Raw genomic sequence first — 113,504 nt, forward strand, 5'->3', positions numbered from 1 at the left:
ATCGAGTTCATCGCGAACTCCGTCATGGAGTTCATCGCCGGTAGGTCCAGGACACCGTGAAGACATCCACCATTCACCGGTGAATACGACGATGCGAACATGAACAGACGTCTCATTCCCGCCCTCGCCGCCGGTGTCGGGGCGCTCATGGCCACCACCGCGCTGCCGGCCCAGGCCGCCGACGGGACACGCGAGGGGAAGCCCCTCGTCGAGAGCTACGGCACCAAGGCCGTCTACGAACCCCAGCAGCTTGCGCAGACGTACGAGAAGGCCCCCAAGGGGTTCACCCCCGTCTTCACGCAGATCGTCTCCCGGCACGGCTCCCGCGCCGCCAGCGACAGCGCGGACGGAGACCTGATCCTGAAGCTGTGGCAGCAGGCCGAGAGCGAGGGTCAACTCACCCAGGAGGGACGCCTGTTCGGGCCCAAGGTGCAGGCGCTGCTCGACGCCATGTCGAAGGTGGGCTACGGCGAACTGAGCGGCCGTGGCAAGCAGGAGCTGCGGGACGAGGCCGTGCGGATGGAGCAGCGGCTGCCCGGCCTGTTCGACGAGATCGCCAGCGACGGCGAGCAGATCGACGTCGTGAGTTCCGGTGTCACCCGGGCCACGGACAGCGGCACGGCCTTCACGAACGGCCTGACGGACGGCGACCCGGAGCTGAAGCCGCTGATCGGCCCCACCCGCACCGACAAGGACCTGCTCTACTTCCACAAGGCCGACGGTGGCGCCGCGTACCGCGACTACATCGACAACGACGAGCGCCTCGCGAACACCCTCGAGAGCATCACCGAGCAGCCCGCCACCGAGGAGGCCTCCGAGCGCGTCCTGCGGAAGATCTTCACCGCGGACTTCGTACGGCGCGTCGCCGACGGCGAGTTCGCGTCCGTCGGCAGTGCCTACGAGGCTGCCCTCGCCGTCTACAACCTCTACGCCATCGCGCCCGCCATGGGCAACGAGAGCCCCGGCGGCAGGGGTTGGGGCATGGACCGCTTCATCTCCCCTCGCGACGCGGCCTGGTTCGGCTACCTCGGACACTGAGGACTTCTACGAGAAGGGCCCCGGCTTCGCCGGCAGCGACATCACGTACAAGATGGCAGGCGTCCTCCTCGACGACCTCTTCAAGAAGGCCGAGGCCAAGCGCGACGGCACCAGCGATCTTGGCGCCGAACTCCGCTTCACCCACGCCGAGGAGATCATCCCCCTCGCCGCCCTGATGGGCCTCCCGGAGAGCACCCAGGGCGTCACCGAGGAGCAGCCCTTCACCTACGCCACCAACCCCTGGCGCGGCTCCGACGTCGCCCCGCTCGGCGCCAACGTCCAGTGGGACCTCTACCGCAAGGGCAACAGCTACCTGGTGCGGATGCTCTACAACGAGAAGGAGACCGCCTTCAAGGCCGGCTGCGTCCCGGTGTCCAAGGGCAGCAAGTTCTACGACCTGGACGAACTGGAGCGCTGCTTCGGCCGTACGAACTGACGCGAGCACCGGCAGACCCGGACAGCGGACCTACTCGGCTCTGTCCGAATACGTCCGCTCTGGGGGCCGACGGTTCGGCCCTCAGCGGCTGGGCTCGGTGACCGTTCGCCAGCGGGCCACGGCCGTCGACGTGAGGGCGCCAAGAGCCCACCTGGGCTCTCGGCTCCGTCACAGCTGAGAACACCACCGACCGCGTGATCGCCTTGACAGGCTCTGGCAGGCAGCCTCGCCGAGCCGGATTCTGCGGGCGATGCCGAGCCTGCTCATGGTCCGCCACGCGCGGTACGGGGGGCGAAGCTCTTGACCCTCACGTGGCGTCATGCCGCATTGTCTGTGGCGTGGAAGAGCACCTGACCGTGGGACGTGTGGCCGAGCTGGCCGGTGTGAGCGTCCGCACGCTGCATCACTACGACGAGATCGGCCTCGTACAGCCGTCCGCGCGGACCGCGGCCGGGTACCGGGCCTACTCGGCGGGCGACGTGGAGCGACTGCGGGAGGTGCTCGCCTACCGGCGGCTGGGTTTCGGTTTGCGCGAGATCGCGGATCTGGTTGACGACCCGGCCACCGACGCGGTCGCGCACCTGCGCCGGCTGCGCGGTCTGCTGCTGGAACAGCGCGACCGCGCAGCTGCCATGGTGACGGCCATAGACAGGGAACTGGAGGCACGGGCGATGGGGATCAGGACGACGCCGGAGGAACAACTGGAAGTGTTCGGCACGCAGTTGTACGAAGCGATCGGGTCCGCTTACCCGGCGACGCGGCGCACCGAGCCGCGGATCGCCGCGAGGATCTGGGATGCGCTCGGGGACGCGCGGACGGTGCTGAACGTCGGGGCCGGCACCGGCTCCTACGAGCCGCCCGACCGCGCCGTCACGGCGGTGGAACCGTCGGCGGTCATGCGGGCACTGCGTCCCGCGGGCGCGGCGCCGTGCGTGGCCGCCAGTGCGGAGAGCCTCCCGTTCGAGGACCAGTCCTTCGACGCCGCGATGGCGGTCAGCACCGTTCACCACTGGCCGGACCCGATCGCTGGGCTGCGCGAGATGCGACGCGTGGCCCGCCGCGTGGTGGTGTTCACGTACGACGCCAGTACGCCCGGCTGGCTCCAGCGGTTCTGGCTCACCCGCGACTACCTGCCTGAGTTCGCTGACCTTCTCGTCGGCTGGCCTTCACTGGCCGACATGACCCGCCCGATCGGGGGCCGCGCGGAGCCGGTGCTCATCCCGTGGGACTGCGCCGACGGCTTCTTCGAGGCCCACTGGCGCCGGCCCGAGGCGTACCTGGACGACCATGTGCGCCGCGCGGTATCGGTATGGACCAGAGTCGGACCGGAGGCCGAGCAGCGGGCGGTGAACAGCCTCCGCGACGACCTTTCCTCAGGCCGGTGGGCCGAGCGCAACCGCGACCTCGTCGCCCTCGACGCGGCAGAACTCGGCCTCCGCCTGCTCGTAGCCTGAGCCATCGTGCACGAGAACGGCGCTGGGGCTCCATCGACCTGCTGGACATCCTGAAGTACGCCGAGTGCGACACCGAGTTCATCGCCGAGTTCACCTCGATGCCAACGAGGTGGACCGACAGTACACCGACGCCCACGGAGCCTCCATCGTCGGCTTCGCCTTCACCCTCATGCTCGACTTCAAGCTCATGCCCAGGCTGAAGAACATCGGCTCCGCGAAGCTGTACCGTCCGGCCGCCGGGGAGGACGACACCAGCCCTCACCTCGCGCCGGTACCGTCCACCAAGACGATCAACTGGGACCTGATCCGTCACGGCGGCCCCAAGCAACCCACCTGCCAGGCGATCGAGGAGCTGGGCCGGGCTGTGCGCACAGCGTTCGTCTGCGTCCGCGAACAGGGACCTCTTCTACGGCAAGGACGGCGACCTGGCCGGACAGGACAAGGAGTCCCAACTGACCGCCCGCGGCCCCGTCGTGCCCCTCGCCGCGCACCCCCGAGGGCGAACCGGCTGCCGCCCCGGCGTGACGGGCTGACTCAGCCGGTGCCGTGGACGACGGTGGCGTTCCGCACGATCGTCATCTTGTGGGGGACCGGGCTCCCCCGCGACGGAAACTCGGATGCGGGTGCCGCACGGCCACTCTAGGCTGCGCTCGCGCGGGGAGGGCGAGGCGCCGTATCGACCGTCAGTGGATCGGAGATGCACGGGGTATGACCAGTCAACTGTTCGCGATCTGCTTCAATGCGACCCGGCCCGCGGGCCTGGCGCGGTTCTGGTCCGGGGTCCTGGGCTGGGAGTTGGCCGACGGTCCGGACGACGACGTCGCGATCCTGCCCCCTGATACCGCCGGATTCCGCATCCGCTTCCTGCCGAGCCAGGAGCCGAAGATCGGTCAGAATCGCGCGCACTTCGACCTGACGAGCACCTCCCCGGAGGATCAGCTCCAGACGGTGGCCAGGGCACTGGAGTTGGGGGGGAAACACATCGATGTGGGTCAACTCCCGGAAGAGGGGCATGTGGTGCTCGCCGATCCAGACGGCAACGAGTTCTGCGTCATCGAGGCGGGCAACAAGTTTCTCGCCGACACCGGCTTCATCGGAGCGCTGGCCTGCGACGGTACGCAGGAGGTCGGTTACTTCTGGAGCGAGGCGCTGCGGTGGCCGCTGGTCTGGGACCAGGAGCAGGAGACCGCGATTCAATCGTCGAACGGCGGTACGAAGATCACGTGGGGTGGTCCTCCGGTGGCGCCGAAGACGGGCACGAACAGGCTGTACTTCGAGCTGGCGCTCCTCGCCGAAGCCGACTGGGAGGCGGAGGTGGACCGCCTGATCTCGCTCGGTGCGACGCGCACCGGCACCGGCGAGGACGGCGGTGGCCGGACGCTGATGCTCGACCCTGACGGCAACGAGTTCTCCGTACAGAGGCCCCGGTAGCGGGGCTGTTGTCGGGTGGGCTGTGTTTCCTAGGTGTTCGCCTGTGAAACGCCGTCACCCGGCGGACGCGTCCGGGGTGAACCGTGTTTCAAGAGTTGTTGCGAACGGCTCGACGGTTTGAAACCACGCATGAAACCGTCGGAGCTTGTGAGCGACGACTTCAAGCGCGTGGAATGGCACGACTGTCCGATGTCCACCTGTGCCGCCCCCGCGGGCTCGCCGTGCCGCACCGGCAAGGGCCAGGTGGCCATCCAGTACCACGCCGCCCGCTTTCGCCTCGTGCCCCAACTCGCCAAGCCCCTCAACGTGCCGACCTCCGCTGTGCGCAAGCCCGCGACCGTCATGCGGATGCTCCGCGAGCACGGCGAGCAGACAGCGGCCGCCTCGGCGGCGCAGCCGAGCTGTACAACCGCAGCCCCGAGCGTTGTGCAGGGCTGCACACCACCTGGCCGTAGCTGTACGAGAACAGGGCAGTATCTGGTGACAGACTCAGCGTCCTTCCTGCTCGAACGTTTGCACGCGGCCGACCTGACCGACGTCGTCGCGGTCGAGCCGGCCACTGGAGGCCTCGCGGCAACCGCGGGGCTCGCGCGCCGCGGTGACGGCACGTCGGTGTTCGTCAAGGCGTTCGGCGAGCCGCCGTCGGACGACGCCTTCGCCGCGGAGGCCGAAGGGCTCACCGTGCTGCGCGAGGCGGGCGGGGTCGCCACGCCCGAGATCATCCTCGCGGACCGCGACCTGCTCGTACTGTCCGTGCTGCAGCCCCGGCCTGGTACCGAGGGCTTCTGGGAGCAGCTCGCGCATGCACTCGCCCACCTGCACACCACCACGCGCCACCCCCGGTTCGGGTGGCACCGGGACAATTGGCTGGGCCGTCGCCGGCAGGTCAACACCTGGGAAGACGACGGGTTCGAGTTCTTCGCCCAGCACCGTCTGCTGCGCTGGCTCGGCGAACGTCGCGTCCAGGAGGCGCTCGACGCCGCGGACCGGGCGGCGCTGGAGCGGCTGTGCGACCGGCTGCCCGAGCTGCTGCCGGTCAGGGCCGCGTGCCTGACGCACGGCGACCTGTGGGCGCTGAACGTCATGGCCACCCTCGACGGGCGGCCCGCGGTGATCGACCCGGCCGTGTCGTACACGTGGGCCGAGGTCGACCTGGCCCACCTGTGGACGACGGCGCCACCGCCCGAGGCGTCCGTGTTCTTCGAGCTGTACGCCGAGCTGACCGGACTCGAGCGCGACTGGCGCGACCGGATGCCGATCCTCCAGCTACGCCAGCACCTGGCCGTGATCGCCCAGTTCGACCCCGACTGGGGCGCCGCCGACCTCGTGCGCGCCACGCTCGCCCCGTTCCGGCAGCGGCCCTGAGCTCGGCTCAGAAGATCACTGCCTTCGGGCCGCTGTGAGGGAGCCATGGCCGTCACATACTTGTAGCGCTGTCCGTCGCGCAGGAGGACCCGGAGGACATGGACGCGGTGGCGAGCGCGAGCAAGCACGGCTTGGATGCGGTGCTTGTCCCGCTCCGTCTCACCTCGCCCTGCTCGTGCGTCGGCACGAAGCCGGAACGGGCCGTGGACGGGTCGGGTGGGTGTTGTCCGGGCTCCGGGTCACTCGCGTCTGCCGGCGCGGTCGGCGGTGAGGCGGGCCTCGAAGCCGTCGAGGAGGGACTGAAGGCCGAACGCGAAGGTGTCGTCGGGCGCTGCGGCGTACTGCGTGGCGGACGTGGTGTCGAGGCGTTCGCGCAGGCGCGGGAACTGCATGGCGATCTCGGTGGCGCGTGTCATGGCGTCGGCCATCAGTTGCTCGGCGTCTGCGCCGCTCTTGCTCAGGCGGCGGTTCAGCGAGACCTGTGCGGCGGGACCGAGTGTGCTGCCGAGCACGAAGGTGAGCACGGTGGCGGCCGCGCGGTCCGCGTCGTCCGCGGCGAAGCCCGCCCTTTCGTAGATGGCGAGGCTGAGGTCGTTGTGCCGGGCCTGGCCGGGTCCGTACAGGAGGTGGCTGCCGAACGCCTGGCCGAGCCACGGGTGCCGGGTGAGCATCGCGTGCATGCCGACGGCGTGGGCGGTGGCGGCCGTGCGCCAGTCGGTGGCGTCGAGATCTGGCAGGTCGACCTCGTGCCAGATCGCGTCGCTGGCGAGTCGGACCAGGTCGTCCTTGGTCTTGATGTGCCAGTAGACGGCCGTGGCGGCCGAGCCGAGGCGTTTCGCCAGGCTCCGCATGTTGAGGCCGTCCAGTCCCTCGTCGTCGAGCAGCTCGATGGCCGCACGGACGATCCGGTCTGCGGTCAGTGTGTCTCGCGGCATGGCAAGCATCTTACTTGAACTTAGTTCATGTCACGTCTTGCACTTTGTTCGAGCGCTGACCTACGCTCCTTCTCGTACTTAGTTCAAGCATCCGGAGGGGGATCGCATGTCGCAGGACAAGCTGTCGGAGTTCGTCAAGGCGCAGGCCACGGAGCTCGGCGTGCCCGGTGTCGCCGTCGGAGTGCTCCTGGACGGCCAGGAGATCCACGTCTCGCACGGCGTGACGAGCCTCAGCAACCCGCTGCCGGTCGACGAGAAGACACTGTTCCCGCTGGCATCGGTGTCCAAGACCTTCACGGCGACCGCGCTGATGCGCCTGGTCGCCGAGGGAAAGGTGGACCTGGACGCGCCGGTGCGGCGCTACGTGCCCGAACTGAAGCTCGCCGACGAACAGGCCGCGGCGCAGATCACCGTCCTGAACCTGCTCAACCACACCGCAGGCCTGGACTGGAACCTAATCGACGACGGCGAGGGAGACCGCTCCCTGGCCGGGCTCGTGGCGAAGCTGCCCGAGTTGCCGCTGATCGCACCGCCCGGGGCCCGCGCCTCGTACAGCCAGGCCGGATACAACCTGGCAGGGCGGATCATCGAGAAGGTCACGGGCCTGCCCTTCGAGCAGGCCATGGCCTCGCTCGTCCTGGAACCGGTGGGCCTGTCGGACACCGTGTACGGACTGGCCGAGGTGATGGTCCGCAAGTTCGCCGTGGGCTACAACCGCGGTGACGACGGCGAACTGCGAGCCGCCCGGCCCTGGGGAGCGTTCAAGGAGGGCGCGCGCGGCGACAACCCCGGCGGCGGCCTCGCCTCCTCGGCGAGCGATCTGCTGCGCTGGGCACGGTTCCAACTCGGCGACGGCGAGAGCGTGTTGCGCACCGCGGAGCTGCACCGCATGCGGGAGCAGACAGTCGAGCTGCGCGCCAGCACGCTCGGCGACGGCTTCGGCATCTGCTGGTTCCTGCGCGACCTGGACGGCCTCCACAGCATCGGCCACGGCGGCTCGGGCAACGGCCAGTTCGCCGAGCTGCTCATCGTGCCCGAGCGCAACTTCGCGGTGGTCTCCCTGGCCAACGTCGGCCCGGACGGCTACCCCTTCAACCAGTCCGTCGTACGGTGGGCGCTCGAGCACTACCTCGGCGTCGTCGAGAAGGCGGTGGAGCCGATCCCGTACGACGAGGCACAGGCCCAACAGGTCGTCGGCCGCTACGAGATCGACGCCATGAACCTCGACCTCGCCACCGACGGCACCCGTCTCACCCTGGCGGTCGGGATCAAGCCGGAGATCCGCGAGGCATCGGACGAGGAAATGCCCCCGGACTACCCGGCCGCGGCCATCGGCTTCCTTCCTGACGGCGACGAGTACATCGTCACCGAAGGTGGCCTCGAGGGGCAGCGCGGCTACTTCTCCCGCGACGACAACGGAACGGTCACAGGCGTCGACCTCGCCGGCCGGCTCTTCAACCGGGTTGCGCAAGCATCCTGATCCAAGCGGGCAGGGGCGGTCCCGAGCGGCCGCCCCTGCCGGCAACCCGGACCGACACGGACACGACCCGTCGCCGCAACAACGGTCGGGTGACCGGTGGCCCGGTGTCGGCGGATCAGCTTCCTGGTGGCAGTCCGCAAGGAGCCGCAAAGAGACGACCCGGTCCCCCGGACGGCGGCCCCCGACTTGCCCGACACGGCCCGCGCGCCCACGCTGGCCGTGTCGGCATGGTGCCCCAGGGAGGGAACGTGACGGTCGGCGAGCAGGACGGGCCGGGACGCAGGCAGGTCCTCAAGGCGTGCGCCGGGATCGGCGCGGGCGCCGCCGCTCTGGCCGCCTGCGAGCGGGCACCGGCCCGGGACACCGGCCCGCCCCGCGCGGAGGCGGAACGCGACCGCCCCGGCACCAGGGACTGGCGACTGCGCTCGCAGGGGCCCCCGGACGCCGTGGCCGGGTACACCGACCGCGTGAGCGTCACGCCCGGCGAGGAGGTCGGCCTCCACGTGTCGACGACGGCCCCCGCCTTCCGCGTCTCGGCCTTCCGCGTCGGCTGGTACGGCGGGACGCAGGCCCGGCGGGTGTGGTCCTCGCCGCGGATACCCGGGCGGGTCCAGCCGGCCGCGCGCCTCCTGCCGGACACCCGCACCATGCTCACGGACTGGCAGCGCACTATGAGCGTCGACACGACCGGCTGGCCCGAGGGCGCCTACCTGCTGCGTCTCGACGCGGACAACGGCCACCAGCGCTACGTGCCGCTGATCGTGCGCTCCACGCGCACCGCGGGCCGCACCGTCCTGATGCACGCCCCGGCCACCTGGCAGGCGTACAACCGCTGGGGCGGCTACAGCCTCTACGCCGGCGAGTCGGGCGCCTACGCCGACCGGTCGCTCGCGGTCAGCTTCGACCGGCCCTACGACGACAGCGGCGCGGAGAAGTTCCTGGTGTACGAGCGGGCCGCGGTGGTGCTGGCCGAACGGCTCGGGATCCCGCTCGCCTACACCACGGGCACGGACGTGGACCGCGACCCGACGATCCTGACGGGCGCGAGCGCCATAATCTGCCTGGGGCACGACGAGTACTGGACCCCCAGGCAGCGCGAGCACGTCACGCGCGCCCGGGACGCCGGCACCAACATCGCCGTCCTCGGCGCCAACACCTGCTTCCGCCGGGTCCGCCTGGAGCCGGGTGACACGGCGGCCGACCGCACGGTGGTCTGCTACAAGACCGCCTACCGCACCGACCCCAGCTACCCGGCCCACCCCGCAATGGTCACCACCGACTTCCGGCAGGCCCCGGGCGCCGATCCCGAGTCGTCGCTGACCGGCGTGCTCTACGAGGGCTACCCGGTAGACGCCCCGTACGTCGTGCACGCCGCGGACCACTGGCTGCACGAGGGCACCGGGGTCCGGCAGGGGGAGGGCTTCGACCACCTGGTCGGCGTCGAGTACGACCGCGTCACCCCCAGCGAACCCACCCCCGCGGCGCTGGAGATCACCGCCCACTCGCCGCTGGTGTGCACGGGACGGCGCAGCCACAGCGACTCGGCCTACTACACCGTCCCCGGCGGCGCGGGCGTCTTCGCGACCGGCACCATGCGCTGGGTGGAGGCTCTGATGGCCGGCACCCCCGACGCGGGCCGCGACCACGGCATGGATGCCAGGACCGCCGCGTTCGTCACCCGCACCACGGAGAACCTGCTGCACGCCTTCGCCGCGGGTCCGGCCGCCCGCCACCGCCCGGCGCCCCGCCCGAACGCGCACCAGGTGTACACCATCTGAGCGGGCGGGGCAGACGCTCACCGGTCCAGCAGCCCCAGCCACGCCAGATGCGCCGCGCGCCACCCGGGGACACGGCCGCCCGGGGTGCGGCGCGGCTGCCCTGCCCGACCAGCCGTGCAAGTGCCCCTGCGGGACTGGTGGCCCGCGGCTACGTCAGCGGGCGGCGTGTTCCTCGGGGAGGAATCGGCGGAGGTATCGGAGGGCCTCGGCTTCGCTCGGCTCGGTGGCACGCAGGCCTACGTATCCGTCCGGCCGGATGACGAGCAGGGTGTCGCCGTCGATGCTGTAGTCCTGGCGGGCGTGGCCTTCGCCGTCGGTGAAGTGGGAGGTACTCGGTACGGTCGTGGGCGATGCTGCCGGGCACAGAGTGAAGGACTTCAGACAGTAGGGGAAGCGTCGGGCGAGGGCGTCCGCGACCTTCGAGCTCCGAGGTCCGAAGGCGAGCGCACTTGTGTGGGTCCCACGGAAGAGGTCGAAGAGCCGTACTGCCGCCCCGTCCGGCCCACACAGCAGCGAGTCGGGCGCGCGGTCGCCTGCCTGAACGAACACGTGCTCGCCCCGGAGGGATCCGTTGAGCTCACTGACGGGGTAGTGCACCTTGAGCTGCAGTGTGTCGGAGCCTTGTCCCTCGCCTGGTACGACTCCCTTGACGCGTCCGGCGATGAGCTCGGAGGAGAGGTTCAGGACGTCGGCGGCGATCGGGAGTCGCTCCTGCTCGTAGGTGTCGAGCAGCGCCTCAGGGGCACCGTGCAGGACGTGCGCTATTTTCCAGCCGAGGTTGTAGGCGTCCTGGATGCCGGTGTTCATGCCCAGACCGCCTGCCGGCGAGTGGACATGGGCGGAATCGCCCGCCAGGAACACCCGTTCCGCACGGTAGCGGTCCACCATCCGCACGTTGAAGCGCCAGACGGACTGCCATACGACACGGCGTATGCGGATGTCGGCGCGCCCGCTGCGTTCCTCGACCAGCGCCTGGATCTCCTTGAGCGGCAGTTCTCCCGCGGTGTCGGCAGCCACACCGACCTGCAACTGGAACGTGTCGGTCGCCGCGAGCGGGCACAGGGCCAGCAGTCTTCCGTCAGCGCTGGGCCACCAGTGCCAAAAGTCGCGGTCGAGACCGCTCAACTCGACATCGGCGGTCAGCATCCGGACCGTCTCGTCGGTCTGCCCCAGGAATCCGATCTCCAGCAACCTGCGTACCGTGCTGGACGCCCCATCGCAGCCAATGGCATAAGAGAACGAGTCGCTCTCGGACCCGCTCGCGGTCCGCAGGGAGGCCTGCACGCGGTCGCCCTCCTGCTTCAGGCCGAACAGTTCCGACCCGTACTCGACCATCACACCCAGTTCGCCCAGCCGTTCACGCAAGACCTCCTCCACGCGCCACTGGGGAAGCAGTACGGTCCGGGGATAAGGGGTGGAGGCCGTGGGTTCCGGGGCGCCGGGGACCACGTCACTCGTTCCCAGAACCACCCGCCCCCGGTACTTCCTGATGGCCAGTCGGGCACGGCTCGTAGCCAGAATGCGCCCAGCGAGCCCCAGATCGTCGAAGACCTCGATGCTGCGAGGTTGCAGTCCCTTCCCGCGAGAGCCCGAGGAAGGACCACCAGATTTGTCGACAAGACGGACCTCCACACCTCGGCGCGCCAGCTCGACTGCGGCGACCAGCCCGACCGGGCCGGCTCCCACGACGAGCACCCGCCCTGCAGAACTCGTCCTGCGCACACCTGCCACGCCACCGTTGACCTCGCCCATTGGGCCAACCTTCCGATAAGGGGGAAATGTGAAAGGGAGCCTACTCTCGACACCTTTCATGGAAGCACCTGACCTGCCACCAAGGCGGGTAGGCAACGGTTCCCGTCCAGCGCACATCCATCTGCAGATACGTGTGCCTGGCGATCTCGAACCACTCACCACCAACATGCGTGGCGGCACGGCATCAGGAATGGGACCAGATCTCCCCTTGCCACACAGTCGGCGGCACCGGCCACCGCCACATCGCCCGTCCGGGCGCGCTGAGGAATCGACCGCGGCCAACCGGGCAACGCTGCCGCGTACCCCTATTACGGCGTAATAAGGGTACAAATATGGAGAGTTCAGCCTGATCTTGCAAGGAACCCTGACGCTTCAGACCCGGGAGGAATTGCATCGTGAGCCGGGCGGCGCGGAGCGGTCGCCGACTCGGCCCCCGTTATGAGCGTCATTCCCGCAATTACCCGGCCCTGCTCGGTCTGGCCGCTGCCCTGTGCTGGTGCTGGTACAGGAGGCTCGTCCGCCCTACGGTGACCGGAGCTGCTGCCGTGAGAGAGCGGCCGTGGTCCGGGTGTCGTGGAGGGCGGCGAGGGCGGCGGCGAGTCGGGCTCGGCTGGTGACGTTGAAGCGTGAGTAGATCCGGTAGAGGCGGGCTGCGACCCTGCCGGGGGAAATGGACAGGCGGCGGCCGATCTCGTGGTTGCTCAGCCCCTGTGCCGCGAGTACCGCTATCTGCATTTCCTGTGCGGACAGTTGTTCACCAGTGGTGCGGCGGCGGCCGCTGGACTCGCAGACGGCGCGCCGCCCCTCCTCCCGGTCGGCCGGCGTCCGTGGGCCGGTGTCCGTACCTGCCGCGCGGTCCGCGGCCGTGTCCCGCCCTGTACACCCGGCACCGTCATCCACGGCGCCGGGGAAGAGGGTCACGCCGTCGGCGGTGATCGGCTCGTCGGCAACCAGCGCCGGCCGACGCGGCTTCTCCACTTGGCCTGGCCCCGCCAGGGCCGGGCGCAAGCGGGCCGCAGTGCTCTGCTCAATCCCCTGGGTAGGCTCCATGCCTCGCATCGCCTCACGTCTCACCGGTCACGTGACCCTCATCGTCGCGGGGCCCACGTACACGAACATCCGGCGGCTTCACGGAGATTTACGTGACCGACCCCGGCGCTCCCCTGCCCTCGCGGTCACACCCAGACGACGAGCGGGGGTTCACCGGCGACCTGCTGGTCGTGGGGCGACGGCAAGGTCGGCCTCGGTGTATGCGAAGTGGACCGCAATCCGGTTTGAGTACCCTTGTGGGCATGCATTCGGGCTCTTCGGGAACTCTGGTGGGGCGTCAGCGCCACATGGCCCTGATCTCTTCGGCGATGGAGGATCTCGTCAAGGGACGCGGCGGTGTCGTGCTGGTGCAGGGGGAGCCCGGGATCGGGAAGAGCGCGCTGCTGGCGGCGGGTCTGGCCGACGCCGTGGACAAGGGTCTCGACGTGGGTCAGGGCGTCTGTGACGAACTCGGTCAGCGCCTGCCCCTCGCCGTTCTGCAGCAGGCCCTTGCCGGCCTGCCGGGCAGGCGGCGGGCCGACGCCGGAGCGGAGGCGGCCCGCCCGGCGTCCGACGATGTGCGCAGCCACCACAACGTCGGGGTCGTCACCGGTGATCCGGTGACCGCCGCCGCCGAGGAGCTGTTGGTGCTCGTCGACCGTTTGTGCGCCGCGCACCCTCTCGTCCTGGCCCTCGACGATCTGCAGTGGGCCGACGAGGCGACCCTGCTGGTGTGGCGCCGGCTGTGCCGCACCGCGGCCCAGCGGCCCCTGCTCCTCATCGGCGCCTGTCGTCCGGTCCCCCAGCGGCCCGAACTGGACCTGCTGCGTCGGGACATACGCGACCACGCCGGAACCACTCTCACCCTGGTTCGTCTGTCGGACGCCGAAGTGGCCGAGCTGGCCGGCCGGATCGCCGGACGGACGGCCGGTCCCCGGCTGCTCGACCGACTGGGACTGGCGACGGGCAACCCCCTGTACATACGCGAGATCATGGATGCTCTTACGCGTGCGGGCGCCCTGGAGGACAACGGTCGGGAGACAGAGCTCGGACCCGAGGCCCAGGCCGGCGACGGCACCCACGGCAGGTGGACCGAATTCGGTCAGATGTCCTTGTCCGAGGCGATCGCCGACCGGCTGGCCTTTCTTTCGGCCGGGACACGGGACATGCTGCGCACCGCCGCCCTGCTCGGGCCCGCCTTCCCGCTCACCGACCTCACAGTGCTGCTCGGCCGGCCGGCGGCGGCACTGACCGCACCCGTGCAGGAGGCTCTGGCCGCCGGCGTGCTCGAACCGGCCGACGGGCACCGGCTGCGGTTCCGGCACGGCCTGCTCAAACAGGCCCTCTACGGGTCGGTGCCCGCGGCACTGCGGATCGCGCTGTACCGGGACGCCGCCCAGGCCCTCATCGCCCGAGGGGCCTCGGTGGAACGTGTCGCCGAGTTGCTGCTGTCGGCGGGCGATGCGGCGGACGGCTGGGAGGTCGACTGGCTGGTGGACAATGCCGCGGCCCTCACGCGCCGTGCTCCGGCCGTCGCGGCCACCCTCCTCGAACGCTCCGTCGCGCACACGCCGGACGACGACGCGCGCACCCTGGAGCTGTTGGACCACCTCGCCTCCGCGGCCTTCCTCGCCTGCCACTACGAACAGGCGGGGCGAGTCGCACGACAGGTTCTGGACCACCACAGTGACCCTGAGCAAGGAGGGCGGGCGGCTTGGATCCTGGGCTACACCTTGGCGCGCACCGCGCTGGTGGAGGAGGCGATCGCCATCGTCCAGAAGGTGGCGGCACACCTGGAGCCGGACACGAGGTGGCACGCGCGTCTGCGCGCCTTCGTCGCCATGACCCTGATGACTCTGGGCAGGAACGACGAAGCGGCCGCGGAAGCCGCTGCCGTCCTGGTCGTCGGCACGCGTCTGTCGGACGCCATGGCGACGGGCTACGCCCTGCACACCCTGGCGATGACGCGGTTCGTCCGTCAGGACGTCGAGGGCGCCCTCGACTGCCTCGTGCGCGGCATCGCGCTGACCGGTTCCGACCCCGAACTGCTCGATCTGCGCTTGCTGATGCAGACCAATCAGATCGCCATGCTGCTGAACATGGACCGCTTCCCTCAGGCCCGGGAGGTCCTCGCCGGCGCGCGGTCACTGGCGGAGCGGACGGGCACTCCGCGTCTGGGGGTCGTGCGTGCTGCACGCCGGTGACATCGCTTTCCACACCGGGCGCTGGGACGACGCGCTGACCGAGCTCGACACGATATCCGACCCGGACCACCATCCCACGTACTATCCTTCGCTCCCGGTCATCGCCCACAGCATCGCGGCCGCCGTCGCCGCGCACCGCGACGAACAGGCGGTCGCGCGCCGCCATCTGCGCGCGGTGGAGGAGATGCCCGAAGTCCACTTCAAGACGGTCAATCTCGCCTACTGGTTCGAGGCGCGCGCCATGGTCGCCGAGCGGATGAACGGTCTCGCGTCGGCTGTCGGCGGACTGAAGGACGTCCTCGACCCTTCCTACGACGTGATGGACGACCGGGTGAGGGTGCTTCCGCTGCTGGTGCGGCTCGCTCTTGCGGTGGGCGACCGCGAGACGGCTGAGCGCGCCACCTCCTGTGCCGAGGCGGAGGAGGCCAGGAGCCGGCTGCCGCGGGTGAGGGCGGCCCGCATGTGGTGCCAGGGACTGCTGCGTTCGGACCCGGAGCTGGTGTCCGCCGCCGTGGGTCACTACCGCACGGTGGGTCGTCTGGTCGAGATGGCCCAGGCCCTGGAGGACGCCGCGGACCTGCTGGCCGGCGCCGGACAGGCCGGCCCGGCCCGGGAGGCGCTGAACGACGCGATGCTGACCTGCACCGCGCTCGGCGCCGTGTGGGACTCCCGTCGTGCCGCGGCACGGTTGCGCGCCCGTGGTGTGCGGCTCGGGGTGCGCGGTGCCCGGGGTCGCCCCCGCACCGGATGGGATGCACTGACCGACACGGAAGTGAAGATCGCCGGACTGGTCGCCACCGGCCTGTCCAACCCCGACATCGCCGACGCCCTCGTCCTGTCCCGGCGCACCGTCGAGACCCACGTATCCCACGTCCTGGCCAAGCTGGGGGTCACGTCACGGCGCGAGGTGGCCGGGGTGGCCGCAGCGCACCGCTCCTGAGGCCGCCCTTCGACGGTGCGGATACGTGTCTGCGGGGTTGCCGGCAGGGGTAACTGTTCATCGCGCGGTGAGGGCCACGGCCCGGGTATTCGTCAACATGCCCGATCCGGTCTCCGCACAGAAGGGAACGGTAGATGTGACCCGTGACCGTCCTGCCGTAGAGGACAGTCGGGAGCATGAGCAGTGCCGTACGAGCCGAGTCGACGAACCCGGTTGTTCACGGCCGAGCAGTTGGCCCAGGGGCTTGTGCGGCATGCCCGGCAACGGGCGGTCGTCAGGTGGCTGTTGGCCACGAGCGCAGCAGGGCTGCGATCTTCGAGGTCGTGCAGGCAGGGTCGCGCAGTAGGTCGCGCAGGGCGATCGCATCGTCGCGGGTGGGCTTGAGCGGGATGCCGGAGGCCTCGAGGTACATGACGCCGGTCGCCGCGGCCACGGCCATGTTGGAGCGTTCCAGCCAGCGGCAGCGGCCGAGGATGTGGACGAGAGCGGCGGCGCGGGCGTAGGGACCGTCGTAGACCGGCTGCTCGAGGAGTTCCGCCCGGTGGGCGGCGACGGCGGCTACCGGGATGCCGTAGTCGTCGGGAGCGGGGTCGCGAGCGCCGGCGATCTCGGCGACCTGCAGGATCCAGGGAACGTCGATGTGCAGGTCCATCAGGCGGCGTGGGCTCCGGGGGCGGTGTCCGCGTCTTCGGCCTCGTCGAAGAGTGCCTGGTGTTCGTCGAGGAAGCGGCGTGCGGCGTCCAGGCCTCGGGCGCGCAGGCCGTCCACGTCTTCCCTGACCAGGTGGGCGATGTAGTCGCCGAGACTCAGGCCGTGGTCCTTGGCCCGGGCCTTGGCGAGTTCGACCACTTCGTTGTCGACACGGGCTCCGAGTTGTGTCTTTGCCATGTCGGCCATGGTAACAGCTGTTACCGCTCCATGGGGGTCCTGGGTCCCCAAAGGCTCCCTCAAGGCCAGGACCGCGCCACTCGCTCTGGAGGAGCTCGCCGATCGGGGTCCGCAGCCTCGGCGGGGGCGGGCAATGACGCGTTGAGTGCGCTGCGCGGTCACGACCTGTCGGACCCCGATCAGACGCATGCGGTCCGGCTGCCGGGAGCACCACAGAGTTTCCGACAGCCAGGACACACGTCCCGGACGGTGCCGCCCGGGCCTCGGTCCGGTCGCGACGTATCCGTCCAATGACTTACACACGTGGGTGGCGTCGGCGGCGGGCACGGGAGCAACCGGCAGTCAAACGACGGACGCCCTCTGCGGCACACGTAGCAAGACTGAGGAACGTCCAGTTGATACGTCCCGCACGACACACGCACATGTTGACGGACCGTTCCGCCTTGCATGTCGTCCTCAGGACTCTCTCCTTGTACGAATGTTGATCATTGCCAACCAAAGAGAACGAAGGACACAAATGACCAGTACATGGTTGATCACCGGCGCGTCCCGAGGCTTCGGGCGCGCCCTGGCGGAAGCGGTTCTGGAGTCCGGATACCAGCTGGTGGCGACCGCCCGGCGTCCGGAGCAGCTGGCGGACCTGGTCTCCCGCTACGGCGACCGGGTGCGGACGGTGGCCCTGGACGTCACCGACACCGCCGCGGCCCAGGACGCGGTGCGGGCTGCCGTCGACGCCTTCGGCCGTCTGGACGTGGTCGTGAACAACGCCGGCTACGCCAACAGCGGTCCCATCGAGGAGATGGCGGAGGACGACTTCCGCGCCCAGTTCGAGGCGAACTTCTTCGGGGTCGTCAACGTCACCCGGGCCGCCCTCCCGGTGCTGCGCGAGCAGCGCTCGGGGGCGTTCCTGCAGTTCTCATCACTCGGCGGCCGGGTGGGCGGCACCCCGGGCATGGGCGCCTACCAGAGCGCGAAGTTCGCCGTGGAGGGCTTCTCCGAGGTCCTGGCGAACGAGGTCGCCCCGTTCGGGGTCAAGGTCGTCATCGTCGAGCCGGGCGCCTTCCGGACGGACTGGCAGGGCTCGTCGATGGAACTGCACGCCGTGGGTACCGACTACGTGGACACTGTCGGCGCCATGAACAAGTACCGGGCGGAGAACAACGGAACCCAGCCCGGCGATCCGGTCCGCGCCGCCAAGGTCCTCATCGACGTCGTCAACGACGACGACCCGCCGCGCCGGCTCCTGCTCGGCGCCCAGGCCGTGACCATGGCCCTGGAGGCGGGCGAGGCACGGGCCACGGAAACGAGGAAGTGGGCCGAGGCCAGCGCCGCGGCCGACTTCCCGGCCGGCGAGTAGGCGCACCGGACGGCCGTACCCCTACGCGCCGCGACGTCTCCCCCGCCTTCCTCTCTCACCCACACACCTATCGCACCCCATTTGAAGGAGATCACTCCATGTCTCGCAAGACCTGGCTCATCACCGGCGCTTCCAGCGGACTGGGCAAGGCCCTGGCCGAACACGTCCTGGCACACGGGGACAATGTGGTGGCGACGGCCAGCTCGACACAGGCCACCACCGAACTGGCCGCGCGCTATCCGGAGACGGCGCTGGCGGTCAAGCTCGACGTCACCGACGCCGAGGACCGTGTCGCGGCCGTGCGCGCCACGGAGGAGCGCTTCGGTGGCATCGACATCCTCGTCAACAACGCCGCGATCGACTTCGTCGGCGCTCTGGAGGAGCAGGAGGAGAGCGACTACCGCAGGCTCTTCGAGGTCAACTTCTTCGGCGCGGTGGCCCTCACCCGGGTGGTGCTGCCCGGTATGCGCGGCCGGCGCAGCGGCACCATCGTCAACGTCTCTTCCATGGACGGCCTGGCGAGTCTGCCCGCCAACGGCTACTACTCCGCGAGCAAGTTCGCGCTGGAGGGCTTCACCGAGGCCCTGTGGCAGGAGATCGAGCCCATCGGCCTGCACGCGATGATCATCCAGCCCGGTTCCTTCCGCACCGGCATCGAGAACCGGACGAAGGTGTCCGGTGAGGCCATCGCGGACTACGCCGATACGGCCGGTGCCTTCCGCGCGATGATGAGCAGTCTCACCCCGGAGATGTTCCCCGGTGACCCCGAGCGCGCAGCCGAGGCGATCCACCAGGCCGTCAACGCCCCGCAACCGGCCCACTGGGTCGTCCTGGGCAGCGACGCCCAGCGGCGCATCGGCGTGAAGCTCGACCAGCTGCGGGCCGCGTTCGAGGCCGGCAGGGAGCTGGCGTTCAGCACAGACTTCCCGGGCGCCGCCGAGAACGCGGTGCTCTGACTCCCGCGGGCTGTCACCGCGTCCGCCGGCACGAGGGTGGATCCCCTTTTTCGTGGGTTACCGGGTAGCCAATGGCCTCCCGTCCCGTCCGTGCCGCGTGCCGGAAGCGCGGAACTCCCGACAACACCACCCGGAGCCCTGCCCGTCTCGCACGTGCAGGGCTGCGGGCGCAGGTGGACGGCATCGCCGTCACCGCGCCCGACGACGCGCGGCGACGGCGATCCTGACTTCCGGTCATCTCGGCTTCGCGCTCTCCACCCACATGTCTGCTCCCGGGTGGTGCTCGTGCTGGTCACGCTGTTCTCGCTGGGCGTACGTGGCCTGGGCCAAGCAGCCCGAGGGCATGGAGGAGGGCCAGTCGGGCGACGTCAGCGAGGCCGGCCCGGCGCTGTGCTTCGTGCTGTGCTTCGTGCTGTGCCTCACCATCGTCGCCTACGGCGTCCACCTGATCGTGGCCAAGTGACAACCCTGAGCCACGTCCTGCCGATCCACGGGCGGACGTTCCTTCCCGTAGGCATGCGACGCCCCCTGCCCCAGGCGCACCGGCGCCGGGGGCAGGGGGCGTCGTGTCAGCGGCCGGTGGCCAGGTTGGCGCCGCCGGTGCAGTCGAGCACCACACCGGTGATGAAGCCGTTGGCGGCCAGCATATGGACGGCCCGGGCCACGTCCTCGGGCCGTCCGACCCGGCCGACCGGCGTGGTGGCGGCAAGCCCGTCGAACAGTGCCTGGCGCTGCTCGGCCGGAACACGGTCCCACCACGGGGTGTCGATGACGCCGGGCGAGACGGCGTTGATCCGCAGCGGCGCCAGTTCGACCGCCAGCGGCGGAACCATCGCCTCCAGCGCGCCATTGAGCGCGGCCAGTCCCGCAGTGCCCGGGAAGGCTGCGCGGGCGGAGGAGGCAGTTATCAGCGTCACCGATCCGTCCTGGCGCAGGTGCGGCAGCGCGGTCTGAACGATGCGGACCTGCGGCCAGAACTTGGCGTCGAAGCCGACCGCCAGGTCCTTCAAGTCCAGCTGGGCGAAGGGGCCGGCGCCCGCAGCGCCGGTGACCCCGACCACAAGGTGATCGATGGTGCCGGACTGGGCGAAGAAGGTGTCGATGGCGCCCTGATCAGCTGCGTCCATCCGGTGGCCGACGGTCTTGCCGCCGATCCGGGCCACTGCCGCATCCAGTCGGTCCTGGTTGCGGCCGGTGACGACGACCTCGGCTCCATCCGCCACGAAGGCCGTGGCCGCGGCCTCACCGATACCGGAGCTGCCGCCCATCACGACGACACGCTGCCCTGCGAACACGGACGCTGTGCTGCTCGACACGCTCATGGTGCTGATCCCAGCTTTCTGTAGGTATGTCTGTGCAGCTCTCTTGACGAGACTGCTGGTCTCGACAACAGTTTGTATCGAGACTTGTAGTCTCGTCAAGGAAGGATGGGAGTAGCGCCCACAGGGTGCGCGAAGAAAGAGGCATGGACGTGACACAACCGCGCGCGGAACGGCCGCACACCGGACGGCGCCGCAACGAGGCCGCACACCGGGCCATCCTGGACTCCGCCCTGAGGCTGCTCAGCGAGTCCGACGGCACACCGGTCACCATCGACGCCATCGCCCGCACCGCAGGCGTCGGGAAACAGACCGTCTACCGGTGGTGGCCCTCCAAGGGCGCAGTCCTCCTCGACGCCCTCGTCGACCAGGCCGGACAGGTCGTGCCCGACCCCGACACCGGCTCGCTGCGCGAAGACCTCCGGGCCTTCATCACCGCCACTTTCGACGGCGCCCAGAGCACTCCCAGCGCTCCCGCCCTGCGCACCCTGGTACGCGAAGCCGCCCACGACGTTCACCTCGCCGAGACGATGCGCACCTTCATCGCCACGCGCCGCGCCACCCTCCGGGACCTGCTGACCCGCGGCCGCGACAGCGGCGAACTCCCCGACGACGCCGACCTGGACCTGATCGTCGACCAGATCTACGGCGTCTTCTGGTACCGCTTCCTCCTCGGCCACGCCCCCCTGGACCACGCTGCCGCCGACCGCCTCACCGATTCCCTGCTCGGGGACCGAAACGCGGGGATGCCGCAACCGGGTCGCGCTCCCAGATATGGGCAGTCCTGAGACACCATCAACTCCCGTCGAGCGGCCTATGACAGGTCGACGGAAGGCTTTGATAGGGGTCAGCCGCTACGTCGTGGTCATACGCAGCGAAGGGTGCCACGAGCACCCTCCACGCCGTCGAGACGATCCACGAGTACCTCAGCCACTTCCCACAGCCATGCCTGATCTGGTGAATTCCGTGCGAAATCAGCTAGGTTGCCACCACCTCACCCGACGTCCACATGGGAGCGGCAGCGATGAGCCAGCAGCAGAAGACCTTCCGCGCCATCGAGGTCGGCGACGGCAGCGACGGGCGATGGGCCACCCATGCACAGTCCTTGTGGCCGCTTACGGCGGGGTGGATGACCGAGGAGGGCCGGACCTCAGAGGGCGCGGACCGTGCCCGGAAGTTGTTCGAGGCACACATGCCGGAGCTGGTCCCGGTGCTCGACCGGCTCGCCGGTCAACTCGACCGCCCCGAAGGGGACACCTTCCTCACTCTCGCAACCGTGCGACCGTTCTTCTCGGGCTGCACCCAGATCGGCGGCAACGGCATCCTGCTGCGCAACTACGACTTCAGCCCCGACGACTGCGAGGGCACCATCGTCTCGTCCCACTTCCTGCGCCCGGTGATCGGGATGCAGGATGCGGCCTGGGGCTTGCTGGACGGAATGAACGATGCCGGGCTCGCGGTCTCGCTCACCTTCGGCGGGCGATTCGTCCACGGCCCCGGCTTCGCCATCCTCATCGTGCTGCGCTACCTGCTGGAAACGTGTGACTCCGTCGACGAGGCAATCGGCAAGCTGCAGTCCATACCGATCGCCATCCCGCAGAACGTCACCCTTGTCGACTCCGAGAAGGCGGTGACGGTGTTCGTGGGTCCGGACATCCCTCTGGCCGAGGCACCGGACGCCTGCGCTGCCAACCACCAGCACCTGCCGGTGCCTGACGAACAGGAGCAGTTTTCCCGGACCCAGGAGCGACTGAGCGCCATTCGTGCAGTGGGCACGGACGTGGCGGCGATGCTGAAGCCGCCGCTGTATCAATCCGGGTACGACGAGGGATTGGGAACGGTCTACACCGCCCATTACCAGCCCTCCGAGGGCCGGGTGACCTACTACTGGCCTGGCGAGTCTTGGGAACATTCCTTCGATGACTTCGTTCCGGGGTTCCGCACCGTGACCATCGGTCAAGCCGCCTCCCGCTCCCGCTGACCGACCTGGCGCGCGCTCTGGACGACTGGCTGGCCGGCGGCCGGACCCCGGTGGGGGTGCCACGTCGGCACCGGGCCCGCTCCCGGGCGCGGGGCCACGGTGAGCCGGTGCGCCACGGACCGCCGGACGGAAGGCGCTGCGCACCCGCGGAGTCGAACCGCGACGATCGGTGGCCGGCCGTGGGTGCCCGCGCCGGACCGGTCACGACATGCAGGAACGGTGAACGCTGATGACCCGGGCTTCGTCGCTGGATGCCGAGACGGTGCTCATCGACCTCGACCGTCCCGGGCCACGTGCGAACGGCGGGGCGTCAGTCGCCGCCGAGATCGGCAAGGTGCAGCTGGCCGCGAGATGTGATGCCGAGCTTCGGGAAGACCCGGTGGAGGTGTTGACCCACGGTGCGGTGCGAGATGAACAGTCGTGCACCGATTTCGCGGTTGCTCAAGCCGGTGGCAGCCATTTTGGCTATCTGCAGTTCCTGGGGCGTGAGTCTGTCCAGCGTGTCGCTCGTCGGTCGGCCGACTGCTTCGCCTGACGCCCGAAGCGCGGCCCGCGCGTCCGCGCCCATCGCCTTGATACCCAGCGCGTCGAAGCTCTCCACAGCCGCCCGCAGCGGGCGCCGTGCGTCAAGGTTGCGGCGTTGGCGCCGCAGCCACCGGCCGTAGGCGAGCAGCAGCCGCGCTCTGTGCAACGGCCAGTGCGACAGCCGGCCGGCGAGAGCCTGCTCGTAGAACGGCTCGGCCTGGTCCTCGGCGGCCACGAAAGGGCGGGCATAAGCGGCCATGGCCTCCAGATACGGCGCGGTGGTCTTCTCGGCCAGGGCGTCGAGCCGGGCGAGGTAGTGCCGGGCTTCGCTGTCGCGGCCGGTGCGGGTCGCCGCTTCGATCAGGTCGGCGATCCCCCAGTAGCCCAAGAACGGGTGATAGGTGACGTCGGACGGGTCCAGCGTCCGAGCCAGTTGCTCGAAGGCCTCGTTGTGCTGGTTGTTGGCTATCGCGATGCGTCCCCGGGCGAACTGAGCGAAGCCGAGAATGGATTGAGCACCGATCGACAGCAGCTCTGTTTCAGCCGCCAGAATGAGTTCGCTCGCGGTTTCGGATTCTCCGCGCTCACCGGCCAGAACGGCCGTGGCGAGGTCGGCGACGAATCCCCAATGGGACCGCCCGGTCTCGCGAGACAGCCGCCTGGCCTCGTCAGCCGCCGATCTCGCCAATCGGTGCTTGCCGAGGTGTATCGCCGACCACGCCTGGGATGCCAGGGCCTCGCCGAGCAGTCCGAGGCGGCCTTGTCGGCGAAGGCCGTCGACGGCAGCGCACAGGTACGGCCAACCGAGGTCGAATCCCCATACGGCGGTCAACGTGGAGCCCAACGCATGCTGTTCAACAGGGTCATTCACGGATCCAGGCCCGATGCGGGCCATCACGTCGATGACCCAAGCCGTCTCTGCGACCGGGTTCGCGCTGGCGGCGATGGACACGACCAGGGGGTCGATGTCCATTCTCTGGAAACGCCGTGCCGTCCTGACGACCAGGCTTCGCGTCTCCTGGGACGGGTTGCCGTACCAGCAACCCGTGGCGAGAGGGCGCAGTGCGTTGAGCACGAGCGTGGCACCGCCGCTCTCGCTGCTGGCCAACTGGTCCGCCACGGCGGCGAAGGCCCGTATCCGCTCCGGGCTGAACAAGCGGTCCTCGTTGAGTGCCTCCGTCCACAAGGTGTGACGAAGCTGTTCCTCTCCTTCCAGCTTTGCGGACCGCGCCTTGGCGAGCTGCCGTCGCGCAGCGGTGGCGTCGCCGAGCTCGAAGTTGATCTCCGCTGAACGCAGCAGGAGGCGCCCCCGGTGCGTGTCCGGGGTGCTGAGCAGCGCTGCCTGTCGCAGTGCTTCGACCGCGGCAACCGGAGCCCCCCGCTGCAACGCCTTGGACGCGGCTGCTTCCAGGTCGAGCGCCACGTCGTCGTCCGGACCGGAGCTGGCGGCAGCACGGTGCCACGCCCGGCGTTCCTGGTGTCCTGCCAGTGCCGTCGCCAGTGCTGCGTGCCCGGCCAGTCGTCTCGACGGAGCGGCCGCGTTGTAGATGGCGGAGCGAATGAGGGGGTGCCAAAAGCGCACTCGGTGCGCGCTCAGCTCGATCAGGCCGGCCTGGATGGCGGGTGTCAGGGAATCGACCGAGAAGGGTGTGCCGTCCAGGAGCTCTGCGCCCCGAAGGATCTCGGTGACATCGTCTTTGTCGTCAGCCGCGGCGATCAGCAGAACGGTTCGAGTCGAATCCGGCAGCGACGAGGCACGGGACAGGAACGACTGTTCCAGGCGACGGGGTATCGGCAGCCACGGTTTCAGGGGCTGCGGCACGCCTGAGTTTCCGCTGAGCGCCGCTGGAAGTTCGACCAGCGCCAGTGGGTTGCCGGCGGCTTCCGCGAGGAGGCGGTCACGAACGGTCCGATCGAGGCTCGGCGCACGTGCCTCGAGAAGCTGCATCGCCGCGTCGTCGTCCAGCGTCGCCAGCTCAAGCTCCGGCAGGCCCGCGTCGTTCAGCACGGAATACATAACTCACTGATGGTGTCGACAGGCTTAGCTATCAAGTCAGCGACGTCAGTCAACTCCGTGACACGTTGTCGTTGATCAGGCGCAGCAGCTCCTTGACCGTCTCGTCCTGCTCCTCGGTCAGCCCCATGGCCCCGCTCATGGCGAGCGGCACGGCGCGCGCCCGGTCGCGCAGGGCAAGCCCTGAGGGGGTGAGCGTGAGGGTGACCGAGCGTTCATCATCCGCGCGGCGCTCCCGGTGGACCAGGCCGGCCGCCTCCAGCCGCTTGAGCAGCGGGGACAGCGTGCTGGACTCCAGCTGAAGGGCGGCACCCAGGCCGCGGACCGAGATCTCGTCCTGTTCCCACAGGACGAGCATCACCAGGTACTGGGGATAGGTCAGGTTCAGTTCGTCCAGCAAGGGCCGGTAACGAGCGGTGACCGACCGGGAGGCGGAGTACAGGGCGAAGCAGAGCTGGTCCCGCAACTGAAGCGATCCCCGGGCGCCACCGTGCGCGGTGGCGTCTGTCCCCTCGTTCACGGCTCGTTCCTCCTGTCGCATGGATACGGCGGTTCCGTACGCGATCCTACGCCATCAGGTCCGCCCAAATGAATCGTGCACAACTTAGTTGCGCTCGATCTGATCGCAAGCTATGTTTCTTCTCAGTCGCCGGCCAGCCGGCGGAGCACCACGAACGATCTTCTTTATGAATTCTCAGGAGCCAGTCATGTCCGAGTCCCTCACCCAGCCCGTCCTGGAGCCCGCGGCCGCCGCGTTCGCGGAGGCGACCGCCAACCCGCCGTACCTGTTCGACCTGCCGCCGGCGGAGGGCCGTAAGGCGGTCGACGACGTGCAGTCCGGCGACATCGAGAAGCCGTCCGTCGAAGAGGAGTGGATCACCGTTTCCGGCGGCCCCACGGGCAGCGTCCGGGCGCGGATCGTCAAGCCCACCGGTGCCCAGGGCACCCTTCCGGTGATCCTCTACATCCACGGCGCAGGCTGGGTCTTCGGCAACGCCCACACCCATGACCGTCTGGTGCGCGAGCTCGCCGTCGGCGCGGACGCCGCGGTCGTCTTCCCCGAGTACGACCTCTCCCCCGAGGCCCGCTACCCGGTCGCCATCGAGCAGAACTACGCCGTCGCCCAGTGGGTCGTGGAGCACGGCGCCACCAAGGGCCTGGACGGCTCGCGGCTCGCCGTGGCCGGCGACTCCGTCGGCGGGAACATGACCGCCGCGCTCACCCTGATGGCCAAGGAGCGGGGTGGACCCGCGCTGGTCCAGCAGGTCCTGTTCTACCCGGTCACCGACGCCAATTTCGACACGCCGTCCTACCACCAGTTCGCCACCGGCTACTTCCTGCGCCGCGACGGCATGCAGTGGTTCTGGGACCAGTACACCACCGACGAGAGCGAGCGCGCGCAGATCACGGCGTCTCCGCTGCGCGCCACCATCGAGCAACTGCGGGATCTGCCGCCGGCGCTGGTCATCACCGGCGAAGCCGACGTGCTGCGCGACGAGGGCGAGGCCTACGCCAACAAGCTGCGCGAGGCCGGCGTACCGGTCACCGCCGTCCGATTCCAAGGCATCATCCACGACTTCGTGATGCTCAACGCCCTGCGTGAGACCCACGCCGCCGAAGCTGCCATCACCCTGGCCGTCACCACCCTGCGCACAGCACTCGGCACGGCGTGACCCGCGGGCGTCCATGAGGCCGTGAAGGGCCCACGGCCTCGTGGGCGCCTCACGGCCCGGCACACGAAGCCACCTCGCGGATGACCACGGTCGCGCAGCGGCACGCGGGAGCCGAGCGCCGGGCGAACGCCACGGATAGGCTGACGAGGGGGAGTTGTCCACAGAGGCACGGACGTGGCGTCGGCTGTGCGATGACGGACGGCTGCCCCCCTCTCCATCCCGCCGCGTGAACCAAGGAGTTGAGTTGACCGACGAAGCAATGGGTGACGACGTCTACCAGCCGGACGGGTCCGAAGTACAGGACGACGCCGGACTGCTGGACGCGTCGGACACCCTGGACTACCGGGCCGGTGAGGAAGTCCTCGACGAGGGCTACTCGCCGCCCGAACGACCGTGGGGCGTGCAACACACCGGCGTCACGGCGGCCGAACGGCTGCGCGGGGAAAGCCTCGACGAGCGCTTGGCCGAGGAGATACCGGACATCGCGGTTGCGCAGGGCGACGGCATCGGAGACACCTGGGACACCGACGGCGAACCCTTGGACGCCGAGGTCGGTGACGCACGCGCCGGACGGCTCGTCGGGCCGGACGAGGGTCTGCCGGTCAGCGCTGGGTCCGGCCTCATCGCCTCGGACGTGGGGCTGGACGGAGCCGGTGCATCGGCCGAAGAGGCCGCCATGCATCTGACCTCCGAGTCCGACACCTGGCTCGAAACCTGAGCGGGCCTTGACCGAGTCGGGGGCGGTCGATCGTGGCGAACGACCGGCGCTTGTCGTGGCCCTCGGGCGCCGCTCGGCGAACGGACTGCGGACGTGGACGTCTGGGGTGGCGACGGTGCGCCGGACCGTCTGGTCCATCGCCAGGGAATCTCCCCCACGACCACGGAGGCGGTCGTACGGAAGAGACCGGTGTCGCCCGCCGGCACTCCTGGCAGCGCGCACATCACACTGATCGGCGGCCGGTCCGCCCCCGCTTCGACAGGCTCGAACCCCCTCGCGTCGGCCCCCGCAACGTCGCGCTGGTGGGCCTCGCCGACCAGCTGCGGCGAACGGCCACGACGTAACCAGTGGCCGAGTTGCTCCCACATGTCGACGGTGTCCCAGCCGCTGTGCTTCAACCTCATCTCGGCGGCCCGACAGGCGACCTCGCCGTCGCACCTTGCCACCGCAGGGAGATGGGCAGGCGCGCGTCGGCGGCGGTGCAGACGGTGTCCGGCGCCCCGCCGGTGGTGTCGTGCCGTTCGACGATGGTCCGGTAGGCGAGGTCGTCAAGGCTGCCGACGCCGGGCGGTTCGCCACCGCAGACGGGGATGAGGTCGTCCACGATGGCGTCGACGTCGAAGTCGGCCGCGTCCGGCACAAACCGCCGCGGCAGGCAGCTGGGCCCGCGTGGAGATCGTCTCAACTGGTAGAGCGTTGGGAAGTCGGGGGCGGCAGGCAGGCGCCCCGAGCGGGTTGGTGCCGTCAGGGTTGCTCGACCGGAGGCAGGAAGAGGTAAAGGCGGGTGCCTTGCGGTCGGTAGCCGGCCCGCTCGTAGACGCGGCGGGACCCTTCTCCGGAGTACTCCAGCCAGACTGACCCGGCTCCCTGGGTGAACATCGCTTCGGTCAGGGCGGCGGTCACTGCGGCGGCGACGCCACGGCCACGGTAGGCGGGGCGGGTGCCGACGCCGGACAGCTCGGCGGTGTCCTCTGCCGTCGGGGAGCAGGATGCCCCGCCGACGATGCCGCCTTGCGGGCCGCGAACGAAGCGCACTGCTCCGCCGCTCTGCTGGGTGCGGCGCAGGCGGGCCGCACCCTGTGCGGAGGGGGCGAAGACGTCACCGAATGCCTCGGCGAGTGCGGCATCGAGCTCGGCGAACTCTTCGTCGGTGGTCGGACTCTCCACGCGGGGGGAATCGGCGGACTGGGGGAGTATCAGCGTGTGGGGTGTGCAGACGAGGTATTCATGCACCGCCTCTGTGCCGAAGCCCGCCGCACGCAGGACCGGTTCCACGCTGGGGGCGGCCTGCGGGGCGAACTCCAGCCGGGGCAGCAGACCACGCTCCCGGAAGATGCCGATCAGCGCGGCGACGTCCCGCTCGGTCGGCTCTGCCCCGGGCAGCGGCGTCGCGTAGTTGAGGTAGGGGTTGTCGGTACCGGGGGTGAAGCCCGCGACGAAGCCGTCGGTTTCGACGACCACGGGACGGCGGCGGAGGTTGGTAGCGGCGAATCTCTGGACCTGAATGTCCATGATGGTGCTGACCTCACGAAGTCTCGGGTGGAGCCCTTGGCGAACTCGGGGAGTCGCGGCACGGGAGATGGCGGTGCGTCAGGCACCGCGTCGTGGGGCCGCCGTAGGGAACAGCGTGGCAGGCTGAGGCCGTTGCGTAGTGGGCGCTCAGTGCCGACGGCGGCCGCTCGGGGACGCCGAGAACATTGGCTTCGTTCCTCACTGTGAGTGTGTCTGCAAGGTCGCAGAGCGCGGCACACTGTTCCACGACCGACCCGAGCGGGCAAGCGGTTTTCCCAAGCCAGCGAGAGAGCGCACGGTGCCGGCGGACCAGACCCCAGCAGCAGATGAAGACGGCAGCGATCCTGCGAAGGCAAGGAAGTGACATGGCTCCAGCAGTCTGTGCTGGCCACCCGGTTCCGCTCGATGTCGGCACCCGAGGCGTCGACGTCGCCGACGTGGAGCAGCACGGCCCGACGCGGGTCGCGGGCCGTGCGCTCGCGGACGACCTGCACGTAGCTCTGGCTGCCGAACCCCCGGACGACGAGCACAGGGATCCCCGTGCGCTCCAGCCAGCCGGTCGACTGCGCCCGCGTGTCCTTCTCGCAGGCCACGTACAGGGCTGACGACTGGCCCGCGGTCCGCTCCAGGGCGAGCCAGTCGGGCGCATCCCGGAGGAACGCCCCGGCGTCCTGCCAGGCTGGCGGAACGTGGACCTCGCGCAACGGGCCGATGAGGTCGGGGAACCCTCTTCCTGGCGGGCCTGGGCAAGGCGTGCCGACAGACGTCGGTACGGCGGCACGGTGTGCGGGATCAAGCCCTCCGAGACGAGCCTGTTGTACGCCTGGCGCAGGGTGCAGCCGCCGACCTCGTCGTAGCTGGGTGACGATGTCGGCGGCGTCCACGATGCGCGGCCACTGGAGTCTGGGCACACGGGGCGAGGCGGTCGAATCCATGGCGACCTCCTCCCCCTACGTCGCCCGGGAGGCACCGTCGCCCGGGACGTGCCACCAGCGCAATCTCTGAGGCTGCCAGATCCGTACATGTAAACGGCATATGGCGCAAACCCGCTTAGGAGGTCACGTACCATGCGTCTCTCAACAGTCGCGATCATCCCCTTCTTGGCAGCCGGGGTGGCCTTCACGGGTGCGGCGCCCGCTATGGCAGATCCGCAACCCAACCCGACTACGCCCACCACCAGCACCATGCCGCAACCCAGCCCGACTACGCCCACCACCAGCACCAGCACCATGCCGCAACCCAACCCGACTCCGCCCACCACCAGCACCAGCACCATGCCGCAACCCGGAACGGGTTCGGGATTCGGCAACGGGGGGCGGGTCGGCCACGGCCAAGGCAACGGGTTCGGGTTCGGCAACGTCCGGCCAGGCCACGGGTTCGGTGACCGGAACCACATCCACCACTTCCGGCTGCACCGGCACCACCAGTTCTGCTTCTTCGTGCACCGCCACGTGGTGATCCGGATTATCCGGTTTGATCACCGTGGTGTGGTGATCGTCAAGACGATCATCCCCGGCCACCTTGTGTGCCTCAGCCCGTTCAGGAACTTCTGAGGAGAATCTCAGTGTGGGAACCAGGACCTGAAAGAAGTGCCGACCCGGTGACCGCGAACGCGAACGGTCACCGGGTCGGCGTGGGGTGGCCCGCGCCCGAAAGGCGAAGTGCGCCGGCCACGAAGCAGGAGGTATCGCCCTGATGGCGGCCGAAGGACTCACCAACCGGGAGATCACGGAGCGGCTCTATCGCTGAGCGGTCTGCTGCGTTCCCACGCCGCTTCCCTACGTCGCGCCGGGCCGGAGGACGGGGTCCGCTGCACGCCGGGCGGGCCGAATAAGAAGATCGAAACGGTCCTTCGCGGCGCCATTGAACTCCAGGTCGATGGCGGCCGGGAACTGACTTGAACATCCAAATGATCATTTAAATTTCAATCGATCACCACTAACCCATGTACGTCTCACGTCCACCCAGTTATGTTAGACATAGGTGACAAGAGCCCATCAGTAGCTGACATCACCATGTCTCCATTCGGGGCTGCCAGTGGTGACAGCAGGACTCTTCAGAGGTGCATCCTTGGACGACCAGACTCCGCCGTCGACGCTGTTCGGCCGCGAGGAAGAGCTGCGCAGGCTCGACACCTTCCTGGAGCGAGCCCGACGACAGGGCGACACCCTCCTCCTGTACGGCGAGCCGGGCGTGGGCAAGACCCGCCTGCTCGAGGCCGCCGTGGAACGCGCCTCCGCGCAGGAGATCCGCGTCATCCGGGCCACCGGTGTCCAGTACATGGCGGACGTCAGCTACGCCGTACTCGGCGAGCTGCTCCTCCCGCTGTCTTCGGGACTCACCGAGCTGGACGAAGAGTTCCAGGACGCCCTGACGGCGGCCCTCAGCTGGCACAGCGGCCCGTTTCCGTCACGCCTGATGATCCTCAACGCCTGCCTCACCCTGCTGCGGCGGCAGGCCGAGAAGAGTCCGCTGTTGCTCGTGGTGGACGACCTGCCCTGGGCCGACAGCCCCAGCGCGGTCGCGCTCGGTTTCGTGGCCCGCCGGCTGGCCGACAGCAGAGTGGGCCTGATCACCGCCTCCCGCACCAACGAGCACGACCACTTCCAGCGCAGCAGGCTTCCGGTACTGCAGGTCAAGCCGATCGGCGAGGGCCCCTCGGGCGAACTGGTCCGCGCCGCGTTCCCCGCCATGGCACCGAGCGTGCGACATCGTCTGGTCGCCGAGGCCCGGGGCAATCCGCTGGCCCTGCTGGAACTGCCCGCGGCCCTGCACACCGATCAGCTGTCCGGCATCAGGGCACTGCCGGACGTACTCCCGCTCACACGCCATGTCGAGTCGGTGTTCGCGGCCCGCGTCGCCCTGCTGCCTCCCCAGACACGGGCAATCCTCCTCATCTTGACCCAGGAGGGCACCGGCGACCTGCGCGTACTCCAGCGGGCCGCAGGTGCCGAACCCGTCCTCGATCACCTCGCACCGGCCGAGAGCGTGAAGTTGATCAAGGTGGACCTCGCCTCGCGAAATGTGGAATTCCGCCATCCCCTCGTGTGCTCGGCGGTAGTGGACTCCGCCGGGGAGGCCGAGCTGCGCCGGACCCACCGACTGCTCGCCGACCTGTTCACCGACGATCCGGAGCGCCGTGCCGGGCACCTCGCCGAAGCGGCGAACGAAGCCGACGAGTCGGTCGCGGCCCTGCTGGAGGAAGCCGCTCGTCGCAAGCTGCGCCGCGGTGACGCGGTCGGGGCCATGACCGCTCTCGTCCGAGCCGCGCAGTGCAGCGCCCACGCCGACGGCCGCTGCCGGCGGCTCGCCGAGGCCTCCTATCTGGCCGCCCACGTCACCGGTGATCTGAGCACCGCCACCCATCTGCTGGACGAGATCCGCACCATCGACCCACGGTTCGGCGGCTCACTGCATGCGGCGGCCGCCGCCGCCCACGTGCTGATCAACGGTGATGGCGACGCCGAGACGGCTTACGCGCTGCTCCTCGAGGCCATCGAGAAGGGGGACCACGACTACCGGGCTTCCCGCACCGACCTCGTCGAGGCACTCCATACCTTGCTGATGATCTGCTGGTTCGCCGGCCGGGAGGACTTCTGGCCGCCGCTGTACGCCGCCATCGACCGGCTCCAGCCGCAACCGCCCAGCAGTTTGCTGCTCATGAGCAGGACAGTCCCCGATGCCGCCCGCACACCACCCGACGTACGGCGGCGTGTGGCCGAGCTGATCGACCACCAGGACGAGCAGCGGGAGCCGCATCAGCTGATGCGCATCCACACCTCGGCCATCTATCTGGACATGCTCGGCAACTATCGTGCGGGAGACTGGCGCCTCGTCGAGCAGGGCCGGACGGGCGGCGCCGTGCGCACTACCCTGAGCGCGCTCTTGCACCTGGGTCGATGACTTCGTGGTCGGGCGCTGGGAGGAGGCCGAGCGGCTGGCCGACGAGGGCTTGGAACTCGCCGAAAGCCATGGCTACGCCTTTATGACCTGGTTCTTTCACTTCCACAAGGCCCTGCTGGCCGCGGCCCGCGGCGACCCGGAGGCGCACTGGTGGGCGGATGAACTCACACGCGTCACCACCGCCCGCAAGGCCTACGGCGCGGCCCTGACCGCACACCACCCCAGAGCACTCGCCGCCGCCGGGCGCGGCGACTGGGAGGCCGTCTACCAGCACGCCTCCCGGCTCAGCCCGGCGGGCAGGCTGGCCCCATACACCTCCCATGCCCTTTGGGTGGCCCTGGACCTCGTGGAAGCGGCTCTGCGTACCAACCGGTTCGCGGACGCGGTGGCGCACGCCCGGGCGATGCGTGAGGCAGGGCTGCCGGAGCTGTCCTCCCGGCTGGCCCTGTTCACCCTGGCCGCTGAAGCGCTCGTGGCCTCGGACGAAGAGGCGCCGGCCCTCTTCGAGCGCGCCGTGTCGGCCCCCGGCGCCAATCACTGGCCGTTCGACTACGCCCGTGTGCAACTCCTCTACGGTGAGCGCCTGCGCCGCATCGGCTCCGTGGCCGAGGCACGGTCCCATCTCGGCACCGCGCTCACCGTCTTCCAGCGTCTCAGGGCCACCCCCTGGGCGAACAGAGCGGGCGCCGAGCTGAGGGCCGCTGGACGCAACCAGCCCCTCCCGGTCGCCGAGGGCGCGGGGACCGGGGGCCTCACGACCCAGGAGGTGGAGATTGCCATGCTCGCCGCCGAGGGCCTCACCAACAAGCAGATCGGCGAACGGCTCTTCCTTTCCCACCGCACGGTGGGCACCCATCTCTACCGCATCTTTCCCAAGCTGGGCATCACCTCGCGCGCGGCGCTGCGGGACGCACTGTCGCAGTAGGATCCGCCGTGTAGTCCGATGGCCTGGTCTCGTCGGTGCCCTCCGGGACCCCGGCCGCCTTGAGCGGGAGCGTGAGCGCCACGGTGACAAAACGGTTGCGCACGAAGGCCGTGTGAGCACGAAGGCCGTGAGACCGATGTAGCCGGTCTCACCGATGCCGGGAATCCTCGTGGCATTGCCACCGAAGTGCTTCTGCGCCGGTGAGGACACTCCGTAGGCGGTAACCGTGCCCACGGCCCAGCCGGCCAGCAGCGTCGGCGGTGGAACCAGCGGGTGAACAGGCCGCCGACCAGCGCCGGGACGGTCTGCAGGATCCAGATTCCGGCGAGCAGCTGGTAGTTGACGGCCACGGCGTTGTCCATGGTCAGGAGGAAGATCAGTGCGCCCGCCTTCACCAGCAGCGACATGATCTTGGAAACCCGGGTCTCCTGCTCGGCTTTGGCGCCCGGTCTGATGAAGTCCTTGTAGATGTTCCGCGTGAACAGGTTGCCGCGATCGACATGTTGGCAGCCGGCACCGATGCGGACGCCGATCGCAGAGAAGGCGACACCCTGGAACCATGCCGGGAACATGTCCTCGGCTGACTGCGCGCTGGTGACCTTCACCCCGGCCGCGATCGCCAGGAAGCCGAGCATTGTGCATTCGGCGCCCTGTCCACCGTTTCCGACCGCATGGCGACCAAGCAGGCCATCGCGGGACATGATGTCGGAGAGCTGCGACGCATCACTCTGCCACCGGGTCAGAGCACAGGCTGGAACTTCACGACGGTACGGTCGTCGGCTTCGTCAAGGAACCACGTGCGCCGACCATGGCCACATCGGCCGCAATCCCGGCGTCCCAGTCGTGCTCGACGTTCCTCTACGTCCTGCCGCACGACCCACCGCTGCCGAGGACGCCCCCGAAACCCAGCAAGGTCTCAGACACTGACATACTGCACCGAATGCCCCTGCCTGATGCGTCGGGCGATGCCCTTCGCAACGAGCCCTTCAAGGGTCGTGCGCACGACGGTGGTCTTGATGACCCGGTCGGAATGTGCCTTGCTCAGCGTCGCCGCGACGTCGCCTGCAGAACAGGGCTCGGACCGCTCGGCCAGATGGGCCCGGATGAGGCTGACCAGCGTCGGCGCGTGCTGCTCCCGCCTTCCGGCGCCCCGCCCGCCAGCGACGCCACCGGTCACACCCCACCCCGGGGGCGCGGACGGCTGCTGCAGCGGGATGCCGCTCTCCAGGGCCCGCTGCATCGTCACGAGAACGGCATGGTTGTGCTGTAGAGCGAGGAGTCGCGATTCGAGCTGTTCCAGGTCGGCCCGGGTCTTGTCCTGCTCCCGTGCGTTTCGGTCGAGATCACTCGCCAGCTGAGCACTGTAGTGCGTCACCAAGTCCGTGGTGGTCGTCGCCTTGGTCTCGGGCATGCGGCAGACTCCTTGGTTCGGCTCCGAGTGCAGGCCACGCTCCAGAGGTCTTTCCCAGACTGCCGCCACTGAACGTCAATACACACGTCGTCCGGCGTCAGTGCACGAACTCAGTGTGGCACCCCTTGGTAAAACGTGCATCAGTATGGGCGGATGAACCTGACAACCTCATTCGATCAGGTGAGTCAGCGCGTCCCACTCCACGCCCGTCGACTCCTGTCCCTCGGGAACCAGGCCGTAGGTCTCGAGGAGCCACTCCGTGACGGGCTCGGCAGGCATCTCGAACAGGGCCGTGTGGGGATCGCGGCCGACTTCGAGCCACAGGAACCACCCGCCGCCCCCGTCACTCTCCGGCCACACGGTGACATCCCCCTCGCCGGCACTGCCGGTCAGCCCGTCGGCCAGCAGTTCCCGCGAGAAGACCCAACGCACCGGATGCTCACCTTCTGAGTCCAGGATCAGGGTGACGGCATAGGGATCCCGCACGTCATAGGAGAATTCGCAGGAGATCAGCATTGGAAGTCGCTTCGCGATCCAATATGTCGCGACAGTTGTGAGGTGCGCCTTCCTCATTTCGTCCACCCCCACCTGCAAGCCAAGGAAAAGTGGTGTTCCACGGTCTCCGACTGTTTCATCTGCTCGCTTCCCAGTTCCTGGGACAGGGTCGCCCACGCTCCACCCGGCCCGCTTCCTCATCATGCGAGGTCGCACCGCCCCTTTCCCATACGTCAAGTGACGGTGATCCGCCGCGCGGGCGCGGCGGGCTCCGCGCGCAGGCCACCGAAACACTCCCGGGCCCCCTTGACTCACAACCTAAGTCGCCCATCAAGACATATGAAGTAATGTGCCCCCACGCATGAGTGAGTCACCGACTCGCTGAATGGTCTGCGCAGACAAGGTTGGATGATGATCAACGAAACGTACGATCACGTCGTGGTCGGCGCAGGCACGGCCGGATGCGACCGGGCAGGGTGTCCTCCCGCAGCGGCACGTCCACCCGGTCGTCATGATGGCCCATGAGGTAGCCGGCATCTTCCTGGTCCATGTCGCGGAGGACCATCCTCGGCGCGGCATCGGCGGCGCGCTGATGGCGACGGCCCTGCGGGTCGGGCGGGAACGCGGGATGCGGCTGGCGGCGCTCGGGGCCGGCCTGGCCGGGGAGCCCTTGTACTGGCGCTTCGGCTTCACAGCCGTCTCCGAATACCGCCTCTTCTCAGGACCCACCCCCTGACAACTAATGTCACATCTGCACCCGAAATGACATCTAGTTGAGTTATATTCGCTGTTGTGACTCGGCCAGAGATAGCAGACTTCGAGGCCCAACTCGGTAATTGCCGTGTGACTACTGACTCGGCTGGGGAGCGCAAGAGCGCGAGGACGGCTACCTCTCCGTACTCCGCAGCGGACTCGCCGGTGGCCAGGCGCGGCATCGGTGGCGCGAGGTGACTGCGGGCACCGCTCTACGGTGGGCGGCACACGGCATCGCTGGTGTCTACGCCGTGACCACCGACGCCGCACAGCGGCGGCAGGGAATCGGCGCGACTGTCACCCACGCCGCAGTGCACGCCGGCCGGGAGCTCTCGGCCTGCGGGTCGCCACGCTGCAGGCCACCGGCGACGGCGTGCTTGGTCTACCGACGGCTCGGCTTCTCCGTCGTCGGCGAGTACGGACTCTTCGCGGTGCCGGCTCGTGAACCGGCAGAATGATCCCCCCTTCCTGTGAGGAACGAATCCCATGACCGACATCGAACTTCCCGACGCCATCCGGACGTTCATCGAGGCGACCAACGCCCGTGACTCCGAAGCCTTCGTGGCCGCCTTCACGCTCGACGCGTACCTGAACGACTGGGGCCGCGAGTTCCACGGCCGCCGCGGGGTGAGCGATTGGAACCGGACCGACAACATCGGCGTACAGGCTCACTTCGACCTGGTCTCGGCGAAACAGGGCCACGCTGCCGGAAGCTACCTGCTGACGCTGAAGGTGTCGGGCAACGGCTACAACGGCACCGGTCCCATGGCCTGCGAACTGCGCGACGGACTGATCGCGAGCCTTCGGATCAGCTGAGCACCCCGTCAGCGGGCAGCTGCCGGTGGGGGCAGCCGCATGCCGACGAGGTCGGGCGGGAGCGGGCTGTCGGGCTGGAAGAACGGCGCCGAGGGCCCGTCCGGGGCCGTGGCGGGGGCGTCGGTGAGGCGGAACCGGGCCCGGAGCCGCCCGTAGAAGTCGGTGGGGTGCAGGCGGATCTGCCGGAGCCGGTCCGGGGCGCGGAAGACACCGATCCAGTCACCGGGGTCGAGCACCCCGCGCAGCTGGCCGTCGACGCTCACGGCGGCCTGCCCGGAGTGGGGCAGGACCCGGAGGGCGACCGGTTCGCCGGGCGCCACGACGATGCTGCGGTTGAAGGTCACGTGCGGGGCGATGGGGGTGAAGACGACCGCGTCCATGTGCGGGGACAGTACGGGGCCCCCGCGGCGAAGCTGTAGGCGGTGGAGGCGGTGGGCGTGGCCACAGCCAGCGCGTCCGCCGAGTAGGACGCCAGCAGCCTGCCCGCGAGGTAGACGCCGACGCTCACCTGGCGATCGCGGGCGAGTTTCTCCAGGACGATGTCGTTGAGGGCGTTCACGTCCAGGGCCACGCCCCAGCCCTGGCCTTCCCTGGTCTCCGGCTGGACCTGCGGGGCCGGCGGTGCGGAACCGTGCCCGTGGAGCAGCAGCGCTTCCATCCCGATTCAACCCCATAAAAGTGCGGGTGAACCCCGGCTCCGGCATATCCACCTTGTTGCGTGGATCCGCCCTGAGGGAGAATTCACGGGTGATTCAGCCCGCTGCCCGACCCGAAACCCTCGTAGGACGTCTGGAGGAAATCGACTTCCTGCAGCGGTTCGTCCAACAGACCGCAGTGAACGGCGGCGCGTTGCTGCTGTCCGGCGAGGCGGGTGTAGGCAAGACGGCTCTGCTGGAGGCGACCGCCGACGCCGCCCGCGACTCGGGCACGACCGTTCTCCGCGTGACCGGAGCAGAGTTCGAGGCCGAGGTCAGCTTCGCCAGCCTCAACCAGGCCCTGTTCCCCCTGGTCGACGAATTCTCCGAACTCGGGGACGAACACGCCCAGGCGCTCAGGGTCGCCCTGGGTTTCGAGGTCGGCCCCCCTCCGGACCGGCTCCTGCTGTCCAACGCCGTGACCTTGCTGTTCCGCAGGATGGCGGCTCGTGCCCCGCTGCTGCTCGTCATCGACGACCTGCCCTGGCTGGACCGGGCCAGTGCCGCGGTGCTGAGCTTCGTCGCGCGCCGACTGATCGGGAGCAGGGCAGGGCTCCTGGCTGCGTTCAGATCCGGATCGTACGTCTATTTCGACGTCTCCGGGCTGCCCGAGATGGTGTTGCAGGCGCTGGACGACGAAGCCGCCGCTCACCTGCTCGCGGAGCGCTTCCCCGGCATTGACCCGCAGGTCCGGGCGCGGGTGCTCAGCACCGCGCAGGGCAATCCCCTCGCCCTGCTCGAACTGCCGCAGGCACTGCGGGAGTCCCGGCGCGGTCCGGCCCAGCCCCTTCCGCGCATACTTCCGCTGACCCAACGCCTGCAAGGACTGTTCGCGGCCCGGGTGGCGGCCCTGCCCGCCGCCACCCGTACCCTGCTGCTCACCGCTGCGCTGGAAAGCACCGGCGACCTCAGGGTGCTGCAGGACGCGACGGACGCCGGGTACCGGTTGGACGACCTCGCGCCCGCCGAGCAGGACCAGCTCGTCCGGGTCGAAGCCGCCTCGCACAAGGTGACCTTCCGGCACCCGCTGATCCGGTCCGCCGTCGTGGCGGAGTCGACGTCCGCCGAACGCCGGCAGATACACCAGGCCCTGGCGCAGGCCTCCCGCGGCAACCTCGAACTCCGGGCGTGGCACCTGGGCGAAGCCACCGTGGAACCCGACGAGGAGGTGGCGGCGTTGCTGCAGGCGGCGGCGCGCCGTGTCCGGGGCCGCGGGGACTACCAGGCTGTGATCTCCCTGCTGTGCCGCGCAGCCGATCTCAGTCCCATGGCGGAGGCACGCAGCAGCCGCCTCGCCGAAGCCGCCTACATCGGAGCGGAAGGCCTGGCCGAGGCCAAGAGCACCACGGAACTGCTGCAGGGGATCCACCGGTCCGACGAGCAGGCGCCCACCTCACTGCACTACGCGTCAGCGGCGGCTCTCCAACTGCTCGACGCGGACGGGCACGTGGACACCGCCCATCGCCTCCTGGTCGGAGCGATCGAGTCCTGGCCGAACCATACGGATGCGGACGATGAGGAACTGATCACAGGACTGTGGACCCTCGCTCTGGTGTGCATCGTCGGCGGACGGGCCGAACTGTGGGAGGCCTTCCACACGGCCATGGCACGTCTCAGACCCGAGCCGCCCGAGATCATGACCCTGGGCATTGGTCTGTTCGGCGCCGACCCCGTCCGCACAGGGGTGCCCCTGCTGCCGACCCTGGAGGCCAGGCTGGCGACGATCCATCGCGAGTCCGATCCGGCCGTGGTGCAGGATGTGGCGGCGAGCGCGATCTACCCGGACCGCCTGGCCGAGGTACGTGAGCCCCTGTGGCGGAGCATCCGGCAGGGCCGGGCCGGGGGGCCCGGCAGACGGCGGATCGTCGCACTCATGGATGTGTGCTTCGACGACTTCGTCCGCGGCGAATGGGCCGAGGCCGGCGAACTGGCGGACGAGGGCCTTGCCGTGTGCGATGAGTTCGGAGGCAGGTTCTTCGGCTTCTACTTCCGCTATCACCAGGCTCTCCTCGCCGCCGTCCAGGGCAGGTTCGAGACCAGCCGGGCCCTCGCCGACCAGATGATCGGCTGGGCCGGTCCGCGCGGCGTGGGCATGGCCCAGACGTACGCCCGCCACGCCCTGGTCCTGGCCCATCTCGGGGAGGGCAACTTCGAGTCGGCCTATCAGCATGCGACGGGCATCAGCCCCGCCGGGACCCTCGCCTCGCACGTACCCCACAGTCTCTGGGTGGCCATGGAGCTGGTAGAGGCCGCCGTTCGCACTGACCGCAGGGCCGAGGCGGAGCGACACGTACGCGTGCTGCAAGAGTCGGGCATCGCGGCCCTTTCCCCCCGGCTCGCGATGCGGGAAACGGCTTCCGCGGCGCTCGTCGCCGGCGACGAGGCCCCGGAACTGTTCGAGCGCGCGCTGAGTCTGCCCCGGGTGGCCGAATGGCCCTTCGACGCCGCGCGCGTCCGCCTCCTCTACGGCGAACGGCTGCGCCGCTCACGGGCGGCGAACGAGGCGAGGGTCCAGCTCAAGCAGGCACTCGGCGCTTTCGAGAAGCTCGGCGCCGCTCCATGGGCGGCGCGCGCCGAACGGGAGCTGAGGGCGGCGGGACAGGCCACGCGAACCCCCTCCAGCGCCCAGGGCGTGGCCGCCCTGACATCCCAGGAACTCGAGATCGCGCGGCTCGCGGCGTCCGGCATGACGAACAAGGAGATCGGTGAACGGCTGTTCATCTCACCCCGGACAGTGAGCAGTCACCTGTATCAGATCTTCCCGAAGCTGGGCATCACCAAGCGAGCGGCATTGCGGGACGCGATCGGCGGCGACGACACCTAGGCCTCACTCAGGCCGTGCCCGTACCACGCTCAACCTGCGCCTTCAGCCCCGCTAGACACCTGTGCACCATGCGCTGGGCTCCGGCTGGATCCGCTTCCCGGTGTGCGATGGCGGCGGGTCCACGGGCCGCGAACCCCATGAGGACCAGGGTCCGGCAGCCACGGGCCAGGAACAGCCACTCCTGGTAGAGGCCGACGTCGATGCCTTGCGCGAACCAGGCCAGGCGGCTGCCGCGGCTGCACTCGCCGACCCGTGCACGCACTGCCAGTCCGTCCAGCCGGTAGGTGAACTCGCTGTCGGTCTGCAGCCCCTGCGGCTCGGTGTCCGCGGCCGACCCGTCGCCGATGCCCGTGAAGTCCCGTTCCCGCCTGCATATGTCAGCCAGGTGTCCGAAAACGACCTCCGGTTGCGCGTCGATGACGACCTCGCCGAGGCTCCAGAGATCCGAGAAGTCCGGGGAGTAGCCGATCGGCCAGTGCAGAAGTCGGCGGCTGTCCGGCTGGTCCGTACCGGGCGCATCGAACACGATCTCTTCCTCCGTGCGGCTCCTGATGACTGCGTCCGTCATCAGGCTTCCCGACCGCGCACGGGCGGGCATCAGTCATTCGACGGGATACCGCGCACCGAGCGTGACGTGTGGCAGGGGCAACCCGTGGCGCGCGCCCGCCGTCGGGATCAGCCCCACAACACGGTGAACCTGCCCCGGGGAGGGACGCCGCCGATCCGGGCGCGCAGTGCGCGGTCGGTGAGATGGCGGAGCACCGCACCCACCGGGCCGCCGACCGCAACGAGGAGCCGGTTCACGGCGGACCGGCGAGCAGCCGCGACCGTGCGATGACCCGCCGGGTCACCGCGACGGTGTAGGTGGAGAAGGTGGTGAACCCGCCCAGGACGCCGGTGCCGAAGGATGGGGGCAACAGGGGATACGGGTGTTCGATCCCGCTGGAGATGGTCATGAAGACGCCGATCGCCGCACAGCCGGCCACATTGCGCCGCCGACCGTGACCGCGGCGGGTACCGCCGCCTTCGCGCGGGCCGGCCCGGTGTGCGGGCCGGCCTCGTGAACAAAGGCGATGCGCCGGAGGGACGTGGTCATGGTGCGCCTCTGCGGAATGGTGGTCGGCCCGGTCAGTTCCCAGCGGCCAGTTCCGGCAGCAGGCGGGCCGCGTTACGGGTGGTCAGCGCGTGCCAGGTGCCGCCTTCCGGTTGTTCGGCGGCGTCTATGGAGGCGATCTGGGCGACGGCTCCGGCGGCCGGGGTCCAGCAGTAGTCGCTGCCGTAGAGCAGCCGGTCGTAGCCGAAGGTCGTGGTGAGCACGGGCACTTGGTGCGGGAACGGGCTGCCGGCCATGTCGAACCACAGGCCGCGCAGTTCCGCCTGCACGGTGGGACCGTCCGCGGAGCCGACGCCGAACACCGTGCGGAACAGTTCCATGCGGTCGGCGAGCAGCGGGAGCGCGCCACCGCCGTGAGTGATGACCCACTGAATGCGCGGGTAGCGGCGGAGCACTCCGTTGAACAGCAGGTCGGAAACGGCGCGGGTGGAATCGAACAGGAACTCCAGCATGGGCCGGGGCTTGCCCAGTGAGACCGCCTCGTGGCAGGGCGGCGAGGTGGGGTGGACGAAGACGACGGCGCCGCGGCCGTCCAGCTCCCTCCAGAGCGGGTCGAAGCGGGGGTCTCCGAGGTAGGCCCCGTCGTGGTTGGTCTCGACGGAGACGCCGTTGCTGCCGAGGACGTCGAGGGCGTGCACGGCCTCGGCAAGTGCGCCGTCCACGTCGGGCAGCGGCAGGGACGCGAAGTGCCCGAAGCGGCCGGGGTGTTCGCGCAGCACATCCGCCGCGAACTCGTTGACCCGCCGGCTCAGCTCACCTGCGGCGCGGTCGTCGCCGAAGTGTGTGCCGGGGGACGAGATGGACAGCATGCTGGTACGGATGCCGGTGGAGTCCATGAGGTCCAGGTGCTCCGCCGCGGACCAGGTGGGGTAGCCGCGCATGCCATCGGGAAGCAGGTGACCGGCGGCCCGGGCGGCCTCGACGTAGTCGGGGGTGACGAAGTGGGCGTGGATGTCGATGAGTTGTTCCGCTGTCGCGGTCACTGGAGCGGTCCTCCATTCCTGTTCGGCGGCATGGGCGGGGCACGCGCGGGGTGCCCGCTGGTGACGCTGCGGCTGCAACGGGCCTGAGCAGCACCGTGCGGGGCTCCGGCGGCGCGGGAGCCCCGCACGATGTTCAGGCGCTCTCCAGGGGTACGGTCAGCGCGACCGTACCCCGCAGGTCCAGCGCGACCGCGTCTTCGGTCCGGACCACGCTGAGCACCGGCTCGCCGCATTCGGCGCAGTGGGCCACAAGGCCGTGACCGTGGTGGTCCAGGCGCAGCCGCGCCACGGGCCCGGCCGAGCCGCAGCGCACGCACAGGACGGTCGCAGCCGTCACGTCGACAGCGAACAATCCTGAGAGCATTCCAGCGAGCGCGTCGCCGTCGCGGTGTCCGGCGCACCCGTCGTACTCGTCCCGGCAGTCTGCGGTCGTGGGTGCAGCGGGAAGTGAGGGGCATGATCGTCGTCCTTGGCCGAGTGGGGGCGCGGGCCCCACGCCGGGCCCGCGCCCCCTGGGGAAGGTGGCGCCAGGGGTCCTTGGGGGGTACGGGTCCCTCGCGCCACGCGTGGTTCAAGGTGGTCAAGCGCCGGTACTGCCAGGGCTGGCGGTTCCCGCCGTGGTGTACGCGTGGGCACCGGCGCCGGCCAGCTTGCCGCCGTCGACGATGAGGTACTCGTCGCGGATCGGGCGACCGGCGAAGAAGTCCTCCAGGATCTCGCGCGTGCCGGCGGCGTAGCGTGCCTGGGCCGACAGAGTGGAGCCCGACACGTGGGGGGTCATGGCGTTGTGCGGCATGGTACGCCACGGATGGTCGGACGCCGGAGGCTGCGGATACCAGACGTCGCCCGCGTATCCGGCCAGTTGCCCCGACTCCAGCGCGCGCACGACCGCGTCCCGCACCATGATCTCCGCTCGCGCGGTGTTCACGATGTAGGAACCACGGCGCATGGTCGCCAGCAGCTCGTCGTCGAAGAGGTGATACGTCTGTGGTTGAAGCGGCGCGTGCACGGAGACCGCGTCGACGCTGCGCACCAGCGACTGGACGTCCGGGTGGTAGGTCAGGCCCAGTTCATGTTCCACCGCCTCGGGCAGCCGATGCCGGTCCATGTAGTGCAGGTTGACGTCGAACGGCTTGAGCCGCTTGAGCACCGCGCGCCCGATACGGCCGGCGGCGATGACGCCGACGTCCATGCCCTCGATGTCGTAGGCCTGCGACACCGCGTCCGCGATGTTCCAGCCACCGTTGCGGACCCACTCGTGGGAGGAGACGAAGTTCCGTACCAGGCACAGCAGTTGCAGCACGGCGTGCTCGGCCACGCTGATGCTGTTGCTGTAGGTCTCCTCGGCGACGGTGATGCCGCGCTGGATGGCGGCCTCCAGGTCGACGTGGTCCGAACCGATGCCCGCGGTGAGGGCGAGCTTGAGCTTCTTCGCCTTGGCGATGCGCTCGGCGGACAGATAGGCCGGCCAGAAAGGCTGGGAGATGACGACGTCGGCATCGGGCAGTTCACGCTCGAAGACGGAGTCCTCGCCGTCCTTGTCACTGGTGACGACGAACTCGTGTCCCTGCTCCTCCAGATAGGAGCGCAGGCCCAGTCCGCCCGAGACGCAGCCGAGGAGTTCCCCGGGGGTGAAGTCGACAGCGGACGGAGTCGGCAGGCTCATGCCGCCCGGGTAGGCGGTGAGCCTGGGAAGCGTGTCGCGGACGTACTTGGGTGGGTACCCAGCAAGCGGATCCGGATACAGGACGCACAGCACCTTCATTTCCCACTTCTCCTCGCACGCGAGCGATCAACTGACCAGGGTCACCGGCCGGAGATCAGAAGGAAGGCGAGGTCCGGCCGGACTCCACCACTCTCGCTCCGGGCGCCGGGCCCGGGCCATGGAGCTCGCACCATGACCGGCGGCGGCCCGGTATGGGGAGCGCCCCACCTCCAGGTAGGGGCGGGCCCCGCACGGTCAGACGAACGGCAGGCAGCGCACGGGCTGAAGGCCGCGGTCCACCATGCGGTGGCACCCCGGCATGGGCACGAAGGCGTTCGAGGGAGGACCGGGACTTTGCGGCGAGGTCAGTGCTCGACCTGTGCGTGGCTCTGGCAGAGTTCCACGAGCGCGCCCCCCGCCCGCACCAGCGGCCGTCCCGTTCGGTCAGGGTGAAGGGCGGGCTGGTCCACGCGGTCTCGTCGAGCGTGGGCTGGATGTCGAAGTGCGCGTAGAGCAGGACGGTCGGCGCGTCCGGCGGGCCGGGCAGGAGCCGTACACGGACTGCCGGCCGTCGGGCATGTCGAGGACGGTGACATCGTCGAACTCCTCGGCACGCAGGGTGGCGGCGATCCATTCCGCGGCCCTTTCCGACTCGCTGCGCGGACTGACGTCCAGATCCGCCACGGAACGGAACGCCACCAGCTCGGCGAGTTCTGTCCGGACTGCGGGGATCATCGTGGCGATGGGGTCTTGGCCCACGGAGTGACTCCTCCCAGTGCTGATAGCTGACAGCATCTCGACACGTGACTGTCACCTCCATCTTCAGTGCTGCTTGACGTGCTCTTCGGACAGTGGCCGGTCCGTGCCTGCGTACCGGCCGCCGCGGACAGCGAGACCGTGTTGGCGGCATACGGCGCGGAGACCGACCGGCTGAACGCAGAGGAGGTCGTGGTGTGCCGTTCCGAGAGCGGCGCATCTTCATGAGCAACCGACCGCGCCCGCCCCCGGATCCGGGGGCGGGCGCGGTGCAGGACTCCGGCGACTCAGCGCTCGCTGTCCAGCGTGGCCATCAGCGGGGCGGCATAGCGCTCACCGGCCGCCGCGCCCGCCGGGATCGCCTCCTCGATCTCCTTCAGCGTCTCCGCGTCGAGCGTCAGGGTGGCCCCACCCAGCGACTCCGTCAGCCGCTCCCGCCGCCGGGCTCCGACGAGCGGCACGATGTCGTCGCCCTGGGCGGCGACCCAGGCGATCGCGACCTGGCTGGTGGTGGCGCCGAGCCGCTCCGCCACCCGGCCCAGGGCCTCGACCAGGCGCAGGTTGGCCTCCAGGTTCTCGCCCTGGAAGCGCGGCGAGTGGGCGCGGAAGTCCTTCCCGCTCAGCTCACGCGTGGGCGACCAGTGGCCGCTCAGCAGACCACGGGAGAGCACGCCGTACGCCGTCAGACCGATACCCAGTTCCCGCAGCGTCGGGATGATCGACTGCTCCGGGCCGCGGGAGATCAGCGAGTACTCGATCTGGAGGTCGCTGATGGGCGCCACCGCCGCGGCGCGCCGGATCGTCTCGGCGCCCAGTTCCGACAGACCGATGTGCCGGATGTAGCCGGCCTGGCGCATCTCCTCCAGCGCCCCGATCGTGTCCTCCACCGGGATGTTCGGGTTCAGCCGGGCCGGGCGGTAGATATCGATGTAATCGGTCTCCAGCCGCCGCAGCGAGTAGGCGAGGCGGTCCTTGACGGCTTCCGGCGACACGTCGTACGGCACCGGCTGGAAGGCGCCGTCGGGGGTACGGCGGGAGCCGAACTTGACGCTCAGCACCACGTCCTCGCGCCGCCGCTCCCGCAGGGCACGGCCGATGAGCATCTCGTTGGCGCCCGAGCCGTAGAAGTCGCCGGTGTCGATCAGGTCGACTCCCGCGTCGATCGCGGCGTGCAGCGTCGCAATGCTCTCCGCGTCGTCGGCCGGACCGTACAGGTCCGACATTCCCATGGCACCCAGGCCGATGGTGGAAACCTCCGGGCCAGACCGGCCGAGCTTGCGCCGACTCACAGACATGACGGTTCTCCTCGTATGAAGGGTGTTGCGTTCGGGGATGGACGAAGGTGAGGGACTCTTGCCGCGGCGAACGCGGGAAGGTCTGGTTCAGATGCGGCCGAGCAGACGGGTGACACCCATGCGGCGGGCCAAGCGCAGCCGCAGTTCCTCGGCGGCGCCGTTGATGATCTCGGCGCCGTAGTCGGAGCCGTCGGCGACGGCCCGACGCGGACGCTGCCCCACAGGCAGTCCGACGACCCGGACGACCTCGTCGGCGACGATCTGGGGGTCGGCGCTCACGCCGTTGACCATCATGCGCTCGGTGTCCTCACCCATGGAGGCGAGGAAGGGCGCGATCTTGTCGTACGCGGCAGTGCGCTCGGTGTCGGCGGGGAATGCGGCGTTGGCGAAGTGCGCGGTGCCGTGGGTGAAGACGCCGGGCATCACGATCGTGGTCTCGATGCCGTAGGCGGTGACCTCCCAGGCGGTCGACTCGGCGAAGGCGTCGAAGGCGGCCTTGGCGGCGGTGTACGCGGCGAGGAAGGGCGGGATGGCGCGGGTCGTGCCCGAGCCGATCCACAGCAGCAGGCCCGACTCCTGGCGCCGCATCACCGGCAGGACGGCGCGGTTGACCCGGAGGGCGCCCACGGCGTTCACGTCGAAGGAGCGGATCACCTCCTCCGGGCTGAACGCCTCGGTCACGCCGACCAGCAGGTGGGCTGCGTTGTGCACGACGACATCGATGCCGCCGGCCTGCTGTACGGCCTTCTCGACGGCGGCGGCGGCCGACTCCTCGGAAAGAACGTCGAGTTCGACGACCGACAGCTCGCCGGGGGCGTCCTTGGCCTGGGCAAGCAGGGCCTGGGCCTTCTCTGCGTTGCGGCCCTGCGGGTCGCGCATCGAGGCGAAGACCCGATGGCCGGCCTGGGCGAGCGAGACGGACGAGAGGGCTCCCATACCGGTGCCGGCGCCAGTGACCAGAACCGTGTGCGAGGACGCAGTGGACATTTTTCTTCCTCTCTTGAAGATGACGCCGACGCCGGGATTTCAGGCCGAATCGTCGCTCACTAATCTGATATATCAACGATAACACAGCATCGATCACGGTCAGGCGTTATCATCTATCTCATGACAGCAATCGACACGACCCCGCAGCCGCGCGAGCGCATCCTGCGAGCGGCAGCGGACCTGCTGGCCGAGGGCGGACGGGAGGCGGTCTCCACCCGTTCCGTCAGCGCGGCCGCAGGTGTGCAGGCACAGACGATCTACCGGCAGTTCGGCGACATGCAGGGCCTGCTCGACGAGGTCGCCCGGCGCGGTCTCGCGGCATATCTCGCCGAGAAGCAGGCCAATCTCGCGTCCGGTGACCCGGTGGAGCAGCTGCGCCGTGGCTGGGACCTGCACGTCGCCTTCGGACTCGCCAATCCGGCCCTGTACCGGCTCCTCTACACCGACCCCCGGCCCGGTGAGGGCGTCGCGGGGACGAACGAGGCGTACGGCATCCTCCTGCAGCTGGTCACCCGGGTCGCCGAGGCGGGCCGGCTGCGCAAGGGCGTCGAGGAGGCAGCGGTGATGATCCAGGCCGCCGGCATCGGTGTGACGGTCACGCTGATCGGCGCCCAGGCGACCGGGGGGCTCGCCGACCACGAGGGGCTGTCGGAGAGCACACGGGAGGCCGTGCTGGCGGCCGTGGCTACGGACGGCGCGGAGCAGGCCCCCGCCGAGGACACGCGTGCCGCCCGCGGTGCCCGGCACGCCGTGGCCCTCAAGGCCCTGCTCGACGAGACCGAGGAAAACCGTTCTTTCACCCCCGGCGAGCACCTGCTGCTCACGGAGTTGCTGACCCGGCTCGCCTCCAGTCCGACGCCTGGCAGCAGCAGCTAGTGCTGTGGCCGCTCCCGCCTGCGCCGAGGTGCATCCCCGGCGCGGGTCCACAGCCCCGGGCCACTCCCCCACGCCCGCCCGCCGCGACTCCCCTCTGGCCGAGCCGCAGAGCCCGGCCCGGCGGCCCGGCACCGGTCCGGCCCCGCTGCCAGTCGCGGTCCGCCGGCCCTCAGCGACAGTCCGGCGTTCGGCTGCCCGGGGGATCACCGGTCGCCCCCCCCCCGCAGCCGTGAACGGGAGGCCGGCGATGCGGTACGCCTCCGACTCCTCCAGCGTCTCGTGCTTCAGCAGCGCCTCGGCCAGGGCGTCCAGTTGGTCACGATGGCCGCGCAGGGTGCGGCGGGCTTCCTGGTAGCACCCCTCGACGATCCGGATGGCATCCAGTGTCTCGCCCCTGGGGTGGGGGTAGCCAGACATCCCAGGACTCCTCACTGCTGTCCGTGACCTCATGCTGACGTAAGGGCTGTCGGTCGAACATCACACATATGAGCGATAAGGGACCCAGTAAGTGACTCTCCTGTTGTCATCCATCTGGATAGCACTCATAGCTTGTGTTTTATGACCTGATGCATGAGAACCGACTACCGATGATCCGCGCCAGGAATGATGTGAACGGCATGTTCGGCATCAGCCTGTTCACAGCGTCGTCATCATCACCCAGCTGTGGGGGGCCGGCCGTCGATGACGGGTGCGAACGCGCTCGGCTCGGTGTCCCACCTCGCCCTGCCGTCGCCGTACGCCACCGGTGCCACCGTCTTCGGGATCGTCCACGGCCTTCCCGTCCGGGGCTTCGCCATGATGCGGCTGGCGCTCGCCGCCCGGCTCACCCCGCGCGGCAGCTTCCGCGGCGCCCTGTTCTCCCCTGGCACCCGCGCCCGCCACCGGACGGTGATGAAGAAAGTACGGCGGCCGGACTCGTGACCGCGACGGTCCGGCCGCCGCCCACGACGTTCGATCTGTTGTTGAGCATTGATTCACCACGAGTCGCCGGAGGGGTCCGGAAGCCGAGAGCGCACGCGCGCGAGGGGTGCCCGAAGACGTATGGCCCCACAGGGACGACAGCTTCCAGCGCCGCGCCCGAGAGAGGTGGCAGAGAGCCGGAGCGCGACGGGCGTGCTTCCGCGAATGACCCTAGGCGATGCCGTTGTGCCCTCAAACCAATTCCGGGCGGGTATACGCACCAGGTACACCTTCACGAGACGCACAGAGGCGCTCGGGGCAGGATGTGGGTCTGCAGTGAGAAAGTCACTGATGATACTTACTAGTTGCTCACATACGGAGGTTCAGCCGGCACACTGGTCGGCATCCCCACGACCTGTGCCGAGGATGTTCTGGCGCTCACCCGCGGACATTCCTCCCCACACCCCGAACCGCTCCCTGCAGTCGAGGGCCATGGTGGCGCAGGCCTCGATGACCTCGCACCGGCTGCAGATCCGGCGGGCCCGCTCCTCCCGCTGTCGGCGCTCGCGGCCCTTCTCCCCCGAAGGGGAGAAAAAGACGGTGCTGCTCATTCCGCGGCAGGCCGCTCGTTCCTGCCATTCCCAGTCACTCAGCAGGGGTATCAGTCCGGTTCGCATCTTCTTCCTCCTTCCTCCCCCGCGCGGCCCGAACTCCTGGCCGGCATACGGGGTTTCACTCCCTTTATGCTCGTTTCGACGGGCTTCGTGAAGCATCCGTCAGATGACTGGCTTTGGGGCGGCCCATTAATGTCCCGTACATGACAACTGCCGCTCGGCCCGCGGTCAGGCAGGCGCGGTCGCCACCGCCGTGGAGCGGGCGGCTCACGGCTCAGTCGTCGGCAGAGGAGCGGGCGGTGAGGGTGCCTTCGCGCGTGTCCGTTCCCTCCGGGTCCGTCCCCCGATCGGTTTCGAGGCTCGTGTAGAACACGGAATGCCCCTGCTTGAGGCGCTCCGCGCTGCTCCGAGCGACAAGTCCCTCGAGGGTGGTGCGCACAACGGTCGTCTTGATGACACGGTCCGGGTGAGCCTCGCTCAGCGCAGTAGCGATCTCCGCCGCGGAACACGGCTCCGACTGCTCGGCAAGGTAGGCCCGGATCAGGGCCACCAACGTCGGCGTCTGCTGCTTCCTCCTGCTGGTACCCGGCGCGGAGACGGTGGGGAGGTCGTAGCCCTGGACAGGGGTGGACATGGGGACCTGCTGAAGGGGAATGCCGCTCTGCAGGGCCTGCTGCATGGTCGCAAGCACAGTGTGATCGTGCTGCAGGGACAGCAGACGAGCCTTGAGCGTCTCGATCTCGCTTCGGACCTGGTCCTGCTCCTGCACATTCTGTTCGAGATCATTTGTCAACTGGGAACTGTATTGCGTCAGCAGTTCGGTAGTGGTCAGCTTGGCTTCAGGCATGCCGCAGACCCTCCTTGGCTCGGCTCTCGGACGAAGACGCTGTCGACGTATGTCATGCGGCTACTGAGGGGGCGTTCTCAGGCGCTCCCACAGATACTACGCCCGGTCTCATTGCCTGGCTGGCCCGGTCTCACAACCTGGCTCAGGCTGGTGTCATCACTGATGGGAAGTGAACCGAGCGCCCTAGCATCAGAAGTCAACTCACTAACTGGTCGACACACCAGCCCAAAGTAATGCTTGCTTCCTCATCGAGTGATGAATCTTGTACCAAGTCACTGAATCATCTGCGTAAGCTCGCTCCAGTCCACGTCCGCCATCTCCCGGCCCCGTGGAACCACGGCGTAGGACTGGGCGAGCCACTGGGCGACCGGCCTGGCGGGCACCTCGAAAAGTGCTGTACGGCCGGTGCGGGCCTTCCCTACCTGGATCCAGAGGGAGCGTCGGCCCGCGCGGTAGACCGGCCATATCTCCACATCCCCCTGACCGGATCTGGCGGTGAGTCCCTCGGCCAGCAAGTCGCGGGCGAACACCCACCGCACCGGATACTCCCCGTCGGAGTCGAAGACCAGGGTGACGGCAAGCGGATCACCGGAGTTGAACGCGAACTCACACGCAATCGGCAGGGGCAGTCGCCGGGCGGCCCATTGTGTGATCTGGATCGTGCGGTGGCACTTCCTCATTTCAAACCTCCTGTAACCGAGTGGATCGCCCGCCTCACTGTGCTGGGAATTGCCCCGCAACATGGCGAATCGGCCCTGGGAAAGCCGCGTATCGCGGCGAGCCTCTTATTCATTGCAGCGGGCGCAGAGCCCTACCGCACCGACGCGAGGCGCCGACAGCCTCTACCAGACCGGTAAGAACCAGGGTAGAACCGGCAATATACGCCAACTGACTCAGGGATGAAAAGGGAAAAGCGGTCATGAAAAGACCGACCGAGACGATCACCGCATTCAGCAGGTCGTCATAGGCGACGACACGACTGACCGAGGACGGCATCATCGAAACCGCCATCGTGAAGCCGCGAAGGAGCAGACCGAAGCCCGTCCACAGTCCCAGCAGGAACACGGAATCGGCGTGGCCCCGGAAGAAGGAGGTCGCCAGGAAGAGAACGACAAGGCCGCCGGCGGTCAAGAGCCACCGTACGAACCGCGGCACCCTCGCTTCCTGCGCGGCGAACACCTGGAGTATCCCCTGTACGGCGAACTGCACCCCGAACACGACTCCCATGTCGCTCCGGGTCAGTCCCGGCGTCACCACCAGGGTGGTGCCGACACTCACCGAGATCAGGGCTCCGGCCAGCCGAGTGACGCGTCGACGTACACGGATCCCGCGGACCACGCTCGCCATCGCCCGGTACGGAACGGACTGGTCCTCGAACCGCGCCGTTTGCAGCTGCGCCATCGATTCACTTCCTGTTTCTCCTGGCCGGGTGCTGTAGCGCATCCGGCGTGCGTCTTCATCGTGGTGACAGGCCTGACCAGTCGCCATCCGTCAGCCGGCGGTGACGGGCAGCCTGCCGCCGTCGGCTTGTGAGCCGCCGGTCGCGCCACGGGCGTTGTACGCGAGGGTGTTCTCGGCCCAGACCGATGTGGCGAGACTTCAGTGTCACGACCCGATCCACCGCCCCGCTGTAGCGCAACCTCGACGCCACCTACGGGACATCCCGGAGTCCGCCCTGGGGAGGACCCCACAATCGGGTGAAGCGACCTGCGCGAACGCCCGCGTCACAGACTGCCGGCCGCCGTCGGGGCGCAGGGCGGAAGGCTCGGTGGAGAGCCGCCCCGTGGGGTTGCCCCGACATCTCCCGTGGGGAACACCTGGACCACTTCTCAGGCAGTCTCGACAGCCAGGCCGACGCAGGATTGCCCACCATGTCTGATGACGCGGGGAAGGCCGCACCCCCTCTCACGAGGGGGTGGCTGCCCGATCGGCTGACGACGGGATGTCGCATGCCCGTCCCGCCCTCGGTCGCCGGCTCCCCAGGCAATGACGCCTTGCGGTTTCGCGCCCCCGTCGGTCGCAGTGAACCCGGACCCCTGGAGGTTGCCTTGAGCCAGGTGATTGACAACCTACGGACGGCGTCCGACGCCGTCGAGGAGGCGGCCTCGCTCCCCGTGCGCGGACGCAGAGCGGAACAGGAACGGCTCACCCAGTGGGTACGCCGTCACGTCCACCGCAACGGCGGCGGAGTCCTTTGGATCGAGGGACCGGCCGGTGCGGGAAGGTCCCGCATGCTGGCCTGTGCCGGAGCCGAAGCAGCCCTGGCCGTGCCGCCGCCCTTCCCGAGGTGGCCCTCGCCACGAGCTGGCGTGCCTCACTGCTGAGTCTCTCCGGGAACGACCAGGATGCGAGGGACCTGGTGCGGGAAGCGGTGGAAGAGGCGGAACAACGCGGTCGGCGGGCACTGCTGCCTTTGTGGCGGACCACTCAGGCCCGTCATCTGCTGGACGCCGGGCAGTTGGCCGTGGCGGAGCAGGAACTGGATGCAGCGGAGCAAGCGACCGCGGCCACCGGGCTGTCCTTCACCGGGGAGTTGGCGGCCCTGGCCACCAGGGCACGCGTGGCCTTCCACACGGGAGACGACGCGACGATCGAGGCCTGCACGGCGCGGGCCCACGTCTGTCTGTCGAGCAATGATCCGCAGCAGCGCCAGATCGGGGCCTGGATCGCCCTGATCACCGCTGCCTACCGCGATCGACATGTGACGGGTCATCAACTCAGTTCCGCTGCAGCATACTCGCGGCGCGGCCACGTCCACACGGCCGGTATCGATCCCGCGGACGCGGTCATGCTCGTCCGTGCCGCGCTCGTCTCCGGCCTGCGTGAAGTCGCGGCCTCCGCCGTCGAATTCGCCGAGAGCCGGGCGCAGCGCAATCCCCGCTTTCCCCTCTTCGAGGCAGTGGCCACGCATGCGCGCGGACTCCTGGAAGCCGACAGGGGCAGGCTCATGGACGCGGCCGAGCGGTACGGGAGCTCACGCCCCTTGCTCAGAGCGCAGGCGTGGGAAGACGCCGGCGGACTGCCGGCAGCAGCCGGATTCGCTGAAGCCCAGGCCTGCTTCGAGCGGGCGCTGGAGGAGTACGAAGCGTGTGGCGCCCACCGGGACAGCCGACGCGCGCGCAGCCGACTGCGCAAGCTGGGCGTCAGGCCTGCCGCGGCCGCCAACGCACCGGATATCGAGTGGCGCGGGCTGACCCGTCTGAACTGGGTGTCGTACGCCTGATCGCTCACGGGGCGACCAACCGGCAGGCGGCGGAACGTCTGTTCCTTTCACCGCACAAAGTGAACACCCATGTACGCCACGCCTTCGAGAAACTGGGCATCCGGTCGCGCGTCCAGTTGGCCCGCCTCTACATGCGGGAAGTCGACCAGCCCGCCGAAGTGGGCTCCTGAACTACGTGGCGCCACCCACACGAACCCTGTCGGGAAAACCCCATTGGGACTGTGTGGGTTGCGCTCGGCCGACCCTGGAGCCTTCTCGACAGATTGCCGTGCGCGATCTCACCAGACTGGGGAGCACGGCTTCGACACGAAAGCGAGAACGACATGTCTCACCACCTCGACTCCCCCATCGCCCGCCAGGACCCTCGCCTGGACATCACGGACCTGTATGTGTTCCGAGGTGAGCGGGGGACCGTGTTCGTCACGGACCACAGTCACTCGCTCGCCGGCGAGGACATCCCCCGAGGCCTGCACCCGGAGGGCAAGTACGAGTTCAAGATCGACTCCAACGGTGACGCCATCGAGGATGTGACCTACCGCTTCACGTTCGCCGAGGCCGACCCGAACGGCGTGCAGACCTATGAGGTGCGCCGACTGGCCGGGCCGGACGCCCGGGACGACTTCGCCGAGGGCACGGTCATCGGACGGGGCCGCACGGGTGAGACCCTGGAACTCCCCGGCGGCAGCCGGGCCTGGGTCGGCAAGGCTGGCGACCCCTTCTGGATAGAGCCGGACGTCCTGCACGCCGTGGGCCATGCCTACCAGGACGGCACCAAGGTCGACCTCTCCGCATGGGACCCGAAGCAGGCGTCGAACCTGTTCGCGGGCCACACCGTCTACTCCATCGTCCTGGAGGTCGCCGATGACGAGCTGCTGCCCGTCGCCGGTGAAGACCGCAAGATCGACGTATGGGCCGTCGCCTTCCTCGCCACGGACGCCGGTGGATGGCGACCGATCAACCGGGCCGGCCTGCCGATGATCCACCCCCTCTTCACCCAGTACAACGAGTCCCTCGGCGACCGTCTCAACGAGAACGCGCCTGTCGACGATGTCGAGCTGTACGGCAAGGCCCTCACCGAGTCGGTGGCCGGCGTGGTCCGTGCCTACAGTACGGCCGAAGACCCCTACGCCTACGCGAAGACGGTCGTGAGCAGGATCCTTCCCAACGTCCTGCCGCACGTGGTCGGCACGCCCGCCTCGTACGGGCTCGCGCAGTGGAACGGCCGAACGCTCACGGACAACGCGCCGGACGTGATGTTCTCCTTCGCCAGCAACACGCCGGTGACCCTCGGTATCGGCAAGGAGTCGATCACCGTCAAGCCTTCGAAGACCTTCCCGTACGTGCCGCCGGCGGCATGAACGGTCTGCCGTAACGAGCCGTGCGGACCTGCCTGTCAGGCCCGCACGGCTCTTCTCATGACCGCAGCCTCCCCCAGCCGGCCGCGCACGCATACACGGAAGAGGTACAACATGTCGACTCCCACGCTGAGGCCCCTCCCTCACCGGACCGGATGCCCGCGGTCCAAGGCTCCCTGACGAGGGCCGAGTGGTCACGCCTGGGAGGTGTCGTCGTCGTCATCGCCGCGTTGCACGTCGTCGGCTGGGGAATCCTCCTCACCGTCGTGACTCCCCACCACTTCACGGTGGTCAGAAAAGCTACGGAGTGGGCCTGGGCGTCACCGCTTACGTCCTGGGGATGCGGCACGTCTTCGACGCCGACCACATCGCGGCCATCGACAACACGACCCGGAAGCTCATGGACTCCAGGAAACGGCCCCTGTCGGTCGGCTTCTGGTTCTCCCTCGGCCATTCAAGTGTCGTTTTCGCCTTGTCCCTTCTCCTCGCTTTCGGGGTCAGAGGTATCGCCGGCACCCTTCAGGACGACAACTCCACGCTGCACAGCCTCACCAGCTGGATGGGCACGCTGGTCTCCGGGGCATTCCTGTACGTCATCGCCGTCATCGGCCTGTCAGGACGCGGGCACCTTGCAGCGGTCCATCCGTGTGGCGAATTCGCTCAGGTACTCCAGGCGCCACCGGCTGACGTGCTTCGCGCCGACCCAGGGACTCTCGGCGAAAGCCGGATCCTGATCGTCGGTCCACCAGTAGGGGTGCATGGTCGACGGCGTGCCGGCACGTTCGGCGGACGGCGGTGTGGCCGTGATCGCACCGGACAGGCCGTCGAGGTCGGGGTGATCGCTCTGGATCACGTACGGCCACACCTTCGGATCGCGCGGCGAGAAGCGGAATCGCAGCACGCGCCCCTCGTTGACGGCAGCCGGGAACGGGCCCGCCGTCCGGTTGTCGATCATCATCCGCGCCGTGTTCCTCGCGCTGTAGCCCTCGGGGACCTTGAGCGCGAACTCGACGACACCATAGACCTCCGCGGTGTCCCGCGCCGTGGTCAGCCGGTTGAATACCGTCTTCCTCCCGTCCCACACGCGGACATACTGGCCGCCCCAGCTCGGCTGCACCGGGTCCTGAGCACCATTCAAGTACCAGAGCACGGATGGGGTGTCACCCATCTTCACCTGCGCGGACTGGGCGGCGAAGAAGTCACCGAGGGCGCCGTGCCCCGCGATGTGCTGCTCCACGAACGCCTCGTTGCCCCACTCGCCGGTCTGATCGCCGCCGGTGAAGAAGCCGCGGTAGGTTGCGTTGGACTCGATGATCCGTAGTTCCGGATGGTGGGTCTCGATGTAGTTGTAGGCGTCCACGGCCCACAACTTGTTCGGCCCGCCTATGTAGTACACGCGGAGTTTCGGCAGGATGTCGGGGGCGTCGTGCAGCGCCTGGGCAAGGTCGTCGATGCCTCCCCAGACCAGGACGTTCAGCGGACGGCTGTCGCTCCTGCGTGCGCACTTCACGATCCATCGAGAGCCTTCGGTCGGCTCGCCGAAGCCTGCGCTCGTGGCCGTGTCGAACGCGCCCTGCTTGCTGATCGCGCGAAGTCGCCCAGGAGACGGATAGTGGGGCGAGTAGGTCTTCAGGTTGCGGTAGTCGTGTTCGTAGGCGTCGACGACACGAAGGATGTCGGCCTTGGTGCCGGGGCCGTACGGCGAGGACACCAGCCCCTCGATGTCCAGTCGGTCGGCGTACAGCAGGAGATGGACCATGGACTGGAAGTCGTCGAAGTCCGTGCCGCCGATGTCCGTCGAGACGAGCACGCGCGGGCGGTGCCGGTCGTGGCCGGCACCGTCACGGTGTCCCGGCTCCGGCGCAGCGAACGCGTGCGCGGCGGTCCCGACTCCGGTCCCCAGAACCATCAGGGCACCTGTCGCTGACCAAGCCGCTCGGTTCAGGAACTCTCGTCGCTTCATTTCCATACCGACGCCCTCCCTGAAGGGGTCAATGTTGATGTGGATGTGGAACTGGATTCGTGACACAGAGGACAGGCGGCAAGCAGGTACCTGCCGCCCCGACCGTGTCCCTCGGGCGGGTCTTCGAACCCCATGTCGATCCCGTGGTCGGCGGTCCGGTCCCGTGGCCCGCGCGCGTCCATGCCGGGCTGGACGCGCATGACCAGCACCGCGTTGAAACCCTTCTGCCGGCCGTCGGCCGCGTAGACGCATACGTCGTCCTCGGTCGCCCGCCAGGGCAGTGCCCCCGCGGTGTCGCCCACCAGGACGGCGGGGGTGCCGTCGGCGTGCACGAGGCTGCGGCCCTGCGCCGACATCCGCCAGAAGCCGTGCGCAGGACGACGATGCACACTTCTACCCTCGCGCGTGAGCCGTGCGAGCTGTACCACGCGTGCCCCGTCAGAAGCGGCTCTGGTGCACGTACGCAGAGCGACTACGTCGGGGGCAGCATCCAGATGGGCTGCGACGGTCGTGACGTCGGCAGCAAGCACAGAGTTCTTTCCATGCGGTGTTGGGCTCTCATTTCACGGACGCCGAGGCCTTGTGCAGCTCTTCTTGTCAGGTATGTCCGCGCTTGCGGGGTCGACGCTCACCGAGATCAGGTGGGAGCCCGTACACCACTTCACAGGACGCAACCCACAGGGCATAGCGCCCTTACGACTCGCTGGCTGCGAGTTCGGGAAGGACAGACACAAGGCGACTGGCCTTCGCCTGACTGCTGGCGGGCCCCGCAGAGGCGGCGCCGGTTCCGGTGACGGCGAGCGCGGTCGCCGCGGCGAAGATGTGCGGCGGTCAGGACCCTGCGGGCACTCCGGGTAGTGGTCGGACGCAGTTGTGTGGACGAGGTCAGAGCACTGCTTTGAGGCCGGCTGTCCAAGTGATACCTCTCTGAATGAAAATTCACTCGCGCCTAGATGTGCATCGACGGCCGCCATGTTTACCCCGCCGACACGTGGCCGTCAACGGTTCGGGACGAACCATCTGGCCCGGTGTGCCCCTCGCCCGACTGGCGTCACGGACTCTGGTGCCGTGCGGCCGCACCTCGTCGCACCTGGTCGTCTCGGGTGGCCGGACGAGCGCAAGTCCTGGCCGATAAGCGCCTGGCGTGCTGCTGCGCGATCAGTCCTGGCAACTTCCTTGACACGTATAGGGGCCTGACGTAACTTCCTCGGCATGTCTGATCGGGACCGCATAAAAATGCAAAAGGAGCCGTCCTACGGGGCGGGTATCTGGCACTTCGCCACGTACGTCGACCGGTACGCGACCGACGGCTACGGCGACCCCAGGACCGTCCTCGACGCCATCAAGCTGGCCGGGGCCGTCGGCGACCTGTCCGTCGTCGACCTGAATTGGCCATTCCCGCCCGGCAACATAAGCACCTCCGAAGTGAAGGACGCCCTCGCCGCTGAGGGGCTGCGTGCCATTGCTGTGACGCCGGAGTTCTACACCGGCGCCTTCGCCAAGGGCGGGTTCACCAACCCCGACCCCGCCGTGCGCCAGCGGGCCATCGATCTGGTCGCCGCATCGGCCGAGGTCGGACGTGAACTCGGCGTCGACTACATCAAGCTGTGGCCGGGTCAGGACGGGTACGACTACCCCTTCCAGGCCGACTACAACGATCTGTGGGACAAGTCCGTCAGTGCGGTTCGGGAACTGGCGCAGTCCTTCCCCGACTTGAAATTCGCGATCGAGTACAAGCCGCGCGAGCCGCGCAACCGCATGGTCTTCTCCTCCGTGGCGCGGACCCTGCTCGCGATCGAGGACATGGGCGTCGACAATGTCGGTGTTCTGCTCGACTTCGGCCATTCGCTGTACGGCGGTGAGACGCCGGCCGAGGCGGCCCGGATGGCGATGGCCCGGAACAAGCTCTTCGCGATCGACGTCAACGACAACTTCCGCGGCTGGGACGACGACATGGTCGTCGGATCGGTGCACCTGCTGGAGACGTTCGAATTCTTCTTCGCCCTGCGTGATGCAGGTTGGGATGGCGTCTGGCAGCTCGACCAGTTCCCCTTCCGGGAGGACTCCGTCGAGGCGGCCCGCGCGGGCATCCGCACGATGCGCGCCTTCCACCACGCGCTGAACAACCTCGACCGGGAGGCCCTCGCGGCGGCCCAGTCTGCGCAGGACGCCCTAGGCGCCCAGCGGATTGCCAAGCAGGCGCTCTACCGTGCGCTTGCGGAGAGCGAGACCCTGTGACCGCCGTCCAGACCGCGCCCGGCCCGCTCGAATTGGACGAGCCAGCCGCCCGCATCTACGTCGAGCTGAGCGAGCGGCTTCGCAAGGCGTCCCCGTCCGAAGCGGCTCCCGAGCTGGCCCGGATTTCCACCCGGATCCGCCGGGACATCCTGACCACCATTCAGGCGGCCGGCATGGGGCACGTCGGAGGGGACCTGTCAGTGACCGACCTGATGGTCACCGCCATCTGGGGGTCGTTGCGCCTGAACCCCTTCCAGCCGGATGACCCTCAGCGGGATCGGTTCGTGCTGAGCAAGGGCCACTGCGCAGCCGCCTTGTATTCCACGCTGGCGTCCTGCGGTTTCTTCCCGCAGCACCGGCTGACGGATTTCATGGGCCCCTTGTCGCCGCTGAACGGCCACCCGAACCGGGTCAAGGTGCCCGGGGTGGAGACCAACACCGGCCCGCTCGGACACGGCTTCCCGGTCGCCACCGGCTGCGCGCTCGGCGGCAAGCTGCGCGGCGAGCCCTGGCGGACCGTGGTCGTGCTCGGCGACGGCGAGATCCAGGAAGGCAGCAACTGGGAAGCGGCCATGACGGCCGCGCACTACGGCCTGGAGAACCTCACCGCCGTCGTGGACCGCAACCAACTGCAGCAGGGGGCCCGCACCGAGGAGACCAAGGGGCTCGAACCGCTGGACCAGAAGTGGGCCAGTTTCGGGTGGGAGGTCCGGGTCATCGACGGCCACGACCACCAGGCGATCAAGGAAGCGTTCGGGCCCTCGACCACGGGCCGCCCGGTCGCAGTGATCGCCAACACGATCAAGGGTAAGGGAATTTCGTTCATGGAAGACCGGGTCGAGTGGCACCACAAGGTGCCCACCGACGAGCAGGTCCGCCTCGCTCTCGAGGAGCTGAGCCGATGACCGCGCTCGACGCGCCCACCCTCACGTTCGACTGCCGCGCCGACTTCGCGGACGAACTGATCGCCCTCGCCCGCGCCGACGAGCGGATCGTGGCGGTGTGCAACGACTCGGTCGGCTCCAGCAACCTGGTCGCCTTCCGCGAGGAGTTCCCCGACCGTCTGATCAACGTCGGCATCGCCGAGCAGGACCTTGTCGGTGTCTCGGCCGGTCTGGCCAACGCCGGTTACATCCCCTTCGTGTCGGCTGCGGCACCGTTCCTCACCGGCCGCGCCCTGGAACAGATCAAGGCCGACGTCGCCTACAGCGATCGCCACGTGGTCCTGTGCGGCCAGAGCCCCGGCATGGCCTATGGCGAACTCGGGCCGACCCATCACTCGATCGAGGACCTTTCCTGGATGCGAGCCGTTCCCGGTCTGCAGATCGTGGTCCCGGCCGACCCCGCGCAGACCCGCAGCGCGGTGCGCTGGGCCGCCGCCTCCGGCCGTCCTTCCTACCTGCGCATCCCGCGTTTCAAGGTCCCAGCGGTCACACCGCCCGACGCCCCGTTCGAGCGAGGGCGGGCCGTCAGGCTGGTGGAGGGCACCGATGTGACCCTGATAGCCGTAGGAACCATGGTCTCCCGCGCTCTTGAAGCATCCGACCTCCTCAACGAGCAGGGCATCTCGGCGCGCGTGGTGAACATGACCTTCGTCGAACCGCTCGACGTCCCTGAGGTCCTTGCCGCCGCGGAAGACACCAGCGCCATCGTCACCGCCGAAGAAGGCCTGGTCTCCGGCGGCATGGGAGCCGCAGTGGCGAGAGTGGTTGCGGAATCCCGGCCGGTCCCGATCCGGATGCTCGGTGTGCCGACGTTTGCTCCGACCGGCAGCACCTCCTTCCTGCTGGACCACTTCGGTCTGAACGCCGCAGGCATCGTCGGTGCCGCGCGTGAGGCTCTGGGGCAGGGCTGATGGAAAGGCTCGTCCTCGCCGTTGACCAAGGCACCAGCTCGACCAAGGCGCTGCTGGTCAACTCCACCGGCCGGATCGTAGGGCGCGGCGAAGCGCCGCTGTCCCAGAGCCATCCGGCGCCCGGTCTGGTGGAGCAGGATGCGCTTGCGCTGCTGGCCAGTGTTCGCGCGGCGGTCGCCGCCTGCCTGAACGGGACCGATCCCCGATCCGTCGCGGGCATCGGGCTGAGTACCCAGCGCGAGTCCGTGGTCCTCTGGGAGACGGCGACGGGCCAACCAGTCGCTCCGTTGGTGAGCTGGCAGGACCAGCGAGGATCGGAGCGGGCCGCCCAGCTCGCAGGAACGCCGTTCGCCGGACTGGTCCGCCGACGGACCGGACTTCCACTCGACCCGATGTTCTCCGCACTGAAAATGGCCGCCCTGCTCGACGAGCACGATCCGGCCCGGGAACGCGTAGGCCGCGGCGAGCTGCGGCTGGGCACGGTGGACAGTTGGCTGGTCACGGCTATGACCGGAGCCTTCGTCACGGAAATAGGCAACGCCTCACGCACCCAGCTGCTCGACCTCGGCACCGGCGCGTTCGATGGCGAACTGCTGGAGGTGTTCGGGATACCCCGGCCGGCCCTCGGGGAGGTGATCGCCTCGAGCGGCCCCTTCGGGCACACGCGGGGATTCGACCCCCTCCCCGACGGGGTCCCCGTTGTCGCGGTGTTGGGGGACTCGCACGCCGCACTCTTCGCCCACGCCGGCTGGCGGCCGGGGGTGACGAAGGCGACCTACGGCACCGGCTCGTCCGTGATGACCCTCACCTCATCGCCCGGCGCCGCAGGAGTCATCTGCGACACCATCGCCTGGTCCGCAGACCAGCCGTCCTTCGCGCAGGAAGCGAACATCCGCTCCAGTGGACGGACGTTGACCTGGCTCGCTGACCTTCTCGGCACTCCGGTCGAGAAGGTCATCGAACTCGCGGCCAACTCCGACTCCGATGGCGTGACGCTCGTACCCGCCTTCGGCGGTATCGGAGCCCCGTGGTGGGACCCCCAGGCCCAACCTCTGCTCGCCGGCTTCAGCCTCGGCACCGGCCGCGGACAGCTCGCCCGGGCCGCGCTGGAATCGGTCGCCCACCAGGTCGACGACGTCCTGGACGCCATGTCCGGGATCGACCGGGTGATGGCCGACGGAGGGCTGACCCGCAGCACGGCACTCATGCAACTCCAGGCAGACCTCAGCGGTGTGGAAGTGGCCAGGACCCACCATCCGGAGCTCTCGGCCGCAGGCGCCGCAGATCTCGCCGGACTGGTCCTCGGCCTGTGGACCGCCTCAGACCTGGAAAAGCGAGCCGACCACGGCCTCGAAGTCTTCACCCCGGCGTGGACCGAGGACCGGCGAAAGGCCGCCGCCTCGCAATGGCACGAGCGCCTACTGGCCGCCCGCGAACTGGGCGCACGCGGAAATGAGAGGACATCATGACAGCAGTGCCACAAGCCCGGCCCAACGCGGGGAACGCTCGCCGACGCGGCCCGCTCACCCTCGGCCGCGGCAGCCTGATCGCGCTCGTGGTCGTGATCGCCGCGATGCTGGCCACCACGACCTACCGCTCCGACAGCCAAGCCGCGCCCGGCCAGGCAGCCAAGTTCGACGCCGCCAAGTACGGCGCCGACACCTACAAGTCGAAGGTAGTGCCCGCGATCCGGAAGAACGCCGTCGATATCGTCACCCTGCAGAAGGCACTCGCCGCAGACAGTGACGCAGCCGGCAAGAAATACGGCCACCGCGATGGCACCGGTCTCTACAGCTTCGCCGTCACATTTACCGGGACAGCCGGTAAAGCCACCAGCGGCATTCTGCCCATCACCGTGCCGGGAATCAGCAAGGCCCGCGTGTCGGTCCAGATCGGCCCGGCCATCAACGGCACCGCGCTGCGTGACGCGGTCGGCTTCATCAAATTCGGCCAGTTCGTCAACCAAGTCGACTACGCCGACGCCGGCACCGCGCTGAACAACCAGATGAAGGCCGCGGTCCTCGCCCACCTGAATGTCGCCTCGCTCCAAGGCAAGAAGGTCACCGTCATCGGTGCGACGAGTCCGCTGACCGCCGACCTGCTCACCGTGACGCCGATCTCGATCGAGCCGACGCCGTGACGGCCACGACTACGCGGCCGAGTACCGCCGCACGCACGCCAATCCTGCAAGCCGTCGACGTCACCAAGGTCTATGGCGGAACCCAGGCACTCAAGGGCGTCTCCCTCGACATCGCGCCCGGACGTGTCATGGTGCTGTTCGGAGAGAACGGCGCGGGCAAGTCCACCCTGATGAAGATCCTCAGCGCCGTGGAATCCCCCACCACCGGCCACATCGAACTCGACGGCGAGACGGTTCAGTTCGGCAGCGCCCGCGACGCGGCCGACCGGGGAATCTCCATCATCCACCAGGAACTGAGCCTGTGCCCGAACCTGAGCATCCAAGACAACCTCTTCCTGGGGCGTGAGCAGACCAGGCGCGGCCTGGTGAGCCGCACCGTGCAGCGCGAGCAGGCGAAAGCCGTGCTCCGCCGCCTGGACGAGACCCTTGACCCCGACAGCCTGGTCAGCGAACTGCGCCTGGGACAGCAGCAACTGGTGGAGATTGCCCGGGCCCTTCTGCAGAATGCCCGGATCCTGATCATGGACGAACCGACCTCGGCGCTCAGCGCCCCGGAGGTGGAAGTCCTCTTCCAGGTCATCCGTGAACTCACCGCCGAGGGTGTAGCGGTGATCTACATCTCCCATCACCTCGAAGAGGCCCTGGACATCGCCGACGACGTGGCGGTGCTGCGAGACGGATCGATGGTCGCCACCGCGGTCGCCGACGACATCGATCTCGCCTGGGTCGTCCGAACCATGGTGGGGCGTGAACAGGACAGTCTTTTCCCCGCTCGAGAGCCCACACTCGGCACGGTGGCGCTGGAGACCATCGACCTGTCGGTGGCCGATCCGGCAAACCCCGACCGCCTCGCCGTCGACGGGATATCACTCCAGATCCGCGCAGGCGAGACGGTCGGCATCTACGGGCTCATGGGCAGCGGGCGAACCGAACTTCTGGAGTGCCTGGCTGGCCGGCTACCCGCCGCCTCCGGAGAGGTGCACCTGTACGGCGAACCGCTGACCGGCTCCGTCCGCCAGCGCATCCAGGCCGGAGTCGCTCTGGTCCCGGAGGACCGCCAACGCGATGGACTGGTGCAGACGATGAGCGTCGGCGAGAACCTGTCCCTGGCAGCACTCACCAATTTCGTCCGCCGGTTCATCGTCAGTCGCGCCGGTGAACGCTCCGCTGTCGAGTCGATGATCACCAACGTCACCGTCAAGGCCTCGGGCGCGAACGCGCCCATCGGCTCGCTGAGCGGCGGCAACCAGCAGAAAGTCGTTATCGGCAAGGCCCTGATGACCGACCCCCGGGTGCTGCTGCTCGACGAGCCCTCGCGCGGCGTGGACGTCGCCGCCAAGGCGGACGTCTTCGAAGTCATGGCACAGCAGGCAGAACGCGGGCTGGCCGTGCTGTTCACCACGTCCGAGGCCGAAGAAGCGCTCCACATCCCTGACCGACTGCTCGTCCTGGTCCGCGGACGCCTCGTCGCGGACCTCCCGCCCAACGAGATCACGCGGGACCGGCTGATGAGCCTGGCCGACGGAGCCGACACCACCGAAGAGGGCCTGCAATGACAAACACCCTGACCACCGACAACGCCTCCGTCCTGCAGCAACGCCGACAGGCGGCAGCGGAGGCCCGCCGCCTGAAGACCCTCAACTCGGTCTTCGAACTCCGCGCGTTCATCGCGCTCGCCGTGCTGATCGCCGTGTTCAGCCTTTTGTCCGACTCCTTCCTCACCGTCGACAACGTCATCACGATGACCAAGCATGTCGCGATCAACGGGGTGCTCGCGCTTGGTATGCTGCTCGTCATCCTCAAAGGCGGCATCGACTTGTCGGTGGGCTCCACCGTGGGCCTCTCCGGAGTGGTCGCCGGTGAAGCGCTCAAGGGGCTGCACGTCAGCATCTTCGGCGTCGTCGCCTACCCGCCGGTGTGGGCGGTGGTCGTCCTGTGCCTCATGGTGGGAGCCGTCATCGGCACCATCAACGGCATCCTCATCACCCGCCTCAACGTCGCCCCCTTCATCGCCACGCTCGGCATGCTCTACGTCGCCCGCGGCGCCGCCTTGCTGATCTCCGGCGGTACGACCTACCCCAACCTGGGTGGTGACCCCAGCACCCACAACACGGGATTCGGCTGGATAGGCGCCGACCGTCCGCTCGGCCTGCCAGTGGCAATCTGGATGATGATCGCGCTGGCCATCATCGTAGCCGTGCTGCTGCGCTCCACGGCCTTCGGACGCTGGCTGTACGCCACGGGCGGCAACGAGCGGGCTACCGAACTCACCGGTGTCCCCGTCAAGCGCGTCAAAATGATCGTCTATGTGATCTCGGGCGCCTGCGCCGCTCTGTCCGGAGTCATCATTGCCTCCGAGCTCACCTCGGCAGCCCCCCAGGCCGGCGACAGCTTCGAACTCAACGCCATCGCAGCTGTCGTCATCGGCGGCGCCGCCCTGTCCGGAGGACGAGGCAATGTGCGCGGCACCTTGGTCGGCGCCTTCGTCATCGGCTTCTTGGCCGACGGTCTGGTCATCCTCGGCGTCTCGACCTTCTGGCAGACCTTCATCAAGGGCGCCGTCATCATCATCGCCGTCATCCTCGACCAGAGCCAGCAGCGGTTCCAGCGACGAGGCGCCGCCGCCTCAGCTGTCGCCGTCGCCACCGCCCAACCCGACACGGAACTGGCCGAAACCCGTCCGGACCATGCGACCACGTCCCCAGGCGCTTCCCGTTAACGGGTCCCCCACCCCCCACCTCCTTCCCCCTGTACTTGCTCTCTCCGCCTTGTCCCTGCCCTACCGCGTCAGTGTCGACGCATCCTCAGGAGGCCTACCGTGCCATTTTCCCGACGTCACCTGCTCACCACGGCCACTGCCACCGTCACCGCCGGGCTGCTCCTCACTCTCAGCGCGTGCGGTTCGTCGGATGACTCCGGCAAGGCGCAGGGCACCAAGGCTTCGAGCTCCTCGAAGAAAAGCAACCTGATCGCGATCATCACCCCGTCGCCGGACAATCCCTTCTTCAAGGCCGAAGGGGACGCGGCCAAGGCCAAGGCCGAGAGCATGGGCTACAAGACCTCGGTGGCCTCGCACGACGACGACCCGAACAAGCAGAGTGAACTGATTGACGCCGCCATTTCCCGCCACGCGGCAGCGATCATCCTCGACAACGCCGGGGCGGATGCCTCGATCGGACCCGTCCAGAAGGCCACCAACGCGGGGATCCCCGTCTTCCTCATCGACCGCGAGATCAACAAGACCGGCGTCGCCAAGGCTCAGATCGTCTCCAACAACTCCCAGGGCGCCCAGATCGCCGCTCAGGAATTCGTCAAGGCCATGAAGGAGAAGGGCAACTACGTCGAACTCACCGGCCTGGCCTCCGACACCAACGCCGGTGTCCGCTCCAAGGGGTTCAACGACGTTATCTCGCAATACCCGGGCTTGAAGAAGGTCGCGCAGCAGGCAGCCAACTGGGACCAGCAGCAGGCGTTCGACAAGATGGAGACCATCCTCCAGCGCAACCCGAACGTCCAGGGCGTCATCGCAGGCAACGACACCATGGCGCTCGGTGCACTCGCCGCCCTGAAGTCCGCCAAGAAGACCGGCGTCGTCGTGGTCGGCTTCGACGGAAGCCCTGACGCCATCGCCAAGATCAAGGCTGGCACCATGCAGGCCACCGCTCTTCAGCCGGCCGCGCTGGGTGCTCAGGAGGCGGTGGAGCAGGCCGACCAGTTCATCAAGACCGGCAAGACCGGACAGCCGGAGAAGCAGTCCATCGACTGCGAGCTGGTCACCAAGGCGAACGCCAACGACTTCGGCGTCTTCGCGAAGAAGTAAGTCGCTCAATGGCACGGGGCGAAAATAACGAATCCAGCTTCGCCCCGTAGCCGCCGGACCTTACCATGTAAACCCTCAGACGCTTCGACCACGCCTACGCGTATCAGAGGAGACAGGATTCACCAGTGGTGATCGCTTCTACACCAAGCCCGGATCACCTGCGACTGCTGGTCAAAGTAGCCCGCATGTACCACGAGCGTGGGCTGCGGCAGCCCGAGATCGCCGCGCATCTCAATATGTCCCAACCTCGAGTCTCCCGCCTTCTGAAAGAAGCTGTAGACCGCAATGTAGTCCGCACGGTCGTTGTGTCTCCCGACGGCGTTCACGCCGAAATCGAAGAAGCACTGGCGGATCGGTACGAACTTCGTGATGCGGTCGTCGTGGACACCGAAGGTACGGGCCCCGATGTCATTCCCGCGCTCGCCGCGGCGACTGCCACCTACCTGGACGCGACTCTCAAGGGCGGCGACGTCATCGGCATCTCATCGTGGAGCGCGACGCTGCTCGAAGCGGTCAACGTCATGCACGCCAAGACCCCGCCCGTCGCCGAGGACGTGGTCCAGATCGTCGGCGGCTCAGGAAGCCCGGAAGTCCAACTCCACGCCACTCGCCTCACCAGCCGCCTGGCCGAACTCACTGGAGCACGTCCGGTATTCGCCCCTTCAGCCGCCCTTGTCGGCAGCCGTGAGCTGCGCGACCTGCTCTCGCAGGAGCCGGCCGTGGCAGCCGTGATGAAGGCATGGTCCCGCCTCACCCTGGCACTGGTCGGCATCGGAACACTGGAGCCTTCCCCGCTGCTGCGCCGTTCCGGCAACGCGATCGCGGCCGAGGAGCAGCGCCAGCTCGAAGAACTGGGGGCTGTCGGCGATGTCTGTACTCGATATTTCGACGCCGAAGGCCGCGCCGTCGACGCCCCCTTCAACGATCGAATCATCGGCATCACTCCGGAGCAACTGCGCAAAGTAGATCGCCGAATCGGCGTTGCTGGCGGAATGTCGAAACTGGCAGCCATCCGAGGGGCCGTTCGCGGAGGCTGGATCAATGTCCTCATCACCGACATCGAGGTAGCCAAGGCCCTGCTCAACCGCCACTGACTCATTCTCGGCACGGGCACTCCGCCAGGTCGATGTCGGCGAGGACCAAGGGCTGTCCCGTAACTGCTGGTGACGGAGTTGGCCAAGGGACGGAAACTGCGTAGCTGCTGGGTTAGTGGCGCCGGTATCGTCCGGTTCTCCCGACCCGCTGTACCGGCGGCCTACGTTCAGAGAGCGATGCAGATGACCAGCCAGCAAGCAACGACGACCCTGTGGCGCCCCACCGGCCCCAAGGAGCTGGATCTGGTGCGGGAGTTGAACTGGCGTGCCTGGCCACCCCGGCTGCCCGAGCAGCCGATCTTCTACCCGGTCCTCAACGAGGACTACGCAGTCAGGATCGCGCGGGACTGGAACGTGAAGCACGATGGCGCCGGCTTCGTCACTCGTTTTGAGGTCGAGTCGGAGTTCTTGAGCCGGTATCCCATCCAACAGGCCGGCGGGCAGACGATCCTCGAGCTATGGGTTCCGGCTGAGCAGCTGGACGACTTCAACGCCCACATTGTCGGCGAGATCCAGGTGATCCACGAGTTCCGCTGAGGCGGGGAGGCCTGCTGGCCAGGCACGCTATGGTGCGATGATCTCGGCGTGGCTGGTGTGATCACGGCGTCGGAACCGTCCTGGACAGCCCCGTTCACCGGGCTCAGCTCGCGTGCCTTCGGGAAGCTGGTGACGGTGCTGCGGCGTAAGGGTGCGGACGCGGTCCGCAAAGGTCGGCCGTGGGGCCTGTCGCGGACCCACTTGTGGGCCGTGGTGCGGGAGATGCCCATCTCGTCGGCTACGTGTGCGACGGGCCTGCCGGCCCGGACCCGGTCTACGAGAAACCGCCGACCATGGACGGTCATCCGGGCATTGGGGTGGGACAAGAAGACCTCTGTGGTGGTGTGGAGGCTGAAACACTGTCGGTGCTCCACGGCGGGCGGGGAGCACCGTACGGGTGCCATATGGGGGTGTCGGGTGGTCAGACCACTGACGACCGACAAGCAAGAATCGGCGCCTCAGCCGCCGTTGAACAGGGCGATGGTGTCGGTGCCAGCGAAGTGAGGAGCTTCGGCTTCCGCGACCATGAGAGCGGCGATGCCGGCGCGCGGCGCCACGGGGGGCATCATGCGCGGCACGTAGTCCTCGGCCCGGATGAGGCGTCCGTTGTCCTCATACGGCTTGTTGGTCAGGGGCCCGGCGTAGACGGTGGTGCCGCCCGCGCTACGCACGGCGCGTCCGGCGACGTCCTTGGCGTCCCACTCGTGGCGCAGGATGCGCTTGAGGAGCGCGCCGTTGAGGCTGCCGAGCGCTCCCTCGGTGGCGCCCATGCCCAGTGAGGTGAGCCAAATGACACGCGGTGCTGCCGAGGCGATCAGTCGGGCGCCGTCGGAAAGGATGGCGGCGTCCTGCTTCTTGGTGATGCCCAGGCCGCTGATGATCACGTCGGCTCCTGCGACGGCGTTCATGACACTTTCGGGGTGGGTGACATCGGCCTGCACCACGCTCAGGTTCCCGGTGACCGAGGTGTCGACCTGTTCCGGTCGGCGAGCGAGGGCTATGACGTCGTGTCCGCGCCCCAGTGCGCGGGCAACTATCAGGCGGCCGGTCTGGCCGGTAGAACCGAGTACGGCGATCTTCATCGTGTCTCCGAAGGGTGGCAGTGCTGTGGGGGTGGGGCGCGTGCGGTGGCCCCGGCGGCGGAGCAGAGGCGAGGTGCGGCCGTCAGCTCTGGCTGGTCAGTACATCGACCGCCCGCGTGTGGATGCCGGGGGCCGAGGCCAGGAAGTCCTGGCTGGACAGGGTCCACTGCTCGCCGCGGGTGTCGGTCACCGTGCCGCCGGCCTCGGCGACAAGCAGGGCGCCGGGCAGGAGACCGGAGCGCACGTCGGAGAACTGCCAGAAAGCGTCCATGCGCCCCGCGGCGACATGGATGAGCTGCATCGTGGCGGGCACTGAGGCGCGCACGACCAGCGCGCTGAGCAGCATGGCGGTGACCGAGGCACCCATGCGTCGCAGCGCCTCCTCGGTCTCGCCGGGCTTGGCCTGGCCGGTGCCCACCAGCGCGGCCTTGAGGTCGCTCTTGGCGGAGACCTGCAGTCGCTGGCCGTTGAGGAAGGCGCCCTGGCCCTGGACGGCGGCGTACAGGTCACCGGTCAGCGGTACGTAGACAGCTGTCAGGACGGGAGTGTTGTCCCGCACCAGGGTGGCCGTCACTGACCACTCGCTCATGCCGTGAATGTGGTTGATGTTGCCTTCGGCCGTGTCGACGACCCACCACTCGCCTGCGGGCAGCGCGCCGCCGGCCAGTTCGTCCTCCGCCCACTGCGAACCCGGTCGCACTGCGAGCAGCGGCTCCTTGATGACCGCGAGGACGGCCTCGTCGTTCGCGTATATGTCGTGGACGATCTCTTCGAGGTCGCCGGGGCGGGCCGTGAGGTTGTAGCGCTTGCGCAGGTGCTCACCGCCCGCCTTCACTGCGGCGACGGCGCCGTCGAGGACGGCAGCAAGCTCGGAGGAATCGGCACTGTTCGGGGCAGGAATCGCGCTCATCGGAAAGCTCCCATACGAAGAGGGGGATTTCGCAGCCTTTCGGCTGCTCGCTTTCGACACTACGAGCGGGCATCATTAACTTCAAATGCAATCTAGTTAAAGGTGGGTTTACCCATATGCAATTGGATCTGAATCTGCTGGTAGCACTGGATGCGCTGCTGGAAGAGGGCAGCGTGACAGCCGCCGCAAGCCGCCTGCACGTATCGACTCCGGCCATGAGCCGGACTCTGGGCCGCATCCGCAAGGCCACCGGCGACCAGATCCTGGTGCGCACCGGTCGCACCATGACACCCACCCCGCGGGCCATCGCCCTGCGCGAGTCGGTGCACGACCTCGTGCAGCAGGCCCACCAACTGCTCTCCCCCAGCGCGGAAATCGACCCGACGTCCCTGACACGCACCTTCATCCTGAAATGGCACGACGCCCTGGCCGCTGCCGCCGGCCCGGCACTACTGCAGTCGACGCGAGCCGAAGCCCCGGGAATCCGTCTGCGCTTCCTCGCCGAAGCCACCAGCGACATCCACGACCCACGGCGCGGAGACATCGACCTGGAAGCGGGGTCCAGCACACCCTCCACCCCCGAACTCCGGCACGAGATCGTCGGCCACGACCGGCTCATCCTCGCCATGCGACCCGAACACCCCCTGGCGACAGGTGAGATGACACTGGCCGACTATGCAGCGGCCGAACACATCACGGTCTCGCGGCGCGGGCGGCTGCGGGACCCCATCGACGACGAATTGGAAGCCCACGGCCAACCCCGCCAGGTCGTCGCCGCCACCCCCACCACCGCGACAGCACTGCAGTTCATCAGCCACCACGACCTGCTCGCAGCCGTCCCCGAATTCATCAGCCGCCCCCACCTGAACGCCCTCGGCCTGCACGCCCGGCCCCTGCCGTTGGCCATGCCCGACATCCCGATCCATCTCGCCTGGCATCAGCGCTACGACAACGACCCCGCACACGCGTGGCTCCGCGAACACGCTCGCAGGGCGCTACACCGCGCATGCGGCTCCTCACGCGCCTCAGCTGCCGAATAGGGCAGAGCCGACGCGGCGGCAACATCGACGACACGCGCCGGCTGCCGCGCACCGTGTGCGCGAGCACCTGCGCTCCCGCGCCCGCTACGGCGGAGCCGACTCTCTGAGCGAGGACTGGGACGGAGACGACGAAGGGGGGAGGTCCTCACCGCGCGCACGCGAGCGGTACTGCACCTGGCCCTTCAGGAACTGTCGGACCAGGCATGGCAGGAGGTGTCCACGCTGGGGGATCAACCGACCCGGCGGAGCGCCGACGGGCTGTTCGGCTCGCTGCCGCGGGTGACCTGGCACCAAGACGGTTCCTGGCGGCGGCAGATGGCCCGGGCCTTCGACGACCCGGCCGCCGACTGCGCGTCCAACGCCGAGGTCGAACCCCGCAGCACCGGCGAGGAGATGGCCCTGCACCTCGGCATCGCCTGCGCCCAGGACCTGACGCGCAACCGGCCGCGACTTCTGCGTGACACCGTGGCGGACCTGCCCGAAGATCGAGCGGACTTCGATTGGAGCGCCTGCTCCGACAGTCTCTTCCAGGATCACGACGTGCTGATGCTGTTCGACCACTCCCTCGACGGCATCGAGGACGCCGAAGGCGACATCCATCAGTCACTGGGCATGGTCAATCTCGCACCGCAGGACTGGTTCGCCGCCTTCGACCCCGATCAGGCCCGCGACCCCGATCGCGGTTTCCGTCACTCGTGACCGCGTTACGGTCGAGGACGTCCAGGGCCCGCTGAGCAGGGTCGGACGGTTGCGACGTGCAGCACGGTGGTCGGCCTCCATGCCGCCCTGGGGAGGCGGCAGTTGGTCCCGGCCCCGGAGTCCCTGCCCGGACGCCCCGGAACGAGTAACCCGCCGATAGGCAGGGGGCCGCCGACTGATCCAGGCCGGGGCTGCTGGTTGAGGCCGCCCGTCTCGGCCGGGCCCGATCCAGCCGGGTGACCGGGCTGGGTGCTGCATGGTTCATGGATGGCCGCCCGGCTGTGCTCCCGAGCCGGGCAGGTATGCACCTGGTCACGAACAGCGACCTCACCAGCTGCGACACCGCGCCTGCTACCACCCTGCTACCTTTGATGTATGTCCTCTCCGAAGAAGCAGACACAGGTCCGTCTGGAGCCCCAGATCCTCGAAGCGGGCAAGGCGGCTGCGGCCGCCCGCCGCCTCGACTTCAACCGGTATGTGGAGCGGCTCATCATCGAGGACACCACCGGTGTCCGGGCCGCGGGCATGGCGGCCGCGCAGCGCCTGATCGACGAGCACGGCGGCTTCCTCGACGACCTGGAGCGGCAGCTCGACCAGCCCTACGCCCAGCCGCAGCCGGACTCTGCGGCATGATCCTGCACATCGACGAATCCTGGATCCTGGAGGTCGCGGAGCGGGCCGGCCACCGGGACCCTGGCGTCGACGACTACGGCGTGCCCGTCGCCGCCGTTGCCCGCCACCGTGGCGAGCTCCTCGACACGCCCGTCTATGACGGCCCCTACGCGCGAGCGGCTGCTCTTGTCCACAGCCTGGGCCGCTGCCGCTGGCTCGCGCGTTCCAATCTGACCGTGGCCTGCACAGTCGCTGTCATGTACCTCGAAGCCAGCAACATCCCCGTCAGCCCGACCCGCGAACAGCTCACCGCGCTTGCCCACGAGCTGTACACCCCGCGCTGTACGGCCGTCCGGATCGCCGAGATGCTGCGCACCTGGAAACCCTGACCCAGCGGCACGGCACGCACGACCCCGAACGCCGTGCGATCCACGACCGGCGGCAGCAGGTCGGCCAGGGCCTCGACGGAACCGGCACCGAGAAGGTGACGCTGCCCGACGCGCCGTGGGGTGTGCGCGAGCGCACAGTCGACCGTCGCGGTGTTCCGTATGAGCAGATCCGTGTCTTCCCCGGAATCCAGCACCTGCAAGAGGCTCTGTTGCCCGGGTCTGACGCCGCCTGACCGGTCCCGACGCCGCCAGGCGCGGGGCCTGCCGCACCCCAGTCGGGGCACCCGGATGCGGCCCAGCACGACCTCGAGCTGCGGGGAATCCCCGCGCTGCCCGGCCGTGATCACGATGGACTTGGGCTTCTGCCTCTGTTCGACGGCCAGGTGCAGCACGCCGACGCCATTGCTGAGGCGATCGGGGACCGCCGTCTGACGGCCATCGTGTGCGCCCACGCCCACAACGACCACATCGACGCGGCGCCTGCCCTGGCCGACCGCACGGGCGCCACGATCTGGCTGCATCGTGACGCCCATCTGGCCGACGGCCAGGTCATCGAGGCGGCCGCTGTCGACCTCACGGGGCTGCAGACCCCGGGCCACGCGTCGGGTCGGTCTGCCACTACGACCTGCCCTGGCCGCGGTCTTCACCAGCGACACCCTCTTCCAGGGCGGACCCGGCGCGACCGGGCGCTCGTACTCCCACTTCCCGACGGTCACCGACTCCTTCCGCGACCGCCTGCTCGGCCTCCCACCGGAGACGAGGGTCCTCACGGGTCACGGCGATCCGACCATGGTGGGTGCGGAGGCCGCTCATCTGGACGAGTGGATCACCCTAGGGCACTGAGCCCTGACGGGTTCCGCCGTCGGACGCCGCCGTACTCAGAGCACGCCCACCAGCACGATGACCAGGGCGGGCAGTGCGATGAAGACGGTGCCGAGGTAGACGGCGAGGACCCACCGGTGCGCGGAGGCGATGCGGGCGAGGTTCTCGGCGCAGAACAGCGGCACGGGGCGCAGGAGCGGTATCACGTAGATCACGACGATCGCGAAGAGGTTGTAGATCAGATGCACGAAGGCTGCCTGCAGGCCGATCTTCGCGTCCTGTCCGACGCCTGCGAACGCCGCGAAGACCACCGTGAACGTTGTGCCGAGGTTGGAGCCGACGACGACCGGATACACCTGCGCCGGTGTCAGGATGCCTGCTCCGGCGAAGGGGACCAGCACGGACGTGGTGATGGTCGAGGACTGGGTGACGACGGTTACTCCCATGCCTGACGCCATGGCGAGGTAGGCGTTGCGGCCGACGGCCTTGATCAGAATGTCGCGGGCCCTGCCGACCATGAGCAGTTTGAGCAGCTTTCCCAGGTAGCGGACGGCGACCAGGATCAGCGCGGCGCCGATCACGATGGTGAACAGCGGACCGAGCGTGCTGCTGACGTGCGAGGTCGCGTGGATCACTCCGTGTTCCACCGGTCTGGTGGCCGCCCGGATGAAGTTGAAGTGGGCCGGGTTCGGCAGCCAGTCCGTGCCGTACAGCGCATTGGTCAACATCCCGCTGATGTGTTTCAGCGGATGCCAGATCAGCTCAATCGGGAAGAAGATCAGCAGCGCGAGCCAGTTGTAGAAGTCATGGACGGTCGAGGCGCCCAGCGCCCTGCGGAACTCTGTGCGGTCGCCGATGAAGGTCAGCGCGACCAGGCTCGTCGTCACGGTGGTGCCGACGTTCGCGCCCAGAATGATGGGGATCGCGCCCTGGATGGGCAACGCGCCCGACCCCACGGCGGTGACAGCGATGGCCGTCGTCGTGGTCGACGACTGGATCAGGACCGTACCGAGAACGCCGACGCTCAGCCCGACCCACGGGTGCGCGGCGAAGGCGAACATGGTGTGCGCCGCGTCGCTGCCCAGCCCCGCAAAGCCGCGACTGATGATGCTCACGGCACAGATCAGCAGGTAGATCAGCCCAGCGACACCGCACCAGCCGAGGGCTTTGGTCCATGCGGGGAGCTGGATGGCTCCGGCGCCGCTCTCGGCCGCAGGGGCCGTGAGCGCCGAGCCGGAGGAAGGGGTTCGCCCGGAGACGTCACCCTTTTTGTGGCTGTTGTCCGGCCCGCTGTCGGATGTGGCTTCCGCCATGAACCAAGGCTAAGAGCTCCTGACGAGGGGCGCGCGTGGCTGAGCGCCGTACGTGTGCAACGGACGGCTGGTGCCGTCAGCGACTGCGGTTTCTCCTGGCCCGACGCCAGGTGGCCGTGGTCGGGCTCGCCGGCCGGGGCCCCCTTTGCGGGCCCCCGCCGCATGTTGGTGGGCCCACACGATCGTGGAGTCCACCGACACCGCCCAAGCCAGGTCCTCGTCGGCGTCCGCCTGGGCCGTCAGCGCGGTGAACCACCCGCTCCCACGTGCCGTCGACGGCCCACATCCGCAGCCGGTTGTAGACGCCCCGACAGTTTCCGTACTTCTCCGGCAGGTGCACCCACTGCGTTCCGGTCCGGAACTTGAAAGCGATCGCGTCGATCACCTCCCGGTGATACGTCCTAGTCGTCCTCGCCGAAGCCGTACCGGATGTTCTCCTGCTTGCAGGACGGGCAGACGATGTAGGCGTGTGAGTTGCTGCCATCTTCATAGGGGAGGTAGCTCGTTCCACCCGAGAGCGCCGACTGACACCAGCGACAGGTGCGACCGCCGCCGCTCTTGCCACGATTCGGCGGGTCAACGAGCATGCCGCCTTCATCGCTGGGGAAGGCCGGTGGAAGAGAGGGTGAGAGACGGATCCGAGCCCGGCTTCGCAGGGCGGCGCTGCTGAACAGGCCCAGGCGACCACGCTGTTGAGGCGTACGACCGGCTCGGTGCCATTGTCAGATCCGGTCAGCCCTCGGAGTGCTCTCGATGAGTGACGACGTCCAACTTCGCCTGGGTGACGCGGTTCTCTTTCGCTACGTGCCCGCATCCTCCGAGGCTGGGCGGGCACGTGCGGGAGGTGTTGCGGGGGTCCACCGGGATCACGCGGCGACCGGCACTCTCAGCCTTGTTCGCCAGGATCACCAGGAACTTTCCTCGGCTGTCTGGGACACGCGATCTTGGCATGCCCGCACCGGGCGCGCACAGCGGTGGAGAGCGTCCCCCGAGCGTCCGGAAGTCGCCGATGGAGGCGGCCGGAGGGTGATCGGCGCGCGGAGGCATACTCGGCGGCATGACCCTTAACAGCGCCCACAGAGCCCTGACCGTACCCGCCGCCCCCGACACGGCCGCTTGCGCCGCCGCTCTCGAAGTCGCCACTGCCTACTGCTCCCCCGCGCTGCTGAACCACTCGGTGCGGTCCTACGTGTGGGCCTCCGCGTATGCCGCGCAGCGCGGCATCGAGCACGACGCCGAGCTGCTGTACGTGTCCGCGCTGCTCCACGACATCGGCCTGGTGGCAGAGTTCGACAGCCACACGATCGACTTCGACGTGGCCGGCGGGCACGTGGCCTGGGTGTTCGCGGCGGGTGCCGGGTGGCCGACGGAGCGCCGACAGCGGCTGTCGGAGGTCATCGTCCGGCACATGTGGGACGCGGTGGACGTGCGGGAGGACCCGGAGGGCCACCTGCTGGAGCGGGCCACCGGCGTGGACATCTCGGGGCGGAACCTGGACGATTTCACCGCCGGATTCCAGGCGAAGGTGCTGGCACGCTACCCGCGCGCGGGACTCTCAGACGAGTTCCTGGCCTGCTTCCACGACCAGGCCGCCCGCAAGCCGCAAAGCTCACCGGCCGCGTCCGTCCAGGGTGGCCTCGCCGAGCGCGTCCGGGCGAACCCGCTGGACCGCCCCGTCGACTGACCCGCCGGACGCAGTCCGGCAGCTACGGCCGAGATCGCAGGTCCGTTCAGCCCCCTCTGCGGCGTTGCCGTCGATCGCCGACGTTCCGAGTCGACTGTCTGGGCGGAGCCAGAGTCGGATGGCGGCGAGCGTGAGGGTGCCGTGGAAGATCTAGGCCCTCTTGTCGTACCTGGTGGCCACGGCGCGGGAGTTCTTGAGGGCGTTGATCGTCGTCCGCTCGACTTCGTTCCTTCTTTTTTGAAGTGCTCTCCTCCCCTCGGCAAGCCTCGGGAAGGAGATTCCTACCTACCTTGCGGTGGCGGGCTTGACGCCACGAGTGCGCCTGACGACTGCCCTCCCGGCAGCCGGGATGAGCGCGAGGCTCATCCGGTACAGGTGCAAGACGTTCCGGGCCGCGTTCCAGTCGGCGTTCGCCGACCAGCCGCAGTCGGGGTTCTTGCACACGAACGTGGCCTGGTTCTCCCGGCTGCCCGGCGTGGTGAACCCGCAGGCTGAGCAGCGCTGGGAGGTGCCGGGGGCGGGAACCTTGACCAGGGTCCCGCCGTAGCGGGCGGTCTTGTACGCAAGCATCGTTACGGTCCGGCCCCATGCCTCCTGGCTGATGCTGCGGTTCAGGCCCGCCTTCTGCTTGACGTTCTTCCCCGGCTCCTCGATGGTGCCCTTGGCGCTCCTGACCATGTTCGTGATGGCCAGGTCTTCCACCACGATCACACTGTACTTCGCCGCGATCTCGGTGGTGGTCTGGTGCTGCCAGTCCTGGTGCCTGCGCTTGGCTCTCGCACGAAGCCCTTGGATCTGGTCATAGGTGGCCCGCAGGCGGTTCGAGGTGCGCTCTCCCCGCTTGCGGAAACTCTTGCGGTGCGCGGCCCGCCGCTCCAGTCGGAGCAGCTTGGCCTGCTCGCCCTCGGTCAGCCATGCATTCGGCTTGTCCTTGGACGACTTCCACTCAGCGTGGTCCTTGGTGTCCCCGTCGGACAGGGCGAGGGGAACGGTGACGCCCACGTCGATGCCGACCTCGGGCCCGGCGTGAGGCTCAAAGACAGGTGCAAGGGTCTGGACGCGGAAGGCGATGTGCCAGCCGAGCGCGTCCTTGACCAGGCGGGCGCCGGTGATGCGGTTGTCCTTGTTGGCGCGCTTGCCCACGGGCAGGTTCTTGGTCCAGCGGAACCTGACCCGGCCCACCCTGGGAATGTTGACCATGCCCCATCGGCGGTGCACGCGGGTGATGTTCAGGTCCCGGCCCTGTGGGATGTCCACCGACATCGCCGTGCGGAAGCGGGCCTTGAAGCTCGGCTCGTCGGCCCGGCCCTCCCAGCAGTTCTTCCACGCCTGGAAGTACGTCTTCAGCACCGCCTGCGCGGCCTGGGCGGGAAGCACGGCGAGCCAGTCGATCTCCTTGCGGGCCTGCCGTATCGCAGCGTCGGCGGCAGCCAGCGAACGCTTGTCCTTGGGGAGCATCGTCCACCAGTCGTGCAGCAGGTTCCACATCGTGCGGGCCGCGTGCGCCTGGTCATCCATGAGCCGGACCTCGGCAGGACCCAGCGCCATCCGGGCACGATGTCCGAACTGCCGTTTGTTCCATGCGAGTTCACCACTCATTGCGATCACTGTACCATTCGGTTTATGTCGCCACGCTGGAATCCAGACCCCGATGTACGCAGGGGTCGTCACGTCGTCTGCAACCTTCACGTTCACTTGGTTTTCGTCACCAAGTACCGGCGTAAGGCGTTCACGGGCGAGATGCTGACGCGCTGCGAGGAGATCATGCGCGAGGTCTGCGCGGACTTCGAGGCGGAGCTGAAGCAGTTCAACGGTGAGGAGGACCACGTGCACCTGTTGGTGCACTATCCGCCGAAGGTTCAGCTTTCCAAGCTGGTCAACAGCCTTAAGGGGGTCTCGGCGCGGTTGCTGCGCAAGGAGTACGACGCGCACGTCCGCCGGTATCTGTGGGGCGGACACTTCTGGTCCGGCTCGTACTTCGCCGGCTCATGCGGCGGGTCACCGCTGACCGTTGTACGCCAGTACATCGAGAACCAGCAGCGCCCCGTGTGACCTCGCCGGGGACAGCAGTGCAGATCCACGCCCACAGCTGAGGTCAGAGCAGTTTTGAGATGCGCTTCACCTCCCCCGTAAACAGGGGAGCACTGCGCAAGATCAGAGGTAGATCGTGGTGTCGAACCTGGTGGGCCGTCCGCCTTTGCTGCCCCGGTTCCGGCGGTTGGCCCGCTGGTTTTTCGGTTCGGGAACGGTGTGCTTGATCTGGCGTCGGCGCAGGCAGCGGCAGTTGCGGCGAGAGCAATACGCCTTGTCGCCGCCAAGGTGGTCCGGGCGGGTGCGCGGGCGTCCACCGTCTCGTCGGCCACCGCGGATGCGTCGCCGCATTGGCCCGGCGTGATCAGCAGGGCCAGGGGGCGGCATCCGCCTTCTCCGACGAGTGGTTCTTGCTGGTGAGGCCACCCCGGGAGCATCCGAGTCCCTCGTCGGGGCGGTGGTTGCGGGGCGTTGTTCTTTTCCCCGGCACCCGCGGGCGTCGATTGCGGACCCCGGCGGCGTGCTGGTGGGCCCCGCAGGAGGTGGAGTCCACGCTCACCATCGGCTCACCATCGACCAGGCGATGCGGCCCTGGCGTCGGCGTCGGTCAGGACGGCCGCGAAGGCCTTGTCCCATGTGCCGTCCGCCGGCCAGCGTCTGTGCCGCTCGTATGCGGTCCTCCAGAGGCCGAAACGCCAGGTAGATCGAGCCATGGCACCCGTGTGCGCTGCCGGTACAGGATCCCGTCGATGATCCTGCGATGGCTCGCCCAACGGCCGCCCCGCTCGCTGGACTTCGGCAGATGCGGCTTCAGCCGGGCCCACTCCTCGTTCGTGAGATCTCCCTGCTCCAGCAGGCACGGCCACGGAGACGTCGGACGCCGCTGCTCTGCCACGGGACGTGCACCGCCAGTAGCCACTCAAAGCATCCGTCCGGCGCCCGCGCAGCCGTGCCTTCGATCCGGGAGGACCGGGCTCGCGGCCACCGCCAACCGTTCGAACGCCCTCTCGGGCCGCGGCCCGAGAGGGTTCCCTACACCGGAATCGGAGCCCTCCGGCCGCCCGCCCCGCCCTTCCAAACAGGCCGGCACCGGCAGCGAGCCGCCCGAGTGCGGGTGGACCGTCCCGTTCCGGTGGCCGTGCTGTGTACGTTTCCGGCCGCCGTGCCGATCGCTCCGCTCAGCGCCGAGGCCCCGGGATGGCTGATCGCGTCAGCCATGTTCGGCGCCGGTATCGCGGGCGATGTCTCCGGCGTGCGATGCCGGCCGGGGCCCGTCTGCGCCGGTTCGTACTCGGGAGGCCCTTGTGCTGTTTCCCGGTGCCCGGCCCGGCTCAACAGTGCCGGGCCGGGCGGGCTCAGGTCGGGGTAGTGGCCGGTCAGCTCAGGGGGGCGACGGCAGAGACGGTGGCTACTCCGGTGCGGCGGACGTTGTGGCCGTCCCCGCGGTTCCGGACGGTGGGTTGGTCTGTGTCGGTGCGGTTGTCGTGGTGGCCGGTGCCGGTGTCGTGGTCGGGTCGGGGGCGGAGTCGGTGGTCTGCGCTGCTTGTGCCAGGCCGCTGGTGGCGCGCAGCGGGACCTCCTTGATGAACAGCGTCACCAGGAAGGCGATCAGGGCGATGGGGGCGACGTAGATGAAGATGTCGCCGATGCCGTGCCCGTAGGCGTTCTCCAGCCACGTGCGCACCGGAGCGGGCAGCATCCCCAGGTCGGGCAGTTCGCCGCCGCCGGAGGCTTGTGCGGCCGTGGCCTGGTCCTGCGGGGTGAGCTGGGTGATGGTCTCGCGCGCGTAGTGGCCGATGCGGGTGGTGAGGATCGAGCCGAGCACCGAGACGCCCACCGCGCCGCCGAGGGAGCGGAAGAAGGTCACCGTGGAGGACGCGGCACCGAGGTCGCTCGGGGCGACCTGGTTCTGGGTGCACAGCACCAGGTTCTGCAGTGTCATGCCGACGCCGAGGCCCATCAGGGCCATGCACAGCGCGATGAACACGTAGGAGGTGTCGTAGCGCAGCATGCCCAGCAGGGCCAGGCCCGCCGTCAAGAAGGCACCGCCGGTCAGCAGCCAGCCCTTCCACTTGCCGGTGCGGGTGATGATCCGGCCGGAGACCGTGGAGGAGACGAACAGGCCGGCGATGAACGGGATCGTCATGATGCCGGACTTCGTCGGGGAGTCGCCGCGTGCCAGTTGGAAGTACTGGCTGAAGAAGACGGTGCCCGCGAACAGCGCGATGCCGACGAACAGGGAGGCGATCGAGGCGAGGGTGGTGGTGGGGTTGCGGAACAGCCGCAGCGGGATGATCGGCTCGCTGGCCCTGGTCTCGACGAACAGGAAGATCAGCGCCAGTACGATCGATGCGCCGAGCAGCGTATAGGTCTGCCAGGACAGCCAGTCGTACTTGTCGTCGGCGAAGGTGACCCAGATCAGCAGGACGCAGACGGCCGCGGTGACGAAGAAGGCGCCGGCCCAGTCGACCTTGGCCTCGCGTTTGGCCACCGGCAGGTTCAGGGTCTTCTGGAGCACGACCAGCGCGACGAGCGCGACGGGGATGCCGACGAACAGGCACCAGCGCCAGCCGAGCCAGCTGGTGTCGGTGATGACGCCGCCGAGCAGCGGGCCGCCGACGGTGGCGACGGCGAAGGTCGCGCCCAGGTAACCGGAGTAGCGGCCGCGCTCACGCGGGGAGATCATCGCGGCCAGGACGACCTGTGCCAGCGCGGACAGGCCGCCGCCGCCCAGGCCCTGGATGACGCGGGCGCTGATCAGGGTGGCGGGGTTCTGCGCCAGACCGGCCACCAGGGAACCTGCGGCGTAGATGATCAATGCCGACTGGACCAGGATCTTCTTGCTGAACTGGTCCGAGAGCTTGCCCCACAGCGGAGTCGACGCGGTCACCGTCAGCAGGGAGGCGGTGACGACCCAGGTGTAGGCGCTCTGGCCGCCGCCGAGGTCGCTGATGATCCTGGGCAGCGCGTTGGTGACGACGGTCGAGGACAGAATGGCGGCGAACAGGCCGAGCAGCAGTCCCGACAGCGCCCGCATGATCTGCGCGTGTGTCATCGGCGCGGGGGGAGAGCCTTCGCCGTGGTGGGCATGAGGTCGCACACCGGCCCTCGGGGTGGTTGTCATGAGGTTTTCTTTCCTTACGTGGTGACAGCGGGTGTACGGGGGGTCCGGGCGTTCTCGGGCGGCTCGGCGGACGGATCCTGTTCGGTCCACACGTCGCCGAAGCTCGCCCGAAGCCGGGACAGGAGCCACGTCAGCCGGCGGACGTCCTCGTCGCTCCAGCCGGTCAGCCGCTGGGCGAGCAACTGGGCGGTGCGTTCGGACATTTCGGCGAGCCGGGTCCGGCCTTCGGGGGTCAGCCGCAGGATGCGCGAACGCCGGTCAGCGGGATCGGGGCTGCGGTCGATCCAGCCCCGCGCGGCCAAGTGCGCGACGTGGCGGCTGGTGACCGACATGTCGACGGCGAGCAGCTCCGAGAGCCTGCCGATGCGCATGTCGCCGTCGCGGCCGAGCAGCGCCAGTACCGTGGCGGATCCGCTGGAGCAGCTCTGCGGAAGGGTCCGGTCCAGCTGCCGTCGTACGGAAGTGACGGCGCTCAGCTGACGCATCAGCTCCTCGTACTGGGCTTTCTCGGCCACACGTGCCTCCATATTATTGCTTAAGGCAACCATGATGTTTCTCGGTTGTCTCAGGCAAGGGTTTCAGGTGTGCCATACGGCACATATTTCGCGGAGATACGTATTCCGGTTCGGCACGTCAGTGCAGGATCCGCCGGGCGACATTCGTGGTCACCAGGTCGAGCAGCTCCTCGCCCCGGCCGGACAGGATGGTGCGGATCGCATAGAGGGTGAAGCCCTTGGCCTGCTCCACCGTGATCGCGGGTGGCACCGACAGCTCCTGACGTGCCGTCATGACTTCGACCAGCGCCGGACCTTCATGGGCGAAGGCACTCTTCAGCGCGTCCTCCAGGTCACCGGGCCGCTCGACCCGACGCGCCCACAGCCCGATCGCGGCAGCGACTTCGGCGAGCTGCGGATTGTCCAGCTCGGTCGCGTAGTTGACAATGCCCGCCGCCTTCATCTCCAGCTCGACGAAATTCAGCGAACCGTTGTTGAAGACGACGATCTTGGCGGGCAGGCGGTTCTGCCGGAGGGTGAACAACTCACCGAGGAGCATGGTGAGCCCGCCGTCGCCCGACAGCGAGACCACCTGGCGGCCCGGATACGCCGCCTGCGCGCCCACCGCGTGCGGCAGGGCGCAGGCCATCGTGCCGTGGTGCGCCGGCCGATCTGCTCGCCGCGGATGTCGAGCTGGATCACCTTCGCGCCGCGCGGGTAGAACTGCCGGTAGGGGAAGTCGGTGCCCAGCATGAGCAAGGTGTCGGCCTCCTCGATCGCCTTGTAGCCGGAGGCGAAGCCGAGCAGGCCGGTGAGCCCGACGTCGTACGGGTTGTCGTACTCCACGTACTCCTTGCCGCGCAGGGCGTGCACAATCGGGGCCTTGAGGGTTTCGGCGAGCCGGACCAGGTCGTCGTGGGCACCGGCCGCACCCGCGCCCGCCAGGATCGTCACGCGCTGGGCCTCGTTCAGCAGCGCGGCGGCCTCACCCAAGGCGTCGTCGTCCGGGCGGACGACGGACCTGGCCGGGCGTACCACGGTGGGGGTCAGGTCGCGGCCGGTCTTGGCGAGGAATATCTCGCCGGGTACGACCACGACCGCCACTCCCCTGCGTTCAACGGCAGCCCGCATCGCCATCTCCAGCACGCGGGGCCCGTGCTCGGGGCTGGTGACAACCTCCGCGTAGACGCTGCAGTCGGCGAACAGCTCCTGCGGGCGGGTCTCCTGGAAGTAGCCGGAGCCGATCTCGCTGCCCGGGATCTGGGCGGCGATGGCGAGAACCGGCACCCGGCTGCGCTGGGCGTCGAAGAGTCCGTTGATCAGGTGCAGGTTGCCCGGACCGCAGCTGCCGACGCAGACGTTGAGTTCTCCGGTCAGCCCGGCCTCGGCCGCCGCCGCGAAGGCGGCGCTCTCCTCGTGCCGCACATGTACCCATTCGACGCCGTCGTCCCGGCGTATGGCGTCTGTCAGACCGTTGAGCGAGTCACCGGGCAGACCGTACAGGCGGCGCACACCGGAGGCCTTGAGCGAGGAGACGACGTGGTCGGCGAAGGTGGGGGTGGGCATGCGGGTTGCCTTTCGTCGGTCGTGAGCGCGTCCGGTACGCAAGGGCGGCCGCGTGGACAGGCGCCGCCCGCACCGGGGCTCGCCGCTGTCGACGAGCGCCTGCTCAGTCTCCTTGGACCGGCATTGCACACACATCCGTCGAATGACTGCGGCACCGGCGCCGGCGCGCCGTCGGCATCTCGGTCGGACGACTGGCGGAGCCCGGCGCGCCCGCGGAAATACGTGTCAACCAAGGGCTGGAATGTGACCGGTGAGCAGAAGTGCGCCTCGAACATTGCCAGGAGCCCTGCCCTGGCAGGTCATGAGGTCCGATGACGCTCGGTGGCTGGAGTGCGTGGCCATCAGGCTGTCACGGCAAGGTCGGAGCGCGACCTGGCTGTCTGAATGGCATCCCGTTGATCAGGGGGCGGGTGGGGCGGTCCGTTCGTAGATGGCCCCTCCTGGTGTGAACCAGCCTGCTTTCTTCCGCACGGCAGGGCTCGGGTCCTTGGCGTGGGCGGTCTTCAAGGCGGCAACGGCGCGTGCATCAGCGTGGGCGAACTTGCCGACGAGCTCGGCAGCCCTGGCCCGGACGTGCGGGTCCGGGTCCGAGGCCAAGTGGTGCAACGCGGGTTCGAGGACCCGGTCCGGGCCCGGTACGCAGCTGTCGCCCTTGCACCGGTCGCACGCCAGAGCGTGGAATGCGGCGATCCTGACCCGGGCGTCGGGGTCGTCGGCCATGCAAATGAGTTCGCCCATGGACTCGGTGTCGACGAGGTGGTCGAGGAGGCGGCAGCAGCCCTCGCGGACGACCGGATTCTCGTCGCGGAGGCCGGCACGAATGGCGCTCAGTGCGTTCTGCCCGCGTCGCAGCAGTTCGCGGTAGGCCGCAACCTTGCGCTGAGGGTCGCCCAAGCACGAGACGAGAGCTTCGTTGTCGGTCCTCGCGAATCCGAGCATGCCTTCAGTGTCGGGTCGCGCGGCGAGGTCCGGCAAAGGGATTTCGGCCCGAAGGCGGGCAAGTGGATCTTGCTCTTGAGGCTCCCCAGTGAGTGATCAGCAAGTTGATCACCGCATTGCGGCGTGAAGGTGCGGACCCGGTCCGCGGCGGCAACCGTGAAGCCTGCCGCTGGGGGACCGGGTCCTGCTGGTCCCGCATACTGGCGGACGAACCTGACGCTGCGGCAGCTCGCCCCGCTGCTCGGGGTGTCGAGATCCTCCCTTTGCTGCACTACGGACATGGAGTCACAGAACGACACCGAGGAACGTGACGGCCGCCAGCCGGCGCGTCTTTCTGGTGTACTCCTCTGCCTCCCGGTCCGGTTCCCGCCGGTCGTTGCAGTTCACTCTGCGGAGAAGCTCCTCGAGAGCCTCCTGCTCCTTGCCCAGGCGGCCCGGGAAGAGCGGGTACTCGTACGTGTTCATGGTCTGCCCCTGTCGACGGTGCATGCTCGAGCGACGCGGGCTGCGCCTGAGTGCTACAGCCCAAGGTCGAGGGCCAGACACGTGAAGGTGTGCCCCACGCCCACGTCCTCGTGCGACGTCTTCGCCCCGTCATGCGGCCCGGACTCCACCACCTCGGTCATGTCCTCGAACCGGATGCGCTCGGGCAGCTTGCCGAAACGTGCATGTCGTACCGCCGCGGCGGCGTCCATCCTGGCTTCCTGGTTCATGACCAGCCTCCACTTCGTCGGTCGTGGACCGATCCCGTCGGCCGGCGGGACCACTGTCAGCTTGCACCCCAGATCATCACCTGTCAAGACGGTGACGCCTCGAGACGTGTGAGCTGCGGGATCGGAAACATACGCGAGCTATGTGTGCCGGGCGCCGCATGTCCCGGTCGTGACCCATCTCCTTTGGGAGCCCCAGCATGACGAGCCTGCCGCAGACCGACGCCACCCTGCTCATCCGCACCGACTTCTCCGACGAGGCGGCCTGGCAGGCCCTGCGCACGGTGGTCACCACCCCGACAGAAGAGGACGAGTTCCTTGCGGACCTACACATCGTGGACGACCCCGCCTACCGCGATCTGACCACCGAGCAGGTCCTCGCGCTCGCCCCCGCCGAGGACGACCTGCTGATCGTGGCGGATCACAAGGCCCTGACCGGACCGGAGATGCCGCTGCTGGCAGTCATGCGGGCCGACCAGGAGAGCAACGATACGGAGCAGGGCTTCGACGAACTCCGAGTCATCGCAATGCAGTTGTTCTCCATCGAGAACAACATCACGCTTGCCAACATGGATTGGGAGAGTTCGTGGACGCCGCCGAGCAGGACGGCGTCTTCAGGGGATTCTGACCCGGTCCTGGCAACCCGTGGGCCGGTGCGACTCTCTGTCTGTGAGGGCCCCGGCGGCGGACCGGGGCCCCGTCGAACGTTATATCAGCGCGGACGACGCCAAACCCGGAGAAGCCAGAGCGCACATGCACCTTGGCCGACTTCCAGTCATGGTCCGCACGTGTGGGCTGTCGATGCAGGGAATTGCGCTGACAGCAATGACACCGGGGTACGGGGCGCAGGTCGCTTCGGCAGCACACCTCGTCCGTGTGTCTCCTGCTGTCGTGACTCCTGGCGCCGCAATCAGCAAGGTTCGCCCTGTCGACCACCTCGCATAGCCGTTCGTCGGCGGCATGCTTGTTCCGCCGGACGATGCAGCGGCGGATCATGGTGAAGTTGTCCAGCCGAGCGTGCCCGCCATGGGCCGAACCTCGATGAGGCCCGGCCTGGACGGCAGTTGCGACCGGGTGGGCTCAATCCCCCTGCCCGCCGGCCGGTTCCTTCAGCAGTCGGTTGAGTTCGTTCCCGGCGTCGTCGTACCCGGCGTCGGAGATGCGCTGCAGCTCGCGCACGTCGCCGGTCACGGCCGCGCGTCGGGTGAGAAGGAACCCGGCTCGCATGGATCCCTCGTCCAGCAATTCGCTCAGCTCCTCGAGGTCGCCGGCTGCGTCGGCGAGGTCGGCCAGCCGGTCCAAAGCGGTTTCGTTGCCCTCGTCGGCCAGCTCGCGCAGGGGCTCCCGATCGATGTTCGTGTTCGCCATGGCGGCATGGTGCAACCCTGCCCTTGGGGAAAGGTCAAGTGGGACGATGGCCGGGTGATCACCATCGGGCAGCTGGCCAGGTACGTCGGGGTGTCGACCAAGACCGTTCGCGTCTATCACGACAAGGGGCTGCTTCCCGAACCCGACCGCGATGCGTCCGGCTACAGGCGGTACGGCGCGAACGACGTCATCGATCTGATCAAGATCCGCACCCTTGCCGAGGCCGGCGTCCCCCTGGCCCGGATCAGGGACCTGAGATCAGCGACCGACACAGAATTCCAGCAGGCGCTGCGAGAGATCGACGACGAGCTCACCGCCCGTATCCGTGGCCTGCGGGCCTCGCAAGGGCGCTTGCGCCGGCTCGCCGCCGGGCACCTGGCACCGCTGCCCGCCGAGGTGGGCACCTACCTGGAGCACCTGGTCCACCGGGGATTCACGCCTCGTTGGGTGAATCTGCAACGCGACCTGTGGATCCTCGTGTTCGCCACTCACCCAGACCAAGCGGTCACACTGTTTCAGGAGCAGGCCGAGATCCTCGCCGACCCCGCGTCGCGGCAGCTTTTCCTCGATTACGACCGCGCTCACGACCTCGACGCCGACGATCCCCGCGTCGACGACCTCGCCCGCCGGATCGCCGACGCGACCCGGGAACGCTACGGACCCGGCGAACGGCCCGAGCTGGATGCAGCCTCCGAGATCCCCGCGCTCATCCAGTGCACGGTCAACGCCGCGTCCCCGGCATGGCAGCGAATCGACACGCTCATCCGCGCACAACTGGACGCGTGACGCGACGTTACGGACACATCCCCTTCCGCGAGCCCCACCGCGTTCCCGCACCGGCTTCAGCAGCCGCCCGGGGCGGTGCTGCGCAGCTCGCGCAGGTCCGGGATGTGGTTGTTGAGCCTGCTCGGGGAGACTTCGAGCACCTTGGCGATCGAGGGGATGGAGCGAACCGGGTCGGCGGCAGGTCGCGGGCGGCACGGACGATCTCCTCTGTGACGACCGTGGGGCGTCCGCCGAACCGGCCGCGGGCGCGCGCTGCGGCGAGGCCCTCCTTGGTGCCGATGATGACGAGTTCGCGGATGAACTCGGCGAGTGCGGCGAAGGCGGGCTCAAGCGGTCAGCGCATCACCGCTGTTCAGGAGGTCAGCGCAGACCTCTGCCGGAGTGCGGTGCAGCCGTGTCTTCCCGCTCCGGATCCGGAGCAGTTCCGTGCTGCGGCGTGGCGGGTTCAGGCAGAGCGCGGAACAGCAGCCAGCACAGTGCCGGCATCAGAATCAGCGGTGCCAGGGCGGTCCGCAGGGACCTTGCGTCGGCGAGGCTGCCGATGACGGGACTGATCAGACCCCCGACGCTGACGGCCAGACCGAGCGTGATCCCGCTGGCGGTGCCGACCCGCGAGGGCAGGTAGTCCTGGCCGAGCGTGACCTGGAGCGAGAAGGGGACGTACAGGCCGGCTGAGGTGAGGGCCACGAACGGATACAGGGACGGACCAGGTACGAACACCACGCCCGCGACTGCTCCGATCGAGATGAGGTATGCCCAGCGGGCGACCGTGACCCGGCCCCACCGGCCCGCCAGTGCGCCACCGAGGACGGAGCCGACCGCGCCGCCGAGGTAGAGCACGAACAGGGCCACGGTGCCCGCCACGGTGCTGTCGCCCATGCGCTGCGTGGCGTACAGCGAGATGAACGCGCTCAGCCCCATGAAGACGACCGACCGGCACGCCACGGCCAGCGACAGTTTCAAGAACGACGCCTTGTCGTCCGCACTGGGCGGCGCCGCCGCATTGCTCCCTGCGGCTTGCCGCTGCCCCAGCGCGCGCAGCACCGGCAGACAGAGCACGCTGCCCGCGAGCGCCGGCAGCACCAGCAGCGGCGTCAAACCCAGCCCGTGGGCCCCCACCACCGCGCCGACCATGAGCGGGGCCACCGCGAAGCCGATGTTGCCCCCGGTCGAGAACCAGCCCATGGCGCTGTGGCTGCCCTGACTGGCGATCCGGGCGACCCGCGCGGACTCGGGGTGGTAAGCGGCCACCCCGACCCCGGAAATCGCCACGAACAGCAGGAGGAGACAGTACGAGCCGCTCACCCCGCTCAGCGCGATGCCCGCACCGCCCAGCAGCGTGCTGACCGGCAGCAGCCAGGGCATCGCCCAGCGGTCGGTCAGCACACCGAACACCGGCTGCACCACCGACGACAGCACAGAGGCGGCCAGCACCATGCCGGAGACGGTGGCGTAGCCGTAGGCGCGCTCAGCGACGAAGAACGGGACCAAGGACGCCACTGCGCCTTGGTAGACGTCGACGCAAGCGTGTCCGACGGACAGCAGAGTGATCGAGGTTTTCCTTCGCACCCCTCCATGGTCCAAAGCCGCCCGCATGTCGCGCTTTCGATAAACTGCCGAACAATGACGAATATCCGCCATACGCCGGTCGCCCCGACGCGCACCCAACTGCTGGCGTCCGGCGGTGAGATCGGCGCCCACCGGCACGACGACCACCAGATCGTCTACGCCGGCCGGGGCGTACTGGTCGTCATCACCAGCGCGGGCTCCTGGGTGGCCCCGGCCACGCGCGCCATCTGGGTACCGGCCGACACCGTCCACGCCCACCAGGCCCACGGGGAACTCGAACTGCACCTGGTGGGACTGCCCGCCACTGACAACCCGCTCGACCTGGACGCCCCCACCGTGCTCGCCGTGGGCCCGCTGCTGCGTGAACTGATCATCGCCTACACCCGCACCCCGGACGACGACAGCCCCGAGCGGACACGGTTGCGCGCGGTGCTGCTCGACCAGCTGCAGGCCTCCCCCCAGGAGCCACTGCACCTCCCCGTGTCGGCCTCTCCCCCGCTGCGCGCACTGTGCGAGATCCTGCAAGCCGATCCGGCCGACAACCGCACCCTCGCCGAACTGGGCCGCCAGGTCGGCGCGAGCGAGCGCACCCTGTCGCGGCTCTTCCGCAGTGACCTCGGCATGACCTTCCCCCAGTGGCGCACCCAGCTGCGGCTCCAACACGCCCTGGTCCTGCTGGCCGAGAAGCAACCGGTGACCGCGGTGGCACACCGGTGCGGCTGGTCGTCGGCCAGCGCGTTCATCGAAGTCTTCCGACGGACCTTCGGCCACACACCGGGCTCCCACCCGACAGGCTGACCGACTCGCGGGTTGACGGGGCGGCCCGCCCGACAGGCTCTGGTACGTGGGGTTCAGTTGTCGATCCCGGTGACCTGGTCGTTGACTGCATTGAGCCGGGTCACGCCGCGTTTGTAGCCGTAACGCTCGGGCGAGGGACCGGTGTTGATGCTCCTGACGGGAACGACGAACCGCAGGCCGTCGACGGAGGCGAGCAGCCCGCCACCCCACATCCGGGCCAACTCGACACGGGACTGGGCGGTGATGAGCGCGGCGTTCGCTGCGACGATGGTGTCGGCGCACACGTAGTTCTGGCCGACACGGGACAGGCGCGAGCGGGTCAGCGCCTTGCTCATGCCCTGTTCACAGACCAGCCTTCTGCAACACCCTTTGAAGGTCCGCAGGCTTACTGGATCTGCGGGCGGCCGCCGGAGAAGAACAGACGGACACCGAAGGTTCCTTCATTCAGCAGCCAGGGCCGGATCACGAAGCTGCGGGCACCACGGGCATGCATCGGATCGGACTCGGCAACCGCAACCGCCTCGGCACGGCTCTCCGCCCGATAGACGAAAGCGCCGTCACCGAACCACTCCGTCTCCTCGTCATTGGACAAAGGCCCCGCAGCGAACATGACGCCCTCGTTCTCGAGCCTGGTCTGGAAGGCAACGTGATCCTCGAGATTCTCCAGGACCGGTCCCAGCCCGCCGGTGGGCTCGGACAGCACCAGATAGAGCGTCTTGGCCAGCAGATTGTGGTCCCGTGACCAGGTGATCAACTCCTGCCAGCCTTGACGGTCCTCAGACACGGCCTTCTCCCTTTACGTCTTTCGCCCCGGCTCAGAGCGTATGGCCCCGATGCGGGGTCGGCGGGGACCTGCCGCACCACCGGCGTGTGCCCGCACCGGGCACACGCCGGTAGACCAAGCTCGTGTGCGCACCGCACCGTCCGCGCCCGCTCCCCCGGGACCCTGTGTCCGCCGTCACCGCGAGCGCGGGCGGACTGGCACACCTCGCACCAACCGGTAGTGGTCGTCGGCAGCGCCGTGAGGCGCCGGTTTGAGTCCGCACGCGCCGACCTGTATGAGTCACATGTCACATGTCGTAGGGGTGAACCGAAACGACGGCGGATCCGCTACATGTGTGACAGGGCGGACCGCCCGGGAGACCGGTCGGGCCCTCGCAACACTGCTGCCCATGCCCGGCTCCGCTGGAAAGGACCCCATGAAGCCCCCTCACACGCCCCGGTCTGCGCGAGACCTCCCCAAGAGAGTCCCGGGCAGCGCCAGATCCGTCAGTTCCGGTTCCGGGCCGGCCCAGGACGGCATCACGGCCGGCGACGCGGAGCCGACCGCGCCGGGCAACGGTGACCGGGCGTCCGACGCGGCCGGGAGAGGCACCTCCCTGCCCCGGCTCGCCCAGATCTCCTCGCTCAGGTCGCGCGGGAACCCCGGCCGCGGCGCCGGGGCGTCGTCCTCGCCGGCCAACGCCTCGGTGGGCGGCTCCGCCGGAGACAAGCCCCGCGATGGCCTCACGCGTCGCGGTGAGACAGGCTGGAGCCCCGCCGCGGACAAGGTCGGACAACTCGAACCGGCCGGCCGACGCAGCGGTGACAAGTCCCGGCGCGAGGGATTCCGTGGCGCTCTCGGCGTCGTGTGCGTAGTGGGGCTGCTGGCGGCGGGCGGTGCCCTGCTGACCCTGAACCTGGTCAACGGTCACGGCGACGACCAGCGTGACGGAGCGTCGGTTTCCGTCGACTCCGGTGGCCGCGACACAGACGTCCTCGACGGGTTCGGTGGGGTGCCGGCACCTTCGGTGAGCCCGTCCGCCACCGGGGCCGGCAAGAAGACCGACGCTTCCGAGAAGCCCGGGACCGCCTCGCCCAGCAGCAGTGCGTCGAGCAAGGGCTCCGCGTCTCCCGGCAACCACGCCACGGCCTCCGCGAAGGACAGGACCGAGGCCAGGACGACCCCTCCGGCCGCGGCGCCGGGTGTGAACGTGTTCAGCCATGCCTCGCAGCGCTGCATAGACATCGTGGGCGGCCAGGCCGTGCAGGGCGCGAAACTGATGATCTGGGACTGCTCGCAGTCCGTCTCGCAGCATTGGACGTTCACGGGCGGAACCATGCGCGCGCTCGGCATGTGCGTACAGCTCGCGGGCGGCTCGACCGCCGACGGGACGGACCTCGAACTCGCGTCCTGCAACGGGAGTTCGGCCCAGCAGTTCGTGCTGAACTCCAGCCATGACCTGACCAGCACACTCGCCGACAAGTGCACGGACGTGCGCGACAACCGGACGGCGAACGGCACTCGGCTCCAGCTGTGGTCCTGCTCCGGTGGTGTCAACCAGAAGTGGTCCACGGACTGAGAACGGTCCTGGACCGGTGAGGTTCGCATGTTGAGGTGGCGCGTATTCTCCGGTGGCCGCCGGCTCTGGTCACAGTGAGTCGTTGGCGCTCTGCCGATCGGTTTGCTCAGCGCCGTCCGGGAGCGCAGGGCGGGATTGTCCAACGCATCGTTGTCCGGCCACCGAGGCCAGACTGAAGCGTCACGGTATAGACCTGTCCGGAGCGGCGTTCGCCGCGATGTCCCATGGCGTGGTCGCCGCTGTCCCAGTTGATCCCCAGAACCGGGCAGCCGGCGACCTCGACGCCGTCATCGCCGGCCTCACACGACCGTGGAACTCCGGTGTGGCCGAGGGTCATGTCGACCGGATCAAGATGCTCAAGCGGCAGATGTCCGGCCGCGCGGGATTCGAATTTCTCCGCAAGCGAGTCTTGTCAGCGTGACAGAGCATCACCAACCTGAGCCTGTCCGCGCGATGGTCGCGCTCTTCTTCCGTAGGCATGCATGGCTGGAGCCCACAGCCGTCGTGAACTCCTCAGTCAGCCTCCTCGACGATGCAAAAGGGGTGCCCGACCGGATCGGTGAGAACGCGGGCTCTGGCCCCATGAGGCTGATGATCCGGTTTGCCCGCACCCAGCTCCAGCAGCCGGACTTCGACCTCGTCCAGGTCCTGCTCGACCTTGAAGCACATGTGAAGTTGCTGAGGAACGGTCTGTTCAGGCCAGCGCGGAGCCCGGTAGCCATCGACCCGTTGAAAGCCGATGAAGACTTCGTCCTCACAGTCGAGGCCGGCGAAGTCAGCGTTCGACCTGGGATGGAGTTCCAGACCGGTGGCCTGCTGATAGAACGCCGCCAAAGCCAGCGGATCCGGGCAGTCGAGGGTTATCGCGCTCAACTTCATCTGCAAGGGCATGACGCCTCCGGGACGATCAGTGGACTTCCCTGATGCACAACCTAGAGAAAGCTGCCTACGGGTGAGTGCGAAACCGACCACCTGCATGATCCGGCCAGGTGTACGCGTCGAGGGTCAGAATCTCACGTTGCCCGCAGTCATCTGACCCGCGCATGAACGAGGCCGCGTGGCGGGCACTCGATCTGCTGCGCGCCTACGCCGCCGGGACCGCACCGCGATTGTCGAGCGCCTCGCGGCTGGAGGGCGACCAGTTTGTAGCCCGGCTGACGAGACTTGCGCAGGGGCGGCGAACGCGCGGTCAGAACCAGTGCAGGCAGTGCGGGGAGCGCTCGGCGCGGAAGAGGGCGTCAGCGAGGGCGGCCGCGCCCGGGCGGTGGGCCCGGATGTGTCCGGCACGCACGAGCGTGCTCGGGGCGGTGCCGCCGAGGTAGACCGAGCCCAGGTCCCTCATGTCCAGGGACAGGTCCGGCTCCCGGTCCGTCGGGACGCAGTCGGCCTTGCTGTCCCGGACGGTCAGCAGGTAGCGGCCGTGCTCGCCGAGGAACGGGTCCTCGACGTCGAGGACGAGCTCGCCGTCCATGAACCAGCCGCGCGCGGTCAGCGCACGCGGGACGTCCAGCAGCCGCACCCAGAGCCAGTCGGTGTCGCCGCTCACCTCGCCGGCACGGAAGTCCGCCAGCTGCCAGCGCAGCGGGTGCTCGGGCGGGACATGCTTGAACACGACCTGAGAGACCAGGTCGTGTCCGAGTACGAACCGGGCCAGGGCCGTGAAGACGGCGTCGTCGGTGGCGATGGTCTCGTCGACCGTCAAGGTCCCGGGCTCGCCGATCGAGTAGCTGGCGTACCCGTCCGGGACGCCGTCGGCGCCCCGGTGGACGGCGACGTAGCGCGGCGCCGGCGAGATCGGGGGCTGCCCCGCGCGCAAGGCCCACCAGCGGTGCGGCCGGGACAGCGCGCCGGGCTGTGTGCGGCGATACCGGTCGTAGACCTCTTCCAGGATCTCGCCGCACTCGGCACGCCGCAGCACCTCGACCGAGCCGTTGGCCGAGCCGGTCGCTGGTGCGTCGGCCACTCCGCGCGCCCGGGGAACGGCGAGGGCGGCCTCGTGGCGTGGCACCGTCAGCCGCGCCGTGTAGGTCGCCGGTCCGTAGCCGAACCTGCCGTAGATCTGGGCCTCCGAGGCCAGCAGCACGGAGAGGAACTCCCCTCGGGCCCGCAACTCGGCGAGCTGATGCCGCATCATCGCGCTGAGTATGCCCTGGCGCCGGTGCGAGGGCAGGACGCCGACGGCGGTCACCCCGGCGGCCGGGACGAGGGTCTCACCGGGCAGGGTGAGCTCGAAGGAGTACGCGGCGGCGGTCCCGACGGGGCGCCCGTCCGCCGTCAGGGCGAGCAGGCAGCGGTCTATTTCGAGCGCCGACCACCAGAGCCCGCCGCCCTCTATCGGGGCTTCCGGGAAGCGCCCGAACGCGGCATGGACTGTGTCGACGAAGACGTCGAGGTCCCCATCGGCTGTAGAGCGAATCTCCATTGCTGCCGCTGCCTCCTCGAAATACCGGCACCACGACGCGTGGTGTCTGGTCACAGTGCAGTGTTGACCCGTGGCCAGGGCAAGCGAATTACGGGCGGGCCTGCGGCCGGTCACAGCACAGCCTGGTCCTTGTCTGAGCTTCGGGGCCGCCGCGGACGAGCGGGCGGGGTGCCTCGACCGGTGGCACACCGGGCAACCCGCCGGAGGTGCGGTCAGCCGCCGATGCTGTGCGCATCAGGGGTTTCGGCCCGACAACCGGCCGCGCTGTCACACTGCCGCCGCCGAAGGCCGAGCCGTCGTGGCGGCCGCAACCGTGGTGGTCCAGTGCTCCTGTGCCACTGCGGGGCGTCGGCTGCCGTCAACGGCCGTCGTTCCGCGTACCTGACCGAGGCGTCGTCGAGGGACCGCGGACGGCCGGAGCGAGAGTTCGGTCTCGCCCCGGCCTGTGAACTTCCGGTCAGTTCACGATTCGCGGCGGCAGTACCCCTCAGCGCAGCGTGTACGCCGTGGGAAGGGTCTGCCTGACGGTGTTGCCCTCGCTGTCGGTCGCGCTGATCCGCAGCCCGACGCCCTCGGGCGCCTGGTCCCGCCGTGGGTTCTCGATCGTCGTGGCGAAGGTGTTCTTTCCGATGCCCTTGGTGGTCACCGGGCGCCAGGTCTTGCCCCCGTCGAAGCTGGTCTCCGCTTTCAGGGACTTCACCTTGGGCAGAGCGGTGAGGCGTTCCTGGTAGTAGCCGACGACGGTGATCTCGTGAGCTTCCCCTGCCTTCACGGTGTTGTCCAGGGCCAGATCGAAGTCGTAGCGCAGGAAGATCAGCGGCTCCGGCCTACAGGCCGCCTTGTTGTTGCCGCGCACGTCGCCCATGCACGGGCTCAGCTCCGGGGCGTCATCCTTGGCCGGCTCGGCGGAGGTGTACTCCCACACCGTCTGGACGTCGTTGGTCTTCGTCTCGAACGTGTACCGGGCCGACTTCGCCGGCAGGTCGTACGAGACGAGGTCACCGCCTTTGCAGCCGGAGAGCGCCAGCATCACCGCGGCTGCGAGCACCATGAGGGCCCCTCTGCGCCGCCGTGCCGACGGCACACTGCTGTTCATCGCGTTGGTCTCCCTAGCGGCTCGAGTGTCATCACAGGGTCTAGTAGCTGACATCGGGGAGGCTCTCCGTGCGACGCTCGACTTCGTGACCGGACGCGTCCAGCAGCTTGAAGTCGCAGGTGGAGTCGAGGCTCGGCACGGTGGGCGAAGGAACCGATCCGCAAGTGGTGATGTCGGAGGCGAATTCGTGAGAGAGGACCTCGTCGCCGACGATGCCGATCAGTGCCTGGCGGCCGCCGCCGCTGCCCGTCAGGTAGACGGTGGGGTAGAAGGTGTTGCCCTGTCGGCAGCCCGAGCACGGTCCGACCCCGACCGAGAAGCCGGACTTGGTCCGCACCTGCTGTGCTGCCCCTGGTACGGCCGGCCCCGCATTCCAGTGGATGTCGTTCCTACCGGTGAGGACCACGTTGTTCGCCTCGGAGTGGCTGTGCACCAGGAAGGAGTCCGCTCCGTGGTCGGCCCAGGAGGCGGCGAACCGGTTGATCGCGTTGTCCTGCCGCTTGACGAAGGTGGTCAGGGTCTGCTGCGTGGACGGGCGCGGCAGCGACACCGATGCCGTGGCGGCCTGGGAGAACTGCGTCCAGCCCAGCTGGTAGACCTCTCCCGGCCGTGCCGCGTGGAAGTAGAGGTCGACCCGGTCGAGATCGTCCTTCTCGACCCTGTAGTCGTTCGGCCGGATCTGTCCGTCGTCGTGGAAGTTGGCGGCATACGCCGTCGGCACGGCACTGCCGCCGAGACTGATCCGGACGTGCGACGGGTCTGCCTTGATCCGCTTGATCAGGTCTTCGGCCTCGGCGTAGGGCACGGCCACGATGGGCAGTGCGCCGTACGGCTGGATCGCGGGGCAGCTCTGCGGCCCGAGCACGCACTGGTCGAGCGTCGAGGGGCGTCCCAGCGAGGTGAGGTGCGGTGCCGCGACCAGCACGCCGACGGCGCCGGCGGCAGCAGCGGCTGCCACCCGCTCGTCCCGGAGCTTCGGGTAGTCGCAGGTGTCCTGACAGATGTCGGTCGGTGTCAGGAGTACGAGCTTGCCCCGGGCGTCGACGTCTGCGAGTTCGGCGGCGGACCCGGTGCCCGCGTGGACCACCGGCAGGTGTCCCTTGACCGGCAGTCGGGGAACCGGGACCGCGGCATCGCGCTTGGTCGGGTCCCCGTTGTCGCGCAGCCACCCCTGCGTCTCGAGCAGCGTGGCGTCCGGGGTCACATAGCGGGGGGACAGGCTGGAGGGGGCACCGCCGCCGGTGGCGCGCATGGTGACGACGGGAGTTGTCCGCGAGCTGTAGAAGTCGTGGGTGAAGGTGCCCATGCTCGCCTTGCCGGTAGGCAGCACCCACCAGTTCGGTTCACCGGCCTTGTAGTCGGCCGTGACCGCCGTGCTCATCGCCCATGCCCCGGTCGCCGAGACCCGGTTGGTGACGTCGTACGCCTGGTAGGTTTCGGTGAACTCCGGATACTGCGCGCTCAGCGGCTGCGCCTTGCGCAGGTCCAGCGTGACCGAGGTCGCCTCGGTGAGGCTCACCTCCGGTGCGATCGGGGTGGCTTGCTGCCACTCACCGGCCGCGTTCCGCCAGCTCACCGGCACCTGCACCGCATAAGTGCCGCGGAAGAGCTGCTCGGTCATGGTGGCCGCGCCGGTTTCGTGAGCCTCGCCCGCGTGCAGATATACCTGGTCGTCGACCGGCATGAAGGTGGCGGTGCCGTAGCGGACGTCGGTGGCCCCCGCCGGGGGGACGACGTTCAGGGTCAGCGGCAACTTCTTGGGCTCGAGGAAGGTGCGGATTCTCGAGCTCAGCCGTATCGTGCCCGAGTCATCCTGGGCTCTCAGCAGCCCGTTGTAGCTGCCGTAGGCCCCGTCGGTGCCGAGCCCCCTGCCGTCGACCGTCACCGACACCTCGGCGGACCCGCCGGCGGGGACGACCACCTTGTCCGTGCTGAGGGTGAACAGGCCTGCCGCGGCGGGCCGGCCGTCGCCGTAGGAGACCGGCATCGTGAGATGCAACGTGGTCGCCTCGTCACCGCGGTTGGTGTACGTGATCGTCTTCGTCACCGGCGATTGCGGGGAGGCCAGGCTGCCGAAGTTCAGGTTCCCCTTCGGGACGATCCGCGGGTCGGTAGCGACCGCGAGGTTCACTTGGCCGGTGCCCTGGGCGTACATGTCGTGCCCCAGGTCGCTGGCGGTGTCCATCAGCAGCGCCTTGATCTGCTGACCGGACAACTCCGGGTGCTGCTGGGCGACGATGGCGGCGGCGCCGGCCACGTGGGGTGTGGCCATCGAGGTGCCACTGGCCGTGGTGTAGTACTGGTCCACCGGCGTGCCCATGGCCGTGCCGGCGGCGCGTGCCGCGACGATGTCGACGCCCGGAGCCGCGATGTCGGGCTTGGCGGCGCCGTCGCCGATCCGCGGTCCGCGGTTGGAGAAGTCGGCCATCTCGCCGTTCTTGTCGACAGCCGCCACGGTCAGGGCGTCGTCGGCGGAACCCGGAGCGACGACCTTCTTGTGGATGAGGGCGGAGTTGCCGGCCGCGACCACGAACAGGGTCCCGGTGCTGCGGCTGAGCTCGTTGAGCGCCTGGCTCATCGGGTCGGTCCCGTCGGTGGGTTCACCGCCGAGGCTCATGTTGACGACCTTGGCCCCCGAGTGGGCGGCCCAGTCCATGGCCGCGATGATCCCGTCGTCCGGACACTCCCCCTTGTCGTCGCAGACCTTGCCGACCAGCAGCTTGGCGCCGGGGGCGACGCCCTTGCGCAGCCCCTTGGACGCGGCGCCGCTGCCGAGGATCGTGGACGCCACGTGGGTGCCGTGTCCGTGCCCGTCCTTGGTGCCCGTGGGACTGCCGGTGAAGTCGACCTGCCCGGCGATGCTTCCGGACACGTCCGGGTGAGTGGCGTCGATGCCGGTGTCCAGCACCGCCACGGTCACGCCGGTGCCGTCGTAGCCGCGTTCCCAGGCGACGGGCGCGCCGATCTGCGGTACCGACTGCTCGAGGTCGACCCGGGACAGGCCGTTGAGCCAGACCTTCTTGACTCCGGCCAGGGAACCGGCGGACCGGGCGGCGGCGGACGTGGAGGCCGTCTTGCCCCGCACCCCCTGCCACCATCGCCCGTTGTCGGCGATGTTCGTCGAGCGGCCGTTGATGCTCGGGAGCGCCCTGCCACCGGATGCCCCGGCGACCTTCCGCGTCTTGTCGGCCCCCGCCGTGTTGGTGTAGCTGACGAGCACCGGCACCGCGTCGGTCTTGCCTGACGCGACGAGCGTCACCAGCTGGGTCAGGTCGAAGAGCCCCCAGTCGAGCAGTCCCTTGCCAACCAGTGCGAGGGCGTCGTCCGGCACGACGTACACCTTGCCCTGACGGGTGATGGTGTGGATCACGACTGGGGGTCCATCGGGCCGCGCCGCGCTCTCGATGTCGCGGACGACCGGCTTGCCGTCCGCGTCGACGCCGACGTGCACCTTGTCCCCGGTGATCAGCGTCACCGGGACGGAGCCGCCGGACGCGGAGACGATCCGCGCCAGGTCGTCGTCGGCGGTCACCGTCGTGCTCTTGGTCTGTACGACACCGGGCAGCGGCGTCTGTCTGGCCGGCTCGGTGGCGTGTACCACCGTGGGCGACATGATCGCCCCGAAGAGGGCCAGACCAACGGTCACCGCGCCCGAGCGCGTTCTGAGACGCCGGGTTGTCGGACTTCGCTTCATCTATCGATCTCCTGTTGGATTCACGAGGAACATCTGGCGAGGGAAGACTGCGTCAGGGCACGAGGTCGTCGCCCGGACTGACGGCGCCTCTCGCCCGGTCGAGCACGGTCCGGCCGGGAGCCTCCTTGCTAGAGCGGTTCGTACTCGTCGTCGGCATCGCCCTCACTGCGGGTGGCGGGGGCGTCTGCCGGCTCGGCCGGCGGTCCTGCCGGTACTGGTTCGTCGTTCGCCCGGCGTACCGGCACGGCTGGGTCACCTGCCGGCTCCGGTGCAGGCGGTTCTGCGGGCACCATGGCGATGAGTGTGCAGCCGGGACCGGCCCCAACTCGATTGGTCAGATGCGGGATTTAAAGCCGTCGCCGGCTCACGCGCTTTTCTTCGCGTCCGGGCGAGGAGGGTGGAATTTACTCGTCACCCGCCGGCGGCTGCCCGTGCTCGCCGACGAGACCCAACTCCACGACCCTGAGCGCGAGTACGGTGCGCGACGTCGCAGACAGTTTGCGCATGGCCGACTTCAACTGGCTGGCCACGGTCTGCGTCGACACCCCCAGCGCCTCGGCGATCTGCCGGTTCGTCCGGCCGCCGACCAGCAGACGAGCCACCTCCAGCTCGCGCGGGGAGAGCCGGTTGCCGTAGCCGGGGCGGCCCCGGCCCCGCGCCACCCGGGTGTCCCACCCTCGCTCATTCAGGGTCTGTGCCACCCGCTCGGCGTCGTTGTGGGCGCCGAGGTCCGCCAACGCCCGCGAGACCTCGGACAGGATCAGCAGGCCGCCCTCGGTCCGGTCGGCGGCGAGCAGGCAGCGGGCGTGGCGCTCCCGGGCGAGCAGGGCGTCGTACGGACGCGGCAGCGCCTGCCATGCGTCGGCCGCCTGGGCGAACAACCGTGCAGCGTCGGCGAGTCGGCCGTCGGCTTCGGCCAGCATCCCGCGGCACAGCTCCAGGGACGCCTGCGGCGCCGGAGCATCCGTGCCGCCCAGGGCCCGTTCAAATGCGGTCACCAGGTCGGCCGCGTCGCCGAGCCGGCCGGCGGCCACCAGGGCCGCGACCCGTACCGGGGCAATCTCGACGGCCCGGGGCCAGATTCCGCTGCCGACGCTGATCTCGGCCGGTTCCTCGGTGAGGCGGAGCGCCTGCTCGATGTCGCCGTCCCGCAGACTCAGCTGGGCCAGCGCGGCCGTGGCCTCGATGCGTTGCTGGTCGTCCTGCGCGGCGAACCGCAGACGCTCCACAGCCTCTGCCCGGTCTCCGGCGGCGGCTTGGAGCAGGCCCGCCACGAGGGCCGCCTCGCAACGGTCCTTCAGCCTCACTCTGTCCTCGTCGTCGATCAGCCGGGCCGCCCGCTCGGCGAGGCCCGTCCAGGCGCCGGTGAACCAGTCGAGGTGGGCCCGGCTGGAGGCAATGCTGTCAAGGTAGGACAGGAGCTCGTGGCGTTCGGCGAGCGTCTGGGCCTTGGCCAGTCGTGCTTCGGCCTCGTCGATCCGCCCCCACCTCATCGCCGCCTCGCCGACATTCGTGTGACCCACCACGACGGTCGCCGCCTCCCGCGGATTGGCGGTGTCGTCCGGGATCCGCCGGGCCTCCGCCCACCCGACCACCTCACCGAGCATCAGCAGCGCGAAGGCGCGTTCCTGCACCAGGCGCAGTCGCTCGTGGGGCGGGAGCGACGGTGCCACGGCGGGTGCCTCGCCCAGCCACCGCAGATACTCCGATGCCGGTTGCGCGTTCCCGAGGGGCAGGGCAAGGAGGGTTCGGGCTCGTGCCGCCTCCAGCGAGTCCGGCGCGAGGTCGGGCACCGCTCTCAATATGTCGTGCCGGCCCGCCTCCATGGCACCAGCCATCATGAGCACCCGGCCGATATGGAAACGGAGCAGTGCCTGCTGTCCCAGCGTCAGAGCCCGGGTCCGGAGGGCCGACTGCAACGATTCAATGATCTTCGAGTGCGGGTCGGAGTCGGGCAGCAGCGAATGAAACTGGATCTTCATCACCAGCCGTGCCAGTGGCTCCACCGGCAGAGCGAGGGTGGTGACCAGGTTGTACAGCAGCAGTGCCGCGGTGGCCACATCACCCGTCTGAATGGAGAGGTCAGCCGCCTGCTCGGTGTACCGGCACGCTGCCTCGGCATCGCCGGCCAGCCGGAAGTGCCGGGCCAGCTGCGCCACCGACGGCAGCGGCGAATCCTCCAACGCCCGGCCGGCGCGCACATGCAGGACACGCCGTTCCTGGGCCGGGATGGCCTCGTACACGGCTTGACGCGCCAGGGCGTGGTGGAACGACCAATGCCCACGTCCGTCCTCACGCAGCAGACCGCACCCCAGCGCGTCGGCCGCCTGCGCGGCGAACCGGTCTTCGGACAGACCGGTCACCGCGTTCAGGTTCGCGTAGTCGGCCGGGCCGGAGAGCACCGACACGGCGTACAGGACCGCCTGGGCATCGGGGTGTAGCCGCCCCACGCGTTCCAGCATGGCGTCGCGGATCGTGGGCGGCACCTCGATGCGGTCCAGCCGACGGCGCGCCCAACCGCCGCCCTGACGGATCAGGTCGGCCCGGTCGTGCATCAACCGCACCGACTCCTCGACCGCCAGCGGTATGCCTTCCGTTCGTGCGTGCAGGAAGGCCGCGAACTCGGCCGAAACAGGCTCGTCGGCCAGCATCGAGGAGACGATCGCGGCTGTCTCGCCGATTCCCAGCGGCTTCAGTGCCAGTCTGACCAGGTGTGCGTCGGCAGGCAGCCGTGAGGACAGCCTCAACAGCAGTGAACCGGGGGTCACTTCCTCCCGCCGGTACGTCACCACCACGCTCACCGGCTGGAGTCGGCGCGAGACCAGGAACAGCAGGAACTCCAGAGTCGCCTCGTCCGCCCAGTGCACGTCCTCGAGTGCCAGCACCGCTACGTCGAGTCGGCTGAGCACCTCGACGAACGCGTGGAACAGCCGGTGCCGGGCCGCGGTCGCGTCTTCCAGCGGCTCCGGCGCCGGAGGCAGGTCAGCGGCCCACTCGGGAAACAACGGCCGCAGCGCCCCGCACAGTCCGCTCAGCCCCAGCCCGGAGACGCTGCCGACGCCGTCGCGCACCGCGTCCACGACCGCGCCGAGCGTGTACGGCACGCGCAGCTCGGGGCAGGAGCCGACCAGGACGCGACGGCCACGCTCGCCCTGGGACACCAGGAACTCCCGCAGCAGTCGGGTCTTGCCGATGCCCGCCGCACCATCGATCAGGACCACGGCAGGCGCTTGCCCGAGCGCCTCGCCGAGCACGGCGACCTCCCGGTCCCGCCCGACGAACCGCGGCAGGGAAAGCGCTGGAAGTCGACCGGCATCGATGTTGGCCCGTCTCACCGACGCCCGCCTCCCTCAGCCGACCGAACCCGGCATGTTCACCCTGCCCCGGCCACAGGGCCACCCGAACACGCCTGCCAAGGATCTTCCGCGGAGCGGGGGTCTCACACGTTCCTCCAGGAATGGACCGAGCCGGAGGGTTTCTCCAGGCGGGGGGCCGTCACAGCGAGCACAGTGAACGCTGTTCTTCGGATAGGTGTCCAGATACTCTGATGGCGGGTTCGGACGGATGACCAACCGCGCCACAAATGACATGTGCCGATAGACGGAGGTGCGCATACGTGCTCGCGGCCCTGGGCATAGCCGAAACCGATGAGCAGGTCTATCGCTGCTGTGTGGACCACGGCCGGGTGACCGTCGCGGACATAGCCGCCTCCCTGGGGACGCCGGAGCACCACGTCCTGCAGTGCCTGACCCGTCTGAAGGACCTCGGGCTCCTGCACGTCACCGACCGAGGCCACTACCGGGCGACGAACCCGCAGAGCGCACTGCTGCCCCTGCTGGCCAGACGGCAGTGGGAGGCGGAGACCGCGCTGGCCTCGGCGCGCACGGAGATCGACCGGATCGCCGAGCGCTACCGGGCGGGGTGGCTGCGCTCCGATCCGGGCAACCTGGTGGAGGTCCTGTCGGACCATGAGCTGATCCTGGAGCGAATCGAGGGGATCGGCGCCTGTGCGACCAGCCACGTCTGGGCCCTGGACCGACCGCCTTACGTGGGCCGCCCGAACGGCCGGCACCACAGCAACGAGGACGAGCTGGGCATCACCACGAAGTGGCTCCGGCAGGGCATCGACGTGCGGTCGATCTACTGCCCGCAGTCCATGGAACGGCCCGGGCGGTTCGCAACGCTGCTCAGGCTCGCCGAACTGGGCGAACGGTCAAGGATGTTGCCGTCCCTGCCGTTCAAACTCCACATCATCGACAAACGGATCGCCCTGGTCCCCCTGTCCGGACCGGACTACAGCGACCTCGTCGTCATCCATCGCTCCGCCGTGCTCGACGCCCTGATGGAGCTCTACGAGGCCTACTGGGCCCGCGCCGAGCCGCTCACCGGACCGGCGCCCGCCGGGGACGAAGGTCTCGACGCGGACGACGTCGTCCTGCTCGGCATGCTCAACGCCGGGCTGAAGGACCACGCCATCGCCCGCCAGTTGGGGTGCAGCACCCGTACCGCGACCCGGCGCGTCGCCGCCGTCCTGGCCAAGCTGGGCGCCGACACACGCTTCCAGGCGGGCGTCCGCGCCGCCGCCCGCGGACTGATCTGACCGGCTACGCGCCCGGCACGGTCTCCTGGCTCCGGCAGGCCGTGATCACGCCCGATGCGGCGCTCCGCCGGGACTCCCGCCCGCCCGCCGGCAGGCGAATCCGCAGGTCATGGTCGGTGACCACGTGGTGACGCCGCCAGGGGCGGGTACGCGGCGAATGGTCGCGTACTCCTAAAATGGGCGGCCGGGCATCGTGGGAGGAAGGCGCATGGCACGCTTCGCGGGGACGCGGACGACACACCCGTCACGGCGCGGGGCCGTCTGCATGCCGTGCGGGCCCCTGGCGCCGGATGCGGTGCGCCGTACGGCGGTCCCGTCGCGACGCGCGGGGCACGGCCGGGGAAAGGCGGTGGCCGGTGACGTCCTCTGACGCGCTGGGGGCCGCCACCGCCCACCTCCTGGTGGGACGCGAACGCGATCTGGACCAGGTCTCCGGCATGTTCGGGCAACACACGAGCGGCGCCCTGCTGCTGTCCGGGGAGCCCGGCGTCGGCAAGTCCGCGCTGCTGGACGCCGTGGCCAGGGCAGCCACCGAGAACGGGATCCGCGTCCTGCGCGCGGCCGGCGCCGAGTTCGAGGCGGACGTCGGCTACTCGGCGCTGAACCAGATCCTGCTGCCGCTGCACGGCATCCTCGACCGGCTCGAGACCCCCAGCCGGCAGGCCATGAGGATCGCCCTGGGATTCGGCGCCGGCCCGCTCCCCGACCGCCTGGTCGTCTGCAACGCCGCGCTGGCCCTGCTGCGGTCGGCGGCCGAGGACGCCCCCGTCTTCCTGATCGTGGACGACCTGCCTTGGGTGGACCGGGCGAGCGCCGCCGTCTTCGGCTTCCTCGCCCGGCGGCTGTCCGGCACCCGCATCCGGTTCCTCGCGGCCTCCCGCACCGGCGTGAGCAGCTTCTTCGACGGCACCGGGCTGCCCGCGTACGAGCTGCCCGCCCTGGAGGCTGACGCCGCCGCCCGCCTGGTCGACCTGCGCTTCCCCGATCTGGCGCATCCGGTGCGCCGGCGGCTGCTGGACGCCGCGCAGGGCAACCCGCTGGCCCTGCTCGAACTCCCCGACGCGCTGCGCGCGGACCAGCGCCGGGCCCGGGAGGTGCTGCCGGCCGTCCTGCCGCTGGGCGCGCGCCTGCAGTCCGTGTTCGCGTCCCGGGTCCGCTCCCTGCCCGCCGGGACCCGTACCCTGCTGCTGCTCGCCACGCTGGACGGCACCGGCGACCTCGGTGTGCTGTCCGCCGCCGCGCGGGAGACCCACGGCGACGCCGACCTGCGCGACTTGGACCCCGCGGAGCAGGACGGGCTGGTCCACGTGACGGACTCCCCGCGCCGCCTGGTGTTCCGGCACCCCCTGATCATGTCGGCCGTCGTCGCGGCGGCCACCAGCAGTGCACGACGCCTGGCACACCGGGCCCTGGCACAGGTGCTCGCCGACAAGCCCGAACGACGGGCCTGGCACCTGGGCGAGGCGACGCTCCAGCCCGACGAGGAGGTGGCCCTCCTGCTGGAGCGGACCGCGCGACGCATCCTGGAGCGCGGCGACGCCGTGACCGCGATCGCCGCGCTCACCCGGGCCGCGGACCTCAGCCCGCTGGCCTCCGACCGCGCGCGCCGGCTGTCGGAGGCCGCCTATGTGGGCGCCGAGGCGATCGGCGCGCTGCGCAGCGCGTCGGAGCTGCTGGAGGACGCGTCGCGAGCGGATCCCGGGCACAACGCCTCGCTGAGCTCCGCGAACGCCGCCGTACAGCTGGTGCTGAACAGTGACGGGGACCTCACGACGGCTCACCGTCTGCTCGTCGGCGCCATCGAGGAGGGCAGCCACGGCTACGACGCCGAGGACCCGGCACTCATCGACGCGCTGTACTTCCTGCTGCTGCTGTGCAACTACGGGGCCCGCGAGGAGCTGTGGGTGCCCTATTACGCGGCCATGGCCCGGCTGCAACCCACTGCTCCGAGGCTGCTGATGGTCGCCGCCAGGACCTGGGGCGACCCGGCCCACGCCGACGCGGCGACGCTGCGGGAGCTGGACGAGATCATCGACAGCACGACGAAGGAGACGGACCCCGCCCGGGTCGTCCGGGTGGGAACCGCCGCAATATACCCGGACCGGCTGGCGGCGGTGCGCGAAGCGGCCTGGCACCAGGTGCGGCAGGGGCGCGACGGCGGCCCGGTGCGCCGGCACATCGGTGCCCTGCTGCACCTGTGCCTGGACGACTACCACCGCGGCAAGTGGACCGAGGTCCTGGAGCTGTCGGAGGAGGGTCTGATGCTGTGCGAGAGGTCCGGGTACTCCGTCTGCACCTGGTTCTCCCAGTACACCAAGGGCCTGGTCACCGCGTCCCAGGGCGACACCGCGACCGCGCACGCGCTCGCCGACGCGATGACGAACTGGGCGGCGCCGCGCGGCATCCGCGAGGCCGTCCACTGCGCCCTGCATGTGCACGCCCTCGCGGACATCGCCGACGGGGACTTCGACGCGGCGTTCGGCCGGATCACCGCCATCAGCCCGGCCGGGAGCTTCCCGCCGTACGTCGCGCACGCGTCATGGGTGTTCTTCGAGCTGGTGGAGGCCGCCGTGCGCACGGACCGGCGGGCGCAGGCGGTCGCACATGTGCGGGCGCTGCGCGAAACGACGAACGTCGCCGAGCTCTCGCCGCGGCTCGCCCTGATGGCCGCCGGAGCCGAGGCCCTCGTCGCGGAGGACGACGCCGAGGCGGCCCGCCTGTTCGCCGGGGCGCTGGCCACCCCGGACGCGGACCGGTGGCCGTTCGCCCTGGCCAGGGTGCGCCTCGCCCAGGGCGAACGGCTGCGCAGGTCCAGGGCCCTGTCCGAGTCCAAGGCCCCCCTGACGGCCGCGCTGGAGGCCTTCCAGCAGCTGGGCTCCGTGGCCTGGGCCGAGCGCGCGCGCAAGGAACTGCGGGCAGCCGGGCGGGTGGTGGCCGAACCGGACGGCGGAGCCGCGTCGGCCCTCACCTCGCAGGAACGCGAGATCGCGGAGCTGGCCGCGACCGGACTGACGAACAAGCAGATCGCCGAGCGGCTGTTCATCTCGCACCGGACCGTCGGCGCCCACCTGTACCAGATCTATCCGAAGCTCGGCATCGCCTCCCGGGTAGCACTGCGGGACGCCCTGCACCCACCGGACGCGCGCTGACGCCTCTCCGGCCGTTGACCGGACGGGCACCGGCCGACCAGGTCGGCCGGTGCCCCGGTGTCATCGTGCCGCGCCGGGCGGTACGGCCGGCGCCCCCTCCGGCAGATCGTCCGGAAGCAGCGTGGTAAGCGCCTCCAGGTCGGGTGCGGCCATCGCCGCCAGCCGGCCCGCCTGACGGGTCATCATGGTCTCGAGCAGTTGGCGGGCCAGACGCGCGTTGCCGAAACTCTTGGTGCGGGGCAGACCGTCGAGGTGGACGCGCAGCGCCTCGACGGTCGGCGGCGCGCACACGTATCCCGCCGTCGTCGCCTGCTCCGCCATGATGGACAGCAGTTCGTCGGTGGAGTAGCTCTCGAACACCACGTGCCGGGAGAAACGGGAAGCCAGTCCGGGGTTGGACTCCAGGAAGCGGTCCATCTCCGCGGAGTAGCCCGCGACGAAATCCTTGTCGTTTCCGGGGTCGGCTCAATGTCGGTCTGTGGCTCGCGGATGCCCGGTGCCTGCGAAGGTGATCCAGCAGGTGTCGCGGGCGGTGTCCAGGAGATACCAGACGCGTCCGCCGCTGGTCACCTCGATCTGCCATTGCTCGCAGGTCTGTCCGCGGTGGGTGCCGTGCGCCAGACTGCCCTTGAGCCGGTGGTGCCGGGGCGTCTCGGTGGCTGGCCTGGGATTCGTGCGCATGGTGATCCAGGCGCGGTAGGTGTTCTCCCGGGCCTGTTGGGCGAGGCTGTCCCAGCCTTTGGCCGAGGCCGCGTCAGCGAAGCGGACTTCCCATTGACCGTCTGGTGCCGGTGGCGCGGCGCGGTCGCTGCGGCCCGCGGTCATGCGGCGCGCCCCGGGTCCGGTACCGGGCCGTAGTCTTCGCCGTGGTCCTGGGTCAGTGCGGCCAGCAGTTCGGGGTCGGAGTAGACCTCGGCGGTGTGCTGCCAAGCGATGAGCAACTGGGCGACGGACGCGCTGTTGCCGATCGAGTCGGCGGCACGCATGGTGTCCACCAGTTCGACGGCGAAAGCGTGGAGATCGGCTTCGGGCAGGAAACGGACCCACGGGAACGCGTCCGGCAGTATGTCGAGAAGCAGTTCCATGCTGCCGGGCTCCCGGCGCGCCATCGCGGCCAGCATCCGGGTGGCCGCCGACACCACCCTCTGGTCCTGCTCCGCCCGCGCCGCGGTGGTGAGGACCAGATCCTCGCCGTCTCTGCGGTGCAGGAGCAGTCTCGGTGATTCCTGAAGCCGGGCAAGCGTCTGCTTGTTCTTGTTCACCAGTTCGGAGAAGTTCACGGCCGCGCTCTCAGTACCCATAACTTTGAAACTACTTCGAAACTTTCCTGGATGCCATCACCCAGAAGAGGGGTGCAGAGCAGCGGACCGATCGCGCACACCTCGCGAGTGGCCGATCGACGGGCGTCCGATCCCGTTCCCCTTGCTGCGGGGGAACGATCTTCGATGCCGCGGGGAACGATCTCCAGGCACTCTTGTCGTCGCACGTCACACCCACTCGTGAACACCCCTCGAAGGCCGCCTCGGTTCCCTCGCCGATCTCGGAGGTCACCGAGGAGGACTACGACCAGGTCATGGCCGTCAACGCGAATGCCGCATTCCTCGCCCTCCAGGACGCGGTCCGGCACATGCGCGATGCGCCACCGTCCACGTGGGCAGCGAGGGTGCGTCGAGTGGTTCACGGCCGTGGCGGCGCACGAGCTCGGGGCACGCGGCATCACCGCCGACACGGTCTCGCCCGGTTTCACCGACACCGGCCTGCTGCGGGCCGTGAACAGCGAGGACACGCTGCGGAAGGCGGCTCAGTCGTCGCCGTTCGGCAGACTGGACGACCCGGCCGACGTCGCCGACGTGATCGCCTTCCTCACCGGTCCGGATTCGCGGTGGGTCAGCGACCGGAACATTCACGTCAACGGCGGAGTGACCCGGCTCGCAGGGCCGTAGTGCCGCCGTCCCCGACCCGCCGCGGTCGTCAGCCCAGGCTCAGCAGTCCGGTGGCGACGACGTGCAGGGTGCGGCCGAGCCGTTCGGCGAAGTCGACCCTCGTGTCGGCGAGTTCGGGGTCTCGCTGAGCCTCGGCGACGGCCGCCGAGGGATGGGCGAAGGGCCAGAGCCCTGCCGTGCACACGACGGTCAGGGAGACCAGCTCACGGGCGGCCGACGGGGTCAGCTCGGGGATGTACCGCCGCAGCAGATCCGCCAGCTCGCTCAGCAGCCGGACGTGGGCGAGCTTGAAGTCGCGCGCCGACTCGCTGGAGATGTTCCGTTCCAGTTCGGATCCGAGCGAGCTGAGCAGTTCGCACAGCGAGGACCGGCCGGCCAGGGACCCCGCCAGTGCGGCCGTCAGGGCCTCGAGCGAGGCCGCACCGGCCGCCCGGGCGGGCGCCAGGTCAGCGGGCAGTTCCTCGATCCACTGCTCCAACGACCGGTTGAGCAGGGCGAAGAACACCGCTTCCCGGGTCTCGAAGTAGCGCACGACGTTGGTCTTGGACAGCCCGACCCGTCGGCTCAGCTCCCGCAGGCTGATCTCGCTGACCGGCATCTCCGTCAGGAGCTGGGCCGCGGCCTCGAGGATGACCCGCTTGCGGATCTCGCGCTGCTCGGCGCTGCGCGCGCGCTGAAAGTCCGTCGGCCGGTCGTCTGTCATCGTCGCTTCCCCGAGAGTTCACTCACGGCCGGCATCCGGCGCCGCCCGCGGTAACCCTATGTCCCGTCGGCGCCGACGCAGCCGGGGCCTGGGCGTTGCGTGTGCCGGCTGTCACGCGGATTCGCTGACGTCGCGCCAGGCGGCGTCCTGGGCGGCGATTCGGTCGGCCATGGCCTGGGCGACGGCGACGGCGTCCTTGCCGAGCAGCAGCCGCAGCGGCGGCTCGTCGGTCTCGGTGATGTCGAGCAGGATCTGCGAGATGCGGCCCGGGTCGCCGGGCTGATTGCCGTCGGCGCCGCGGATGGCGGCGATGGCTCCGCCGACGACGGCCTGGTAGGGGGCGCTGACCAGCGGGGTGTCCATGGAGGAACCGGCCCAGTTGGTGCGCATTCCGCCGGGCTCGGCGACGGTGACCTTGATGCCGAGGGGGGCGACCTCCTGGGCCAGGACCTCGGAGAAGCCGCCGACCGCCCACTTGGCGGCCTGGTAGGCGGACAGGCCCGGCACGCCCACGCGTCCGCCGACGGAGGAGATCTGGATGATGTGCCCGGAGCCCTGCTCGCGCAGGACGGGCAGGGCGGCCCGGGTGACGTTGACGACGCCGAAGAGGTTGGCCTCGATCTGGTCGCGGAAGGCCTGCTCGGACATGTCCTCGATGGCGGCCATGTCGGCGTAGCCGGCGTTGTTGACGACCACGTCCAGACGGCCGAAGGCCTCCACCGCCGTCCGCACCGCGTTGTCGGCGGCGGCCGCGTCGGTCACGTCCAGGGGGACCAGCCGCACCCGGTCGCCGTAGGTGTCGGCGAGATCGTTGAGGGACTCCGTGTGCCGGGCGGTGGCGACCAGGGTGTGGCCGGCCGCCAGGACCGACTCAGCGAGCGTGCGGCCCAGACCGCGGGAACTGCCGGTGATCAGCCAGGTCTTGCTCATGACGATGCCTCGATTTCTTTTCGTGTGGCGGTGGTTTGCGGCCATGGCCTCCGGGGCGGGATGCCATGGGCACTTACGCACGGGTGTCGCGCGCAACGGTGTGGAGCGCGCCGTACCGGCCGCCCCTGACCCGCGCGGGGTCGAAGAGGGCGCCGAGGCGGGCGACGTCGTCGGCGCTGAGCCGAACGGAGGTCGCCTCGAGGTTCTGGACGACGCGGGCGAGGCGCCGGGCACCGGGGATCGGGACCACGTCGTGCGGCTGCGCAAGCAGCCAGGCGAGGGCGATCTGGCCGGGAGCGTCGCCCGTGCTCGCGGCGAACTCCTCCAGCGCGTCAACCAGTCGGAGGTTGTGCTCGAAGTTGTCGCCCTGGAACTTGGGCAGGGTGGACCGGAAATCCTCGGTGCCGAACTCGGCGCTGCGGCGGAGGGTGCCGGTGAGCATGCCGCGGCCCAGCGGGCTGTAGGGCACCAGGGTGACGCCCAGGCGGCGGCACTCCGGCAGCACCTCGGCCTCGATGCCGCGCTCCCACAGCGAGTACTCGCTCTGGAGGGCGGCGACGGGGTGGACCGCGTGGGCCCGCCGCAGGATCTCCGGGGTGACCTCGCTCAGGCCGATCGCCCGGACCTTGCCCTCGGCGACCAGGCCGGCCATGGCGCCCACGGTGTCCTCGACCGGCACGGCCGGGTCCAGCCGGTGGTAGTAGTACAGGTCGATCCGGTCGGTGCCCAGCCGCTTCAGGCTGGCCTCGCAGGCGGCCCTGACGTACTCGGGGCGGCCGTCGAAGAAGCTGCCGCCCTCGGCGGAGGGGCGCGCAGAGAACTTGGTCGCCACGACCGCCCGGTCCCGGCGTCCGCGCAGGGCACGGCCCAGCAGTTCCTCGTTGTGCCCGAAGCCGGCCACCGGACTTCCCGGCACGGCGCTGCCCGCCCCGTAGTAGTCCGAGGTGTCGAACAGTTCGACGCCCAGGTCGATCGCTTCCTGGATGGTGGTGACCGAGGCCTCCGGGTCCGCCGCGCCGTAGAACTGCGACATCCCCATGAGCCCGAGGCCGACGGGCCGCACCGAGATGCCCGAGCCGCCCAACGGTGTGCGCGCGAATCGTGCGGTGTCCTCGTTCATCGCCTGGACCAACCCTGCCCTCATTCAACTCGACCAGCGACCTCCATAAGAGGCCACTGGAACCTTACATGCTCCACAATAAAGGTCCACTGGCCTCTTGTCGAATCCGACTGGGTGGCGTGTCTGGCGTCACATCACACCCGGACTCCGATCTTCTGACACGTGTCAATCACAGCGACATACGTGCCAGAGAGGCACACAGCGGTCGATACGGCAGCCGTCCGTCGCCCCGGCTTCAACCAGCCGTGGCGAAGGGTTCCCCGTGGAGTGCGTGTCGTTTCACCCAGGGCGACGACTGTTCCGGGGTCGCACGACACAGCACGTACTCAGAGCACTCAGGAGGAATCGCCATGTGCCAGTCCGGAACCTGTGAACACGGTGCAAGACCGGCTGCTGAGAGCAACGCGGGCGTGGACCGCCGAGCCCTGCTGATGGCGGGCGGGGTGCTCGGCGCGGCCGGCGTGCTGACCCTGGCGCCCGTCGGCTTCGCGGCGGCCGACGAGGCGGGGGCCACCGCGCCCGGCACGCCCGCCGACGGCACCGAGGTGACGCGCACCGTCACCGGCCACCTGGACACGGGCGCCGCCGACTTCGTCCACCTGCCGGTCGAAGTCCCCCGGGGCGTCAACCAGATCGCCGTCTCCTACACGTACGACAAGC

Annotated in this window: 103 protein-coding genes and 12 pseudogenes (1 of these 115 running past the window's edge); 57 read left to right on the top strand and 58 right to left on the bottom strand. The window is 69.0% G+C overall.

From position 1 onward, the window contains the following. Positions 1–99 precede the first annotated feature (99 nt). The 6 genes from IEZ19_RS22205 to IEZ19_RS22225 all read left to right on the top strand — a co-directional run bounded on the left by IEZ19_RS22205 (position 100) and on the right by IEZ19_RS22225 (position 5,724). Positions 100–1,038, top strand: a complete 939-nt coding sequence (locus tag IEZ19_RS22205) for a histidine-type phosphatase (protein ID WP_308428987.1) — start codon at positions 100–102, stop codon at positions 1,036–1,038. Positions 1,039–1,078: 40 nt separating this feature from the next. Beyond that, positions 1,079–1,474, top strand: a complete 396-nt coding sequence (locus IEZ19_RS53105) for a histidine-type phosphatase (protein ID WP_373297034.1) — start codon at positions 1,079–1,081, stop codon at positions 1,472–1,474. A gap of 365 nt (positions 1,475–1,839) precedes the next feature. Next, entirely contained in the window at positions 1,840–2,928 is a 1,089-nt protein-coding gene (locus IEZ19_RS22210; protein ID WP_229840639.1) for a MerR family transcriptional regulator, read from the top strand. 109 nt (positions 2,929–3,037) lie between these two features. After that, complete coding sequence (locus IEZ19_RS22215; protein ID WP_189312999.1) at positions 3,038–3,571, top strand: Tn3 family transposase; 534 nt, start codon at positions 3,038–3,040, stop codon at positions 3,569–3,571. A 65-nt stretch (positions 3,572–3,636) separates the two neighbouring features. Beyond that, positions 3,637–4,359 carry a VOC family protein gene (locus IEZ19_RS22220; protein ID WP_189313001.1) on the top strand — a complete coding sequence of 241 codons (723 nt, stop codon included), beginning with the start codon at positions 3,637–3,639 and terminating at the stop codon, positions 4,357–4,359. Positions 4,360–4,506: 147 nt separating this feature from the next. After that, positions 4,507–5,724, top strand: coding sequence for a fructosamine kinase family protein (locus tag IEZ19_RS22225; protein ID WP_229840573.1), 1,218 nt, complete (start codon positions 4,507–4,509; stop codon positions 5,722–5,724). A gap of 239 nt (positions 5,725–5,963) precedes the next feature. On the opposite strand, the gene IEZ19_RS22230 is transcribed toward IEZ19_RS22225, so the two are convergent. Further along, a complete protein-coding gene (locus IEZ19_RS22230; RefSeq protein ID WP_189313003.1) occupies positions 5,964–6,659 on the bottom strand; it encodes a TetR/AcrR family transcriptional regulator C-terminal domain-containing protein in 696 nt (231 codons plus the stop codon). A 106-nt stretch (positions 6,660–6,765) separates the two neighbouring features. On the opposite strand from IEZ19_RS22230, the gene IEZ19_RS22235 reads away from it, so the two are divergent. Continuing rightward, positions 6,766–8,139, top strand: a complete 1,374-nt coding sequence (locus IEZ19_RS22235) for a serine hydrolase domain-containing protein (RefSeq protein ID WP_189313005.1) — start codon at positions 6,766–6,768, stop codon at positions 8,137–8,139. A 227-nt stretch (positions 8,140–8,366) separates the two neighbouring features. After that, positions 8,367–9,917 (top strand): N,N-dimethylformamidase beta subunit family domain-containing protein, encoded by a 1,551-nt coding sequence (locus IEZ19_RS22240; protein ID WP_373297030.1) that lies wholly within the window; start codon positions 8,367–8,369, stop codon positions 9,915–9,917. 153 nt (positions 9,918–10,070) lie between these two features. Here IEZ19_RS22240 and IEZ19_RS22245 read toward each other — a convergent pair whose 3' ends face one another. Next, on the bottom strand, positions 10,071–11,837 hold the full coding sequence (locus IEZ19_RS22245; RefSeq protein ID WP_308428989.1) for an FAD-dependent oxidoreductase: 1,767 nt from the start codon (positions 11,835–11,837) through the stop codon (positions 10,071–10,073). A gap of 354 nt (positions 11,838–12,191) precedes the next feature. Continuing rightward, positions 12,192–12,647, bottom strand: coding sequence for a response regulator transcription factor (locus IEZ19_RS52615; RefSeq protein WP_373297031.1), 456 nt, complete (start codon positions 12,645–12,647; stop codon positions 12,192–12,194). Between the two features lie 314 nt (positions 12,648–12,961). Here IEZ19_RS52615 and IEZ19_RS22255 point away from each other — a divergent pair, with 314 nt between their 5' ends. Both IEZ19_RS22255 and IEZ19_RS22260 read left to right on the top strand, forming a co-directional pair. Beyond that, on the top strand, positions 12,962–14,902 hold the full coding sequence (locus IEZ19_RS22255; RefSeq protein ID WP_189313011.1) for an ATP-binding protein: 1,941 nt from the start codon (positions 12,962–12,964) through the stop codon (positions 14,900–14,902). Next, entirely contained in the window at positions 14,886–15,842 is a 957-nt protein-coding gene (locus IEZ19_RS22260) for a helix-turn-helix transcriptional regulator (RefSeq protein ID WP_189313013.1), read from the top strand. The genes IEZ19_RS22255 and IEZ19_RS22260 overlap by 17 nt, the downstream gene beginning before the upstream one ends. 274 nt (positions 15,843–16,116) lie before the next feature. On the opposite strand, the gene IEZ19_RS22265 is transcribed toward IEZ19_RS22260, so the two are convergent. Both IEZ19_RS22265 and IEZ19_RS22270 read right to left on the bottom strand, forming a co-directional pair. Continuing rightward, positions 16,117–16,494 (bottom strand): fic family toxin-antitoxin system, toxin component, encoded by a 378-nt coding sequence (locus IEZ19_RS22265; protein WP_189313015.1) that lies wholly within the window; start codon positions 16,492–16,494, stop codon positions 16,117–16,119. Continuing rightward, the gene (locus tag IEZ19_RS22270; protein WP_189313017.1) at positions 16,494–16,730 is read right to left on the bottom strand and encodes a hypothetical protein; all 237 of its coding nucleotides are present in this window, start codon (positions 16,728–16,730) and stop codon (positions 16,494–16,496) included. The genes IEZ19_RS22265 and IEZ19_RS22270 overlap by 1 nt, the downstream gene beginning before the upstream one ends. 517 nt (positions 16,731–17,247) lie before the next feature. Between IEZ19_RS22270 and IEZ19_RS22275 the strand changes: the two genes are divergently transcribed. The 3 genes from IEZ19_RS22275 (at position 17,248) to IEZ19_RS22285 (ending at position 19,506) form a co-directional block, all read left to right on the top strand. After that, positions 17,248–18,087: an oxidoreductase gene (locus IEZ19_RS22275; RefSeq protein WP_189313023.1), complete on the top strand. Its 840-nt coding sequence runs from the start codon at positions 17,248–17,250 to the stop codon at positions 18,085–18,087. A gap of 98 nt (positions 18,088–18,185) precedes the next feature. Beyond that, on the top strand, positions 18,186–19,043 hold the full coding sequence (locus IEZ19_RS22280; RefSeq protein WP_189313030.1) for an SDR family NAD(P)-dependent oxidoreductase: 858 nt from the start codon (positions 18,186–18,188) through the stop codon (positions 19,041–19,043). Positions 19,044–19,359: 316 nt separating this feature from the next. Further along, positions 19,360–19,506 carry a hypothetical protein gene (locus IEZ19_RS22285; protein WP_189313032.1) on the top strand — a complete coding sequence of 49 codons (147 nt, stop codon included), beginning with the start codon at positions 19,360–19,362 and terminating at the stop codon, positions 19,504–19,506. Between the two features lie 106 nt (positions 19,507–19,612). On the opposite strand, the gene IEZ19_RS22290 is transcribed toward IEZ19_RS22285, so the two are convergent. Continuing rightward, positions 19,613–20,365 carry an SDR family oxidoreductase gene (locus tag IEZ19_RS22290; protein WP_189313034.1) on the bottom strand — a complete coding sequence of 251 codons (753 nt, stop codon included), beginning with the start codon at positions 20,363–20,365 and terminating at the stop codon, positions 19,613–19,615. 143 nt (positions 20,366–20,508) lie between these two features. On the opposite strand from IEZ19_RS22290, the gene IEZ19_RS22295 reads away from it, so the two are divergent. Together IEZ19_RS22295 and IEZ19_RS22300 are read left to right on the top strand one after the other, a co-directional pair. After that, entirely contained in the window at positions 20,509–21,150 is a 642-nt protein-coding gene (locus tag IEZ19_RS22295; RefSeq protein ID WP_189313035.1) for a TetR/AcrR family transcriptional regulator, read from the top strand. 341 nt (positions 21,151–21,491) lie between these two features. Beyond that, positions 21,492–22,343 (top strand): C45 family autoproteolytic acyltransferase/hydrolase, encoded by an 852-nt coding sequence (locus IEZ19_RS22300; RefSeq protein ID WP_229840577.1) that lies wholly within the window; start codon positions 21,492–21,494, stop codon positions 22,341–22,343. 310 nt (positions 22,344–22,653) lie between these two features. Here the strand turns inward: IEZ19_RS22300 and IEZ19_RS22305 are convergent, their stop codons facing one another. Next, positions 22,654–24,885: a helix-turn-helix transcriptional regulator gene (locus IEZ19_RS22305; RefSeq protein ID WP_189313039.1), complete on the bottom strand. Its 2,232-nt coding sequence runs from the start codon at positions 24,883–24,885 to the stop codon at positions 22,654–22,656. A gap of 49 nt (positions 24,886–24,934) precedes the next feature. Further along, positions 24,935–25,402, bottom strand: coding sequence for a MarR family winged helix-turn-helix transcriptional regulator (locus tag IEZ19_RS22310; protein ID WP_229840585.1), 468 nt, complete (start codon positions 25,400–25,402; stop codon positions 24,935–24,937). Between the two features lie 187 nt (positions 25,403–25,589). Here IEZ19_RS22310 and IEZ19_RS22315 point away from each other — a divergent pair, with 187 nt between their 5' ends. Then, positions 25,590–26,555 carry an alpha/beta hydrolase gene (locus IEZ19_RS22315; protein ID WP_189313043.1) on the top strand — a complete coding sequence of 322 codons (966 nt, stop codon included), beginning with the start codon at positions 25,590–25,592 and terminating at the stop codon, positions 26,553–26,555. A gap of 259 nt (positions 26,556–26,814) precedes the next feature. After that, a complete protein-coding gene (locus tag IEZ19_RS22320; protein ID WP_189313121.1) occupies positions 26,815–27,273 on the top strand; it encodes a DUF5709 domain-containing protein in 459 nt (152 codons plus the stop codon). A 400-nt stretch (positions 27,274–27,673) separates the two neighbouring features. On the opposite strand, the gene IEZ19_RS22325 is transcribed toward IEZ19_RS22320, so the two are convergent. Continuing rightward, positions 27,674–27,958 (bottom strand): hypothetical protein, encoded by a 285-nt coding sequence (locus IEZ19_RS22325; RefSeq protein WP_189313045.1) that lies wholly within the window; start codon positions 27,956–27,958, stop codon positions 27,674–27,676. A gap of 59 nt (positions 27,959–28,017) precedes the next feature. Continuing rightward, a complete protein-coding gene (locus IEZ19_RS22330) occupies positions 28,018–28,785 on the bottom strand; it encodes a GNAT family N-acetyltransferase (RefSeq protein WP_189313047.1) in 768 nt (255 codons plus the stop codon). 365 nt (positions 28,786–29,150) lie between these two features. On the opposite strand from IEZ19_RS22330, the gene IEZ19_RS22335 reads away from it, so the two are divergent. The 4 genes from IEZ19_RS22335 (at position 29,151) to IEZ19_RS50865 (ending at position 33,613) form a co-directional block, all read left to right on the top strand. Continuing rightward, positions 29,151–29,390: a hypothetical protein gene (locus IEZ19_RS22335; RefSeq protein ID WP_189313049.1), complete on the top strand. Its 240-nt coding sequence runs from the start codon at positions 29,151–29,153 to the stop codon at positions 29,388–29,390. A 495-nt stretch (positions 29,391–29,885) separates the two neighbouring features. Further along, positions 29,886–30,338: a hypothetical protein gene (locus tag IEZ19_RS22340; RefSeq protein ID WP_189313050.1), complete on the top strand. Its 453-nt coding sequence runs from the start codon at positions 29,886–29,888 to the stop codon at positions 30,336–30,338. 517 nt (positions 30,339–30,855) lie between these two features. Further along, on the top strand, positions 30,856–32,688 hold the full coding sequence (locus IEZ19_RS50860) for an ATP-binding protein (RefSeq protein ID WP_229840591.1): 1,833 nt from the start codon (positions 30,856–30,858) through the stop codon (positions 32,686–32,688). 4 nt (positions 32,689–32,692) lie between these two features. Further along, on the top strand, positions 32,693–33,613 hold the full coding sequence (locus IEZ19_RS50865) for a helix-turn-helix transcriptional regulator (protein WP_229840593.1): 921 nt from the start codon (positions 32,693–32,695) through the stop codon (positions 33,611–33,613). Here the strand turns inward: IEZ19_RS50865 and IEZ19_RS50870 are convergent. The 3 genes and pseudogenes from IEZ19_RS50870 to IEZ19_RS22360 form a co-directional block, all read right to left on the bottom strand. Further along, positions 33,573–34,248, bottom strand: a pseudogene (locus tag IEZ19_RS50870) (sodium:solute symporter); the annotation flags it as partial. The gene IEZ19_RS50865 and the pseudogene IEZ19_RS50870 overlap by 41 nt on opposite strands. A 281-nt stretch (positions 34,249–34,529) precedes the next feature. Further along, positions 34,530–35,024, bottom strand: a complete 495-nt coding sequence (locus tag IEZ19_RS22355; protein WP_189313052.1) for a hypothetical protein — start codon at positions 35,022–35,024, stop codon at positions 34,530–34,532. Between the two features lie 168 nt (positions 35,025–35,192). Beyond that, positions 35,193–35,597, bottom strand: coding sequence for an SsgA family sporulation/cell division regulator (locus IEZ19_RS22360; protein WP_189313053.1), 405 nt, complete (start codon positions 35,595–35,597; stop codon positions 35,193–35,195). 436 nt (positions 35,598–36,033) lie between these two features. On the opposite strand from IEZ19_RS22360, the gene IEZ19_RS22365 reads away from it, so the two are divergent. Together IEZ19_RS22365 and IEZ19_RS22370 are read left to right on the top strand one after the other, a co-directional pair. After that, a complete protein-coding gene (locus IEZ19_RS22365) occupies positions 36,034–36,255 on the top strand; it encodes a GNAT family N-acetyltransferase (protein ID WP_229840601.1) in 222 nt (73 codons plus the stop codon). Between the two features lie 503 nt (positions 36,256–36,758). After that, the gene (locus IEZ19_RS22370; RefSeq protein WP_189313055.1) at positions 36,759–37,088 is read left to right on the top strand and encodes a nuclear transport factor 2 family protein; all 330 of its coding nucleotides are present in this window, start codon (positions 36,759–36,761) and stop codon (positions 37,086–37,088) included. 8 nt (positions 37,089–37,096) lie between these two features. Here IEZ19_RS22370 and IEZ19_RS22375 read toward each other — a convergent pair. Beyond that, positions 37,097–37,746, bottom strand: a pseudogene (locus tag IEZ19_RS22375) (NAD(+)/NADH kinase). 89 nt (positions 37,747–37,835) lie between these two features. On the opposite strand from IEZ19_RS22375, the gene IEZ19_RS22380 reads away from it, so the two are divergent. Then, on the top strand, positions 37,836–40,607 hold the full coding sequence (locus tag IEZ19_RS22380; RefSeq protein WP_189313056.1) for a helix-turn-helix transcriptional regulator: 2,772 nt from the start codon (positions 37,836–37,838) through the stop codon (positions 40,605–40,607). A 7-nt stretch (positions 40,608–40,614) separates the two neighbouring features. On the opposite strand, the gene IEZ19_RS22385 is transcribed toward IEZ19_RS22380, so the two are convergent. From IEZ19_RS22385 to IEZ19_RS22420, 8 genes and pseudogenes are all read right to left on the bottom strand, one after another. Further along, positions 40,615–41,175 (bottom strand): SRPBCC family protein, encoded by a 561-nt coding sequence (locus IEZ19_RS22385; RefSeq protein ID WP_189313057.1) that lies wholly within the window; start codon positions 41,173–41,175, stop codon positions 40,615–40,617. Between the two features lie 232 nt (positions 41,176–41,407). Further along, positions 41,408–41,593: a FluC/FEX family fluoride channel gene (locus tag IEZ19_RS22390; protein ID WP_268248656.1), complete on the bottom strand. Its 186-nt coding sequence runs from the start codon at positions 41,591–41,593 to the stop codon at positions 41,408–41,410. A 142-nt stretch (positions 41,594–41,735) separates the two neighbouring features. Continuing rightward, on the bottom strand, positions 41,736–42,704 hold the full coding sequence (locus IEZ19_RS22395) for an amidohydrolase family protein (RefSeq protein ID WP_189313059.1): 969 nt from the start codon (positions 42,702–42,704) through the stop codon (positions 41,736–41,738). A 133-nt stretch (positions 42,705–42,837) separates the two neighbouring features. Then, on the bottom strand, positions 42,838–43,200 hold the full coding sequence (locus tag IEZ19_RS52620; protein ID WP_268248657.1) for a DUF6510 family protein: 363 nt from the start codon (positions 43,198–43,200) through the stop codon (positions 42,838–42,840). An 84-nt stretch (positions 43,201–43,284) separates the two neighbouring features. Beyond that, the gene (locus tag IEZ19_RS22405) at positions 43,285–44,469 is read right to left on the bottom strand and encodes an NAD-dependent formate dehydrogenase (protein WP_189313061.1); all 1,185 of its coding nucleotides are present in this window, start codon (positions 44,467–44,469) and stop codon (positions 43,285–43,287) included. A 345-nt stretch (positions 44,470–44,814) separates the two neighbouring features. Further along, positions 44,815–45,144: pseudogene (locus IEZ19_RS50880) on the bottom strand (M20/M25/M40 family metallo-hydrolase); the annotation flags it as partial. Between the two features lie 308 nt (positions 45,145–45,452). Beyond that, complete coding sequence (locus tag IEZ19_RS22415; RefSeq protein WP_189313062.1) at positions 45,453–46,460, bottom strand: aldo/keto reductase; 1,008 nt, start codon at positions 46,458–46,460, stop codon at positions 45,453–45,455. Between the two features lie 87 nt (positions 46,461–46,547). Beyond that, positions 46,548–47,447 (bottom strand): SDR family NAD(P)-dependent oxidoreductase, encoded by a 900-nt coding sequence (locus IEZ19_RS22420; protein ID WP_189313063.1) that lies wholly within the window; start codon positions 47,445–47,447, stop codon positions 46,548–46,550. A 120-nt stretch (positions 47,448–47,567) separates the two neighbouring features. On the opposite strand from IEZ19_RS22420, the gene IEZ19_RS22425 reads away from it, so the two are divergent. Further along, positions 47,568–48,323 (top strand): TetR/AcrR family transcriptional regulator, encoded by a 756-nt coding sequence (locus tag IEZ19_RS22425; RefSeq protein WP_189313064.1) that lies wholly within the window; start codon positions 47,568–47,570, stop codon positions 48,321–48,323. Between the two features lie 681 nt (positions 48,324–49,004). Continuing rightward, complete coding sequence (locus tag IEZ19_RS22430; protein ID WP_189313065.1) at positions 49,005–49,244, top strand: hypothetical protein; 240 nt, start codon at positions 49,005–49,007, stop codon at positions 49,242–49,244. Between the two features lie 362 nt (positions 49,245–49,606). Here IEZ19_RS22430 and IEZ19_RS22435 read toward each other — a convergent pair whose 3' ends face one another. The 4 genes from IEZ19_RS22435 to IEZ19_RS22450 all read right to left on the bottom strand — a co-directional run bounded on the left by IEZ19_RS22435 (position 49,607) and on the right by IEZ19_RS22450 (position 52,085). Next, positions 49,607–49,900, bottom strand: a complete 294-nt coding sequence (locus tag IEZ19_RS22435; RefSeq protein ID WP_189313066.1) for a WhiB family transcriptional regulator — start codon at positions 49,898–49,900, stop codon at positions 49,607–49,609. Between the two features lie 211 nt (positions 49,901–50,111). Further along, positions 50,112–50,684: a hypothetical protein gene (locus tag IEZ19_RS22440; protein WP_189313067.1), complete on the bottom strand. Its 573-nt coding sequence runs from the start codon at positions 50,682–50,684 to the stop codon at positions 50,112–50,114. A 272-nt stretch (positions 50,685–50,956) separates the two neighbouring features. Beyond that, positions 50,957–51,364, bottom strand: a complete 408-nt coding sequence (locus IEZ19_RS22445) for an SsgA family sporulation/cell division regulator (protein WP_189313068.1) — start codon at positions 51,362–51,364, stop codon at positions 50,957–50,959. 109 nt (positions 51,365–51,473) lie between these two features. Next, on the bottom strand, positions 51,474–52,085 hold the full coding sequence (locus IEZ19_RS22450; RefSeq protein WP_189313069.1) for a DUF308 domain-containing protein: 612 nt from the start codon (positions 52,083–52,085) through the stop codon (positions 51,474–51,476). Between the two features lie 886 nt (positions 52,086–52,971). On the opposite strand from IEZ19_RS22450, the gene IEZ19_RS50885 reads away from it, so the two are divergent. From IEZ19_RS50885 to IEZ19_RS53110, 4 genes and pseudogenes are all read left to right on the top strand, one after another. Beyond that, complete coding sequence (locus tag IEZ19_RS50885) at positions 52,972–53,907, top strand: hypothetical protein (protein WP_229840610.1); 936 nt, start codon at positions 52,972–52,974, stop codon at positions 53,905–53,907. Beyond that, a complete protein-coding gene (locus tag IEZ19_RS50890; RefSeq protein ID WP_229840611.1) occupies positions 53,865–54,077 on the top strand; it encodes a response regulator transcription factor in 213 nt (70 codons plus the stop codon). The genes IEZ19_RS50885 and IEZ19_RS50890 overlap by 43 nt, the downstream gene beginning before the upstream one ends. A gap of 153 nt (positions 54,078–54,230) precedes the next feature. Further along, entirely contained in the window at positions 54,231–55,265 is a 1,035-nt protein-coding gene (locus IEZ19_RS22460; RefSeq protein ID WP_189313070.1) for a DUF4331 family protein, read from the top strand. A 337-nt stretch (positions 55,266–55,602) separates the two neighbouring features. Next, positions 55,603–55,812 (top strand): annotated as a pseudogene (locus tag IEZ19_RS53110) (HoxN/HupN/NixA family nickel/cobalt transporter); the annotation flags it as partial. A gap of 63 nt (positions 55,813–55,875) precedes the next feature. Here IEZ19_RS53110 and IEZ19_RS50900 read toward each other — a convergent pair. Together IEZ19_RS50900 and IEZ19_RS22475 are read right to left on the bottom strand one after the other, a co-directional pair. Beyond that, entirely contained in the window at positions 55,876–57,171 is a 1,296-nt protein-coding gene (locus IEZ19_RS50900; RefSeq protein WP_229840613.1) for a DUF1593 domain-containing protein, read from the bottom strand. A 50-nt stretch (positions 57,172–57,221) separates the two neighbouring features. Further along, entirely contained in the window at positions 57,222–57,614 is a 393-nt protein-coding gene (locus IEZ19_RS22475) for an apiosidase-like domain-containing protein (protein WP_229840614.1), read from the bottom strand. Positions 57,615–58,437: 823 nt separating this feature from the next. Here IEZ19_RS22475 and IEZ19_RS22480 point away from each other — a divergent pair. The 11 genes and pseudogenes from IEZ19_RS22480 to IEZ19_RS22530 all read left to right on the top strand — a co-directional run. Continuing rightward, positions 58,438–59,463 (top strand): sugar phosphate isomerase/epimerase family protein, encoded by a 1,026-nt coding sequence (locus IEZ19_RS22480; RefSeq protein ID WP_229840615.1) that lies wholly within the window; start codon positions 58,438–58,440, stop codon positions 59,461–59,463. Continuing rightward, complete coding sequence (locus tag IEZ19_RS22485; protein WP_189313072.1) at positions 59,460–60,368, top strand: transketolase; 909 nt, start codon at positions 59,460–59,462, stop codon at positions 60,366–60,368. The genes IEZ19_RS22480 and IEZ19_RS22485 overlap by 4 nt, the downstream gene beginning before the upstream one ends. Continuing rightward, positions 60,365–61,318 (top strand): transketolase family protein, encoded by a 954-nt coding sequence (locus IEZ19_RS22490; protein ID WP_189313073.1) that lies wholly within the window; start codon positions 60,365–60,367, stop codon positions 61,316–61,318. Before IEZ19_RS22485 ends, IEZ19_RS22490 begins: the two co-directional genes overlap by 4 nt. Then, positions 61,318–62,787: an FGGY family carbohydrate kinase gene (locus IEZ19_RS22495; protein ID WP_189313074.1), complete on the top strand. Its 1,470-nt coding sequence runs from the start codon at positions 61,318–61,320 to the stop codon at positions 62,785–62,787. The genes IEZ19_RS22490 and IEZ19_RS22495 overlap by 1 nt, the downstream gene beginning before the upstream one ends. Continuing rightward, positions 62,784–63,458, top strand: coding sequence for a DUF2291 family protein (locus tag IEZ19_RS22500; protein WP_189313075.1), 675 nt, complete (start codon positions 62,784–62,786; stop codon positions 63,456–63,458). Before IEZ19_RS22495 ends, IEZ19_RS22500 begins: the two co-directional genes overlap by 4 nt. After that, entirely contained in the window at positions 63,455–65,014 is a 1,560-nt protein-coding gene (locus IEZ19_RS22505; protein WP_189313076.1) for a sugar ABC transporter ATP-binding protein, read from the top strand. The genes IEZ19_RS22500 and IEZ19_RS22505 overlap by 4 nt, the downstream gene beginning before the upstream one ends. Beyond that, positions 65,011–66,177 (top strand): ABC transporter permease, encoded by a 1,167-nt coding sequence (locus IEZ19_RS22510; protein ID WP_189313077.1) that lies wholly within the window; start codon positions 65,011–65,013, stop codon positions 66,175–66,177. Before IEZ19_RS22505 ends, IEZ19_RS22510 begins: the two co-directional genes overlap by 4 nt. A 99-nt stretch (positions 66,178–66,276) precedes the next feature. Beyond that, positions 66,277–67,278: a D-ribose ABC transporter substrate-binding protein gene (locus tag IEZ19_RS22515; protein ID WP_229840616.1), complete on the top strand. Its 1,002-nt coding sequence runs from the start codon at positions 66,277–66,279 to the stop codon at positions 67,276–67,278. A gap of 125 nt (positions 67,279–67,403) precedes the next feature. Continuing rightward, positions 67,404–68,372: a sugar-binding transcriptional regulator gene (locus IEZ19_RS22520; RefSeq protein ID WP_229840618.1), complete on the top strand. Its 969-nt coding sequence runs from the start codon at positions 67,404–67,406 to the stop codon at positions 68,370–68,372. Positions 68,373–68,549: 177 nt separating this feature from the next. Further along, on the top strand, positions 68,550–68,909 hold the full coding sequence (locus IEZ19_RS22525; RefSeq protein ID WP_189313078.1) for a hypothetical protein: 360 nt from the start codon (positions 68,550–68,552) through the stop codon (positions 68,907–68,909). A 48-nt stretch (positions 68,910–68,957) separates the two neighbouring features. Further along, positions 68,958–69,101 (top strand): annotated as a pseudogene (locus IEZ19_RS22530) (IS5/IS1182 family transposase); the annotation flags it as partial. On the opposite strand, the pseudogene IEZ19_RS22535 reads toward IEZ19_RS22530, so the two are convergent. The 3 genes and pseudogenes from IEZ19_RS22535 to IEZ19_RS22545 all read right to left on the bottom strand — a co-directional run. After that, a pseudogene (locus IEZ19_RS22535) lies at positions 69,080–69,235 on the bottom strand (helix-turn-helix domain-containing protein); the annotation flags it as partial. The pseudogenes IEZ19_RS22530 and IEZ19_RS22535 sit on opposite strands and share 22 nt — an antisense overlap. A gap of 132 nt (positions 69,236–69,367) precedes the next feature. Beyond that, complete coding sequence (locus IEZ19_RS22540; RefSeq protein WP_189313079.1) at positions 69,368–69,991, bottom strand: NAD(P)-dependent oxidoreductase; 624 nt, start codon at positions 69,989–69,991, stop codon at positions 69,368–69,370. A gap of 82 nt (positions 69,992–70,073) precedes the next feature. Then, a complete protein-coding gene (locus tag IEZ19_RS22545) occupies positions 70,074–70,901 on the bottom strand; it encodes an inositol monophosphatase family protein (RefSeq protein WP_189313080.1) in 828 nt (275 codons plus the stop codon). Between the two features lie 116 nt (positions 70,902–71,017). Between IEZ19_RS22545 and IEZ19_RS22550 the strand changes: the two genes are divergently transcribed. The 5 genes and pseudogenes from IEZ19_RS22550 to IEZ19_RS22570 form a co-directional block, all read left to right on the top strand. Beyond that, the gene (locus IEZ19_RS22550; RefSeq protein ID WP_189313081.1) at positions 71,018–71,941 is read left to right on the top strand and encodes a LysR family transcriptional regulator; all 924 of its coding nucleotides are present in this window, start codon (positions 71,018–71,020) and stop codon (positions 71,939–71,941) included. A 213-nt stretch (positions 71,942–72,154) separates the two neighbouring features. After that, complete coding sequence (locus tag IEZ19_RS22555) at positions 72,155–72,640, top strand: hypothetical protein (RefSeq protein WP_189313082.1); 486 nt, start codon at positions 72,155–72,157, stop codon at positions 72,638–72,640. Positions 72,641–73,015: 375 nt separating this feature from the next. Beyond that, on the top strand, positions 73,016–73,273 hold the full coding sequence (locus IEZ19_RS22560) for a hypothetical protein (protein WP_189313083.1): 258 nt from the start codon (positions 73,016–73,018) through the stop codon (positions 73,271–73,273). After that, positions 73,270–73,641, top strand: a complete 372-nt coding sequence (locus tag IEZ19_RS22565) for a fic family toxin-antitoxin system, toxin component (RefSeq protein ID WP_189313084.1) — start codon at positions 73,270–73,272, stop codon at positions 73,639–73,641. The genes IEZ19_RS22560 and IEZ19_RS22565 overlap by 4 nt, the downstream gene beginning before the upstream one ends. A gap of 392 nt (positions 73,642–74,033) precedes the next feature. Further along, positions 74,034–74,484 (top strand): annotated as a pseudogene (locus IEZ19_RS22570) (MBL fold metallo-hydrolase); the annotation flags it as partial. 35 nt (positions 74,485–74,519) lie between these two features. Here the strand turns inward: IEZ19_RS22570 and IEZ19_RS22575 are convergent. The 3 genes from IEZ19_RS22575 to IEZ19_RS53535 all read right to left on the bottom strand — a co-directional run bounded on the left by IEZ19_RS22575 (position 74,520) and on the right by IEZ19_RS53535 (position 76,835). Beyond that, complete coding sequence (locus IEZ19_RS22575) at positions 74,520–75,776, bottom strand: Na/Pi symporter (RefSeq protein WP_229840620.1); 1,257 nt, start codon at positions 75,774–75,776, stop codon at positions 74,520–74,522. Positions 75,777–75,852: 76 nt separating this feature from the next. Then, positions 75,853–76,590 carry a transposase gene (locus IEZ19_RS53530; protein WP_373297032.1) on the bottom strand — a complete coding sequence of 246 codons (738 nt, stop codon included), beginning with the start codon at positions 76,588–76,590 and terminating at the stop codon, positions 75,853–75,855. Next, positions 76,509–76,835 (bottom strand): zinc ribbon domain-containing protein, encoded by a 327-nt coding sequence (locus IEZ19_RS53535; protein ID WP_373297033.1) that lies wholly within the window; start codon positions 76,833–76,835, stop codon positions 76,509–76,511. Before IEZ19_RS53535 ends, IEZ19_RS53530 begins: the two co-directional genes overlap by 82 nt. Here IEZ19_RS53535 and IEZ19_RS22590 point away from each other — a divergent pair. Next, positions 76,834–77,460 (top strand): HD domain-containing protein, encoded by a 627-nt coding sequence (locus IEZ19_RS22590; protein ID WP_189313086.1) that lies wholly within the window; start codon positions 76,834–76,836, stop codon positions 77,458–77,460. The two genes, IEZ19_RS53535 and IEZ19_RS22590, sit on opposite strands and share 2 nt — an antisense overlap. Positions 77,461–77,745: 285 nt before the next feature. Here IEZ19_RS22590 and IEZ19_RS22595 read toward each other — a convergent pair whose 3' ends face one another. Further along, positions 77,746–79,059: an RNA-guided endonuclease TnpB family protein gene (locus IEZ19_RS22595; protein ID WP_229840622.1), complete on the bottom strand. Its 1,314-nt coding sequence runs from the start codon at positions 79,057–79,059 to the stop codon at positions 77,746–77,748. Between the two features lie 24 nt (positions 79,060–79,083). Here IEZ19_RS22595 and tnpA point away from each other — a divergent pair, with 24 nt between their 5' ends. Further along, a complete protein-coding gene (gene tnpA, locus IEZ19_RS22600) occupies positions 79,084–79,512 on the top strand; it encodes an IS200/IS605 family transposase (RefSeq protein WP_189313087.1) in 429 nt (142 codons plus the stop codon). 108 nt (positions 79,513–79,620) lie between these two features. On the opposite strand, the pseudogene IEZ19_RS22605 reads toward tnpA, so the two are convergent. The 6 genes and pseudogenes from IEZ19_RS22605 to IEZ19_RS22625 form a co-directional block, all read right to left on the bottom strand. Continuing rightward, positions 79,621–80,344, bottom strand: a pseudogene (locus IEZ19_RS22605) (IS5 family transposase); the annotation flags it as partial. A gap of 555 nt (positions 80,345–80,899) precedes the next feature. Further along, positions 80,900–82,546, bottom strand: a complete 1,647-nt coding sequence (locus tag IEZ19_RS22610; RefSeq protein WP_229840628.1) for an MDR family MFS transporter — start codon at positions 82,544–82,546, stop codon at positions 80,900–80,902. Positions 82,547–82,629: 83 nt separating this feature from the next. After that, positions 82,630–83,130, bottom strand: coding sequence for a MarR family winged helix-turn-helix transcriptional regulator (locus IEZ19_RS22615; protein WP_189313088.1), 501 nt, complete (start codon positions 83,128–83,130; stop codon positions 82,630–82,632). Between the two features lie 118 nt (positions 83,131–83,248). Beyond that, positions 83,249–83,758, bottom strand: coding sequence for a thiamine pyrophosphate-dependent enzyme (locus tag IEZ19_RS54185; protein ID WP_444545194.1), 510 nt, complete (start codon positions 83,756–83,758; stop codon positions 83,249–83,251). 62 nt (positions 83,759–83,820) lie between these two features. After that, a pseudogene (locus tag IEZ19_RS54190) lies at positions 83,821–84,810 on the bottom strand (thiamine pyrophosphate-binding protein); the annotation flags it as partial. A 264-nt stretch (positions 84,811–85,074) separates the two neighbouring features. Then, complete coding sequence (locus IEZ19_RS22625; protein WP_189313089.1) at positions 85,075–85,614, bottom strand: HEAT repeat domain-containing protein; 540 nt, start codon at positions 85,612–85,614, stop codon at positions 85,075–85,077. Positions 85,615–85,706: 92 nt separating this feature from the next. On the opposite strand from IEZ19_RS22625, the pseudogene IEZ19_RS22630 reads away from it, so the two are divergent. Then, positions 85,707–85,875: pseudogene (locus tag IEZ19_RS22630) on the top strand (transposase family protein); the annotation flags it as partial. A gap of 24 nt (positions 85,876–85,899) precedes the next feature. Here IEZ19_RS22630 and IEZ19_RS22635 read toward each other — a convergent pair. Both IEZ19_RS22635 and IEZ19_RS22640 read right to left on the bottom strand, forming a co-directional pair. Next, positions 85,900–86,079, bottom strand: coding sequence for a hypothetical protein (locus IEZ19_RS22635; RefSeq protein ID WP_189313090.1), 180 nt, complete (start codon positions 86,077–86,079; stop codon positions 85,900–85,902). Between the two features lie 53 nt (positions 86,080–86,132). Further along, the gene (locus IEZ19_RS22640) at positions 86,133–86,327 is read right to left on the bottom strand and encodes a hypothetical protein (protein ID WP_189313091.1); all 195 of its coding nucleotides are present in this window, start codon (positions 86,325–86,327) and stop codon (positions 86,133–86,135) included. A 197-nt stretch (positions 86,328–86,524) separates the two neighbouring features. On the opposite strand from IEZ19_RS22640, the gene IEZ19_RS22645 reads away from it, so the two are divergent. Continuing rightward, on the top strand, positions 86,525–87,325 hold the full coding sequence (locus IEZ19_RS22645; protein WP_189313092.1) for a DUF6924 domain-containing protein: 801 nt from the start codon (positions 86,525–86,527) through the stop codon (positions 87,323–87,325). Between the two features lie 79 nt (positions 87,326–87,404). On the opposite strand, the gene IEZ19_RS22650 is transcribed toward IEZ19_RS22645, so the two are convergent. Further along, entirely contained in the window at positions 87,405–87,692 is a 288-nt protein-coding gene (locus tag IEZ19_RS22650; RefSeq protein WP_189313093.1) for a hypothetical protein, read from the bottom strand. 54 nt (positions 87,693–87,746) lie between these two features. On the opposite strand from IEZ19_RS22650, the gene IEZ19_RS22655 reads away from it, so the two are divergent. Continuing rightward, complete coding sequence (locus IEZ19_RS22655) at positions 87,747–88,478, top strand: MerR family transcriptional regulator (protein WP_189313094.1); 732 nt, start codon at positions 87,747–87,749, stop codon at positions 88,476–88,478. Between the two features lie 360 nt (positions 88,479–88,838). Here IEZ19_RS22655 and IEZ19_RS22660 read toward each other — a convergent pair whose 3' ends face one another. Further along, positions 88,839–90,047: an MFS transporter gene (locus IEZ19_RS22660; protein ID WP_189313095.1), complete on the bottom strand. Its 1,209-nt coding sequence runs from the start codon at positions 90,045–90,047 to the stop codon at positions 88,839–88,841. A 54-nt stretch (positions 90,048–90,101) separates the two neighbouring features. On the opposite strand from IEZ19_RS22660, the gene IEZ19_RS22665 reads away from it, so the two are divergent. Then, complete coding sequence (locus IEZ19_RS22665; protein ID WP_189313096.1) at positions 90,102–90,845, top strand: helix-turn-helix transcriptional regulator; 744 nt, start codon at positions 90,102–90,104, stop codon at positions 90,843–90,845. 62 nt (positions 90,846–90,907) lie between these two features. On the opposite strand, the pseudogene IEZ19_RS22670 reads toward IEZ19_RS22665, so the two are convergent. Both IEZ19_RS22670 and IEZ19_RS22675 read right to left on the bottom strand, forming a co-directional pair. Then, positions 90,908–91,171 (bottom strand): annotated as a pseudogene (locus IEZ19_RS22670) (Tn3 family transposase); the annotation flags it as partial. Between the two features lie 59 nt (positions 91,172–91,230). Continuing rightward, entirely contained in the window at positions 91,231–91,629 is a 399-nt protein-coding gene (locus tag IEZ19_RS22675) for a YciI family protein (RefSeq protein ID WP_189313097.1), read from the bottom strand. Between the two features lie 415 nt (positions 91,630–92,044). Between IEZ19_RS22675 and IEZ19_RS22680 the strand changes: the two genes are divergently transcribed. Further along, positions 92,045–93,187 carry a ricin-type beta-trefoil lectin domain protein gene (locus IEZ19_RS22680; protein WP_189313098.1) on the top strand — a complete coding sequence of 381 codons (1,143 nt, stop codon included), beginning with the start codon at positions 92,045–92,047 and terminating at the stop codon, positions 93,185–93,187. A gap of 513 nt (positions 93,188–93,700) precedes the next feature. On the opposite strand, the gene IEZ19_RS22685 is transcribed toward IEZ19_RS22680, so the two are convergent. From IEZ19_RS22685 to IEZ19_RS22705, 5 genes are all read right to left on the bottom strand, one after another. Further along, the gene (locus IEZ19_RS22685; protein WP_189313099.1) at positions 93,701–94,078 is read right to left on the bottom strand and encodes a VOC family protein; all 378 of its coding nucleotides are present in this window, start codon (positions 94,076–94,078) and stop codon (positions 93,701–93,703) included. Between the two features lie 298 nt (positions 94,079–94,376). Further along, on the bottom strand, positions 94,377–95,609 hold the full coding sequence (locus tag IEZ19_RS22690; RefSeq protein WP_189313100.1) for a GNAT family N-acetyltransferase: 1,233 nt from the start codon (positions 95,607–95,609) through the stop codon (positions 94,377–94,379). Between the two features lie 487 nt (positions 95,610–96,096). Beyond that, complete coding sequence (locus tag IEZ19_RS22695; RefSeq protein ID WP_189313101.1) at positions 96,097–96,660, bottom strand: hypothetical protein; 564 nt, start codon at positions 96,658–96,660, stop codon at positions 96,097–96,099. A gap of 85 nt (positions 96,661–96,745) precedes the next feature. Next, positions 96,746–100,351 carry a S8 family peptidase gene (locus IEZ19_RS22700; protein WP_189313102.1) on the bottom strand — a complete coding sequence of 1,202 codons (3,606 nt, stop codon included), beginning with the start codon at positions 100,349–100,351 and terminating at the stop codon, positions 96,746–96,748. Positions 100,352–100,803: 452 nt separating this feature from the next. Continuing rightward, entirely contained in the window at positions 100,804–103,734 is a 2,931-nt protein-coding gene (locus IEZ19_RS22705; RefSeq protein ID WP_189313103.1) for a helix-turn-helix transcriptional regulator, read from the bottom strand. Positions 103,735–104,015: 281 nt separating this feature from the next. On the opposite strand from IEZ19_RS22705, the gene IEZ19_RS22710 reads away from it, so the two are divergent. Both IEZ19_RS22710 and IEZ19_RS22715 read left to right on the top strand, forming a co-directional pair. After that, positions 104,016–104,999: a helix-turn-helix domain-containing protein gene (locus tag IEZ19_RS22710; protein WP_189313104.1), complete on the top strand. Its 984-nt coding sequence runs from the start codon at positions 104,016–104,018 to the stop codon at positions 104,997–104,999. 356 nt (positions 105,000–105,355) lie between these two features. Continuing rightward, a complete protein-coding gene (locus tag IEZ19_RS22715) occupies positions 105,356–108,148 on the top strand; it encodes a helix-turn-helix transcriptional regulator (RefSeq protein ID WP_229840630.1) in 2,793 nt (930 codons plus the stop codon). A gap of 60 nt (positions 108,149–108,208) precedes the next feature. Here IEZ19_RS22715 and IEZ19_RS22720 read toward each other — a convergent pair. From IEZ19_RS22720 to IEZ19_RS22730, 3 genes and pseudogenes are all read right to left on the bottom strand, one after another. After that, positions 108,209–108,586: pseudogene (locus IEZ19_RS22720) on the bottom strand (right-handed parallel beta-helix repeat-containing protein); the annotation flags it as partial. Positions 108,587–108,613: 27 nt separating this feature from the next. Then, positions 108,614–108,973, bottom strand: a complete 360-nt coding sequence (locus IEZ19_RS22725) for a hypothetical protein (protein ID WP_189313106.1) — start codon at positions 108,971–108,973, stop codon at positions 108,614–108,616. Then, entirely contained in the window at positions 108,970–109,449 is a 480-nt protein-coding gene (locus IEZ19_RS22730; protein ID WP_189313107.1) for a hypothetical protein, read from the bottom strand. The genes IEZ19_RS22725 and IEZ19_RS22730 overlap by 4 nt, the downstream gene beginning before the upstream one ends. 333 nt (positions 109,450–109,782) lie before the next feature. On the opposite strand from IEZ19_RS22730, the gene IEZ19_RS22735 reads away from it, so the two are divergent. After that, the gene (locus tag IEZ19_RS22735) at positions 109,783–110,091 is read left to right on the top strand and encodes an SDR family oxidoreductase (RefSeq protein WP_268248659.1); all 309 of its coding nucleotides are present in this window, start codon (positions 109,783–109,785) and stop codon (positions 110,089–110,091) included. Between the two features lie 28 nt (positions 110,092–110,119). Here the strand turns inward: IEZ19_RS22735 and IEZ19_RS22740 are convergent, their stop codons facing one another. From IEZ19_RS22740 to IEZ19_RS22750, 3 genes are all read right to left on the bottom strand, one after another. Further along, positions 110,120–110,794, bottom strand: a complete 675-nt coding sequence (locus tag IEZ19_RS22740) for a TetR/AcrR family transcriptional regulator (RefSeq protein ID WP_189313109.1) — start codon at positions 110,792–110,794, stop codon at positions 110,120–110,122. Between the two features lie 111 nt (positions 110,795–110,905). Beyond that, positions 110,906–111,724, bottom strand: coding sequence for an oxidoreductase (locus IEZ19_RS22745; protein WP_189313110.1), 819 nt, complete (start codon positions 111,722–111,724; stop codon positions 110,906–110,908). A 73-nt stretch (positions 111,725–111,797) separates the two neighbouring features. Then, the gene (locus IEZ19_RS22750) at positions 111,798–112,844 is read right to left on the bottom strand and encodes an aldo/keto reductase (protein ID WP_189313111.1); all 1,047 of its coding nucleotides are present in this window, start codon (positions 112,842–112,844) and stop codon (positions 111,798–111,800) included. 410 nt (positions 112,845–113,254) lie between these two features. Between IEZ19_RS22750 and IEZ19_RS22755 the strand changes: the two genes are divergently transcribed. Further along, a protein-coding gene (locus tag IEZ19_RS22755) for a CehA/McbA family metallohydrolase domain-containing protein (protein ID WP_506005000.1) crosses the window boundary here: on the top strand, positions 113,255–113,504 show its 5' end (the start). It continues 1,310 nt past the right edge of the window; the window shows 250 of its 1,560 coding nt (coding positions 1–250); it begins with the start codon at positions 113,255–113,257; its stop codon lies off the right edge, out of view.

It is taken from the genome of Streptomyces brasiliensis (genome assembly GCF_014647875.1).
GTDB lineage: Bacteria > Actinomycetota > Actinomycetes > Streptomycetales > Streptomycetaceae > Streptomyces > Streptomyces brasiliensis.

Bases quoted from the DNA above. Each gene is read 5' to 3' on its own strand.
- IEZ19_RS22610 (WP_229840628.1), bottom strand. From the start codon at position 82,546: ATGACACACGCGCAGATCATGCGGGCGCTGTCGGGACTGCTGCTCGGC.
- IEZ19_RS22735 (WP_268248659.1), top strand. From the start codon at position 109,783: ATGCGCCACCGTCCACGTGGGCAGCGAGGGTGCGTCGAGTGGTTCACG.
- IEZ19_RS22445 (WP_189313068.1), bottom strand. From the start codon at position 51,364: ATGAGGAAGTGCCACCGCACGATCCAGATCACACAATGGGCCGCCCGG.
- IEZ19_RS22335 (WP_189313049.1), top strand. From the start codon at position 29,151: ATGGCTCCAGCAGTCTGTGCTGGCCACCCGGTTCCGCTCGATGTCGGC.
- IEZ19_RS22685 (WP_189313099.1), bottom strand. From the start codon at position 94,078: ATGCCCTTGCAGATGAAGTTGAGCGCGATAACCCTCGACTGCCCGGAT.
- IEZ19_RS22750 (WP_189313111.1), bottom strand. From the start codon at position 112,844: ATGAACGAGGACACCGCACGATTCGCGCGCACACCGTTGGGCGGCTCG.
- IEZ19_RS22525 (WP_189313078.1), top strand. From the start codon at position 68,550: ATGCAGATGACCAGCCAGCAAGCAACGACGACCCTGTGGCGCCCCACC.
- IEZ19_RS22640 (WP_189313091.1), bottom strand. From the start codon at position 86,327: ATGAACCAGGAAGCCAGGATGGACGCCGCCGCGGCGGTACGACATGCA.
- IEZ19_RS22290 (WP_189313034.1), bottom strand. From the start codon at position 20,365: ATGAGCGTGTCGAGCAGCACAGCGTCCGTGTTCGCAGGGCAGCGTGTC.
- IEZ19_RS22270 (WP_189313017.1), bottom strand. From the start codon at position 16,730: ATGGCAAAGACACAACTCGGAGCCCGTGTCGACAACGAAGTGGTCGAA.
- IEZ19_RS54185 (WP_444545194.1), bottom strand. From the start codon at position 83,758: ATGGCCTGCGCCCTGCCGCACGCGGTGGGCGCGCAGGCGGCGTATCCG.
- IEZ19_RS22540 (WP_189313079.1), bottom strand. From the start codon at position 69,991: ATGAAGATCGCCGTACTCGGTTCTACCGGCCAGACCGGCCGCCTGATA.
- IEZ19_RS22690 (WP_189313100.1), bottom strand. From the start codon at position 95,609: ATGGAGATTCGCTCTACAGCCGATGGGGACCTCGACGTCTTCGTCGAC.
- IEZ19_RS22460 (WP_189313070.1), top strand. From the start codon at position 54,231: ATGTCTCACCACCTCGACTCCCCCATCGCCCGCCAGGACCCTCGCCTG.
- IEZ19_RS22255 (WP_189313011.1), top strand. From the start codon at position 12,962: ATGCATTCGGGCTCTTCGGGAACTCTGGTGGGGCGTCAGCGCCACATG.
- IEZ19_RS22430 (WP_189313065.1), top strand. From the start codon at position 49,005: ATGACGGGTGCGAACGCGCTCGGCTCGGTGTCCCACCTCGCCCTGCCG.
- IEZ19_RS22650 (WP_189313093.1), bottom strand. From the start codon at position 87,692: ATGGCGAACACGAACATCGATCGGGAGCCCCTGCGCGAGCTGGCCGAC.
- IEZ19_RS22575 (WP_229840620.1), bottom strand. From the start codon at position 75,776: ATGGCGGAAGCCACATCCGACAGCGGGCCGGACAACAGCCACAAAAAG.
- IEZ19_RS22385 (WP_189313057.1), bottom strand. From the start codon at position 41,175: ATGACGGACGCAGTCATCAGGAGCCGCACGGAGGAAGAGATCGTGTTC.
- IEZ19_RS22275 (WP_189313023.1), top strand. From the start codon at position 17,248: ATGACCAGTACATGGTTGATCACCGGCGCGTCCCGAGGCTTCGGGCGC.
- tnpA (WP_189313087.1), top strand. From the start codon at position 79,084: ATGTCGCCACGCTGGAATCCAGACCCCGATGTACGCAGGGGTCGTCAC.
- IEZ19_RS22500 (WP_189313075.1), top strand. From the start codon at position 62,784: ATGACAGCAGTGCCACAAGCCCGGCCCAACGCGGGGAACGCTCGCCGA.
- IEZ19_RS22730 (WP_189313107.1), bottom strand. From the start codon at position 109,449: ATGGGTACTGAGAGCGCGGCCGTGAACTTCTCCGAACTGGTGAACAAG.
- IEZ19_RS22355 (WP_189313052.1), bottom strand. From the start codon at position 35,024: ATGCCCGAGACCAAGGCGACGACCACCACGGACTTGGTGACGCACTAC.
- IEZ19_RS22205 (WP_308428987.1), top strand. From the start codon at position 100: ATGAACAGACGTCTCATTCCCGCCCTCGCCGCCGGTGTCGGGGCGCTC.
- IEZ19_RS22415 (WP_189313062.1), bottom strand. From the start codon at position 46,460: ATGTCTGTGAGTCGGCGCAAGCTCGGCCGGTCTGGCCCGGAGGTTTCC.
- IEZ19_RS22635 (WP_189313090.1), bottom strand. From the start codon at position 86,079: ATGAACACGTACGAGTACCCGCTCTTCCCGGGCCGCCTGGGCAAGGAG.
- IEZ19_RS22450 (WP_189313069.1), bottom strand. From the start codon at position 52,085: ATGGCGCAGCTGCAAACGGCGCGGTTCGAGGACCAGTCCGTTCCGTAC.
- IEZ19_RS22405 (WP_189313061.1), bottom strand. From the start codon at position 44,469: ATGAAGGTGCTGTGCGTCCTGTATCCGGATCCGCTTGCTGGGTACCCA.
- IEZ19_RS22295 (WP_189313035.1), top strand. From the start codon at position 20,509: ATGGACGTGACACAACCGCGCGCGGAACGGCCGCACACCGGACGGCGC.
- IEZ19_RS22745 (WP_189313110.1), bottom strand. From the start codon at position 111,724: ATGAGCAAGACCTGGCTGATCACCGGCAGTTCCCGCGGTCTGGGCCGC.
- IEZ19_RS22330 (WP_189313047.1), bottom strand. From the start codon at position 28,785: ATGGACATTCAGGTCCAGAGATTCGCCGCTACCAACCTCCGCCGCCGT.
- IEZ19_RS22265 (WP_189313015.1), bottom strand. From the start codon at position 16,494: ATGGACCTGCACATCGACGTTCCCTGGATCCTGCAGGTCGCCGAGATC.
- IEZ19_RS22235 (WP_189313005.1), top strand. From the start codon at position 6,766: ATGTCGCAGGACAAGCTGTCGGAGTTCGTCAAGGCGCAGGCCACGGAG.
- IEZ19_RS22240 (WP_373297030.1), top strand. From the start codon at position 8,367: ATGGTGCCCCAGGGAGGGAACGTGACGGTCGGCGAGCAGGACGGGCCG.
- IEZ19_RS50900 (WP_229840613.1), bottom strand. From the start codon at position 57,171: ATGGTTCTGGGGACCGGAGTCGGGACCGCCGCGCACGCGTTCGCTGCG.
- IEZ19_RS22740 (WP_189313109.1), bottom strand. From the start codon at position 110,794: ATGACAGACGACCGGCCGACGGACTTTCAGCGCGCGCGCAGCGCCGAG.
- IEZ19_RS22480 (WP_229840615.1), top strand. From the start codon at position 58,438: ATGTCTGATCGGGACCGCATAAAAATGCAAAAGGAGCCGTCCTACGGG.
- IEZ19_RS22510 (WP_189313077.1), top strand. From the start codon at position 65,011: ATGACAAACACCCTGACCACCGACAACGCCTCCGTCCTGCAGCAACGC.
- IEZ19_RS22220 (WP_189313001.1), top strand. From the start codon at position 3,637: ATGACCAGTCAACTGTTCGCGATCTGCTTCAATGCGACCCGGCCCGCG.
- IEZ19_RS22230 (WP_189313003.1), bottom strand. From the start codon at position 6,659: ATGCCGCGAGACACACTGACCGCAGACCGGATCGTCCGTGCGGCCATC.
- IEZ19_RS22625 (WP_189313089.1), bottom strand. From the start codon at position 85,614: ATGCTCGGATTCGCGAGGACCGACAACGAAGCTCTCGTCTCGTGCTTG.
- IEZ19_RS22305 (WP_189313039.1), bottom strand. From the start codon at position 24,885: ATGTATTCCGTGCTGAACGACGCGGGCCTGCCGGAGCTTGAGCTGGCG.
- IEZ19_RS22590 (WP_189313086.1), top strand. From the start codon at position 76,834: ATGACCCTTAACAGCGCCCACAGAGCCCTGACCGTACCCGCCGCCCCC.
- IEZ19_RS22725 (WP_189313106.1), bottom strand. From the start codon at position 108,973: ATGACCGCGGGCCGCAGCGACCGCGCCGCGCCACCGGCACCAGACGGT.
- IEZ19_RS22565 (WP_189313084.1), top strand. From the start codon at position 73,270: ATGATCCTGCACATCGACGAATCCTGGATCCTGGAGGTCGCGGAGCGG.
- IEZ19_RS22490 (WP_189313073.1), top strand. From the start codon at position 60,365: ATGACCGCGCTCGACGCGCCCACCCTCACGTTCGACTGCCGCGCCGAC.
- IEZ19_RS22360 (WP_189313053.1), bottom strand. From the start codon at position 35,597: ATGAGGAAGGCGCACCTCACAACTGTCGCGACATATTGGATCGCGAAG.
- IEZ19_RS22280 (WP_189313030.1), top strand. From the start codon at position 18,186: ATGTCTCGCAAGACCTGGCTCATCACCGGCGCTTCCAGCGGACTGGGC.
- IEZ19_RS22440 (WP_189313067.1), bottom strand. From the start codon at position 50,684: ATGCCTGAAGCCAAGCTGACCACTACCGAACTGCTGACGCAATACAGT.
- IEZ19_RS22545 (WP_189313080.1), bottom strand. From the start codon at position 70,901: ATGAGCGCGATTCCTGCCCCGAACAGTGCCGATTCCTCCGAGCTTGCT.
- IEZ19_RS22320 (WP_189313121.1), top strand. From the start codon at position 26,815: ATGGGTGACGACGTCTACCAGCCGGACGGGTCCGAAGTACAGGACGAC.
- IEZ19_RS22645 (WP_189313092.1), top strand. From the start codon at position 86,525: ATGACGAGCCTGCCGCAGACCGACGCCACCCTGCTCATCCGCACCGAC.
- IEZ19_RS22300 (WP_229840577.1), top strand. From the start codon at position 21,492: ATGACCGAGGAGGGCCGGACCTCAGAGGGCGCGGACCGTGCCCGGAAG.
- IEZ19_RS53535 (WP_373297033.1), bottom strand. From the start codon at position 76,835: ATGCCGCCGAGTATGCCTCCGCGCGCCGATCACCCTCCGGCCGCCTCC.
- IEZ19_RS22680 (WP_189313098.1), top strand. From the start codon at position 92,045: ATGAAGCCCCCTCACACGCCCCGGTCTGCGCGAGACCTCCCCAAGAGA.
- IEZ19_RS22560 (WP_189313083.1), top strand. From the start codon at position 73,016: ATGTCCTCTCCGAAGAAGCAGACACAGGTCCGTCTGGAGCCCCAGATC.
- IEZ19_RS22695 (WP_189313101.1), bottom strand. From the start codon at position 96,660: ATGGTGCTCGCAGCCGCGGTGATGCTGGCGCTCTCCGGCTGCAAAGGC.
- IEZ19_RS22315 (WP_189313043.1), top strand. From the start codon at position 25,590: ATGTCCGAGTCCCTCACCCAGCCCGTCCTGGAGCCCGCGGCCGCCGCG.
- IEZ19_RS22365 (WP_229840601.1), top strand. From the start codon at position 36,034: ATGGCCCATGAGGTAGCCGGCATCTTCCTGGTCCATGTCGCGGAGGAC.
- IEZ19_RS22665 (WP_189313096.1), top strand. From the start codon at position 90,102: ATGACGAATATCCGCCATACGCCGGTCGCCCCGACGCGCACCCAACTG.
- IEZ19_RS22420 (WP_189313063.1), bottom strand. From the start codon at position 47,447: ATGTCCACTGCGTCCTCGCACACGGTTCTGGTCACTGGCGCCGGCACC.
- IEZ19_RS22435 (WP_189313066.1), bottom strand. From the start codon at position 49,900: ATGCGAACCGGACTGATACCCCTGCTGAGTGACTGGGAATGGCAGGAA.
- IEZ19_RS22370 (WP_189313055.1), top strand. From the start codon at position 36,759: ATGACCGACATCGAACTTCCCGACGCCATCCGGACGTTCATCGAGGCG.
- IEZ19_RS22425 (WP_189313064.1), top strand. From the start codon at position 47,568: ATGACAGCAATCGACACGACCCCGCAGCCGCGCGAGCGCATCCTGCGA.
- IEZ19_RS53530 (WP_373297032.1), bottom strand. From the start codon at position 76,590: ATGCGGGCACGTAGCGAAAGAGAACCGCGTCACCCAGGCGAAGTTGGA.
- IEZ19_RS22550 (WP_189313081.1), top strand. From the start codon at position 71,018: ATGCAATTGGATCTGAATCTGCTGGTAGCACTGGATGCGCTGCTGGAA.
- IEZ19_RS22495 (WP_189313074.1), top strand. From the start codon at position 61,318: ATGGAAAGGCTCGTCCTCGCCGTTGACCAAGGCACCAGCTCGACCAAG.
- IEZ19_RS22595 (WP_229840622.1), bottom strand. From the start codon at position 79,059: ATGAGTGGTGAACTCGCATGGAACAAACGGCAGTTCGGACATCGTGCC.
- IEZ19_RS22245 (WP_308428989.1), bottom strand. From the start codon at position 11,837: ATGTTGGTGGTGAGTGGTTCGAGATCGCCAGGCACACGTATCTGCAGA.